The sequence below is a fragment of the Phycicoccus sp. 3266 genome, from assembly GCF_031456495.1.
In the GTDB taxonomy this organism is placed as follows: domain Bacteria; phylum Actinomycetota; class Actinomycetes; order Actinomycetales; family Dermatophilaceae; genus Pedococcus.
Genome location: NZ_JAVDUW010000001.1, coordinates 1,871,234 through 1,984,072, shown reverse-complemented (window position 1 = coordinate 1,984,072; position 112,839 = coordinate 1,871,234). Strand labels below are relative to the sequence as shown.

Annotated in this window: 100 protein-coding genes, 4 tRNA genes, 1 other RNA gene and 1 riboswitch (2 of these 106 only partly in view); of the genes, 46 read left to right on the top strand and 59 right to left on the bottom strand. The window is 73.1% G+C overall.

Annotation, left to right across the window (positions count from 1 at the left end):
• From J2X64_RS09510 to J2X64_RS09485, 6 genes are all read right to left on the bottom strand, one after another.
• Positions 1-1,524: the 5' portion of an AMP-binding protein gene (locus tag J2X64_RS09510; RefSeq protein WP_310152886.1), read on the bottom strand. 183 nt of this gene lie to the left of the window's left edge; only the first 1,524 of its 1,707 coding nucleotides appear in the window; the start codon lies at positions 1,522-1,524; its stop codon lies beyond the left edge, outside the window.
• A gap of 71 nt (positions 1,525-1,595) precedes the next feature.
• Positions 1,596-1,979 (bottom strand): MarR family transcriptional regulator, encoded by a 384-nt coding sequence (locus J2X64_RS09505; RefSeq protein ID WP_310152883.1) that lies wholly within the window; start codon positions 1,977-1,979, stop codon positions 1,596-1,598.
• 164 nt (positions 1,980-2,143) lie between these two features.
• The gene (locus J2X64_RS09500; RefSeq protein WP_310152880.1) at positions 2,144-3,346 is read right to left on the bottom strand and encodes a pyrophosphate--fructose-6-phosphate 1-phosphotransferase; all 1,203 of its coding nucleotides are present in this window, start codon (positions 3,344-3,346) and stop codon (positions 2,144-2,146) included.
• Between the two features lie 81 nt (positions 3,347-3,427).
• Positions 3,428-4,297 (bottom strand): L,D-transpeptidase family protein, encoded by an 870-nt coding sequence (locus J2X64_RS09495; RefSeq protein WP_310152877.1) that lies wholly within the window; start codon positions 4,295-4,297, stop codon positions 3,428-3,430.
• Positions 4,294-5,220, bottom strand: a complete 927-nt coding sequence (locus J2X64_RS09490) for a M15 family metallopeptidase (protein WP_310152874.1) — start codon at positions 5,218-5,220, stop codon at positions 4,294-4,296. The genes J2X64_RS09495 and J2X64_RS09490 overlap by 4 nt, the downstream gene beginning before the upstream one ends.
• A gap of 61 nt (positions 5,221-5,281) precedes the next feature.
• Positions 5,282-6,163, bottom strand: a complete 882-nt coding sequence (locus J2X64_RS09485; protein WP_310152871.1) for a LytR C-terminal domain-containing protein — start codon at positions 6,161-6,163, stop codon at positions 5,282-5,284.
• A 182-nt stretch (positions 6,164-6,345) separates the two neighbouring features.
• Between J2X64_RS09485 and J2X64_RS09480 the strand changes: the two genes are divergently transcribed.
• Complete coding sequence (locus J2X64_RS09480; RefSeq protein WP_310152869.1) at positions 6,346-6,828, top strand: hypothetical protein; 483 nt, start codon at positions 6,346-6,348, stop codon at positions 6,826-6,828.
• Positions 6,829-6,832: 4 nt separating this feature from the next.
• On the opposite strand, the gene J2X64_RS09475 is transcribed toward J2X64_RS09480, so the two are convergent.
• Together J2X64_RS09475 and J2X64_RS09470 are read right to left on the bottom strand one after the other, a co-directional pair.
• Positions 6,833-7,924 carry an aspartate-semialdehyde dehydrogenase gene (locus J2X64_RS09475; protein WP_310152866.1) on the bottom strand — a complete coding sequence of 364 codons (1,092 nt, stop codon included), beginning with the start codon at positions 7,922-7,924 and terminating at the stop codon, positions 6,833-6,835.
• Entirely contained in the window at positions 7,921-9,192 is a 1,272-nt protein-coding gene (locus J2X64_RS09470) for an aspartate kinase (RefSeq protein WP_310152863.1), read from the bottom strand. The genes J2X64_RS09475 and J2X64_RS09470 overlap by 4 nt, the downstream gene beginning before the upstream one ends.
• A 219-nt stretch (positions 9,193-9,411) precedes the next feature.
• Here J2X64_RS09470 and J2X64_RS09465 point away from each other — a divergent pair, with 219 nt between their 5' ends.
• Together J2X64_RS09465 and J2X64_RS09460 are read left to right on the top strand one after the other, a co-directional pair.
• Positions 9,412-10,326, top strand: a complete 915-nt coding sequence (locus tag J2X64_RS09465; protein WP_310152860.1) for an ABC transporter ATP-binding protein — start codon at positions 9,412-9,414, stop codon at positions 10,324-10,326.
• Complete coding sequence (locus J2X64_RS09460) at positions 10,323-11,468, top strand: ABC transporter permease subunit (protein WP_310152857.1); 1,146 nt, start codon at positions 10,323-10,325, stop codon at positions 11,466-11,468. The genes J2X64_RS09465 and J2X64_RS09460 overlap by 4 nt, the downstream gene beginning before the upstream one ends.
• A 113-nt stretch (positions 11,469-11,581) precedes the next feature.
• Here the strand turns inward: J2X64_RS09460 and J2X64_RS09455 are convergent, their stop codons facing one another.
• The 4 genes from J2X64_RS09455 to J2X64_RS09440 are packed head-to-tail and all read right to left on the bottom strand — an operon-like array spanning position 11,582 to position 15,789.
• Positions 11,582-12,136: a DUF5063 domain-containing protein gene (locus tag J2X64_RS09455; RefSeq protein WP_310152854.1), complete on the bottom strand. Its 555-nt coding sequence runs from the start codon at positions 12,134-12,136 to the stop codon at positions 11,582-11,584.
• Positions 12,129-12,728: a recombination mediator RecR gene (gene recR, locus J2X64_RS09450; RefSeq protein WP_310152852.1), complete on the bottom strand. Its 600-nt coding sequence runs from the start codon at positions 12,726-12,728 to the stop codon at positions 12,129-12,131. The genes J2X64_RS09455 and recR overlap by 8 nt, the downstream gene beginning before the upstream one ends.
• Before the next feature lie 9 nt (positions 12,729-12,737).
• Positions 12,738-13,334 carry a hypothetical protein gene (locus J2X64_RS09445; protein ID WP_310152849.1) on the bottom strand — a complete coding sequence of 199 codons (597 nt, stop codon included), beginning with the start codon at positions 13,332-13,334 and terminating at the stop codon, positions 12,738-12,740.
• Between the two features lie 4 nt (positions 13,335-13,338).
• On the bottom strand, positions 13,339-15,789 hold the full coding sequence (locus tag J2X64_RS09440) for a DNA polymerase III subunit gamma and tau (RefSeq protein ID WP_310152846.1): 2,451 nt from the start codon (positions 15,787-15,789) through the stop codon (positions 13,339-13,341).
• A gap of 131 nt (positions 15,790-15,920) precedes the next feature.
• On the opposite strand from J2X64_RS09440, the gene J2X64_RS09435 reads away from it, so the two are divergent.
• Both J2X64_RS09435 and J2X64_RS09430 read left to right on the top strand, forming a co-directional pair.
• A complete protein-coding gene (locus J2X64_RS09435) occupies positions 15,921-16,607 on the top strand; it encodes an ABC transporter ATP-binding protein (RefSeq protein ID WP_310152843.1) in 687 nt (228 codons plus the stop codon).
• A gap of 4 nt (positions 16,608-16,611) precedes the next feature.
• Positions 16,612-18,036, top strand: a complete 1,425-nt coding sequence (locus J2X64_RS09430) for a hypothetical protein (RefSeq protein WP_310152839.1) — start codon at positions 16,612-16,614, stop codon at positions 18,034-18,036.
• Between the two features lie 8 nt (positions 18,037-18,044).
• Here J2X64_RS09430 and ffs read toward each other — a convergent pair.
• Positions 18,045-18,143: signal recognition particle sRNA small type (gene ffs / locus J2X64_RS09425), an RNA gene on the bottom strand.
• Between the two features lie 42 nt (positions 18,144-18,185).
• Positions 18,186-19,010 (bottom strand): hypothetical protein, encoded by an 825-nt coding sequence (locus tag J2X64_RS09420; protein WP_310152837.1) that lies wholly within the window; start codon positions 19,008-19,010, stop codon positions 18,186-18,188.
• A gap of 88 nt (positions 19,011-19,098) precedes the next feature.
• On the opposite strand from J2X64_RS09420, the gene J2X64_RS09415 reads away from it, so the two are divergent.
• Positions 19,099-19,186, top strand: a tRNA-Ser gene (locus J2X64_RS09415).
• A gap of 256 nt (positions 19,187-19,442) precedes the next feature.
• On the opposite strand, the gene J2X64_RS09410 is transcribed toward J2X64_RS09415, so the two are convergent.
• The 7 genes from J2X64_RS09410 to J2X64_RS09380 all read right to left on the bottom strand — a co-directional run bounded on the left by J2X64_RS09410 (position 19,443) and on the right by J2X64_RS09380 (position 29,109).
• Complete coding sequence (locus J2X64_RS09410; RefSeq protein WP_310152834.1) at positions 19,443-20,927, bottom strand: hypothetical protein; 1,485 nt, start codon at positions 20,925-20,927, stop codon at positions 19,443-19,445.
• Between the two features lie 9 nt (positions 20,928-20,936).
• Positions 20,937-21,989: an N-acetylmuramic acid 6-phosphate etherase gene (gene murQ, locus J2X64_RS09405; protein WP_310152831.1), complete on the bottom strand. Its 1,053-nt coding sequence runs from the start codon at positions 21,987-21,989 to the stop codon at positions 20,937-20,939.
• Between the two features lie 161 nt (positions 21,990-22,150).
• Positions 22,151-23,050 (bottom strand): MurR/RpiR family transcriptional regulator, encoded by a 900-nt coding sequence (locus J2X64_RS09400; protein ID WP_310152829.1) that lies wholly within the window; start codon positions 23,048-23,050, stop codon positions 22,151-22,153.
• Positions 23,051-23,200: 150 nt separating this feature from the next.
• A complete protein-coding gene (locus tag J2X64_RS09395; protein ID WP_310152826.1) occupies positions 23,201-24,934 on the bottom strand; it encodes a serine hydrolase in 1,734 nt (577 codons plus the stop codon).
• Positions 24,935-24,953: 19 nt separating this feature from the next.
• A complete protein-coding gene (locus tag J2X64_RS09390) occupies positions 24,954-26,303 on the bottom strand; it encodes an exo-beta-N-acetylmuramidase NamZ domain-containing protein (protein WP_310152823.1) in 1,350 nt (449 codons plus the stop codon).
• Between the two features lie 47 nt (positions 26,304-26,350).
• A complete protein-coding gene (locus tag J2X64_RS09385; protein WP_310152820.1) occupies positions 26,351-27,274 on the bottom strand; it encodes an endonuclease/exonuclease/phosphatase family protein in 924 nt (307 codons plus the stop codon).
• Positions 27,275-27,285: 11 nt separating this feature from the next.
• Entirely contained in the window at positions 27,286-29,109 is a 1,824-nt protein-coding gene (locus J2X64_RS09380) for a glycoside hydrolase family 3 protein (RefSeq protein ID WP_310152817.1), read from the bottom strand.
• A 150-nt stretch (positions 29,110-29,259) separates the two neighbouring features.
• On the opposite strand from J2X64_RS09380, the gene J2X64_RS09375 reads away from it, so the two are divergent.
• The 4 genes from J2X64_RS09375 (at position 29,260) to J2X64_RS09360 (ending at position 33,162) form a co-directional block, all read left to right on the top strand.
• Positions 29,260-29,814, top strand: coding sequence for a hypothetical protein (locus tag J2X64_RS09375; RefSeq protein ID WP_310152814.1), 555 nt, complete (start codon positions 29,260-29,262; stop codon positions 29,812-29,814).
• 5 nt (positions 29,815-29,819) lie between these two features.
• Positions 29,820-30,188 carry a VOC family protein gene (locus J2X64_RS09370; protein WP_310152811.1) on the top strand — a complete coding sequence of 123 codons (369 nt, stop codon included), beginning with the start codon at positions 29,820-29,822 and terminating at the stop codon, positions 30,186-30,188.
• Between the two features lie 135 nt (positions 30,189-30,323).
• A complete protein-coding gene (locus J2X64_RS09365; protein WP_310152807.1) occupies positions 30,324-32,228 on the top strand; it encodes a propionyl-CoA synthetase in 1,905 nt (634 codons plus the stop codon).
• Positions 32,229-32,238: 10 nt separating this feature from the next.
• Complete coding sequence (locus J2X64_RS09360) at positions 32,239-33,162, top strand: AEC family transporter (RefSeq protein WP_310152803.1); 924 nt, start codon at positions 32,239-32,241, stop codon at positions 33,160-33,162.
• Positions 33,163-33,213: 51 nt separating this feature from the next.
• On the opposite strand, the gene J2X64_RS09355 is transcribed toward J2X64_RS09360, so the two are convergent.
• Entirely contained in the window at positions 33,214-34,548 is a 1,335-nt protein-coding gene (locus tag J2X64_RS09355) for a 6-phospho-beta-glucosidase (protein ID WP_310152800.1), read from the bottom strand.
• Positions 34,549-34,684: 136 nt separating this feature from the next.
• On the opposite strand from J2X64_RS09355, the gene J2X64_RS09350 reads away from it, so the two are divergent.
• Positions 34,685-35,797 carry a PfkB family carbohydrate kinase gene (locus J2X64_RS09350; RefSeq protein ID WP_310152798.1) on the top strand — a complete coding sequence of 371 codons (1,113 nt, stop codon included), beginning with the start codon at positions 34,685-34,687 and terminating at the stop codon, positions 35,795-35,797.
• Positions 35,798-35,824: 27 nt separating this feature from the next.
• Here J2X64_RS09350 and J2X64_RS09345 read toward each other — a convergent pair whose 3' ends face one another.
• A complete protein-coding gene (locus J2X64_RS09345) occupies positions 35,825-37,438 on the bottom strand; it encodes a helicase HerA-like domain-containing protein (protein WP_310153201.1) in 1,614 nt (537 codons plus the stop codon).
• Between the two features lie 53 nt (positions 37,439-37,491).
• Here J2X64_RS09345 and J2X64_RS09340 point away from each other — a divergent pair, with 53 nt between their 5' ends.
• From J2X64_RS09340 to J2X64_RS09315, 6 genes are all read left to right on the top strand, one after another.
• A complete protein-coding gene (locus J2X64_RS09340) occupies positions 37,492-37,788 on the top strand; it encodes a type II toxin-antitoxin system VapB family antitoxin (RefSeq protein ID WP_310152797.1) in 297 nt (98 codons plus the stop codon).
• 36 nt (positions 37,789-37,824) lie between these two features.
• Positions 37,825-38,391: a LytR C-terminal domain-containing protein gene (locus J2X64_RS09335; protein ID WP_310152796.1), complete on the top strand. Its 567-nt coding sequence runs from the start codon at positions 37,825-37,827 to the stop codon at positions 38,389-38,391.
• Between the two features lie 118 nt (positions 38,392-38,509).
• The gene (locus J2X64_RS09330) at positions 38,510-39,721 is read left to right on the top strand and encodes a GAF domain-containing protein (RefSeq protein WP_310152793.1); all 1,212 of its coding nucleotides are present in this window, start codon (positions 38,510-38,512) and stop codon (positions 39,719-39,721) included.
• A gap of 104 nt (positions 39,722-39,825) precedes the next feature.
• Positions 39,826-41,349 (top strand): aldehyde dehydrogenase family protein, encoded by a 1,524-nt coding sequence (locus tag J2X64_RS09325; protein ID WP_310152791.1) that lies wholly within the window; start codon positions 39,826-39,828, stop codon positions 41,347-41,349.
• Between the two features lie 4 nt (positions 41,350-41,353).
• Positions 41,354-41,773, top strand: a complete 420-nt coding sequence (locus J2X64_RS09320; RefSeq protein ID WP_310152789.1) for a DUF779 domain-containing protein — start codon at positions 41,354-41,356, stop codon at positions 41,771-41,773.
• Between the two features lie 118 nt (positions 41,774-41,891).
• Positions 41,892-42,287 (top strand): hypothetical protein, encoded by a 396-nt coding sequence (locus J2X64_RS09315; RefSeq protein WP_310152786.1) that lies wholly within the window; start codon positions 41,892-41,894, stop codon positions 42,285-42,287.
• Between the two features lie 45 nt (positions 42,288-42,332).
• Here J2X64_RS09315 and J2X64_RS09310 read toward each other — a convergent pair whose 3' ends face one another.
• The 5 genes from J2X64_RS09310 to J2X64_RS09290 all read right to left on the bottom strand — a co-directional run bounded on the left by J2X64_RS09310 (position 42,333) and on the right by J2X64_RS09290 (position 45,422).
• Positions 42,333-42,689: an SPW repeat protein gene (locus tag J2X64_RS09310; RefSeq protein WP_310152784.1), complete on the bottom strand. Its 357-nt coding sequence runs from the start codon at positions 42,687-42,689 to the stop codon at positions 42,333-42,335.
• 81 nt (positions 42,690-42,770) lie between these two features.
• Positions 42,771-43,070 (bottom strand): SHOCT domain-containing protein, encoded by a 300-nt coding sequence (locus tag J2X64_RS09305; protein WP_310152781.1) that lies wholly within the window; start codon positions 43,068-43,070, stop codon positions 42,771-42,773.
• A 120-nt stretch (positions 43,071-43,190) separates the two neighbouring features.
• Positions 43,191-43,859, bottom strand: a complete 669-nt coding sequence (locus tag J2X64_RS09300) for a response regulator transcription factor (RefSeq protein WP_310152778.1) — start codon at positions 43,857-43,859, stop codon at positions 43,191-43,193.
• On the bottom strand, positions 43,856-45,076 hold the full coding sequence (locus tag J2X64_RS09295) for a sensor histidine kinase (protein WP_310152776.1): 1,221 nt from the start codon (positions 45,074-45,076) through the stop codon (positions 43,856-43,858). Before J2X64_RS09295 ends, J2X64_RS09300 begins: the two co-directional genes overlap by 4 nt.
• 256 nt (positions 45,077-45,332) lie before the next feature.
• A tRNA-Ser gene (locus J2X64_RS09290) sits at positions 45,333-45,422 on the bottom strand.
• 170 nt (positions 45,423-45,592) lie between these two features.
• Here J2X64_RS09290 and J2X64_RS09285 point away from each other — a divergent pair.
• The gene (locus J2X64_RS09285) at positions 45,593-47,047 is read left to right on the top strand and encodes an MDR family MFS transporter (RefSeq protein ID WP_310152773.1); all 1,455 of its coding nucleotides are present in this window, start codon (positions 45,593-45,595) and stop codon (positions 47,045-47,047) included.
• Between the two features lie 7 nt (positions 47,048-47,054).
• Here J2X64_RS09285 and J2X64_RS09280 read toward each other — a convergent pair whose 3' ends face one another.
• The 3 genes from J2X64_RS09280 to tadA all read right to left on the bottom strand — a co-directional run bounded on the left by J2X64_RS09280 (position 47,055) and on the right by tadA (position 49,300).
• Positions 47,055-48,086 carry a hypothetical protein gene (locus tag J2X64_RS09280; protein ID WP_310152771.1) on the bottom strand — a complete coding sequence of 344 codons (1,032 nt, stop codon included), beginning with the start codon at positions 48,084-48,086 and terminating at the stop codon, positions 47,055-47,057.
• A gap of 138 nt (positions 48,087-48,224) precedes the next feature.
• Entirely contained in the window at positions 48,225-48,857 is a 633-nt protein-coding gene (locus J2X64_RS09275; RefSeq protein ID WP_310152769.1) for a DedA family protein, read from the bottom strand.
• Positions 48,854-49,300, bottom strand: a complete 447-nt coding sequence (gene tadA / locus J2X64_RS09270; protein WP_310153198.1) for a tRNA adenosine(34) deaminase TadA — start codon at positions 49,298-49,300, stop codon at positions 48,854-48,856. The genes J2X64_RS09275 and tadA overlap by 4 nt, the downstream gene beginning before the upstream one ends.
• 64 nt (positions 49,301-49,364) lie before the next feature.
• Here tadA and upp point away from each other — a divergent pair, with 64 nt between their 5' ends.
• The 5 genes from upp to J2X64_RS09245 all read left to right on the top strand — a co-directional run bounded on the left by upp (position 49,365) and on the right by J2X64_RS09245 (position 53,185).
• Positions 49,365-50,003 (top strand): uracil phosphoribosyltransferase, encoded by a 639-nt coding sequence (gene upp, locus J2X64_RS09265; protein ID WP_310152766.1) that lies wholly within the window; start codon positions 49,365-49,367, stop codon positions 50,001-50,003.
• A gap of 172 nt (positions 50,004-50,175) precedes the next feature.
• Positions 50,176-50,343 carry a hypothetical protein gene (locus J2X64_RS09260; protein ID WP_310152763.1) on the top strand — a complete coding sequence of 56 codons (168 nt, stop codon included), beginning with the start codon at positions 50,176-50,178 and terminating at the stop codon, positions 50,341-50,343.
• 12 nt (positions 50,344-50,355) lie between these two features.
• Positions 50,356-51,207: a PH domain-containing protein gene (locus J2X64_RS09255; protein WP_310152761.1), complete on the top strand. Its 852-nt coding sequence runs from the start codon at positions 50,356-50,358 to the stop codon at positions 51,205-51,207.
• A gap of 63 nt (positions 51,208-51,270) precedes the next feature.
• On the top strand, positions 51,271-52,779 hold the full coding sequence (locus tag J2X64_RS09250) for an amino acid permease (protein ID WP_310152758.1): 1,509 nt from the start codon (positions 51,271-51,273) through the stop codon (positions 52,777-52,779).
• Between the two features lies 1 nt (position 52,780).
• Positions 52,781-53,185, top strand: a complete 405-nt coding sequence (locus J2X64_RS09245; protein WP_310152755.1) for a VOC family protein — start codon at positions 52,781-52,783, stop codon at positions 53,183-53,185.
• Here J2X64_RS09245 and pntB read toward each other — a convergent pair.
• Together pntB and J2X64_RS09235 are read right to left on the bottom strand one after the other, a co-directional pair.
• Positions 53,182-54,567 carry a Re/Si-specific NAD(P)(+) transhydrogenase subunit beta gene (pntB, locus tag J2X64_RS09240; RefSeq protein ID WP_310152753.1) on the bottom strand — a complete coding sequence of 462 codons (1,386 nt, stop codon included), beginning with the start codon at positions 54,565-54,567 and terminating at the stop codon, positions 53,182-53,184. The genes J2X64_RS09245 and pntB overlap by 4 nt on opposite strands.
• Positions 54,568-54,573: 6 nt before the next feature.
• Positions 54,574-56,106: a Re/Si-specific NAD(P)(+) transhydrogenase subunit alpha gene (locus J2X64_RS09235; RefSeq protein ID WP_310152750.1), complete on the bottom strand. Its 1,533-nt coding sequence runs from the start codon at positions 56,104-56,106 to the stop codon at positions 54,574-54,576.
• Positions 56,107-56,305: 199 nt separating this feature from the next.
• On the opposite strand from J2X64_RS09235, the gene J2X64_RS09230 reads away from it, so the two are divergent.
• A complete protein-coding gene (locus J2X64_RS09230) occupies positions 56,306-57,211 on the top strand; it encodes a sigma-70 family RNA polymerase sigma factor (RefSeq protein WP_310152747.1) in 906 nt (301 codons plus the stop codon).
• A complete protein-coding gene (locus tag J2X64_RS09225) occupies positions 57,208-57,444 on the top strand; it encodes a DUF1059 domain-containing protein (RefSeq protein ID WP_310152744.1) in 237 nt (78 codons plus the stop codon). Before J2X64_RS09230 ends, J2X64_RS09225 begins: the two co-directional genes overlap by 4 nt.
• Before the next feature lie 107 nt (positions 57,445-57,551).
• Here the strand turns inward: J2X64_RS09225 and J2X64_RS09220 are convergent, their stop codons facing one another.
• The 4 genes from J2X64_RS09220 to J2X64_RS09205 all read right to left on the bottom strand — a co-directional run bounded on the left by J2X64_RS09220 (position 57,552) and on the right by J2X64_RS09205 (position 60,232).
• The gene (locus J2X64_RS09220; protein WP_310152741.1) at positions 57,552-57,755 is read right to left on the bottom strand and encodes a hypothetical protein; all 204 of its coding nucleotides are present in this window, start codon (positions 57,753-57,755) and stop codon (positions 57,552-57,554) included.
• Positions 57,756-57,980: 225 nt separating this feature from the next.
• Positions 57,981-58,958, bottom strand: a complete 978-nt coding sequence (locus J2X64_RS09215; RefSeq protein WP_310152739.1) for a pirin family protein — start codon at positions 58,956-58,958, stop codon at positions 57,981-57,983.
• A 94-nt stretch (positions 58,959-59,052) separates the two neighbouring features.
• Positions 59,053-59,580, bottom strand: coding sequence for a hypothetical protein (locus tag J2X64_RS09210; RefSeq protein ID WP_310152736.1), 528 nt, complete (start codon positions 59,578-59,580; stop codon positions 59,053-59,055).
• 154 nt (positions 59,581-59,734) lie between these two features.
• Positions 59,735-60,232: a MarR family transcriptional regulator gene (locus J2X64_RS09205; RefSeq protein WP_310152734.1), complete on the bottom strand. Its 498-nt coding sequence runs from the start codon at positions 60,230-60,232 to the stop codon at positions 59,735-59,737.
• Between the two features lie 23 nt (positions 60,233-60,255).
• On the opposite strand from J2X64_RS09205, the gene J2X64_RS09200 reads away from it, so the two are divergent.
• Positions 60,256-62,433 carry an MMPL family transporter gene (locus tag J2X64_RS09200; RefSeq protein WP_310152732.1) on the top strand — a complete coding sequence of 726 codons (2,178 nt, stop codon included), beginning with the start codon at positions 60,256-60,258 and terminating at the stop codon, positions 62,431-62,433.
• 59 nt (positions 62,434-62,492) lie between these two features.
• On the opposite strand, the gene J2X64_RS09195 is transcribed toward J2X64_RS09200, so the two are convergent.
• The 5 genes from J2X64_RS09195 to J2X64_RS09175 form a co-directional block, all read right to left on the bottom strand.
• Positions 62,493-64,112 carry an AMP-binding protein gene (locus tag J2X64_RS09195; RefSeq protein WP_310152729.1) on the bottom strand — a complete coding sequence of 540 codons (1,620 nt, stop codon included), beginning with the start codon at positions 64,110-64,112 and terminating at the stop codon, positions 62,493-62,495.
• Between the two features lie 43 nt (positions 64,113-64,155).
• On the bottom strand, positions 64,156-64,983 hold the full coding sequence (locus J2X64_RS09190; protein ID WP_310152726.1) for an NAD(P)-dependent oxidoreductase: 828 nt from the start codon (positions 64,981-64,983) through the stop codon (positions 64,156-64,158).
• 166 nt (positions 64,984-65,149) lie between these two features.
• A complete protein-coding gene (locus tag J2X64_RS09185; protein ID WP_310152723.1) occupies positions 65,150-66,088 on the bottom strand; it encodes an ABC transporter permease subunit in 939 nt (312 codons plus the stop codon).
• On the bottom strand, positions 66,075-67,043 hold the full coding sequence (locus tag J2X64_RS09180; protein WP_310153195.1) for an ATP-binding cassette domain-containing protein: 969 nt from the start codon (positions 67,041-67,043) through the stop codon (positions 66,075-66,077). Before J2X64_RS09180 ends, J2X64_RS09185 begins: the two co-directional genes overlap by 14 nt.
• 32 nt (positions 67,044-67,075) lie before the next feature.
• Positions 67,076-68,311, bottom strand: coding sequence for a hypothetical protein (locus J2X64_RS09175; RefSeq protein WP_310152721.1), 1,236 nt, complete (start codon positions 68,309-68,311; stop codon positions 67,076-67,078).
• A 106-nt stretch (positions 68,312-68,417) separates the two neighbouring features.
• On the opposite strand from J2X64_RS09175, the gene J2X64_RS09170 reads away from it, so the two are divergent.
• Positions 68,418-69,074 carry a response regulator transcription factor gene (locus tag J2X64_RS09170; RefSeq protein WP_310152719.1) on the top strand — a complete coding sequence of 219 codons (657 nt, stop codon included), beginning with the start codon at positions 68,418-68,420 and terminating at the stop codon, positions 69,072-69,074.
• Positions 69,071-70,600, top strand: a complete 1,530-nt coding sequence (locus J2X64_RS09165; protein WP_310152716.1) for a HAMP domain-containing sensor histidine kinase — start codon at positions 69,071-69,073, stop codon at positions 70,598-70,600. The genes J2X64_RS09170 and J2X64_RS09165 overlap by 4 nt, the downstream gene beginning before the upstream one ends.
• On the opposite strand, the gene J2X64_RS09160 is transcribed toward J2X64_RS09165, so the two are convergent.
• From J2X64_RS09160 to J2X64_RS09150, 3 genes are all read right to left on the bottom strand, one after another.
• Positions 70,569-72,872 (bottom strand): MDR family MFS transporter, encoded by a 2,304-nt coding sequence (locus tag J2X64_RS09160; RefSeq protein ID WP_310152714.1) that lies wholly within the window; start codon positions 72,870-72,872, stop codon positions 70,569-70,571. The two genes, J2X64_RS09165 and J2X64_RS09160, sit on opposite strands and share 32 nt — an antisense overlap.
• Positions 72,872-73,420, bottom strand: a complete 549-nt coding sequence (locus J2X64_RS09155; RefSeq protein WP_310152712.1) for a MarR family transcriptional regulator — start codon at positions 73,418-73,420, stop codon at positions 72,872-72,874. Before J2X64_RS09155 ends, J2X64_RS09160 begins: the two co-directional genes overlap by 1 nt.
• Before the next feature lie 257 nt (positions 73,421-73,677).
• Entirely contained in the window at positions 73,678-74,121 is a 444-nt protein-coding gene (locus J2X64_RS09150) for a MarR family transcriptional regulator (RefSeq protein WP_310152711.1), read from the bottom strand.
• Between the two features lie 228 nt (positions 74,122-74,349).
• Between J2X64_RS09150 and J2X64_RS09145 the strand changes: the two genes are divergently transcribed.
• The 3 genes from J2X64_RS09145 to J2X64_RS09135 all read left to right on the top strand — a co-directional run bounded on the left by J2X64_RS09145 (position 74,350) and on the right by J2X64_RS09135 (position 76,910).
• Positions 74,350-74,985, top strand: coding sequence for a hypothetical protein (locus J2X64_RS09145; protein WP_310152709.1), 636 nt, complete (start codon positions 74,350-74,352; stop codon positions 74,983-74,985).
• Between the two features lie 94 nt (positions 74,986-75,079).
• Complete coding sequence (locus tag J2X64_RS09140) at positions 75,080-76,309, top strand: pyridoxal phosphate-dependent aminotransferase (RefSeq protein ID WP_310152706.1); 1,230 nt, start codon at positions 75,080-75,082, stop codon at positions 76,307-76,309.
• A gap of 175 nt (positions 76,310-76,484) precedes the next feature.
• On the top strand, positions 76,485-76,910 hold the full coding sequence (locus J2X64_RS09135) for a hypothetical protein (protein ID WP_310152703.1): 426 nt from the start codon (positions 76,485-76,487) through the stop codon (positions 76,908-76,910).
• Between the two features lie 18 nt (positions 76,911-76,928).
• Here J2X64_RS09135 and J2X64_RS09130 read toward each other — a convergent pair whose 3' ends face one another.
• The gene (locus tag J2X64_RS09130) at positions 76,929-78,485 is read right to left on the bottom strand and encodes an MFS transporter (RefSeq protein WP_310152701.1); all 1,557 of its coding nucleotides are present in this window, start codon (positions 78,483-78,485) and stop codon (positions 76,929-76,931) included.
• A gap of 91 nt (positions 78,486-78,576) precedes the next feature.
• Between J2X64_RS09130 and J2X64_RS09125 the strand changes: the two genes are divergently transcribed.
• Together J2X64_RS09125 and J2X64_RS09120 are read left to right on the top strand one after the other, a co-directional pair.
• Complete coding sequence (locus tag J2X64_RS09125) at positions 78,577-79,545, top strand: WYL domain-containing protein (RefSeq protein WP_310152700.1); 969 nt, start codon at positions 78,577-78,579, stop codon at positions 79,543-79,545.
• 101 nt (positions 79,546-79,646) lie between these two features.
• Positions 79,647-81,332: a glycoside hydrolase family 13 protein gene (locus J2X64_RS09120; RefSeq protein ID WP_310152697.1), complete on the top strand. Its 1,686-nt coding sequence runs from the start codon at positions 79,647-79,649 to the stop codon at positions 81,330-81,332.
• Between the two features lie 97 nt (positions 81,333-81,429).
• On the opposite strand, the gene J2X64_RS09115 is transcribed toward J2X64_RS09120, so the two are convergent.
• The 3 genes from J2X64_RS09115 to J2X64_RS09105 are packed head-to-tail and all read right to left on the bottom strand — an operon-like array spanning position 81,430 to position 84,572.
• Positions 81,430-81,792: a hypothetical protein gene (locus J2X64_RS09115; protein ID WP_310152694.1), complete on the bottom strand. Its 363-nt coding sequence runs from the start codon at positions 81,790-81,792 to the stop codon at positions 81,430-81,432.
• A 17-nt stretch (positions 81,793-81,809) separates the two neighbouring features.
• The gene (locus J2X64_RS09110) at positions 81,810-83,387 is read right to left on the bottom strand and encodes a DUF4389 domain-containing protein (protein WP_310152691.1); all 1,578 of its coding nucleotides are present in this window, start codon (positions 83,385-83,387) and stop codon (positions 81,810-81,812) included.
• 15 nt (positions 83,388-83,402) lie between these two features.
• Complete coding sequence (locus tag J2X64_RS09105) at positions 83,403-84,572, bottom strand: lysylphosphatidylglycerol synthase domain-containing protein (RefSeq protein WP_310152688.1); 1,170 nt, start codon at positions 84,570-84,572, stop codon at positions 83,403-83,405.
• Positions 84,573-84,695: 123 nt separating this feature from the next.
• Positions 84,696-84,924, top strand: a riboswitch (cobalamin riboswitch).
• Positions 84,925-85,071: 147 nt separating this feature from the next.
• Here J2X64_RS09105 and J2X64_RS09100 point away from each other — a divergent pair.
• The 3 genes from J2X64_RS09100 (at position 85,072) to J2X64_RS09090 (ending at position 89,020) form a co-directional block, all read left to right on the top strand.
• Positions 85,072-87,567 (top strand): ribonucleoside-diphosphate reductase subunit alpha, encoded by a 2,496-nt coding sequence (locus J2X64_RS09100; protein ID WP_310152683.1) that lies wholly within the window; start codon positions 85,072-85,074, stop codon positions 87,565-87,567.
• Positions 87,564-88,622, top strand: a complete 1,059-nt coding sequence (locus J2X64_RS09095) for a ribonucleotide-diphosphate reductase subunit beta (protein ID WP_310152680.1) — start codon at positions 87,564-87,566, stop codon at positions 88,620-88,622. Before J2X64_RS09100 ends, J2X64_RS09095 begins: the two co-directional genes overlap by 4 nt.
• Positions 88,623-88,831: 209 nt before the next feature.
• Positions 88,832-89,020 (top strand): hypothetical protein, encoded by a 189-nt coding sequence (locus J2X64_RS09090; protein ID WP_310152678.1) that lies wholly within the window; start codon positions 88,832-88,834, stop codon positions 89,018-89,020.
• Positions 89,021-89,110: 90 nt separating this feature from the next.
• Here the strand turns inward: J2X64_RS09090 and J2X64_RS09085 are convergent, their stop codons facing one another.
• A complete protein-coding gene (locus J2X64_RS09085; protein ID WP_310152675.1) occupies positions 89,111-91,243 on the bottom strand; it encodes a hypothetical protein in 2,133 nt (710 codons plus the stop codon).
• Positions 91,244-91,399: 156 nt separating this feature from the next.
• Between J2X64_RS09085 and J2X64_RS09080 the strand changes: the two genes are divergently transcribed.
• Positions 91,400-92,263: an SDR family oxidoreductase gene (locus J2X64_RS09080; protein WP_310152672.1), complete on the top strand. Its 864-nt coding sequence runs from the start codon at positions 91,400-91,402 to the stop codon at positions 92,261-92,263.
• Between the two features lie 97 nt (positions 92,264-92,360).
• Complete coding sequence (locus tag J2X64_RS09075; protein ID WP_310152670.1) at positions 92,361-92,642, top strand: SHOCT domain-containing protein; 282 nt, start codon at positions 92,361-92,363, stop codon at positions 92,640-92,642.
• Between the two features lie 99 nt (positions 92,643-92,741).
• On the opposite strand, the gene J2X64_RS09070 is transcribed toward J2X64_RS09075, so the two are convergent.
• A tRNA-Arg gene (locus J2X64_RS09070) sits at positions 92,742-92,814 on the bottom strand.
• A gap of 474 nt (positions 92,815-93,288) precedes the next feature.
• Here J2X64_RS09070 and J2X64_RS09065 point away from each other — a divergent pair.
• Entirely contained in the window at positions 93,289-95,124 is a 1,836-nt protein-coding gene (locus J2X64_RS09065) for a phosphoenolpyruvate carboxykinase (GTP) (protein ID WP_310152668.1), read from the top strand.
• A gap of 98 nt (positions 95,125-95,222) precedes the next feature.
• Positions 95,223-96,689, top strand: a complete 1,467-nt coding sequence (locus tag J2X64_RS09060; RefSeq protein WP_310152667.1) for a hypothetical protein — start codon at positions 95,223-95,225, stop codon at positions 96,687-96,689.
• A gap of 5 nt (positions 96,690-96,694) precedes the next feature.
• Here the strand turns inward: J2X64_RS09060 and J2X64_RS09055 are convergent, their stop codons facing one another.
• Positions 96,695-96,847, bottom strand: coding sequence for a hypothetical protein (locus J2X64_RS09055; RefSeq protein ID WP_310152664.1), 153 nt, complete (start codon positions 96,845-96,847; stop codon positions 96,695-96,697).
• On the bottom strand, positions 96,844-97,473 hold the full coding sequence (locus J2X64_RS09050; protein WP_310152661.1) for a hypothetical protein: 630 nt from the start codon (positions 97,471-97,473) through the stop codon (positions 96,844-96,846). Before J2X64_RS09050 ends, J2X64_RS09055 begins: the two co-directional genes overlap by 4 nt.
• 173 nt (positions 97,474-97,646) lie before the next feature.
• On the opposite strand from J2X64_RS09050, the gene J2X64_RS09045 reads away from it, so the two are divergent.
• Together J2X64_RS09045 and J2X64_RS09040 are read left to right on the top strand one after the other, a co-directional pair.
• A complete protein-coding gene (locus tag J2X64_RS09045; protein WP_310152659.1) occupies positions 97,647-98,375 on the top strand; it encodes a response regulator transcription factor in 729 nt (242 codons plus the stop codon).
• Complete coding sequence (locus J2X64_RS09040) at positions 98,372-99,841, top strand: HAMP domain-containing sensor histidine kinase (RefSeq protein WP_310152656.1); 1,470 nt, start codon at positions 98,372-98,374, stop codon at positions 99,839-99,841. The genes J2X64_RS09045 and J2X64_RS09040 overlap by 4 nt, the downstream gene beginning before the upstream one ends.
• A 43-nt stretch (positions 99,842-99,884) precedes the next feature.
• Here J2X64_RS09040 and J2X64_RS09035 read toward each other — a convergent pair whose 3' ends face one another.
• Positions 99,885-100,742, bottom strand: a complete 858-nt coding sequence (locus tag J2X64_RS09035; RefSeq protein WP_310152653.1) for a maleylpyruvate isomerase family mycothiol-dependent enzyme — start codon at positions 100,740-100,742, stop codon at positions 99,885-99,887.
• 129 nt (positions 100,743-100,871) lie between these two features.
• On the opposite strand from J2X64_RS09035, the gene J2X64_RS09030 reads away from it, so the two are divergent.
• Together J2X64_RS09030 and J2X64_RS09025 are read left to right on the top strand one after the other, a co-directional pair.
• A complete protein-coding gene (locus J2X64_RS09030) occupies positions 100,872-102,989 on the top strand; it encodes a glycosyltransferase family 39 protein (RefSeq protein WP_310152651.1) in 2,118 nt (705 codons plus the stop codon).
• Entirely contained in the window at positions 102,989-104,344 is a 1,356-nt protein-coding gene (locus tag J2X64_RS09025; RefSeq protein WP_310153192.1) for a bifunctional glycosyltransferase family 2/GtrA family protein, read from the top strand. The genes J2X64_RS09030 and J2X64_RS09025 overlap by 1 nt, the downstream gene beginning before the upstream one ends.
• A 51-nt stretch (positions 104,345-104,395) precedes the next feature.
• Here J2X64_RS09025 and J2X64_RS09020 read toward each other — a convergent pair whose 3' ends face one another.
• The 3 genes from J2X64_RS09020 to J2X64_RS09010 all read right to left on the bottom strand — a co-directional run bounded on the left by J2X64_RS09020 (position 104,396) and on the right by J2X64_RS09010 (position 106,861).
• Entirely contained in the window at positions 104,396-104,854 is a 459-nt protein-coding gene (locus tag J2X64_RS09020; protein WP_310152649.1) for a DUF4333 domain-containing protein, read from the bottom strand.
• A gap of 235 nt (positions 104,855-105,089) precedes the next feature.
• A tRNA-Ser gene (locus J2X64_RS09015) sits at positions 105,090-105,182 on the bottom strand.
• A gap of 89 nt (positions 105,183-105,271) precedes the next feature.
• Complete coding sequence (locus tag J2X64_RS09010) at positions 105,272-106,861, bottom strand: LCP family protein (RefSeq protein WP_310152646.1); 1,590 nt, start codon at positions 106,859-106,861, stop codon at positions 105,272-105,274.
• 194 nt (positions 106,862-107,055) lie between these two features.
• Between J2X64_RS09010 and J2X64_RS09005 the strand changes: the two genes are divergently transcribed.
• Positions 107,056-108,975, top strand: coding sequence for a penicillin-binding transpeptidase domain-containing protein (locus J2X64_RS09005; RefSeq protein ID WP_310152643.1), 1,920 nt, complete (start codon positions 107,056-107,058; stop codon positions 108,973-108,975).
• Between the two features lie 149 nt (positions 108,976-109,124).
• On the opposite strand, the gene J2X64_RS09000 is transcribed toward J2X64_RS09005, so the two are convergent.
• Positions 109,125-109,328 (bottom strand): cold-shock protein, encoded by a 204-nt coding sequence (locus J2X64_RS09000; RefSeq protein ID WP_056915917.1) that lies wholly within the window; start codon positions 109,326-109,328, stop codon positions 109,125-109,127.
• A 423-nt stretch (positions 109,329-109,751) separates the two neighbouring features.
• Here J2X64_RS09000 and J2X64_RS08995 point away from each other — a divergent pair, with 423 nt between their 5' ends.
• Entirely contained in the window at positions 109,752-112,697 is a 2,946-nt protein-coding gene (locus tag J2X64_RS08995; RefSeq protein ID WP_310152628.1) for an HYR domain-containing protein, read from the top strand.
• Between the two features lie 72 nt (positions 112,698-112,769).
• Here J2X64_RS08995 and folP read toward each other — a convergent pair whose 3' ends face one another.
• Positions 112,770-112,839, bottom strand: the final stretch of a protein-coding gene (folP, locus tag J2X64_RS08990) for a dihydropteroate synthase (RefSeq protein ID WP_310152625.1). It continues 857 nt past the right edge of the window; the window shows 70 of its 927 coding nt (coding positions 858-927); its start codon lies off the right edge, out of view — the gene reads right to left on this strand; it ends in the stop codon at positions 112,770-112,772.

Below are 112,839 nucleotides of genomic sequence, written 5' to 3'. Positions count from 1 at the left end.
GTGGGCCAGGATCGACTTCGCCGTCTCCGCGTCGGCCGCGTGCCCCGCCGCGAGTGCGATGTATGCCTTGGGCACGGCCAGGCGCGTGGGGTCCGGGGCCGGGACGACGGCGGCCTCGGCCACGGCAGGGTGCTCGATGAGGACCGACTCCAGCTCGAACGGCGACACCTTGTAGTCGCTGGCCTTGAACACGTCGTCGGTCCGCCCGATGTAGGTGATGTAGCCGTCCTCGTCCCGCTGGGCGACGTCGCCGGTGTGGTAGAAACCGCCCGCCATCGCCTCGGCCTGCCGCTCCTCGTCGCCGAGGTAGCCGGTCATGAGGTTGACCGGGTGCTGCGACAGGTCGAGGACGATCTCGCCCTCGTCCGCGCGCTCACCCGTCAGCGGGTCCACGAGCTCCACCGGGACGCCGGGCATCGGCCGCCCCATCGACCCCGGCTTCACCCGGTCGCCGGCGATGTTGCCGACCTGCAGCGTGGTCTCGGTCTGGCCGTACCCGTCGCGGATCGTGATGCCCCACGCCTTCTCGACCTGGGTGATGACCTCGGGGTTGAGCGGCTCCCCCGCGGCCAGCAGCTCCCGCAGCGAGCCCTTTCCCTCCGCGCCGCCGAGGTCGGCCTGGATCAGCATGCGCCACACCGTCGGCGGGGCGCAGAACGTCGTCACACCGGCCCGACGGATCTGTTCGAGCAGGGCCGCTGCGTCGAACCGCGCGTAGTTGTATACGAAGATCGTGGCCTCGGCGATCCACGGCGCGAAGAAGCAGGACCACGCGTGCTTGGCCCATCCGGGCGAGCTGATCGCCAGGTGCACGTCGCCGGGGCGGACGCCGATCCAGTACATCGTCGACAGGTGCCCGACGGGGTAGGACACCTGCGTGTGCTCGACCAGCTTGGGCTTGCTCGTCGTCCCGGACGTGAAGTAGAGCAGCAGCGGGTCCGAGGGCGCGGTGGCCGTCTCGAACGGATGGCCCTGCACGGCATACGCATCGGCGTAGGAGTGCCAGCCCTGCGACTCGCCCACGACCACGCGCAGGTAGCTCCCGGGCACCTCCTCGAACTTCGGCGCGTCCGCGGCGTTGGCCACGACCACCTTGGCGCCGCCGCGGTCGACGCGGTCGCGCAGGTCCTGCGGCCCGAGGGCCGCAGTCGTCGGCATGACGACGGCCCCGAGCTTGAAGACCGCGAGCATGGCCTCCCAGAGCTCGACCTGGTTGCCGAGCATCAGGAGCACCCGGTCGCCCTGTGCCACACCGAGATCCGCGAGCCAGACCGCCACCTGGTCGGACCGCGAGGCGAGCTCGTCGAAGGTGAGCCGCTGCTCGCTGCCGTCCTCCTCGACGATCCACAGGGCCGTGGAGTCGTTGCCTCGCGCCATGGCGTCGAACCAGTCGACCGCCCAGTTGAACCGGTCACCCACGTCGGGCCAGCGGAACTCGCGCACCGCGTCGTCGTGCCGGCCGGAGAGGGAGACGAGCTGGTCGCGGGCTGCGCGGTATGCCGTGGTGGCGGTGCTGGGGGCCATGGCCCGACCCTGCTACGCCGGTGAGCCCTCCGCAAGGGTTCGCCACCCACGCGACCGGCGACCGGCGGTGGTCAGGAGTCGGCCATGGCGGTCAGCAGCTCGGCGGCCCGGGCGAGGACCTTCCGGTCGGACTCGGGGAGGTCGTCGAGGCACGCCTGCAGCCACGCGTTGCGGCGGGCGCGGGCCTCGCGGGACACCCGGGCCCCTTCCGCGGTGGCGGCGATGAGGACGCGCCGGCCGTCGTCGGGGTCGGGGACCCGCTCGGCGAGACCGGCCCCGGTGAGCCGGTTGACCGCCTGGCTCATCGAGGGCGGTGTCACCCGGTGGTACTGGCTCAGCGCGGTGAGCGTGTGCGGTCCGTACTTCTCGATGCGGGCGAGCACCGACAGGGCCACCTCGCCGAGGTCACCCTCGATGCGCTCGGACCGGAAGCGGCTGCCCGCCGTGGACGCCACGCCCTGAGCCGGCAGGCACCCGCCGCCGACCACCGACCACCTGAGTTTCTGGGCGGGTGCCGTTCGTGGCCCCAGGTCCACGAACGGTCGCGAACGACCCCCCGGGACGACCGTTCGTGGCGTCAGGTCCACGAACAGTCATTCGAGCCTGGGCCCACGCACACCTAGGCCTGTCCGATGTCCTGCAGCAGCCCGGCGAACCACTCGACCGAGGGGTCGAAGGCCTTGCCGCCCTTGATCCGCTCGAACTCGATCGCGCGCAGCTCGTCGCCCCGCTCCTCGTCCTGCCCCACGACACCGGACTCGCCCCGCAGGGCCGCGTCCACGGCATACGTCGTGCACCGGCGGATGAGCTCGAGGTCGGCCGCGTTGGGGGCGGCCGACCGCGCGAAGTAGCCACTCTTCTGCACCAGCACCTTGTCGGCGCCGAGCTGCTCGGCGAACTGCTTGGCGAACCACGCGCCGGGGTTGATGTCGTCGAGCCGCACGTGGCCGAACGGGTCGCGGGGCACGTCCTCGCCGGCCTGCTCCATCGACGCGACGATCTCGGCGACGCCGGCACCCTCCGAGACGAACAGGTTGACGCCGTCGGCCCGCTCCATGAGCCCTCGCAGCCGGCTGGCCTCCTCGGCGATGTCGAACGGCCGCTCGGGCACGTAGACCCCGTGCACGTCCCAGCGCTCGGGCGAGTTCTCCAGCCACCCGGCGAACTCGGCGCCCTGCACCCAGCGGTGGTGCTCCAGCGCGGTGGCCGCGGTCAGCCAGCCGCAGTTGCGGCCCATGACCTCGTGGACGACGAGCATGCGGGGGTTCGAGGAGTGCTCGGCGACGATGTTGCGCGCGTAGATCGCGCCCTGCTCGGCCGCCGTCCACGCGCCGAGCGACTGCCGGATCGGGACGACGTCGTTGTCGATCGTCTTCGGCAGGCCCACCACCGTGAGCGTGTGCCCGTGCTCGCGCAGGTATGCCGCGAGGTCGGCCGCCGTGCCGTTGGTGTCGTCACCGCCGATGGTGTGCAGGACGTCGACGCCGTCGGCCGTGAGCTGCTCGGCCGCGACCTGGAGCGGGTCCTGCCCCTCCTTCACCAGGCCGCGCCGGACGCAGTCCGCGACGTTGGTGAGCTTGACCCGGCTGTTGCCGATGGGGCTGCCCCCGAAGGCGTGCAGCCGGTGGGCGGCCCTGCGCACCTCGTCGGTGACCTCGACGGAGTCGCCGGTCAGCAGGCCGGCATACCCGTTGCGGTAGGCCAGGATCCGCACGTCGGGCGCGACCTCGGTGTACCGCTCGATGAGGCCGCCCACGGCGGACGAGAGGCAGGGGGCGAGGCCGCCCGCGGTGAGCATGGCGACAGTGCGCACGTCGGTCATGCCCTCACTCTGCCAACTCGCCGTCCCGACGACCAGAGCCGTCCGGGGTGCGTCGCAGACCTCGGCGCCCGCCGGCCCGGGTCAGCTGATCGACATGACGGCGCCGGGGCGCTCCCAGCGGAACACTGCGAGCAGGGAGGCCGTGGGCAGCGAGATGCAGCCGGCGGTGCCGCGGCCCTTGTCCACGTGGAAGAAGATCGCGGACCCCTTGCCGGGCACGCGGGCCTCGTTGTAGCCGACCACCTGCGCGTAGTCGTACGCCGGGACCTGAAGCAGCGGCTCGGCCGAGGACCAGCGGCCGTTCGCGGGCTTGCGCTGGTGGGTGTTGTAGAGGCTGGAGGCCGGGTCGTCGACCCAGACGTCGTTCGCGTCCACCCGGAACCAGCCCTGCGCGAGGCCAGGGTTGCCTTGGACACCGAAGCCGCCGCGCAGCGGGAACGTGCCTGCGGGGGTCTTCAGGTCGCCCTCCCGCTTGGACCAGGTGACGCCGTTCAGCCCGACGTGGCCGTAGTAGGGGCCGAGCTCGAGCCGGTAGGCGCCCGACACCCGGCGGCAGGCGCGAACCATGGCGGAGGAGCCGGAGCCCTTGACCAGGACCACCTGCGTGGCCGTGACACCGGACGGCACGCTGCAGCGCGGGCGGTACGAGGTCGTCGCGGAGGCCGTGCGCGAGGGGGTGGCCGTCGGGGTCGGGCGCTTCGTGGGGGTGGTCCGGGTCGGCTTCGGGGCCGGCGGCCGGGTGGTGGTCGTCGTCGGCGCCGTCGTGGTGGAGGTCGTGGTCGCGGGTGTCGTCGTCGAGGTGCTGGAGCCCGTGCGCGTGGGGGAGGCGGACGGGGCCCCGCCACCACAGCCGGTGAGCACCACCAGGGCCGCGGCGGCGACGGCGAGCGCGGGCCGCCTGCGCGCCGACAGGGACGGTGCGAGCCGGGACGGCCGGGGACGGCGGTTCACCGGTCGAAGTGCTGGTAGTCGGGCTGGGACCACAGGCCGCCCCAGCGCAGGCCCTGGCTGGTGAACGCGCGCACCGCGGCGCTCCCGCTGGAGGAGAAGACTCCGGGCGCCGGGCCGCGGCGGTGCAGCCAGTAGGTGCCCGGGTAAACGGTGCCGTCGCTGTCGACGTAGGGGTTCTCGAAGTCGTTGACGTCGATCGCCGTGCCGTAGGCGTGCTTGCTGTACACCTTCGAGGCCTCCTGCCCGCCGACGTAGCGGCAGTTGAAGGCGGAGGTGTTGTCGGCCCGCATGGCCGCGTAGTCGTCGGCCCCGGGCCCCTTGGGATTCCTGCCCCAGCCCGAGTCCATGGGCCGCATCTGCCGGGTCCGGAACCGCAGGTCGTACAGCCGGGTGAAGCCGGCCGCCGCGGCGTCGGCAATGCTCGCGTTGACGACCACGGCGCCGCGCGACCGCTTGCCGTCGAACCCCCAGAAGTTGACCCGCACGTAGCGCAGCTGCGAGCGCCCGACCGGGCACCCGGCCGTCCACGAGTACCCCACCATCCGGGCCCACACCGAGTCCGGGACCGGGCTGATGGTCGCGTTCGCGCCGGTGCCGACCGCGGGCTCGTTGCGCGGGAACCGGACCGTGGGCTCGGCGCCGGCCCGGGGCACGGGTGGCAGCGTCGCCGCGGAGGCGGCCGGCCCCCTGGTGGTCGTTGACGGACGCGGTGGGGGCGACGTCCGCGTCGTCGGGGCCGCCGACGTCGTGGTCGTCGTGGTGGACCGCGTGGTCGCGGGCGCGCTCGTCGAGGACGAGGACGGGGCGGACGCCGAGGGGGTCGTCGCCGCGACGGCGGAGCGGTCGGGTGACCCGCCGCACCCGGCCACGAGGGCCACGGCGAGGCAGGCGGGGGCTACGGCATACCGGCGTCGGGACTGCATCGGGACACCACTGTGCCCCGGGCACCCCCGCCCGGCCAAGCCGGGTCCGGCGGCGCCGGACTCACCCGTCGCTGCAGGGGCGGGCCACGGTGGGGGTCACGGCCTTGGGCCGCGGCGGGAGCGGCGGGACCTCGGCCGCGGGGACGAGCGCGGTGTACTTGTTGCCGATGACCACGTCGACGGACGCGTCCGTGCGGGCGTCCTTGACGAGCTCGGCGCCGGGGACGTGCTCGGCCAGCAGCGCGGCGTTGAGGTCGCCGAGCTCGCCGTAGCGGATGACGGCCGTGCCGAGCTGCATCGTGCGCAGCGGGTCGTTAGAGACGTCCTTGACCTTGAAGCCGCGGCCCTTGAGCTCGTTCGCGACGACCTTGGCCAGGCCGGTCTTGTAGGTCGTGTTGTAGACGTTGACCGGCACCTCGGACGGGATCGGCTTGAGCCGCGGCGGCAGCGGGACCAGGCCCTTGTAGCCGAGGCCGACCACGACGTCGACCGACGTGCCGGACCTGACGTCCTCGAAGAGCTTGGCACCGGGGATCTGCTGGGCCGCGAGCAGCGCCTGGTCCAGCCCGGCGGGGCCGTAGTGGACGACGGCGGGCTGGGTGACGTACCAGGAGTCGGGGGCGTTGCTGATGCCGCCGACCTTGAACTGGCGCTTCCCGTAGCCGGCAGCCACCTCGGCGGCGACACCGGAGCGGCCGGTCGCGTTCATGACGTTGACGGTGAAGGACCCGCGGGCGGGCGCCGGGACGACCTGGGGTGTGCAGGCGGGCTTGGGCTTCGGGGGCGTCATGAGGCCGGCGGAGTATGCCGCGGTGATGCTCGCGGTGCCGAGGAGCACCCCGGGCACGGTCACGAACAGCAGGATCTGGCGCAGCCGGTGCTTGCGCCAGACCTCCGTGGCCGTGCGGTCGTCGTCGACGGCGGTGCGGTCCTCGTCCGACATGTCTCCCCCTGGCTCTGCTGCGGCGAAGCGGCCGCCGGTCTCTGCGTCTCGAGTCACAATGGTCACACCTGTCACATCCGTACCGTGTCAAGCGACACGCTAGGCCGGGTTTTCGTCACCGACCCGTGACGAAGGGCCCGGCTTCCACGACGTGGACACCCGGCCTGCCATGCTGTCTGCCCATGTCCGCCCGGTCCCGCCCCAGGCTCGTCACCACCGGCGCCGCGGCCGTCCTGGCGCTGGTCGCCACCGCCTCCACGACCGCGTGCGGTGGCCCCGACGGCCTGCAGGGCCGGGTCGTCACCGTCGCCAAGGGCCGCACGGGGGCGGCCGTCCCGGGCGGCTGGGTCGCGGTGCTCACGGACGACCAGCTCCGCGACTACCTCTCCGGCTCCGGCCTCGACACCCCGCCGGACGACCAGCTGGGCTACGTCTCCGGGCGGGTCCTGCACGAGGGCGTCGGCCGGGCCGGGGGGACCCTGGTCACCGTCGACGACAAGGGGCAGTTCCTGCTGCGCACCACCGGCCGCCGCGTGCTGTGCCTGCTGTACCCGGCCGGCCAGGTCGACCTGCTGGACGGCTGCGCGGCCGTCGACCTCCCGGCCGAGGGCACCCTCACCGTCGGCACGGGCGACGCCGGGGTCACGGCGTCCGTACGCCGCTGACGACTCAGGCCACGACGGCCAGGTCCTCGGCCACCAGCTCGGCGACCTGCACCATGTTGAGCGCCGCACCCTTGCGCAGGTTGTCGCCGCAGATGAAGAAGTCGAGGGTGTGCGGGAAGTCCTGCGCCTGCCGGAGCCGCCCGGCGAAGCGCGGGTCCGAGCCGACGGTGTCGGACGGGGTGGGGAACTCCATCGACTCCGGGTCGTCGAGCACCACGACCGCCGGCGCCTCGACGAGCGCCTGGCGCGCCCGGTCGACGTCGACCCGCCGGGCGAACGTCGCGTGCACCGCGACCGAGTGCGTCGTGACGACCGGCACCCGGACGCAGGTGGCCGCGACCCGCAGGTCGGGCAGTCCGAGGACCTTGCGGGTCTCGTTGCGGATCTTGAGCTCCTCGGTCGTCCAGCCGTCCTCGGCCGCGCGGCCGATCCACGGCACGACGTTGAGGGCCAGTGGCGCCGGGAAGGGCGAGTCGGACCCCAGCTCGTGCTCGATGAGGCGGCGGACGTCACCCGGCTGGTGGCCCAGCTCGCGGTGGCCCGCCACGACCTCGAGCTCGTCGTAGAGCCGGGCCATGCCGACCCGGCCGGCGCCGGACGCGGCCTGGTAGGAGGACACGACCAGCTCGGTGAGCTCCCACTCCGAGTGCAGGACGCTGAGCGCACCGACCATGGTCAGGGTCGTCGCGCCGGGGTTGGCGATGATGCCCTTGGGCCGGTGGCGCACCTGCGCCGGGTTGACCTCGGGCACGACGAGCGGGATGTCGGGGTCACCGCGAAGGGCCGAGCTGTTGTCGATGACCACGGCACCGCGCGCGGCGGCGACCGGCGCCCACTGGGCCGCGACGGGTGCGGGCAGGTCGACCAGGGCGATGTCGACGCCGTCGAAGAACTTGGGCGTCAGCTCCTGCACGACGACGTCCCGGCCGATGACGTCGATGACGGCACCGGCGTCCTCGGCCGCCGCAGCGGCCCGGACCTCGCCCCAGATGTCGGCCCGCATCGCGAGCACCTGCCGGGTCACCTGCCCGACCGCACCGGTGGCGCCCACGAGGGCGAGCGTCGGCCGGGTGGACCGGGAGGCGAGTGAGGTCACCGGCCGGTGCCCCCGTAGACCACTGCCTCGCCCTCGCTGGAGTCCAGGCCGAACGCGGTGTGCACGGCGCGCACGGCGTCGTCGAGCACGTCGGCGCGGGTCACGACGGAGATCCGGATCTCGGAGGTGGAGATCATCTCGATGTTGACGCCGGTGTCGGCGAGCGCCTTGAAGAAGGTCGCCGAGACGCCCGGGTGCGAGCGCATGCCGGCACCGACGAGCGAGAGCTTGCCGATCTGGTCGTCGTACTGGATCGAGGCGAAGCCCACCGACTCCTGCACGCGCTTGAGCGCCTCGACACCGGTGCGGCCGTCGGTCTTGGGGCAGGTGAACGAGATGTCCGTGAGGCCCGTGTCGGTGGCCGACACGTTCTGCACGATCATGTCGATGTTCATCTGGGCGTCGGCGCAGGTCTGGAAGATCTCGGCCGCCTTGCCCGGGTGGTCCGGGACGCCGACGACGGTGATCTTGGCCTCGCTGCGGTCGTGGGCGACACCGGCGATGATCGGGGCTTCCACGGTGTCTCCTTGGGCTGGGTGGTCGGTGACGATGGTGCCCTCCTTCGCTGAGAAGGAGCTGCGGACGTGGATCGGGATGTCGAAGCGGCGGGCGTACTCGACGCTGCGCAGGTGCAGGACCTTGGAGCCGGACGCCGCGAGCTCGAGCATCTCCTCGGCGGAGATGGTGTCGATCTTGCGCGCACTGGGCACGATCCGCGGGTCGGCGGTGAAGACGCCGTCGACGTCGGTGTAGATCTCGCAGACGTCGGCGCCGAGCGCGGCGGCGAGCGCCACCGCGGTCGTGTCGGTGCCGCCTCGCCCGAGCGTGGTGATCTCCTTGGTGTCCTGGCTGACGCCCTGGAACCCCGCGACGATGACGATGTGGCCCTTCTCGAGGGCGTCGGTCACGCGGCCGGGCGTGACGTCGATGATGCGCGCCTTGCCGTGGGTGGAGTCGGTGATGACGCCGGCCTGGCTGCCGGTGAACGAGCGCACGGAGTAGCCGAGGTCGTGGATCGCCATGGCCACGAGGGCCATCGAGATCCGCTCGCCCGCGGTGAGCAGCATGTCCATCTCGCGGGGCGGCGGCTGCGGGCTGACCTCGTTGGCGAGGTCGAGCAGCTCGTCGGTGCTGTCGCCCATCGCGGAGACGGCGACGCACACGTCGTTGCCGGCCTTCTTCGCCTCGGCGATGCGGCGGGCGACCCGCTTGATGCTCGCGGCGTCGGCGAGCGAGGAGCCGCCGTACTTCTGGACGACGATCGGCACGGTGGGACTCCCCAGTGTGGTGCGGTGGCTGCGGCGCGGACAGTCTAACGGTGGCTCGGCAGGCGAGACGCGGGTGCCGTATGCCGGACGGCCGGCCTCGTGGCGTGGGTTCCCGCGGGCGGCGCCCGCTCGGTGTGGGCCGCGGCGCCCGCCGCCCGGAAGCCGCAGATGAGTAGGAAAACGCAGGGCGGGAGAGCACGCCGCCACTAGCCTGCGCGCATGACTCTCGAGGTGGAGGGGGTGCGTCGCGCGTTCGGCGACGTCCTCGCGGTCGACAGCATCAGCCTCACCGCACGCCCGGGGGAGGTCACCGCACTCATCGGACCCAACGGCTCCGGCAAGACGACGCTGCTGCTGATGCTGGCGACGCTGCTCGTCCCCGACCAGGGGACGATCCGCGTCGACGGGCTCGACCCGGTGACCCAGCCGGCGCAGGTGCGCGCGCGGATCGGGTGGATGCCCGACGGCTTCGGCACCTGGGACGCGCTCACCGTGCGCGAGGTGCTGCACACCGTGGCCGCGGCCTACCGGATCGCACCCGACGTGGCGCGCGCCCGCACCGAGGAGCTGCTGGCCACCGTGCACCTGTCCGACCTCGCGGACCGGCGGGCGCGGGTCCTGTCCCGCGGGCAGAAGCAGCGGCTCGGCCTGGCCCGGGCGCTCGTCAACGACCCGTCGGTGCTGCTGCTCGACGAGCCCGCGTCCGGACTGGACCCCCGCAGCCGGATCGAGCTGCGCGACGTCCTGCGCGGCCTCGCCGCCCAGGGTCGCACCGTGCTCGTCTCCAGCCACATCCTCACCGAGCTGCAGGAGGTGGCCGACCGGGCGGTCATCGTCGCCCGGGGCCGCAGCCTGGAGACGCAGGAGGTCGGCGGCCACGTCGCCGCGACCACGCCCGCGGCATACCGCATCTCCTCGCTGGACCCCGAGCGGCTCGGGGCCTGGCTCGCCGACCACCACGTGCCCGCCACCCGGGTCGGGGGCGGCCTCACGGAGGTGCACGTGCTGGGCGAGGAGAACGCCGCCCGGCTGCTGGCCGACCTCGTGCGCGACGGCGTCCGGGTCACCGCGTTCACCCCCAGCCAGGGGGCGCTCGAGACCGCCTACCTCGCCGCGACGGAGGACCGACGATGAGCTGGCACGGCATCCGCACGGTCGCGGCCCTCGAGCTGCGCCAGCGCGCCCGGACGTCCCGGTGGCCGGTCGTCCTCGGCATCTGGTTCGTCGTCATCGCCCTCGTGGCGTTCCTGGCGTTCTACGCCACGCGCGACCCCGACCTGCGGTCCGGGCGGGCGATGTACGACGTCGTCGTGTTCTTCGTCCTCGGCCTGGCGATGCTCATCGTCCCCTCGCTGACGGCGACCTCGGTCAACGGCGACCGCGAGCACGGGGTGCTGGCCACGCTGCAGACCACGCTGCTCACCCACTGGGACCTCGTGGTGGGCAAGCTGCTCGCCGCCTGGCTCGTGGCGATGGCCTTCCTCGCCGCGTCGCTGCCCTTCCTCGTGTGGGCGTGGGCCGTCGGCGGCGTGGCGGCCGGCGGGATCGTGCTCTCGCTGCTCGTCCTCGTGCTCGTGCTGGCGGTGGTGTGCGCCGTCGGTCTCATGTTCTCGACGCTGACCGCGCGGCCCGTCGCGTCCGCGGTCCTCACCTACCTCGCGATGGGGGCGCTGGTCTTCGGGACGACCATCGGCTTCGGGCTCTCGGTCTTCCTGGTGACGGGCGAGGAGCCGCAGCGGGTCCACGGCATCCCGGCGAACTGGTACGAGGCGCACCAGCCCCCGGCGATCGACCCGTCTGACCCCAACCTGACCCCCGAGCAGCTGGAGCAGCTCAAGCAGGCGGGCCAGCCCACTGCCGCCGACTGCGTGACCTACACCCGCACGCAGTCGGTGTCGCACACCGAGCGCATCTGGTGGATGCTCCCGCTCAACCCGTTCGTCGTCGTCGCGGACGCGGCGCCATCCAAGGCGCCGAACCACGCCGGGGCGGACGACGCGTACGTCGGCGGGTTCACGCCCATGCGCTGGATCGCGGGCGGGGCGCGGATGGCGCGCAAGGGCCCCGACGCGGTGGTCGACGAGTGCCGGTTCGCGACGGGGAACGCGACGGCGGAGGCCTACCAGGACCCGTTCGACACGGCGTTCCAGACCGGCCCCGTGTGGCCGTACGGCCTGGGGTTCCTGCTCCTGCTCGGGGCCGGGGCGACGACCGTGGCCGCCCGCCGGCTGCGTACGCCGGTGCGCCGGCTGCCCAACGGGACGCGGATCGCCTGACCCCGGAGCCGTCGACCCGACCGCCGTGTCAGGCCGGCATGGCGTCAGGCCGACCTGGCGTCAGGCCGGCGTGGCGTCAGGCCGACGTGGTGCCGGCCGGGCTCCTGACCGGGTCAGGGGTGCAGGGCGTCGAACTCGGCCTCGGCGGCCGCGTCGTCGTCGGCGTCCAGCCGTACGTGCCCGAGCAGGCACAGGACCGCCCGCAGTGCGCGGGCACCCGAGTCGCCCCAGGTCGACAGGTAGCTGAACTGCCACCACCACAGCGCCTCGACCGGACGCCCCGCGTCGTAGTGCCGCAGGCCGTGGGAGAGGGCGAGGGCGATCTCGGCGACGTCGTCGGAGACCGAGCTGCGTGCGACGTCGACGTCGAGGAGCGGGTCGACCACGTGGGCGTAGTCGTCGATGCCCTCGAACAGGTTGCCCAGGGTCGTCCGCAGGGGGTCCACGTCGACGTCCGGGCCCGGGTCGGACTCGAAGCGTTCCACCGGGACGACGTCCTGCACGGCGCCGAGCCGCGAGCCCATGAGCAGGACCTGAGACACCGCGAGCAGGGTCATGGGGAGGGCGGCGGCCGGCTCGCTGCCGGAGGCCACCTCGGTCATCGTCGTGAGGAAGGTGCGGGCCTCGGCGGCGCAGTCGTCGGCGAGCACCTGCAGGTCGTCAGACATCGAGCAGCCTCCTGCCCTCGAACGCACGACCGAGGGTGACCTCGTCGGCATACTCCAGGTCGCCACCCACAGGCAGGCCCGAGGCGAGGCGGGTGACCTTGAGACCCATGGGCCGCATCAGCCGCGCGAGGTAGCTCGCGGTGGCCTCGCCCTCGAGGTTGGGGTCGGTGGCGATGATGATCTCGGTGACCTCGCCGGAGGCGAGGCGGGTCATGAGCTCGCGGATGCGCAGGTCGTCGGGGCCGACGCCCTCGATCGGGCTGATGGCGCCGCCGAGCACGTGGTAGCGGCCGCGGAACTCGCGGGTGCGCTCGATGGCCACCACGTCCTTGGGCTCCTCCACCACACAGATCGAGCTGCCGTCACGCCGCGAGTCGGCGCAGATGCGGCACTGCTCGCCCTCTGCGACGTTCCCGCAGGTGGCGCAGAAGCGCACCTTCTCCTTGACCTCGGTCAGCGCGTCGACCAGCCGCTTGACGTCGACCGCGTCGGCCTGCAGCAGGTGGAACGCGATCCGCTGGGCGCTCTTGGGCCCCACGCCGGGCAGCCGCCCGAGCTCGTCGATGAGGTCCTGGACCACGCCTTCGTACACACGACGAGCCTAAGCCCTCCCGCCGACGGCGCCCCCGGTCGACCCGCCGCCCGCGAGCAGCCGCTCCCGCAGCCCGGCTGCCAGGCCGGCAACGGTCAGCAGGTCGAGGGCGCCGCCGCCCACCTCGCCGACCCACGGCCGCCGGACCCCGCCGAGCCGGAGCCGCAGGTGGACCCGCGTCCCCGGCGCGAGCGGGGCGTCGGTCGGTCGCAGGGCGATGCACCAGGACAAGCGGACCGCGCCGCGCCGCGACGTGTGCACGAGGTGGCTGCCGGGGGCGAGCTCGGCCACGGTGAACGTGGCGTCGTGGCCGCCCCAGTCAGGGATGACGTCGCCGACGGCGAGCCCGAGGAGGGCCGGGTCGAGGTGGCGCAGGGCCCGGCGCCGCGGCGGCACGACGCGTTCGAGCCAGCCGGGCAGGTACCAGCCGCCCCGGCGACGGCCGAGCTGCACGAACCACGGCCAGACGTCCGCGGGTGGTGCGGGCAGCGTGAACCCACGGTCCATCACGACGGCCGCGTCGGGCACCAGCTCGTCGCCCGGCAGGGGCATGCTGCGCTCGCCGCGGCGCGGCCGCACCAGCACCTCGTCGAGCCGGCCGCCCACGGTGTCAGCGGCCTTCGTCGATGACCCGTCCGCCGAGGATGCGCTCGATCACCGGGCGGCCCACGTCGCCGAGCTCCTCGATGTCCTCGTCGTCGGCGCTGACCACGCTGTCGTCGGCCACGTGCCGGGGGGCGTCCGTGGGCTGCTCGGCGGCGACCGCCGCCTGGGCCCGGGCGAGGAGGGACTGGCTGCCCTGGCCGCCGGCCGGCGCCGTCGCCTCGGCAGCCGGTCCCGGGCTCGACGGGCCGGCGCCGGGCTCGGGGGCCGCCCACGACGGACCGCTGTCGGGCGCCGAGGCCGCGCTGGCCCAGCCCCCGCCGCCGCTCTCCGGGGGTGGTGCCGCGGGAAGGCCAATGTCGGCCGAGCGCTCGTAGGCCGTGCCGGCGCCGCCGCCGGACGGGCGGCCCGGTGCCCCCGGGGCGGCGGGGGCGGCCGCCTGGGCCGTGCCCTGCTGCTGGGCCGCGCCCTGCTGCTGGGTCTGGGGCGAGACGCCGGACGCGTCGTCGTCCTCGTCGTCGGGCCTGCCGGGCGTCACGACGGGGTGCGAGGCACCGCTGGGGGCGGACGTCGCGGCATCGGGCACCGGGATGCCCTCGACCCGGGCGTCCACGCCGAGGACGTCGATGAGCGCCTGCCGGACGAGGTCGGCGTGCGGCCCGCTGCGGAAGGTGTGCGCGATGCCGACGGTGGAGATGGCGAGGACCACCTTGGACCCGTCGTAGTCATGGACCGTCGCGTGCTCGGACAGCAGGGTCCACGTCGTGCGCTTGTGCTTGAAGATCCAGCCGAGGATGTCGGGCCAGGCCCGCCGGATCGCGGCCGTGTCGATGCCGCCGTGCGCCGGGGACGGGCCGGGGGCCGGCTGAGCGGCAGCGGGCGGCGCCGCGGGGCGCTGCGCGGAGGAAGCCGGGGCCTGCTGGGACCGCGGGGACTCGGGTGCGGCGGGGCCGGTGGGGCGCTCGGCCGCGGCCGGGCGTGCACCCTCGTCGGGGCCGGGACCCCGGCGGTCGTCGCCCGCGGGACGCGTGGGAGCCGCCTCGGCCGCCGGTCCGGGGGCGGCGGCGGTCGGCGCATGGCGGGCTTCCGGGGCCGCGGCTGGAGCCGGCGCTGCCGGAGCCGGGGCCGACGCGGGCGCCGACGAGGCGGCGGCCGCTGGAGCCGACGTCGGGGCAGGTGCCGCCGGCGCCGGAGTCGAGGCGTGCGCGGGTGCGGGTGCGGGCGACGCAGGGGCGGACGCGGGCATCGGCACGGTGGCGATCGGGGCGCCCGGCGCCCGGGTGACGGAGGGGACGCCCTCGACGTCGAGGCGGCGCTCGAGCCGGTCGAGGCGCGCGGCATACCCGCTCTCGCCGGAGGCGGCGGGCAGGAGCACGCGCGCGCAGATGAGCTCGAGCTGGAGCCGGGGCGCGGTGGCGCCGGTCATCTCGGTGAGGCCGGCGTTGACGATGTCGGCGGCGCGGGACAGGGCACCGCTGCCGAAGGCAGCGGCCTGCTGGCGCATCCGCTCGAGCTGGTCCTCGGGCAGGCCACGCAGCACCGACGACGCGCCGTCGGGCACCGCGGCGACGACGATGAGGTCGCGGAGCCGCTCGAGCAGGTCCTCGACGAACCGGCGCGGGTCGAGCCCGGTCTCGATGACGCGGTCGACCTGGTGGAAGACACCGGCGGCGTCACCGGCGGCGAAGGCGTCGACGATGGCGTCGAGCAGCTCGTTGTCGGTGAAGCCGAGCAGCGACGCGGCACCCTCGTAGGTCAGGCCCTCGTCGCCCGACCCTGCGATGAGCTGGTCGAGCACCGACAGCGAGTCACGGACCGAGCCGCCGCCGGCACGGGTGACGAACGACAGGACGCCCGGCGCGACGGTCACGCGCTCCTGCTCGCACAGCCGCGCCATGTAGTCGGTGAGCTGGCCGGGCGGGACGAGCCGGAACGGGTAGTGGTGGGTGCGGGAGCGGATCGTGCCGATGACCTTCTCGGGCTCGGTCGTCGCGAAGACGAACTTCACGTGCTCCGGCGGCTCCTCGACGATCTTGAGCAGGGCGTTGAAGCCCTGCGGCGTCACCATGTGCGCCTCGTCGATGATGTAGATCTTGAACCGGCTCTGGGCCGGGCCGTACGACGCCCGCTCGCGCAGGTCGCGCGCGTCGTCGACGCCACCGTGGCTCGCGGCGTCGATCTCGATGACGTCGACGCTGCCCGTGCCGCCGCGGGCGAGGGCGACGCAGGAGTCGCAGGTGCCGCACGGCGTGGGGGTCGGGCCCTGCTCGCAGTTGAGGCAGCGGGCAAGGATGCGCGCGCTGGTCGTCTTGCCGCAGCCGCGGGGCCCGGAGAAGAGGTAGGCGTGGTTGACGCGCCCGGTGCGCAGCGCCTGCATGAGCGGCTCGGTGACGTGCTCCTGCCCGATGACGTCGGCGAAGGTCTCGGGCCGGTAGCGGCGGTACAGGGCGGTGCTCACCCCTGGAACCCTAGTCGGCCGTCCCGACACGGCACAGGCGCCGTCGCGGCACCGGATGCACCGCCGCCGAGGCACCGGACGCACCACCTCGCGGGCTCCGGTGACACACTGTGCCGCGACGAGGGAGGCCCATGTTCGGACGACGCAGCCGGGTGGCGAGCGAGGCCCCGCAGAGCCCTGCCGGTCCCGTCCACCTCGAGGCCACGCAGGTGGGCAAGGACATCGACGGCGCGGTGCTGCTGTCCCCCACCAGCCTCGCGGTGCGCTCGGGCGAGTGCGTGGTGCTGCGCGGAGCCAACGGCAGCGGCAAGACGACCCTGCTGCGCGTGCTGGCCGGCTCGCTCGAGCCCTCGACCGGCGCGGCCCTGCTCGACGGCGCACCGGTCGACGAGCGCGACCCCGGCACTCGCGCCCGCGTCGGCGCGCTGCTCGGATCGCCCACGGCATACCGCGACCTCACCGTCGTCGACCACCTCGTCCTCGTGGACTCCACGTGGGGCGGCCGGATCGACACCGCCGACGAGCGCGCGGACGAGCTGCTGGCCACCTTGGAGATCGACCACCTGTCGGAGCGGTTCCCGCACGAGCTGTCCTCGGGGCAGCAGCAGCTGTTCCACCTCGCGCTCGTGCTGTTCCGGCCGTCGTCCGTGCTGCTGCTCGACGAGCCCGAGCAGCGCCTCGACACCCACAAGCGCGGGCTGCTCACCACGATCCTGCTCGAGCGCAAGGCCGCCGGCGCCGCGCTCGTCGTCGCCTGCCACGACCCGGTCATGACCGAGGCCCTCGCCGACCGTGTCGTCGACGTCTCCGGTGGCTGAGCCGGTGGGTGAGCCCGTGGGTGGGCCCGTGGCGGGCGCCATGGCGGAGGACCGCGTGGGCACCGACGCCGAGCGGCTCGAGCAGGCGCGGGGCGTGGTCCGCGGCGAGCGGCCAGCCGAGGGCGGCGGCAACGTCGTGTATGCCGCGTACGTCGCCGTCATCGCCTCGCTCACCTACGGCGTCCCCGCCGCGCGCGCCTTCTTCCTCTTCGTCGACCCGGCGTGGCTGTCGCGCCACCTCACCGGCGTCCAGGGGGTCCTGGTCGTCGGCGGTGCGGTGGTGGCTATGGTCCTGCTCGCCCACCGCCTCGGGTCGCTGCGCGGACCGGTCGTCCCGGACCTGCCGTACCTCGACCACGTCGCCACCAGCCCGCTGGACCGGGCGCTGGTGCTGCGCCGCTGGTGGCGGCTGAGCCTGCTCGGCTGCCTGTTCGGCGGGCTCCTCGCGGGGGCAGTGACCGGCACGGGCATGCTCGTCGCCGCCGTCGCGTCGCCGGTCGTCCTCCTCCCGACCAGCGTGGCCGGGCCCCTCGTCGGCCTCGCCGTCGCCGCCGCCTGGCTGTGGGGGCAGGTGCGCTCGTGGCCGACGGGGCCGCGCGGCCCGTCGACCGTGCTGCGCGAGCGTGCGTCGCTGCGCGCCCTGCACCACGTCGCCCTGCGCACCCAGTCCGCGCGGGCGGTGACGATGGGCGGCGCCGTCCTGGCCGGCGACCTGCGGGCCGCGCGGCTCGACGTCGCGGCACCCGGCACCCGGCTCCGGCGGACCCGGCTGAAGGCACGCGGGCCCGTTGCCGTCATGGCCGCTCGCGACCTGCTCGGCCTGCGCCGGTCGCCCGGCGTCGCCCTGACCGGGCTGGTGCTCGCGGGGGCGGGCTCGTGGGCCCTCGCCCACGCGACCGCTCCCGGGATGCCGAGCATCGTCGCCTTCGCCGGGGTGCTCGGCCTGCACCTCGGGTACGGCGCCTGGTGCGAGGGGCTGCGGCTCCAGGGCGACAACGTGGGCACGCCCGCGCTCCTCGGCCTGCCGGCCCGCGCCGAGGCGATCGCCCACCTCGTGACGCCGTCGGCCCTCTACGCCGTGGTCGCCCTGGCCGCGGGCGGTACCGTCGCCGCCACCTCCGACGCCAGTGCCACGGCGGTCTGGTGGCCGCTGGCGATGCTGCCGCTGCTGGCGGGGTGCCAGCTGCTGGCGGCGTTCCGCGGGCTGCCGCCGGTCACCCTGTTCTCACCCGGGTCGGCGGTGTTCGCCGTCGCCTTCTGGTACTCGCGCCCGTTGCTGCTCTCGCTGGTCACCGGCGTGGGCGCCACCGCCGTGCTCACCCGGGCGGGCGCCGGCAACGCGGTGCCGCTGCTCCTGCTGGGTGCGTATGCCGCGGTGCTCTTCGGCCGTCGCCGCGTCCGCCTGCTCGACGAGGCCCACCGCGTCTGAGGGGGGCGGACACAGGGACACCCCGCGTACCTGGAAGAGCTCTCCTACCCTTGCTGCATTCCTGCCCTGGGGGAGTTCGGGGAGGTACCACCACGCGGGGTGCCAGTGGGAAGTGTAGACGGCACGCGAGCGCGGGGACGAATCCCCCCTCAGCGACCCGGGACGACCAGGGGTCCTGCGGCGTGCCGGAGCCCCGAGGCCGCGAGCACCACCACCACGGTGACGAGGGCCAGCACGAGGAACGCCTCCCACCCCCGCAGGCGTCGTCGCCGCACCTCACCCAGCACACCCAGCACGCGCCAGGGCCGACCCGGCGTCACCAGCTCGAGCACGGCATACGCCACCGTCCCCAGGCCGAGCGGAGCCCACTGGAGCCAGAACCAGAACCACCGGGTGCCGCGCGTGGGGGTGGTGTTGCCCAGGACGACGAGCAGGCCCAGGGCGAAGGCGGCCAGGCCCCACGGGGTTCCGCGGTCCTGGTCCGGTGGCCGGAGCGTGGGCGAGGCCGTCTGCGGAGCACCGACCTGCCGGAGCTCGGACACCAGGGCGAGCGGGTCGCCCGCGGGCAGTGCCCCGGCGAAGCGCAGGGGCGCGACGTCCCCGTCGACCCAGTAGACGACTGCGTCGAGCGGCCGGCGGTCCCACTCGGCGGGAAGGCCGTCGGTCTCGCGCTGTGCCAGGGTCCCGAAGCTCCAGGAGCCGGCGCCGGCCGGCGGCCAGTCCCGTTCCGGGTGCAGGTCGGTCGCCAGCCTCCACGTCTGGATCCGACCCGCCTGCAGGTCGGCGCGGAACTGCTCGTCGGTGACGAACCGGGGCGCCGACATCCACGTCAGGACCGCCCAGGTCGCCCAGAGCGCGAGGACGGCGACGCCCAGGACGCGCAGGCCGGTGGGACGGCTCGCGCCCAGTGCCTTCGGCACCGTCTCCGGTGCCTGCTCGACGACCCGGCTCCCCGCGACCTCCCCCTCGGCCATTGCGGCAGTCTGGCACCGGACCGCGGTCGCCGAGGCGGCTTCGCGGGCGATTTCTGGCAGAGGCCGGTCCTCGGGTAGCCTCCTCCGCGGAGGATTCGCATAGTGGCCTAGTGCGCACGATTGGAAATCGTGTTGGGATAAAACCCTCGGGGGTTCAAATCCCCCATCCTCCGCCACACGAAGAAGGACCCCGCAGCGCTTCATCGCGGGGTCCTTCTGTCGTTCCCGCAGCGGGCCGATCCGGGAGGAGCTCGCGAGGGACGAGCGAGCGACGGTTCCCCCATCCTCCGCAGAGAGGCACGAACCTCTGCTAGCAGAGGTTCGTCGACTCAGCAGAGGCAGGACCCTGTGCTGGGAGTGCCAACCTCTGCTAGCAGCAGGTTGGCCGATCCAGCCCGGTCGCAGCGGCTGTCTCGTACGGCGCCTGCGTCCTCACTCCACGCTGGGCATGCTGTCGGTTCGCTGGCCAGGAAAGTCCGTCCCGCTCGGTGCACTTGACTCGCGCTCCATGGCGTCCATGCTTGGTGCACCCGCGGTGTCGGCCACTTCGACGTCAACATCTGTGGTCAGGAGGGGACCGTCTTGAGACGAGAAGTCGGTCGAGCTCAGGCTCGCTGGGTGCGTCGTCTCGATGTCCTCCATCTCAGTGGCCTTGGCGGGACGAAGCTTCGGCGGCGCTGCGGACCATGCCTTGAGGTCCTGGAGCACGTTTGCGTAGAACGAGTCGACGCCGGCCAGGACGGAGTCGATGAAGGTTCCGCGGCCCCTGCCTCGCTTGGTCCCCAGGTTGCTGGCTGTAGCGACGCGGAAGGTCCGGATGTCGCGCGTGGGATCAGTGACGAGGGACGAAGGGTCCTCGCGAACCTTGGACAACAACTCGGCAGCGCTCGATCCGCGAGCGTGCGCGTTGAAGCACTCGACCCGAGTTGAGTCCGGCGCGTTCTTGAGCTGTCGTATAAGCCAGTTGACGCGGGTGGTGGGCCGACCTTCCTTCGGGGCGTCCAGGTCGACGTGGCAGGTCACCTTTCCGGCGCGGAGGTCTGCGGTGATGACGAGCTGACCCACGGTGTCGGGGATACGGATCGCCCCGACCAGCTGGCCCGTCTGGCACAACGTCTGCGTGAGGGCCTGTGCGCGCAGAGCCGGTTCGACGAGCTCTTTGCGCGTCAGGACCGGCACGACCTCGGTGCCCAGCTGTCGACCGAGACGCAGGCTGGCGAAGCGCAGCAGCGCGTCGAAGCGGGAGACGACGGTGGCGACGCCCTTGTCGCTGGGTCGCAGCGTGCCGGCGGCGACGGCGTCGCGCACCACTGTCCAGGACTCACCCATGTCCTCGAACTCCATGGCACCGGAGCGGGAGTGCTCCAGGTAGCGGATGAGCTCCCCGAGAATCCATGCCTGATCAGGGTCGGCAACGCCACGAAACTCCTTCTGCATGACCGCCTCTGCGAGCACCTGTGTCCAAGCCAGGTGATGCAGGGCAACCTTCTTGAGCTTCCGCTTGTCCACCTTCGTCGGGTGCTGACCTGCGATCGCCGGAATCTCGTTGGAGATGGTGAGGACGGCATCGAACCCCTGCTCGCGGGCGATGTCGAGGTAGTTCTCCAACTGCTCCGTGGCGAGCTCGTTGCTCCCGGTCTTGACCTCCACCAACGCAGTCCAGGACTTGGCTCCGCGTGAGACCCGGATCAGACCGTCCGGGTACAGCTTCTTCTCACCGAGCAGGAACGGGACCTCGATGTAGGTCTCGATGCTGCCGGCTGGCGCGCCGAGCGGCTTGACCAGGGCGCGGCCGTACTCCTTGACCGCGGTCATCACGGCAAGAAGTGCGGATGTTGCCCGACGCTCCTGCTCCTCGGCGCCGTTGATGCCAGATGTCGGGATGAGACGTGCCTCGTGCCAGGACTGCTCAGCCATGGTTTCCCCTCAGTGCAGTGGTGCGGACTCAGCCGTGACGGTACTGGCACCGTCGGCGGGAAGAGGCGATTTAGCACGATCTGTCGTACGGACAGCCCCTGGGCAGGTGCGCGTCAGGAGGGCTGGGCGCCGGACGCGGTGGCGGGGGTCGAGCCGCCGCCCGACCGTGGCGAGCGCGGCGGCGACGGACCCTTGGTGCGCGTCGAGCGCCGCGCGTGCCTCGTCGGCGGAGCAGCCGGCGAGCATCGACAGCAGCGCGGGCTTGAGCTCGCCGCCGGCCTCCTCGAGCGCGGTCTGCGCCGTCTCCTCGTCGGCGCCGGTTGCCTCCTGGAGGATCCGCAGCACCCGGCCGCGCAGCTTGGCGTTGGTCGCGACGAGGTCGACCATGAGGTTGGACCAGGTCCGCCCGAGCCGGATCATCACCGCGGTCGAGAACGCGTTGAGGACCATCTTCTGCGCGGTCCCCGCCTTGAGCCGGGTCGAGCCGGTGAGCGCCTCCGGGCCGGTGTCGGGGGCGATGAGGTGGTCGGCGAGGGGCGCCAGCTCGGCCTGCGGGTTGGCCGTCACGAGGGCCGTCACCGCACCCACCTCGCGCGCGTGCCGCAGGGCTCCCGCGACGTAGGGCGTGCGGCCGGACGCGGCGAGCCCGATGACCACGTCGCCGCCACGGACCTCTCGCGCGTCGGCGGCGCCCTGCTCGGCGTCGTCCTCGACGTCCTCGACCGCGCGCAGCAGCGCGGCGGGACCGCCGGCGTGGTGGGCGACCACGAGGCCCTCGGGAACGTTGAACGTCGGCAGCAGCTCGGCGGCGTCGAGCACCGCGAGCCGCCCGGAGGTGCCGGCACCGAAGTAGTGCACCGTGCCACCGCCGCGGATGGCATCCACGGCCCGGTCCACGAGGCGCGCGAGCTCGGGCAGGGTGCGCTCGACCGCAGGGGCGACCAGGGCGTCCTCGGCGTTGATCCGCTGCAGGACCTGAAGGGTCGGCTCGCTGTCGATGGCCGTGGTGCCGGGGTGGCGCTGTTCGGTCGGCGCCGTCACTCGGCTCACGTCGCGGGGCATGTGCGGCAGGTTACTTTTCCACAATCCGAGGGTCAACGACGTGACAAAGTACCGGTCCGGTTGGGTGCAGTTGCCTCCGGTGACGGCCGGTTCAGGAGCCGACGTGGTGCCGCTTCAGGAGCCGACGTGGTGCCGGTTCAGGAGCCGACGTGGTGCCCGAACTACGAGCCGACGTGGTGCCCGGCGACCGCCTGTCGGGTCTCCTTGACCGCCTTGCGGGCCCGCGTGAGGTGCCGCTGCGCCACCGCGATGTACAGGCAGTCGACGACCGTGAGGGCGGCGATGCGGCTGGCCGTCGCGCCCGAGCGCAGGCTCGTCTCGCGGGCCGCGGTGGTCAGGACGTGGTCGGCGCGCTCGGCCAGCCGCGAGAGCGGGAAGTTCGTCACCGCCACGGTCGTCGCACCGCGGGACCGGGCCGCCTCGAGCGCCTCGATGGTCTCCGACGTGGTGCCCGAGTGCGAGATCGCGATGGCCACGTCGCCCCGGTCCAGCAGCGTCGCGCTGGTCAGGGCGATGTGCGGGTCGTTCCAGGCGAAGGCGACGACGCCGATGCGGTGGAGCTTCTGCTGCAGGTCGGTGCCCACGATCGCGCTGGCGCCGATGCCGTAGATGTCGACCCGCCTGGCAGCCGCGATCGCGCGGGCGGTCTCGGCCAGGCTCTCGTGGTCGAGCTGCTGCGCGGTCTCCTCCACCGCACTCGCGTCGACGAACGCCACCTTCGCGATGATGTCGGCGATCGTGTCCTTGGCGCTGATGTCCGTGTCCTGCGCCGTGCTCGTGCGCGGCTGGGCGCTCTCCTCGGCCAGCCGCAGCCGCAGCTGTGGGTAGCCGGGCAGGCCCAGGCGACGGCAGAACCGCAGCACGGTCGTCTCCGAGGTCGACGCCGCGGACGCCAGCTCGCTGATGGTCAGCGCCGCAGCGGCCCTGGGGTCGGCCAGCACCTTCTCGGCCACCCGGTCCTCCGCCGGGGACAGCGAGGGCCGGATCCCGCGCAGCCGCACCAGCAGGGAGGCACCGGGCGCGCCCGGCGCCTGGTCTCGGGAGCTCTGCGTCGCGGCCATGGCCCAACGCTACGACCTGCGGGCGCAGCCCACCGGGACGTCCGTCCCGGAGCGCGCCGGATGGACACCTCCAGGCAGTGCGGCCGGGTGGACGCCCAGAGGGCAGGGCAGCCCGGGGCGTCCACCCGGTCGGCGACGAGGGGGGCCGGCTCAGCGGGCCCGCAGCGTCCAGCCGTCGGCGACGAAGGCGCCCGGCGTCTTCTCCCCGTCGAGGAGCGCACCGCCGTCCGCCTGCACGAGGACGTCGTCGACGTACGCGCCGCGCCCCAGGTACGAGCCGTCGGTCGTGTACCGCCACCGGAGGACCTGCGTGCCCGCGGGCAGCTCCGCCCGCGCCTGCTCCCACCGGCGCTCGCCCGCCCCGGACACGGCGCCGTCGCCCGCCGTGGTGTCGCCCCGGTCGCGCACGGTGAAGGGCTGCCGCGTCCAGCTGCGGCCGCCGTCGGCCGACCGCTCCAGCACGAGCAGGTCGGTCTCCTCGGTGTCGAGGAACAGGTCGAACGACAACCGGGCGCCGGAGGCCGGGACGTCGAGCGAGGGCGTCGCGAGGGTCGTCGTGGTGGCGTCCTTCGCCCCGGAGAACCACGCCGTGTCGCCGTTCCTCGGTCGCACGGCCATGGCCTGCCCGAGGCCGCCGGCCCACTCGCGGCGGGCGACGTTGTTGCTGCCCCAGCTGCGCGACGGGTGGACCCGGTTGGTCAGCAGGATCGCGAAGGAGTGCGACGCGAAGTCGATGACGATGGACGTGCCGGTGTACCCGGTGTGCCCGGCCGTCCGCGGCCCGGACAGCGAGTCCATGTACCACCGCTGGTCGAGCTCGAACCCGAGGCCGTGCGAGTCACCCGGAAAGGCCTGGTTGACGTTGGTCGTGAGCGCGTCGACGCCCTTGCGCGACAGGATCCGCTGGCCCCGGTAGCTGCCGCCGTCGAGCAGCGCCTGCGACAGCACGGCCAGGTCGTCGACCGTCGAGAACACCCCGGCGTGGCCGGCCACGCCACCGAGCGACCAGGCGTTCTCGTCGTGCACCTCGCCCCAGACCATCCCGCGGGCGGGCACGCGCTGGTACTCGGTCGCAGCGGTACGCGTCCGGTCGGTCGGGTTGTAGCCCGTGTCCCGCATGCCCAGCGGGCTCGTGATCCGCTCGGCGACGACCCGGTCGAGGGACTCGCCCCGCAGCCGCTCGACCATGACGCCGAGGGTGATCATGTTGAGGTCGCTGTAGAGGTACGTGCTGCCGGGTGGGTTGGTCAGCGGCTGGTCCATCACGGCCTTGATCCGCGACGCCTTGTCCGGGTAGCGGGTGTACAGCGGCAACCACGACGTGAAGCCGGACGTGTGGGTCAGCAGCTGCTTGACGGTCACGGCCTCCTTGCCGTTCGCGGCGAACTCCGGCAGGTACGTCGCGACCGGGGCGTCCAGGTCGACCTTCCCCTCGTCGACCAGCTGGACGACGGCGATCGAGGTGAAGAGCTTGGACACCGACGCGAGGTCGAAGACGGTGTCGTCGCGCATCGGCACCCACTGGTCGCGCGGGAGCTCCTCGGTGTCCGTCCTCCACCGCAGCGCCCAGCCGCTGGCGTCGCGCTCGACGACCTTCCCGTCGTGGCCCATGAGGCCCACGGCACCGGCATACATCGGGTGGCCGCCGGGCGGCGCCTCCTCGTGCCCACGGATCTCCTGGACCGCGGTGGCGATCGGCGCCGGGTCGAGCCCCACGGACTGCGGCGAGGCGTCGCTCAGCACGGTGTTGGGTGGCATGTACCCACGAAAGGGCTTGCTGAAGTCGTCGGCAACAGCGGGCGCCGTCGTCAGCAGCCCGCCCAGCACCGTGGCGGCCGCGGCGAGCGCCACGACCTGTCGACGGATGGGTCGGTGTGTGCGCATCCCTGCTCCCCCGGCCGGCTCAGGCGTTCGGGCCGCGGTAGATGAGGTACTGCTGGCGGCGCCGGTCGAAGTCGGCGAGCTCCGCCTTCCACGCGCCCACCACCTCGTCCGCGGACGCACCGACCGTCACCTGCTCGCGCAGCCGCGTCGACCCGCTCAGCTTGTCGACCCAGTACGGCCGCGCCGGGTCGTAGCTGTCGTAGCGCCAGGCGAAGTCGGCGTAGAGGGCCTTGGCCGCCACGAGCATCTCGACCGCGACCCGGACCGGGTCCATCGCCGAGGGGTCGGTGATGTGCACCTGCACGCCACCGCAGACCTTGTTCGCGTTCTTGCTGAACGTCGGCGTGAAGTACGCCTCCCGGAACGCGACGCCCGGTATGCCGCGTGCCTCGAGCCGCTCGGCCCACCGGTAGTCGACGTACGGGGCGCCGATGAGCTCGAACGGCCGCGTCGTCCCACGCCCCTCGGACAGGTTGGTGCCCTCGAACATCCCCGTGCCGGGGTAGACGAGGGACGTGTCGGGCGTCGGCATGTTCGGGCTGGGCATGACCCACGGGAGCCCGGTCGCGGCATACGGCATGTCGCGGCGCCAGCCGCTGACCTCGACCACGTCGAGCTGCGCCAGCCGGCCACCGGCGTCCGCCGGGAGGAACTCCGCGTCGAAGAAGCGGGCGAGCTCGCCCACCGTCATGCCGTGCGCCTGGACGATCTCCTTGGCCCCCACCCCCGAGGTGTATGCCGTCGTCATCATCGGGCCGCGCGCGGTGCCGCCGGTGGGGTTGGGCCGGTCGAGGACGACGAACCGGGAGCCGGTCGCGACCGCGGCGCGCATGGCCGTGTACATGGTCCAGATGTAGGTGTAGAACCGCGCGCCGGCGTCCTGGATGTCGAAGACGACCGTCTCGACCCCGGCGGTCCGGAACAGCTGCTCCATTGTCGTCGCGGTGGCGCCGTAGGCGTCGTACACCGTCAGGCCGGTGCGCGGGTCGGTCGAGGTCCCCTCGGAGCTGCCCGCCTGGGCGGTGCCGCGGAAGCCGTGCTCAGGGCCGAATACGCCGACGATGTCGACCGTGCCGGCCTCGTGCATCTCGTCGACGATGGTCCGCAGGTTGGTGAGGATGCCCGTCGGGTTGGTGATGATGCCGACCTTCTGGCCCGCGAGCGTGCGCCAGCCGTTCGCCGCCTCGCGGTCGGCACCCGGCGTCACCGGGCGGGACGGGTAGGTCGGGCCGCTCGCAGCCGGCACGGCACCCGGCACGTCGCCCGGCGCAGCGCTCGGCGCGGCCTGGGCGAGGGACGCGCCGGCGGGCAGTGCGAGGGCGCTGGCCCCGGCGGCGGTGAGGAGCTGGCGGCGGTTCAGGCGGGTCATCGGGAGGGCCTTTCGTCGAGGGTGCGGCGTCGAGGTGGGGCGGTCGGTCAGGGGCTGTCGGCGGCGGGCGCGGACCCCCGAGGCACGTGGAGCTCGACGGCGGCGACGACCGGGCGGTGGTCGCTGGCCGCGAGCAGGGCGGGGTCGGACAGCACCTCGGCCGTGAGCACCGGGGTGCCCCGGCGGACCGTGACGAAGTCGATGCGCTTGACCGGGGCGACGGCGGGGAAGGTGAGCCCGGGCTCGCCGACCCTCGTCCGCGCGACGGCCCACGCGTCGTCGAGCTCCTGCCACAGCGGCCCGAGCTCGGGCGCCGACGCGTCGGCGTTGAGGTCCCCGAGCAGCACCTGGTCCTCACCGGCGGGGTCCTGCGCCATGATCCGGCGGGTGTCTGCGACCTGCGCGGTCCGCACCGACGGGTCGCCCCGGTAGTCGAGGTGTGTGACGTAGACGTGCGTCCGGGCGCCCCGGACCTGGACGGTTGCCTCGAGGAAGCCGGGCGCCGGTGCGGGAACGGGGTCGGGGTCCTGGGTGGAGAGCCGGGTGAGGTCGTGGTCCTCCAGCGCGGCGATCGGGTACCGCGACAGGACCGCGACGCCGTACTCCCGGCGGGGGTCGCCGGCGTGGAGCGGGTCGAGGCTGTAGATCGGTGCGAAGCCGGTCCGCATCCCGAGGCGGCGGCCGAGCTCGACCACGGTGTCCTCGAACCGCGAGCGGTCGCCCCAGTGGACGTCCGCCTCCTCGATCCCGACCACGTCGGCGTCGAGCGCGCGGATGGTCGCGGCGGTGCGGTCGAGGTCGTAGACGTTGTCCGACCCCGCGCCCGCGTGGATGTTGTAGGTGGCGAACCGGGCCACCACCGGCGGCGGCGCCGTGGGCGGTGGTGCCGCCGCGGTGGCCGTGGGTGCCCCTGAGACACCCGCGGCCGCCGCGGCGACGAGCGTGGACGCGACGAGCCCGGTCCAGCGCATCTCCGGCGACCTCAGTACGACAGGCCGTGGCCGAACGGGAACAGGACCGTGCCCGGGTCGCCCTTCACCGGGATGTCGACCGGCAGTGTGCCGCTCGGGTTCACCGCCCCGGTGATGACCCGGGCGACGGACTCGATCGCGACCGGGCTGTAGGAGTAGGTGGCCAGGTACGTGCTCGTGCCGGGCAGGTAGGCGATGTCGTACGGGTCGCGCGTCGCCACCACGACGACCGGCTTGCCCGTCGCCTGCAGCTGCTGGACCAGCTTCTGTTGCCCCCCGCGCGGGTCGGTGACGGCGGTGTCCCAGGCCTTCATCGTCGTGACGACGATGACGTCCTGGCCCTGCGCGGCCGCGACCGCCGCGGCCACGTCGTCGTCCTTCGGGGACGCGCCGGTCTGCCTGACCGTCGTCGCGGCCCCCTGTGCCTTGAGCCCGTCGGCGAGCGTCTGGGTGGTGGTGACGCCGTAGCCGGTGACGAGGACCTTCTTCCCGCTCACGGCCAGGGGCAGGGTCTTGTCGTCGTTCTTCACCAGGGTGGTGGTGCGGTCGGTGATGGCGTCCGCGGTCGCGAGGTGCTCGGGCGTGCCGACCACCGAGGCGAGGGCGGCCGGGTCGACGTAGGGCTTGGCGACGATGCCGCGGTCCCACTTGAGCTCCAGCACGCGACGCACCTTGGCGTCGATGTCCGCCATCGGGAGGCGGCCGCTCTTCACGGCGGCGATGACCGCGTTGTAGGCCTGGTCCATCGACGGGCTCATGAGCAGCTGGTCGACGCCGGCCGAGAGGCCGCGCACCGCGACCTCGGCGTCGCCGTACTTGTCGCGCACGCCCTGCATGCCGAGCGAGTCGGTGACGATGACGCCCTTGAAGCCGAGCTCGCCGCGGAGCACGCCGGTGAGGATGGGCTTGCTCAGCGTGGCCGGGTCGCCCGAGTCGTCGAGCGCGGGGACGTTGAGGTGCGCCGTCATGATCATGTCGATGCCGTGGGCGATGGCGGCCCTGAACGGCGGGGCGTCGATCTGCTCCCACTGCTCGCGGGTGTGGGTGATCACCGGGAACGCGACGTGGCTGTCGGTGGCGGTGTCGCCGTGGCCGGGGAAGTGCTTGGCCGTGGACGAAACGTCGCCGTCCTGCTGGTAGCCATCCACCTGGGCACCGACCATCTGGGCGGCGAGGTCGGGGCGCGAGGAGAACGAGCGCGTGCCGATGACCGGGTTGAGCGGGTTGACGTTGACGTCCGCGTCCGGCGCGAAGTCGGTGTTGACGCCCATCGCGCGCAGCTCCTGGCCGGTGATCGCCGCGGCGGTCCGCGCGTCGGCGGCGGACCGTCCCGCGCCGAGGGCCATGGAGCCGGGGAACTGCGTCGCCGGCGGCCCGATCCGGGTGACGACACCCTGCTCCTGGTCCGTCGCGATCTGCAGCGGCACGTCGACCTTCGACGACTGGGACAGCGCCGCCTTCTGCAGGCCGTTGGACAGGCCCGCGATCTGCGGCGGGTTCTGCACGCTGTCGGTCCAGGCGAAGTAGATGACGCCGCCGAGGTGGTACTTCTGCACGACCTCGGCCGGGCTCGCGACGCCGTACAGCGGGATGTTCCGCGCATCCGGGGTGGTCGCGTCCTTGCCGTAGACGTTCTGGATGAACAGCTGGCCGACCTTCTCGGGCAGGGTCATCCGGGCGATCGTCGAGGCGACCCAGCCCTCGCGGGCGTCGGGGTTGGTCGGTGGCGGGCCCGAGCGGACGCTCGCGAGCGCTGGCGCCGTGCCGGCGGCCAGGACTGCTGCGGCGGCGGCTGCGGCCACCACCGTGCGACGGGAGACGCGGGACGTGGACATGGCTCCTCCATGCGGATGTGAACGATTCACGTGATTGGTCCTGTTTGCGGAACTTACCTACACATGCCCGCCGGTTCAAGGGGTCGGGCTTGGCTGGTCGGCGAACGGCAGGGAGGATGCCGTCAGGGACGGCGAAGGGACCGGCAGGCGATGGCTCGACAGATCTCGTGGCGTGGGGTGCTCAGCCCCGACAGGCCGGGCACCGGCCGCCCGGAGCGGGCGGTCTGGCGACCGGGGACGCCCCTCACCCCACCGGCCGCGACGGTGGAGGCGGTCCGCGCCATGCAGGCCGGCGCCGTCCTCAGCCTCGTGGAGGTCGTCCGCGCATGGCTCACCCGGGGGTCGCTGCGCGACGCCTTCGCCCAGGCAGCCTCGACGCAGGGCCGGGCCGCCACGCCCGAGGAGCTCGACCGGCTCGTCACGGTGGCCCTCACGGTCTCGACCGTGGTGGGCCTGCTCGCAGCCGCCCTGTGGTTCTGGATGTCCCGGGTGACCGCCCGCGGCTCGAAGTGGGGCCGCATCGGCGCCTGCCTCCTGCTGGCCCTCGCCCTCGGGATCTTCTTCGGCGGCCTGCTCCCCACCGCCGGGCTGTTCCACCAGGTGCTCGCCGTGGTGCTGCTGCTCGTCGGCGTGTGGGCGGTGGTGCGTCTCTGGCACCCCGACTCCTCGGCCTGGATCCGCTACCAGACCACCCCGCAGTCCTGAGCGCCGTGACCGGTCGCCTGCACCACGTCGTCGTGGACACCCGGGACCCGCACGCGCTGGCCCGGTTCTGGTCGGGCCTGCTGGGCCTGCCGATCACCTTCACCAGCGACGACTGGGTCGTGGTCGCGGTCGACGACCGCCACTCGGGCATGGCCTTCCAGCTCGCGCCGGACCACCAGCCGCCCGTGTGGGGCGACCCGGCCAGGCCGCAGCAGCTGCACGTCGACGTCATGGCCGACGACCCCGAGGCGACGGGTCGGCTGGCGGTCGAGCTCGGCGCGACCCCGCTCGGCGAGGACCACGTCTACGCCGACCCCGCCGGCCACCCCTTCTGCCTCATCCCGCGCCCCGGCTGGGCCCCACCGGTCGGCTGAGCCGCCCAACCGCCCGACCGCCCGACGCGGACCGGGGCGGCTTCGGCAGACCGCTCGGCGCGGACCGGGGCGGCTTCGGCGGACCGACGCCGCCCACCTCTGGCGCGGCCGTGCCCGGCGACCCACCATGGGCCCATGAGCACCGGCGCCTACTCCGCGGCATACCAGCGCAGCCTGCAGGACCCCGACGGCTTCTGGGCCGAGGCGGCGCAGGCGGTCGAGTGGTCCACGCCGCCGCCGCGCGTGCTCGACTCCGACCGCCCGCCGTTCCACCGCTGGTTCCCCGGCGGCCGGCTCAACACCTGCTTCAACGCCCTGGACCGGCACGTGCGCGACGGGCGCGGCGACCAGCCCGCGATCCACTACGACAGCCCGGTCACCGGCACGAAGCGCACGCTGACGTATGCCGGCCTGCTCGAGGAGGTCGCGACGTTCGCCGGCGCGCTCGCGAGCCTGGGCGTCGGGAGGGGCGACCGGGTCGTGGTCTACATGCCGATGGTGCCGGAGGCCGTCGTCGCCATGCTCGCGTGCGCGCGGATCGGCGCCGTCCACTCGGTGGTCTTCGGCGGGTTCGCGCCGGCCGAGCTCGCCGCCCGGATCGAGGACGCGCGGCCGGTCGTCGTCCTCGCCGCCAGCTGCGGCATCGAGCCGAGCCGCGTCGTGGAGTACAAGCCTCTGCTCGACGCCGCCCTCGACCGCAGCAGCCACAAGCCCGAGGCCGTCGTCGTCCTGCAGCGCGAACAGGCCCGCGCGGCTGTCGGCGAGCGCGACACCGACTGGGAGGAGATGGACTGGGCCGAGCTCGTCGCCGACGCCGAGCCCGCGGACTGCGTCGACGTCGACTCCACCGACCCGCTGTACATCCTCTACACGTCGGGGACCACCGGCCGGCCCAAGGGCATCGTCCGCGACAACGGCGGGCACGCGGTCGCGCTGCGCTGGTCGATGACCAACGTCTTCGGCATCGGCCCGGGCGACACGTGGTTCACCGCGAGCGACGTCGGGTGGGTCGTCGGCCACTCCTACATCGTCTACGCGCCCCTGCTCACCGGTGCGACCTCCGTCCTCTACGAGGGCAAGCCGGTCGGCACGCCCGACGCCGGGGCGTTCTGGCGGGTCGTCTCCGACTACGGGGTCAAGGCGATGTTCACCGCGCCGACGGCCTACCGCGCCATCAAGCGCGACGACCCCGAGGGCGCGCTGATGGCGGGGTACGACCTGTCCTCGCTCGAGACGGTGTTCCTCGCCGGCGAGCGCCTCGACCCCGACACGTGGGAGTGGGCGACGCAGCGGCTCGGCGTGCCGGTCGTCGACAACTGGTGGCAGACCGAGACCGGGTGGCCCATCGCGGCGAACCTGCGCGGGCTGGAGCCGATGCCGATCAAGCCCGGCTCCCCCACCGTGCCCGTGCCCGGGTATGCCGTGGAGGTCCTCGGCGAGGGCGGCCGCCCCGTGCCTGCGGGCGAGGAGGGCGCGATCTGCATCCGCCTGCCACTGCCGCCGGGGACGCTGCCGACGCTGTGGGGTGACGACGACCGCTACGTCGCCGGGTACCTGTCGGCGTTCGACGGCTACTACCTCACCGGCGACGGCGGCTTCCTCGACGAGGACGGGTACCTCTTCGTCATGGGCCGCACCGACGACGTGCTCAACGTCGCCGGCCACCGGCTGTCGACCGGGTCGATCGAGGCGGCGCTGGCCGGCCACCCCGCCGTCGCGGAGTGCGCCGTCATCGGCGTGCACGACGACCTCAAGGGCCAGGTGCCGCGCGCGCTCGTCGTGCTCAAGGCCGGGGTCGACCGCGGCTCGGCCGACGCCGTCGCGGCCGAGCTGCGGCAGCGGGTCCGCGACGAGGTCGGGGCGATCGCCTCGCTGCAACGGGTCGACGTCGTTGCCGCCCTGCCCAAGACCCGCTCCGGGAAGATCCTGCGCAAGACGATGCGCGAGATGGCCGACGGGCTGCCGGCCAAGGTGCCCGGGACGATCGAGGACGCCTCGGTCCTCGAGACCCTCGCACCCGTCCTGGCCCCGCCCCCCTAGCCTGTCCGGCGTGCAGGGGGTACTCACCGGGTTCGCGACCATCGCCGTCGTCATCGCGGTCGGCGCCCTGCTCGCCCACCTGCGCATCGTCGACGCGGGCGCCCAGCAGGTCCTGTCGCGCCTCGCCTTCTTCGTCGCCAGCCCGGCCCTCATGGTCGGCACCCTGGGCCGGGCGGACGTGCACCAGGTGCTGTCGGCGAACCTGCTGGCCTCCCTCGCCGGCATCGCCGTGGCGGTGCTGCTCTACGTCGTGCCGGCGCGGCTGGTGTGGCGACGGTCGTTGGGGGACACCACGATCGGCGCGCTGTCGTCGGCATACGTCAACGCGGGGAACCTCGGCATCCCGGTGGCCAGCTACGTCCTCGGCGACGCGGCGTTCGTGGCGCCCACCCTGCTGCTGCAGCTGCTGGTGCTGCAGCCCCTGGCGCTGGGCTTCCTCGACGCCGACGCCCGCGGGCGCGAGCTGCGCTGGTGGCAGCTCGCACTGCGGCCGCTGCGGAACCCGCTCACCGTCGGCTCGCTGGTCGGGCTGCTGCTGTCGATCACGGGGTGGACGCTGCCGGCCGCGGCGTCCGACCCGCTCGCGCTGCTCGGGGCGATGGCCGTACCGAGCATGCTCGTGGCGTACGGCATCGCCCTGCGGCTCGGACCCGGACTCGGCCGCACCGGCTCGGTGGCCGAGCTGGTGACGACCTCGACGCTGAAGATGCTGGTGCAGCCGCTCGTCGCATGGTTCGTCGCCGACGTGCTGCTCGGGGTGTCGGGGCACGCGCTGCTGGCGATCGTCGTCACCTCGGCCCTGCCGACGGCGCAGAACATCTTCGTCCACGCCACGCGGTACCAGCGGGCCACCGTGCTGGCGCGCGACACGATCCTCGTCACGACCGTGGGCGCGGTGCCGGTGATCCTGCTCGTCGCCGCCTGGCTGGGCTAGGGCCGCCCCGTTCACCGTCCTCCCGGGCGGCCGACGGTCGACCGCGGTCCGTCACCGGAACAGGTCGGCGACCTCCGGCGTCTGCGCGAGGTGCGCGTCGAGCAGGGCCCGGGCCGAGGTCACCGAGTCGACGAGCGGGTGCAGCGCGAAGGCCTCGAGCGCCGCCGCCTCCGAGCGCTCGAGAACGGCCTCGATCACGAGCCGGTCGACCGCCTTGACCGACTGCATCAGCCCGAGCATGTGCCCCTCCGGCTCGGCGACCGGGTGGGGACGGGGGCCGCCGGCATCCACGGTGCACGGCACCTCGACGACGGCGTCGTGCGGCATACCGGGCACGGCCCCGGCCGACCGCACGTCGAGGACCAGCTCGGCCGGCGCCCCTCCACCGAGGGCTCGCATCAGGGCCAGGGCGACCCCTTCGTACCCGCCGCCCTCGAGGTCGAGCTCGTCACGCGCCTCCCCCTCGGCGCGCGCCTCCTGCAGGTAGGTCGCGTCGCGCTCGGCACGCACGCGCCGCCACGTGGCCAGGGCGTCGGCGGGCGAGCGGGCCACCTCGGCGTAGAACGCCTCCTGCTGGTCGCGCAGGAACTCCCCGCGGGTCTGCCCGGCCGCGCGGAGGGAGGCGACCGCCTCGCGCGTGAAGTAGTAGTAGAAGAGGTACTCGTTGGGGACGGCGCCCAGCGCCCGCAGCCACGGGGCGCCGAACAGCCGGCCCTCCTCGGTGCGCTCGAGGAGCCGGTCGTCGGCGAGCAGCCGGGGCAGGTGGTCGGTGCCGCCCGAGTGCAGGCCCCGCAGCCAGCCGAGGTGGTTGAGCCCGACGTAGTCGACCGTCGTCTCCCCCGGCTCGAGCCCCAGCACGCGCATCGCCCTGCGCGCCAGCGCGACAGGCGAGTCGCAGATGCCGACGACGCGGTCGCCCAGCACGGTCTGCATGGCCTCGGTGACCACGCCGGCGGGGTTGGTGAAGTTGATGACCCAGGCGCCCGGTGCGAGGGCAGCGACGCGGCGTGCCACCTCCAGCGACGCCGGGACGCTGCGGAGGGCGTATGCCACACCGCCGGCGCCCGTCGTCTCCTGGCCGAGCAGGCCGAGGTCCAGCGCCACCCGCTCGTCCACCGTGCGCCCGCGCACGCCACCGACGCGCATCGCCGAGAAGACGACGTCGGTGCCTCGGAGGGCGTCGTCGAGCGTCGGCGCGACGAGAATGCGCGGCGGCCTCACCGCACCGGCAGCCTGCTGCTCCAGGACCGCGACGACCGCGGCGAGGCGGCCGGCGTCCGGGTCGTGGAGGCGCAGCTCGTCGACCCGGTGGTCGGGGTCGGCCAGCAGGGCGCCGTGCACCAGGGGGACGCGGAACCCGCCGCCGCCGAGGATGGTCAGCCTCACCGCAGCAGGCTACCGAGCGCGGGCTCGGCCGAATGTCGGTTGCACCCCTCGCGGCGGCCGCGACACCATGGCGGGACGACCGCGACGGCACCAGCCCGGGACGGCGGGCACGGGTCGCGGCGAGGAGGGAGCAGCCGTGTCCACGGTCCGAGTCTTCGACCCGCTCGCACACCTGCGCGGCGACGGGGACCCCGAGGTGGACGTCTTCCTCCAGGGAATGGTGTTCCTCGACATCATCTTCACCGGCTTGTCCTCGATGCCCAAGAACGGCACCGAGGTGTGGGCCGAGGGCATGGGCTCCTCCCCCGGCGGCATCGCGAACCTGGCCGTCGCGGCATCCCGCCTCGGCCTCAGGACGGCGCTCGGCGCGGCCTTCGGCGACGACGACTACGGCGAGTTCTGCTGGCGCACGCTGGAGGAGCAGGAGGGCGTCGACCTCTCGCGCTCGCGCCGGTACGAGGGCTGGCACTCCCCGGTCACCGTCTCGATCGCGGTGCACGGCGAGCGCCGGATGGTCACGCACGGCCACCAGCCGCCCGAGCCGGCCACCGCCATGATGGGGGTGCCGCCGAGGTCGCGTGCCGTCCTGCTGGACCTGCGCGCGGACGAGCCGCTCGGCGCCGGCCACCCCGACCGCGAGTGGGCCGACAAGGCGCACAAGGACGGCGCCCTCCTCTTCGCGGACGTGGGCTGGGACGCCACGGGGCGGTGGGACCCCTCGGTCCTCGACCAGCTGGCGAGCTGCCACGCCTTCCTGCCCAACGCCGTCGAGGCGATGGCCTACACCCGCACCGAGACGGTCCAGGACGCGCTCTACTGCCTCGCCGACCGGGTGCCGCTGGCCGTCGTGACCAACGGCAAGGACGGCGCCCTGGGCATCGACAACCTCACCGGCGAGGAGGCCGGGGTGCCGGGGCTGCGCGTCAACGCGATCGACCCGACGGGGGCGGGCGACGTCTTCGACGCCGCCGTCACGCTGGGGACCCTGGCCGGCTGGCCGCTCGTGCAGCGGCTCAACTTCGCCAGCCTCTGCTCGGCCCTGGCGGTGCAGGAGTTCGGCGGGTCGCTGGCCGCGCCGGGGTGGGGTGACATCGCCGACTGGTGGCACCGGGTGCGCGACCACGGCACGACGGCCGAGGCCCTCTCGGTGCGCCGGCGCTTCGGGTTCCTCGAGGACCTCGTGCCGGCGACCCCCGCGGGGGCGGTGCACCGCGCGGTGGCGACCATCGCCCGGCGCTCCGACGCCTGACCCGACCCGCGGGCGCGGTGCGGCCGGCTAGCGGGAGCGGCGGGCCGTCCCGAACAGGGACCGGGTGATCTCGCGGCCGATCACCGTGCCGGCCGAGCGCAGGGCGGACTTGAACGCGCGCGACGTCACGACCTGCTCGACGATGCCGGGCTGCTCCTTCGCCGGCTTCGGGGCGCGCGGGGCGGGAGCGGGCACGGGCGTCGACTGGGGAGCCGGGGCCGCGGGCGGAGCGGCGGGGGCCTGCTCCAGCCGCGCGCGGAGCTTCTCGTAGGCCGACTCGCGGTCGACGGCCGTGGCGTACCTCGGGGCGAGGGGTGACCCGGCGACGAGGGCGTCGACCGTCGTGTCGTCGGAGGGTGCCATCAGCGACTGCGGCGCGATCATCCGCGTCCACGCGACCGGCGTGGGGGCACCCTTCTCCGACAGGACGGTCACGACCGCCTCGCCGGTGCCGAGGGAGGTCAGCAGCTCCTCGAGGTCGTAGCCGCTGTGGGGGTAGGTCGACACGGCCGCCTTGAGGGCCTTGGCGTCCTCGGGCGTGTAGGCGCGCAACGCGTGCTGCACGCGGTTCCCGAGCTGGCCCAGCACGCCGCTGGGCACGTCCTTGGGGCTCTGCGTCACGAAGAAGACGCCGACCCCCTTGGAGCGGATGAGGCGCACGGTCTGCTCGATCGCGGTGAGGAACGCCTTGCTCGCGTCCTGGAAGAGCAGGTGCGCCTCGTCGAAGAAGAAGACGAGCTTCGGCTTGTCGGCGTCACCGATCTCGGGCAGGTCGTGGAACAGGTCGGCGAGCAGCCACATGAGGAACGTCGAGAACAGCGCCGGCCGGTCCTGGACCGCCGGCAGCTCCAGGCACGTGACGAGGCCCTTGCCGTCGGCCGCCGTCCGCAGCAGGTCCCTGGTGTCGAACTCCGGCTCGCCGAAGAACGCGTCGGCGCCCTGGTCCGAGAACGCGACGAGCTCGCGCAGGATGACGCCCGCGGTGGCCGAGGACAGGCCGCCGAGCTCCTTGAGGTCGGCCTTGCCCTCGTCGGACGTGAGGAACGAGACGACCTCGCGCAGGTCCTTGACGTCGAGCAGCGCGAGCCCGTTCTTGTCGGCGTAGTGGAAGACCAGGCCCAGGCTGGACTCCTGGGTGTCGTTGAGCCCCAACACCTTCGAGAGCAGGGTCGGGCCGAACGACGTGATCGTGGCGCGGATCGGGATGCCCTTGCCCACCCCTCCCAGCGAGAGGAACTCGGTGGGGTATGCCGTGGGCGTCCAGTCCTGCCCGACGTCCTTGGCGCGCGCCGTGATCCTGTCGTTGGGCTGCCCGGCCGTGGCCATCCCCGACAGGTCGCCCTTGATGTCGGCGAGGAAGACCGGCACGCCCTGGCCGGACAGCTGCTCGGCCATGAGCTGCAGGGTCTTGGTCTTGCCCGTGCCGGTCGCGCCGGCCACGAGCCCGTGACGGTTGAGCGTCGAGAGGGGGATCTTCACCGGGACATCCGCGTGCGCGGTGCCGTCGATGACAGCCGCACCGAAGAGCAGCGCCCCTCCCTCGAACGCGTACCCGGCCCGGATCTCGTCGAGCTGGCTGGACGACTCGGACTTCCCCGCCGCACTGTCGGTCACGTTCGGCACTCTAGTGCGGGACGGCATACCGGGCGCGGTCATCGAAGGCGCGCTCGGGGCTGCGCGCATAGGGTGTCTCGGTGATCTTCAAGAAGGTGGGCGAAGGACGTCCGTACCCGGACCACGGCAAGCAGACCCCGAGGGACTGGGCCGACGTGCCCCCGCGCATGGTGCGCCTCGAGGAGCTCGTCACCACCAAGCGGACCCTCGACCTCGGCCAGCTGCTCGCCGAGGACTCGACCTTCTACGGCGACCTGTTCGCCCACGTCGTCGAGTGGCAGGGCGACCTGTACCTCGAGGACGGCCTCCACCGCGCCCTGCGTGCGGCACTCCAGCAGCGACCTACCCTGCACGCACGGGTCCTCGTGCTTGACTGACCCCACAGCAGTCCGGGACCGGGCGGAGGTGGTGGGGTGAGCTACGTCGAGGCGGGGGCGCCGTCGGACGCCCGTCGTGCCCGTCGCCGTCGTGCCCTCATCACGCTCGGGCTGGTCGCGCTCATGTTGTTCTTCGCCTTCTGGTACGCCTACTCCTACTACCGGGCCGGCGACCACCAGCGGACCGCGGCGAAGCCGGTGTGCACCACCGCGACGGCTGCCCCGCGACCGGCGGACGTGACGGTCAACGTCTACAACGCCACCACCCGCGACGGGCTGGCCAAGAAGACGGCGGCCGAGGTGCGCAAGCGGGGATTCCTCGTGGCGACGGTGTCGAACGACCCGCTGCAGAAGAAGGTCACTGGCACGGCCGAGGTCCGGTACGGGCCCAGCGGGAAGAAGGACGCGGCCCTGGTGCTGCAGCTGGTCAAGGGCGCGAAGGGCGTGCAGGACGCACGGAACGACTCCTCGGTCGACCTCGTGCTCGGCGCCAGGTACAAGGCCCTCGCGCCGCCTGTGAAGCAGGCGCCTACGTCGACCGCCACGACGAAGGGCGCCACGGCGACCAAGCCCGCCACCGCAACGCCGTCCACCGGCTGCTAGGTCGTACTGCTCGGGTCGCCGACGAGAGGGCGACCGTCCGGCGCACCGGCGCGGCCGCCCGACGCCGCCAGCCGAGACGCCCCGTGACACGCGGTCGCCGGCCGCTCACACTGCCGACATGGAGCCCATGACGTCCGTGCGGCCACAGGTCGCCGACTCGTGGCTGCGCTCGGCGGCGGCCGGAGTCGACACCGGCCTCGTCGACGCCCCGATCACGGTCCCGGAGGACGCGCTGCGCGACCTGCGCCAGGCGCACCCGCTGGCCCAGGTCTTCCCCCTGCTGGACGACGTGCTCGGCCGCGCGGCGCGGGAGTGCGACGCGATCATGGCCGTGTCCGACGCCGCCGGCCAGCTGCTCTGGGTCTGCGGGACCCCGAGCGTGCTGCGCCGGGCCGAGGGCATCGGCTTCGTCGAGGGCAGCAACTGGGACGAGCGGGTGGCAGGTACCAACGCGCCGGGGATGGCTCTCGCGCTGGACCAGCCGGTCAACGTGGTGGGCGCCGAGCACTTCCGCCGGAGCGTGCAGCGCTGGAGCTGTGCGGCGACACCGATCCACGACCCCACCGACGCCTCCCTGCTCGGCGTCCTCGACATCACCGGCGGCGCCGAGATCGTCGTGCCGCAGACGATGGCGATGGTGCGGGCCGCGGCGCGCATGGCGGAGGCCGAGCTGGCGCGCGAGCTGCTGGCCCGGGGCGCCGAGCCCGACCCGGCCCTGTCCTCGCGCACCCGGGTGGGGCTGCAGGCACTGGGTCGCGACGAGGCCCTCCTCGTCCTCACGGACGGGCGGCACTCGCGCCGGACGGTGCGGCTCAGCCGCCGGCACGGAGAGATCGTGCTGCTGCTCGCCTCGACCCCGCGGGGCATGTCGGGCGACGAGCTCGCCGTGCTGCTCTACGAGGAGGACGTCTCGCCCTCCACCCTGCGGGCAGAGCTCAACCGGCTCCGCAGCCTGCTCGGGGAGGACCTGCTCGCCTCCCGGCCCTACCGGCTGACGGCCGAGGTGGCGGCGGACTGGCTGGCGGTCGAGGCGCACCTGGCCGCCGGCGACGTCGCCTCGGCACTGCGGGCCTACCGCGGTCCGGTGCTGCCGGCCTCCACCGCGCCCGGCGTCGTCCGGGTGCGGCGCAGCGTCGAGGGCGCGCTGCGACGGGCCGTCCTCGCCAGTCGCGAGCCCGACCTGATGTCGACGTGGACGCGCTCGGCCTGGGGTGCGGACGACTACGAGATGTGGACCGCGCAGCTCTCGGCCCTCACGGCCGCGTCGCCGCTGCGGCCGCTCGTCGCCGGCCAGGTCGCCCGGCTCGACCGCGAGCTCGGAGCCGGCTGACCGGCATACGCCACTGCTCGTGCAACGTGGTCGCAACGTTGCCGTTCCTAGCGTTCTCCACACCCCGCTGACGGGGCACCACCAAGGACGTTGGGAGAACCACCATGACGGTCTACGCACCCCCCGGCACCGAGGGCTCGCTGGTCTCGGTCGAGCCGCGGTACGGGCACTTCATCGGCGGCAACTGGGTCGAGCCCAAGAAGGGCGACTACTTCGAGAACATCTCGCCGGTCAACGGCAAGGCGTTCACCGAGGTCGGCCGGGGCACGGCCGAGGACATCGAGGCCGCGCTGGACGCCGCGCACGCCGCCGCGCCGGCCTGGGGCCGCACGAGTCTGGCCGAGCGGGCGCTGGTCCTCAACCGCATCGCCGACCGGCTCGAGCAGAACCTCGAGATGCTGGCCGTCGCCGAGACGTGGGACAACGGCAAGCCGGTGCGCGAGACCCTGGCCGCCGACCTGCCGCTCGCGGTCGACCACTTCCGCTACTTCGCGGGCGTGCTGCGCGGCCAGGAGGGGTCGAGCTCGGAGATCGACGCCGACACCGTCGCGTACCACTTCCACGAGCCGCTCGGCGTCGTCGCGCAGATCATCCCGTGGAACTTCCCGATCCTCATGGCGACGTGGAAGCTCGCCCCGGCGCTGGCGGCGGGCAACGCCGTGGTGCTCAAGCCGGCCGAGCAGACCCCGTGGTCGATCCTCAAGGTCATCGAGCTGGTCGGCGACCTGCTGCCGGCGGGCGTCCTCAACGTCGTCAACGGCTTCGGGGTCGAGGCCGGCAAGCCGCTCGCGTCCTCGCCGCGGGTCGCCAAGGTCGCGTTCACCGGGGAGACCACGACCGGCCGGCTGATCATGCAGTACGCCAGCCAGAACATCATCCCGGTCACCCTCGAGCTCGGCGGCAAGAGCCCGAACATCTTCTTCGAGGACGTCGCCACGACGTCGGACGCCTTCTACGACAAGGCGCTCGAGGGCTTCACGATGTTCGCGCTCAACCAGGGGGAGGTCTGCACGTGTCCGTCGCGGGCGCTCGTGCAGCGCTCCATCTACTCCGACTTCGTCGGCGACGCGCTCGACCGGGTGGCCAGGGTGAAGCAGGGGAACCCGCTCGACACCGACACCATGATCGGCGCGCAGGCGAGCAACGACCAGCTCGAGAAGATCCTGTCCTACATCGACATCGGCCGGCAGGAGGGCGCGAAGGTCCTCACCGGCGGCGAGCGCAACGTGCTCGACGGCGACCTCGCCGAGGGCTACTACGTGACGCCCACGGTGTTCGAGGGCACCAACGACATGCGGATCTTCCAGGAGGAGATCTTCGGCCCCGTCGTGTCGCTCACCGGCTTCTCCGACGAGGCGGACGCCCTCGAGATCGCCAACGACACGCTCTACGGGCTCGGGGCCGGCGTGTGGACCCGGGACGGGTCCCGGGCCTACCGGGTCGGCCGCGCCATCAAGGCCGGGCGGGTCTGGACGAACTGCTACCACCAGTACCCGGCCCACGCCGCCTTCGGTGGCTACAAGCAGTCCGGCATCGGGCGCGAGAACCACAAGATGATGCTCGACCACTACCAGCAGACCAAGAACCTCTTGGTCTCCTACTCGCCCGACGCGCTCGGCTTCTTCTAGGCCGATGACGACACCCGAGGTACCGACACACGCCCAGCCGGGCACACGGCACACCCGGGTCGACCTGACCGGTGGGGCGGCGGACCTCCTCCGCCGCCTCACCGCCGGGCACGGCCCGCTGATGTTCCACCAGTCCGGCGGGTGCTGCGACGGCAGCGCCCCCATGTGCTACCCGCGCGGGGACTTCCTCACCGGGGACGCCGACGTCCACCTCGGCGACCTGGCGGTCGACGGGGTGCCCGACCCCGTCGGGTTCTGGATGTCGGCCTCGCAGTACGAGTACTGGAAGCACACCCACCTCACCGTCGACGTCGTCGCGGGGCGCGGCAGCGGGTTCTCGGTGGAGGCCCCGGAGGGCGTGCGCTTCCTCATCCGCTCCCGCCTGATGACGCAGGAGGAGCTCGAGGCGTTCGACCTGCTCTGAGGCCGGCACCGGGGCGCTTGCCCCCACCGACTCCGGTATGCCGCGTGAGCGCCCTGGCCGCGCGGCATACCGGGCCGTGGCCGCGCGCCCCCACCGGGGCCGGACGTAGGCTCGGCCCATGATCACGGTCGAGCTCGCCCGGCAGCTCGTCGAGGCCGGCGTGCTGTGGGAGCCCGCGCCCGGCGACCGGTTCACCATCGACCAGCCCAACGTCGTCGGCGAAGTCTTCTGGATCAGCCACCTGACCATCGACGTGCACACGTTCCACGGCCAGCCCCTGCTCGGGTTCAACGGCACGACGGAGTGGGCGCTCGACTCGGTCACCCTCGACACCGCGCTGTGGCTGCCGCGTGAGGACCAGCTGCGCGAGCTGCTCGGCGACCGCCTCACCGCCCTGCGCCGCGAGGACGACGCCTGGGTCGTGGACGTGGTCGACCCGGAGACCGGCCACGCGACGTTCCGCGACGCGGACGTCGAGTGCGCCTACGGCCTGGCGCTGCTCAGCTTCACCTGAGGTGCTGCGCATCCGCCTGCGGCGCAGCGCAGCACCGCTGGGTGGTCAGTGCTGGGCCGCCATGCCTCCGCGGTGGCTGCGCGTGACCTGCAGGTCGGCGGCACCGATGACGACGGTGACGACGCCGGCGATCCACGCCGTCCAGGACATGGCACGCAGGTCCGAGAACCCCATCACCCACGGGGCGATGAAGAACAGCACACCCATGACCGCCATGAGCCCCTCGACGCTCATCATGTCGGGACGGAACATCTCGACGAGAGCGAGGACCGCGGTGACCGCGCCGAGGACGACCATGGTCCAGGTCGCCTTGGTCGTCGTCGTGGTCCAGATGGGGGCCAGTGCGGCGTAGATGCCGACAACGAGCGGGATGATGTCCTGCGGGTGCATCCGGTTTCTCATGTCAACCACCTCTGTGGAGACGTGGTCCGTCGATCCGTGGCGGACCTGACACCCCCATCGTCTGCCCGCGCGGCACCCCGGTCAACGGTCCCGGGACCCCAGGCGCTGCAGGGTGGCGAGGCGACGCTCGTACTCCTGCTCGTCGATCTCGCCGGCCGCGTAGCGCTCGGCCAGCCTCGACTCACCGGCCCGCTGCCCGGACTGGGCGTGGAAGCGCGCCCAGCGGCGGCGGCCGAGGAAGCCGAAGGTCGCGAACAGGGCGATGACGAACAGCAGCCACAGGAGCGGGAAGACCGGCCACCACGGGCCGGGTCCGTTCCAGTGGCCGTTGGCGGCGAGGGCCGCGGTGGGGAGGGCTGCGGTGGAGAGGGCGGTGCCCATGGTGTGCTCCTTGGTCGGGCCGGATGGTTCCTCCATCCTTCGACCGCGGGGCGGCCGGCGAATCCCTCCGCGGGCGACACCTCACCTACCTCCGGCGAGGTATGCCGGGGGCGCCCGTCCTCAGTCGTGCGACCACCCGGGGCGGACCAGGCCGCTCTCGTAGGCGAGGACGACGAGCTGGGCCCGGTCGCGCACCTGGAGCTTGACCATCGCCCTGCTGACGTGGGTCTTGGCGGTCGCCGGGCTGAGGAAGAGCCGGGCCGCGATCTCGTCGTTCGACAGGCCCTCCCCGACGAGCGCCACGACCTCACGCTCGCGCTCGGTGAGGACGTCGAGGTCGGCACGCACCGCTGTCGGCCTGCTCCTCGTGGCGAACTCGCCGATGAGCCGCCGCGTCACGCCGGGCGAGAGCAGGGCGTCGCCGGAGGCGACCGCACGGATGCCGCGCAGCAGCTCCTGCGGCTCGGTGTCCTTGACGAGGAACCCGCTCGCGCCGATGCGGACCGCCTCGAAGACGTACTCGTCGAGGTCGAAGGTCGTGAGCACCACCACGCGCGTGGCGGTCGTGGCGGGGTCCTGCGTGATCGCCCGCGTCGCCGCGAGCCCGTCCGTGCGCGGCATACGGATGTCCATGAGCACGACGTCGGGCGCGGTGCGGCGCACGACCTCGACCGCCTCGGCCCCGTCGGACGCCTCGCCCACCACCTCGATGTCGTCCTCGGCGTCGAGCAGCGCCCGGATGCCCGCTCGGAGCAGGGCCTGGTCGTCGGCGAGCACCACCCGGATCACGGCGTCCCCCCGACGGCGTCGTCGCCCGAGCCCGGACGCGTCGGCAGCACAGCGTCGACGCGCGTGCCGCCCAGGGGCGAGGCGCCGATGACCAGGCTGCCTCCGAGGGCGGAGGCGCGCTCGCGCATGCCGCGGATCCCGTTGCCCACCAATGGCTCGGAGTCGTCGACGCCGCCGTGGCCGTCGTCGTCGACCCGCACCCCCAGCACGCCGTCACCGTAGCGGAGCCGGACCTCCGCGTGGTTGGCCCCGGCGTGCCGGACGACGTTGGTGACGGCCTCCTGCACGATGCGCGTGGCCGCCAGCTCGACCGCGGCGGGGACGGGGCGGGCGGCTCCGTCGACCGTCTTGCGCACCGCCAGGCCGGCGTGGCCGGCGCGCTCGACCATGTCGTCGAGGGCGGACAGCGTCGCGACCGGGGACAGCGGCGCCGGGCGGTCGGGGTCCCGGAGCACGTCGACGAGCGAGCGCAGCTCGGTCAGGGCCTCCTTGCTCGCGTCCCGGATCGCCTCGAGGGCGGGCTCGACGGCCTCCGGCCGCCGGTCGGCCAGATGCAGGGCGACCCCGGCCTGGACGTTGATGAGCGACATGTGGTGGGCGACCACGTCGTGCAGCTCCTGGGCGATCCGCAGCCGCTCCTCGCCCGCCTGCCGCCGCCGCCGTTCCTGGGCGGCCTGTCGGAACGAGGCCGCCCGCTCCGCCCGCCCGCGGACGAGCTCGCCGACCGACAGGAGTACGAGCAGCCAGGCGACCTCACCAGCCAGGGCGACCCAGGACCAGGAGCCGCGGCCGCCGAGGACGCGCCCGCCGGCATCGGCCGCCACGACGACGAGGCCGGCGAGCCACGCCGTCCCCCGGTGCCCCCTCACGACGGCGGCGACCAGCGCCACCGCGAGGCTCAGGAACACCGGTCCGTACGGGTACCCGAGCCCGAGGAACGTCCCGGTCGCCACCGCGACGACGGCCGCCACGGCGCGCGCGTGCCTCGCGACGGACGCCAGCGCGACCGGGCCGACGAGCAGCAGGCCCACGCCGAGGGCGTCGACGCCGTGACGGTCCGGCTGGCCGTGCGCCGCGCCGAAGGTGCCGCCGACCTGCACCAGGGCAGCGACGACCACGAAGAGCGCGCGAGCGGCCGGCGGCGGCCCGGCATACCCCCAGTGCGCGCGGCCCCGCGCCCACGGAGGTCCCCACGGCAGCGGGTCGCGCGCGGTCATGCCGCCAGCGTACGAGCGGTGGGCGCGTCGGGGCGTCGCCCGCAGGCGGCAGCCCCGTCTACTCCCGAGGGCGTATGCCGGGGGCCTCGCCTCCCGGCGGACGGTGTCTCGTCCGCTGGTGGCGGAGGGAGCCGTCGCGCGGGTTCCGGCTCGTTCCTCGCCGGGCCCCGCGCTCCTCCCACATCCCACCTGTCGTCCAGTCCCCACATGCAGCGAGGGCCCCCGCTCGCAAGCTCGCGGGGACCCTCGGTGCATATGGCGGTGGCGGAGGGATTTGAACCCTCGGTGGACTTTCACCCACAAACGCTTTCGAGGCGTTCTCCTTAGGCCGCTCGGACACGCCACCGCCGAGCAGGGTACCCGAGGGGTGGACCGGTTCCGAAATCGCCCCGGCAGCCCCGACGCGAACCCGGGGACGGCCCCGGGCCGGGCCCCGGCGCTGCCCGTCCGCGGTCCGGGACCGGCCCGTGGGACGCCCGGGAATGCGGCGCCCCCGCCGCGGACTTGAACCAGGACGTGACCCCGACGTCCCGTGCTGCCGTCGGCCTGCGCTCCGAGCGCGGCCCCATCCTGCTGGCCCTCATGGTCTCGACGGGCCTCATCGCGATCGACGCGACGATCCTCGCGACCGCGGTGCCGTCGATCGTCCGCGACCTCGGCGGCTTCGCCCAGTTCCCGTGGCTCTTCTCGGTGTACCTGCTCGCCCAGGGCGTCTCGGTCCCGGTGTACGCCAAGCTCGCCGACATCTTCGGCCGCAAGCCCCTCATGCTGCTCGGGATCGGCCTCTTCCTCGCCGGGTCCGTGCTGTGCGGTTTCGCCTGGAGCATGCCGGCCCTGATCGCCTTCCGCGCCGTGCAGGGCCTGGGCGCGGGCGCGGTCCAGCCCATGGCCATCACCATCGCCGGCGACATCTACACGGTGGCGGAGCGGGCGACCACCCAGGGCTACCTCGCCAGCGTGTGGGCGATCTCGTCGGTCGTCGGGCCGACCCTCGGTGGCGTCTTCTCCCAGCTGGGGATCTGGCGCTGGATCTTCTTCGTCAACGTGCCGCTCTGCCTGCTGGCCGCCTTCCTCATCGCGCGCGACTTCCACGAGTCCGTCGAGCGGCGGCCCCACAAGATCGACTACGCCGGGTCGGCCGTGCTGACGGCCGGGATGGCGCTGGTCATCCTCGGCGTCCTCGAGGGCGGACAGGCCTGGGCCTGGTCCTCACCGACGAGCATCGCGGTGTTCGCCGCCGGCGCCGCGCTGCTGGCCCTCTTCCCGTGGATCGAGCGCCGCGCCGCCGAGCCCGTGCTTCCGCTGTGGGTCCTCAGCCGCCGCCTGCTCGTCACCACGACCGCCCTGTCGCTCGGGGTCGGGGTCATCCTCATCGGCCTGACGTCGTTCGTCCCGACGTACCTCGAGAACTCGCTCGGCGTCTCCCCGCTCGTCGGCGGCCTCGCCCTCGCCGCCCTCACGCTCGGCTGGCCCCTCGCCGCGACCGTGTCCGGCCGGCTGTTCTACCTGCGCTGGGGGTTCCGCCCGACCATCCTCATCGGGCTCGCCCTGGTGCTGCTCGGGTCCGCCGCGCTCGCGCTGCTGTCCGCCCACCCCTCGGTCCTCGTCGTCGCCGTCACCTGCTTCGTGGTGGGCATGGGCATGGGCCTGGTGGCGACGCCGTCGCTGATCGCGGCCCAGGCGAGCGTCGAGTGGCACGAGCGCGGCGTGGCGACCGGCACCAACATGTTCGCGCGGTCCATCGGCAGCGCCCTGGGCGCCGCCGTCTTCGGCGCCGTCGCGAACGCCGTGGTCGCGTCCACCGGTCGCCCCGAGACCGACCCCGGCACCGCCACGTCCTCCGGCCGGGCCGTCTTCGTCGCCGTGGTGGTGGCCGCGGCCCTCACGGTGGCCGCCGGCGTGCTCATGCCGAAGGTCCGGGCGGACACGCAACCGGCCCCGGCCCGCGAGGCGGAGCCGGAGCCGGCCTGAGCACTGCTCAGCTCGTGTAGGGCACCCGCTCCCAGCTCAGGACGCGGTCGGCGCCCGGTCGGTTGACGGTGACCTTGAGCCAGTCCCGGTTGTTGTCCGAGCCGTCGACGGTGATCCGCTGGAGGTTGGACGCGGACCCGGTGACCCCGTAGCGGTCGAGCCACACCGAGCCGGGCGCCAGGGGCCGGTCGTAGTTGTAGACGTGCGAGTCGCCGTTGACGAGGTAGACGTCGCCGTCGAAGGCCGAGGCCTCGTCGACGAGCGCCTGCACCAGCGGTGTGAACGCCGAGATGTCGTCGGGAGCCGGCGTGTAGGTCGGGTCGAACATGTCGGCCTGCTGGAGCACGACGACGGCCCGGTCATGCCGCTGCCGCGCCTCGGCGAAGGTGTTGCGCAGCAGCGCGATCGACGCATCCATCCGCGCCCGCTCCTCGGCCACCTGCTCCGCGGTCGCGGTCGTCTGGCCGATCCCGGTCCACGGCTGCAGGTCGTTGTTCGAGCCGACGACGTGCAGCGCGGCGAAGTCGACGCCGTCGCGCCGCAGCGAGACGTTCTCGGGGAACGCCGGGTCGGCGACCGACACCCTGGCCGGTACCCCGAGGGTCGTGCCCGGGTGGTCGAAGAAGACCGAGCGGTCGAAGGCCAGCCGCTCGAGCGGGTTGTAGGCGCCATTGTTGGCGCGGTGGCAGTCGGTCCACTCGTTGTCGCCGGGGGTGTAGACGAGCGGGTCGGTGAACCGGTCGAACTGCGCGCGGATCATCCGGTAGTACGCGTCGTCGCAGCGGGTCGAGCCGTTCTTGATGTCGCCGACGTGGAAGGCGAGGGAGACGTCGGGGTCGGCGTTGATCTGGTCGACCCAGCCGGGAAACTTCGCGACCTGGGTGGCGCCGTAGGGCACGTCACCGATCACGGCGAAGCTCTCGTGGCCGGGCTTGGACTGCCCGTCGGCGGCCTGCGCAGGACCTGACGAGAGGGCGGTGGCGGCGAGGGCGGCCATGACGGCCGTGGCGGCGAGGGTGCGGGGGCGGGTGCGACGCATGGGAGCTCCTGTCGAGGGGGACGACCGTGTTCTCCCGCGCCGAGGTGAACACCGGGTCCCCGCCCGGGCGACGAACAGGTGAACTCGTGGACGTCACCGCCGGCGGCGCTCCAGGCCTCCGCGCCGCGGGTATGCCGTTCAGCCGGCCGAGCGGGCGCGCTCCCGGCGGCGACGCCGCACCACGACGACCACCACCGCCACGAGGACGATGACGCCGACCACCACGGCCGCACCCGTCCCGAGCCACTTCTCCACACGGCGGTAGGACTCCCCGGCGAGGTAGCCGCCGGTGACGGCGGTCGCGCCCCAGGCGATGCCACCGACGGCGTTCCACGGCAGGAACATGCGGTACGGCATACCGCTCAGGCCGGCGAGCGCCGGCATGACCGCACGGAAGAACGCGGTCCAGCGGCCGAGGAAGACGGCCGAGCCGCCCCGGCGCCGCAGGAAGTCCTGCGCATCGTCGAGCCGCTTGCGCCGGCGCCGCAACACCGACAGCTGCAGCACCCGGGGACCGAAGTGCTTGCCGATCTCGTACCCCACCGAGTCGCCCACGACCGCGCACAGGATGACGATGACCAGCACCACCGGGAACGACGTGTGGCCGATGCTGGCCGTCACGCCGCCGATGATCGCGAGCGTCTCGCCGGGCAGGACGAAGCCCACGAACAGGGCGTCCTCGGCGAACACGACGAGGCCGACGATGAGGTAGACCAGCCACGGAGGGGCACCGAGGACCGTGTCGACCAGGCTGCTGACGAGTCCGCTCACGACCGGGCTGCCTCTCGGTGGCTGGTGAAGAAGTCGAGCAGCAGGGCCGAGCACTCCTGCTCGCGCACCCCGCCGACGACCTCGACGAAGTGGTTGGCCCGCCGGTCCCGGACCAGGTCCCACACCGAGCCCGTCGCGCCCAGCTTCGGGTCCCAGGCGCCCAGCACGAGCCGGTCCACCCGGGACAGGAGCAGCGCGCCCGCACACATGGGGCAGGGCTCCAGGGTCACGACGAGGGTGCACCCCTCCAGCCGCCACTCCCCCCGGCGCGCGGCGGCCTCGCGCAGCGCCACCACCTCGGCGTGCGCCGTCGGGTCGTGCTCGACCTCGCGCAGGTTCCGGCCGCGTCCGACCACCTCACCGGCTGCGTCCACGACGACCGCGCCCACGGGCACGTCGCCCTCCAGGGCGGCCTGCGCCGCGAGGTCGAGTGCCTCGCCCATCCACGCGGCATACCTGCCGTCGGGCGCCGGGCCGCGGGTGGAGGTCACGCGCTAAGTTTCGCCTATGCGCGTCCACGTTGCCGACCACCCCCTCATCACGCACAAGCTGACCTACCTGCGTGACAAGCGGACGGACAGCCCCACCTTCCGGCGGCTGACCGAGGAGCTGGTGACCCTGCTCGCGTACGAGGCGACCCGGGACGTGCGCGTCGAGCCGTTCGACATCGAGACCCCCGTCGCGCCCACCACGGGGATCAAGCTGTCCAACCCCAAGCCGCTCATCGTGCCGATCCTGCGCGCCGGGCTCGGGATGCTCGAGGGCATGGTGCGGCTGCTGCCGAGCGCCGAGGTCGGCTTCCTGGGCATGCAGCGCAACGAGGAGACGCTCGAGGCCATCACCTACGCGAACCGCCTGCCCGACGACCTGCGCGGCCGCCAGTGCTACGTCGTCGACCCCATGCTCGCGACCGGCGGCACCCTCGCCGACGCCATCCGCTACCTCGCCGACCGGGGCGCGGACGACATCACGGCCGTGTGCCTGCTGGCCACCCCCGAGGGCGTCAAGCACGTCGAGGAGTCGCTCGCCGACCTCGACATCCCGGTCACCATCGTCACCGGCGCCATGGACGAGCGGCTCAACGACAAGGGCTACATCGTCCCGGGGCTCGGCGACGCGGGCGACCGCCTCTACGGCCTGGTCTGACCGCACCGGGTTCCGGCCCGGGCCCGACCACCGCGTCACGGCCCCCGCCCGACCCACCGGACTCGGCCGAACGGGCCTGGCGCGCCTCCACCGAACGGACGACCCCGTCGGGCACGATGGGATGGAGGTGTGCCCGCTCGGGCGGACCGGTCCCCACGCCCGAGGAGTGTCCATGCAGCGCGCAAAGAAGATCCTGGTCTGGGTCCTCGTCGCGTTCGCCGCCTACGCGATCATCACGTCCCCGCACCAGGCCGCCGACATCGTCAAGACGTCCGGCTCGATCCTCGCCGACGGGGCCCGGGGCATCGGAACCTTCTTCGACTCGCTCCTCGGCCGGTAGCAGGCCGCGGCCGTGAGCCTCCCCGAGCCCGGCCCCCTGGCCCAGCCGCGCCGGCACGCCGAGCTCGACCGGTACCTGCTCGACGGCGAGCGGCTCGTCACGGCGGTCCACCAGCACTGGGGCAAGGTGGCCGAGCCGGTCGGCAGCGTCCTCGTCGGCGCGGTGCTCGCGCTGTGGCTCGACGCGCGGATCCCGGCGTCGGTCGGGTGGGTGGCCACCGGCATGTGGTGGCTCTGGTTCGCCCTGGTGGCGCGGATGACCTACCGCGTGGCCGAGTGGCGGCACGACTGGTTCGTCGCGACCGACAAGCGCCTGCTCCTCTTCTACGGCTTCATCACCCGCAAGGTGGCGATGATGCCGCTCATGAAGGTCACGGACATGTCCTACGAGCGGTCGGTCCCCGGCCGGCTGCTGGGCTACGGCCGCTTCGTCATGGAGTCCGCCGGCCAGGAACAGGCCCTGCACGAGGTCAACTGGGTCCCCCAGCCCGACCACAACTACCGCGTCATCTGCGCGGAGATGTTCCGTGGCTCCGGGCGCGACCAGGGCCGCGGCGCCCCGTGGGGCGGTCCCGGCCAGCCGTGGGACGAACAGTGGGACGAGCCGCCGCCGCAGGAACCGTGGGTGGACGAGCCGTGGACCGAGCCGGTGCCGGTCCGCGCGGACCTGCCCGACCCGTACGCGGGCTGGAACTCCCCGCGGCACACCCCGGCGCACCCCGCGGCGGGGGACCCCGGCCCGTCGAGCGGCGACCAGGGCGACACCCTCTACCGCTCGCCCGACCTGCGGGCCCGCGACCGCAGCGCCGACACCGGGCCGATCCCCCTGCGTCGTCGCCGCGCCCGGGAGGACGACGAGCGCTAGCGTGGTCGGCCAACCGGGGCACGACGCCGTCGCCCCGCCGCCGAGCCACTGGAGGTCGTGCCCATGTCCGTGATGCGGACCAAGTCGGTCGAACAGTCCATCAGCGAGACCGACGACCCGGAGTTCGCCCTCAAGAAGAGCCTGTCGTGGCTCGACCTGACGGTGTTCGGCATCGGCGTCATCATCGGTGCCGGCATCTTCACGTTCACCGGCAAGGCCGCGCAGGCGTATGCCGGGCCGGCGATCACGATCTCGTTCGTCGTGGCCGCAGTCGTCTGCGGCCTCGCCGCCCTGTGCTACGCCGAGTTCGCGTCGACCGTGCCGGTGTCGGGCTCGGCCTACACGTTCTCGTACGCGTCGCTCGGCGAGATCGTGGCGTGGATCATCGGCTGGGACCTGCTGCTCGAGCTGGCGCTCGGCGCGGGCGTGGTGTCGCAGGGCTGGTCCTCCTACGCGAACCTGCTGCTCAACGACGTCGGGATCCACCTGCCCTCGTCCCTGGCGCCGCTCACCAAGGACAACCCGGGCGGGCAGTTCAACCTCCTGGCGTTCCTGCTCGTCGCGGTCCTCACCGCGCTCGTCGCGTGGGGCATCAAGGAGTCGATGCGGGTCAACCTCGTGCTCGTCGCGATCAAGCTCTTCATCGTGCTGTTCGTCATCGTCGCGGGAATCGCGTACATCAAGACGGCGAACTACACCCCGTTCGTGCCGCCGGCCAAGGCGGGCGAGTCCGCGTCCGGGCTCACCCAGCCGCTCATCCAGGCGTTGCTCGGCTTCACCCCGTCGACGTACGGCCTCGGCGGCATCTTCGCCGGCGCCGGCATCGTCTTCTTCGCCTACATCGGCTTCGACGTGGTCGCCACCACCGCCGAGGAGGCCAAGAACCCGCAGCGCGACCTGCCGATCGGCATCATCGCCTCGCTCGTGATCTGCACGATCCTCTACGTCGCCGTCGCCTTCGTCATCACCGGCATGGTCAAGTACGACAAGATCGACCCGGACGCCGCCCTCGCCACTGCCTTCAAGGACGTCGGCAAGTCGGCGTACGCGACGGTCATCTCGTGCGGCGCGGTCGCCGGCCTCACGACGGTCGTGATGACGCTCATCATCGGCGCGACCCGGGTGCTGTTCGCCATGTGCCGCGACCGGCTCCTGCCCTCCGGCCTCGGCCGCACGAACCCCCGCACCGGCACCCCGATCCGGATCACCGTGCTCGTCGGCGCCATCGTCGCGGTCATCGCGGGGTACGTCGGCAACCACGTCGACCTCGAGGAGATGGTGAACATCGGCACGCTGGCCGCGTTCACCCTCGTCTCGCTCGCGGTGCCGATCCTGCGCCGGCGCCGTCCGGACATCCAGCGCGCCTTCCGGGTGCCGCTGTCGCCGTGGCTGCCCGGTTTCGCGGCGCTGGCCTCGCTGTACCTCATGCTCAACCTGTCGGTCGAGACCTGGATCCGCTTCCTCGTCTGGATGGCCCTCGGGTTCGTCATCTACTTCGCGTACAGCTACCGGAACAGCCGCCTCGCCGGCCGGGCCCGCGAGGGTGAGGTCCCCAGCCTGTCCGGCACCTGACATGCACCTGTCGGTCGTCCTCGACTGCCTCGACGCCCAGGCCCTGACACCGTTCTGGTCCGCGGCGATGGGCTACCGCGTCGCCTCCGAGCTGCCCGGCTTCGTCGTCCTGCGCCCCGACGAGGGCGAGCCGAGGGGCCCGGTGTTCATCCTCCAGCAGGTCCCGGAGGACCGGCGCGGCAAGAACCGCATGCACGTCGACGTCCACCCGCCGCTCGACCTGGGGCTGCCCGGGCTGGTCTCGCGGCTGGAGGACCTCGGCGGCCGGCGGCTCGGGGACCCGGTCGTCGACCTGCTCGAGACCGTGGGCGTCTGGTGGCAGGTCATGGCCGACCCCGAGGGCAACGAGCTCTGCGTGGTCGCCGAGCCCGGCCACCCGGGGCCGCAGGAGTGGTCCGACCGCTAGAGCGCCTTGATGATGTCCTCGACGCGCTCCTTGGCGTCGCCGAAGAGCATCGCGCTGTTCTCCTTGAAGAACAACGGGTTCTGCACCCCGGCATACCCCGTCGCCATGGACCGCTTGAAGACGACCACGTTGCGCGCCTTCCAGACCTCCAGCACCGGCATGCCCGCGATGGGGCTGGACGGCTCCTCGGACGCTGACGGGTTCACGGTGTCGTTGGCGCCGATGACGAGGACGACGTCGGTGTCGGGGAAGTCGTCGTTGACCTCGTCCATCTCGAGCACGATGTCGTAGGGCACCTTCGCCTCGGCGAGCAGGACGTTCATGTGCCCGGGCAGGCGGCCGGCGACCGGGTGGATGCCGAACCGGACGTTGACGCCCTTCTTGCGCAGCTGGCTGGTGAGCTCCGCGACGGGGTACTGCGCCTGGGCCACCGCCATGCCGTAGCCCGGGGTGATGACCACGGACGACGCGTCGCGCAGCAGCTCGGCGACGTCCTCGGCGGTGGTCTCGCGGTGCTCGCCGTAGTCGGTGTCGGCGCCGACCGCGACCTCCTGGCCGAACCCGCCCGCGATCACCGAGAAGAACGAACGGTTCATCGCCCGGCACATGATGTAGCTGAGGATCGCACCGGAGGAGCCGACGAGGGCGCCGGTGACGATGAGCAGGTCGTTGCCGAGCATGAAGCCGGCGGCGGCCGCGGCCCAGCCGGAGTAGCTGTTGAGCATCGACACCACGACCGGCATGTCGCCGCCGCCGATGGAGGCGACGAGGTGCCAGCCGAAGGCCAGCGCGATGACCGTCATGACCAGCAGCGGGACGATGGACCCGGACACCACGAACCACACCAGCAGGCCGGCCGAGACGACCAGGGCCGCCAGGTTGAGCCAGTGGCGGGCCGGCAGCATCAGCGGCGAGGACTTGATCCGCGCCGACAGCTTGAGGAACGCCACGATCGACCCGGTGAAGGTGACGGCGCCGATGAAAACGCCGAGGAACACCTCGACGAGGTGGATGGTCTCGCCCGTCCCGGCCTCGCCACCCTCGGCGAACGAGTTGAAGCCGACGAGCACCGCGGCGAGGCCGACGAACGAGTGCAGCATCGCGACGAGCTCGGGCATCTGGGTCATCTCGACGACGCGCGCCCGCCACAGCCCGATCGAGCCGCCGACCGCCATGGCCACGAGGACCAGCAGGATCGTGACGAGGGCGTTCTCCGACCGCGACGCCGAGAGCCAGAGGGTGGCCACCAGCGCAATCACCATGCCGGCGATGCCGAACGCGTTGCCCTCCTTGGCCTTCTCGTGCTTCGAGAGCCCGGCGAGGGAGAGGACGAAGAGGACGGCCGAGACGATGTATGCCGCCTGCACCACGTTGTCGGTCATGGCGCCTCAGTCCTTCCGGAACATCTGGAGCATGCGGCCGGTCACCGCGAAGCCACCGAAGATATTGATGCTCGCGATGACGATGCCGACCAGGGCGATGGTGCGCACGACCGCGTCGCCGCTGCCGACCTGCAGGATCGCGCCGACGAGGATGATGCCGCTGATCGCGTTGGTCTCCGACATCAGCGGCGTGTGCAGGGCGTGGGCGACGTTGGAGATGACGTAGAACCCGACGATGACGGCGAGCGCGAAGACGGTGAAGTGGCCGAGGAACACCGACGGGGAGTTCGCGGCGACGAGGCCGAACAGGACCGCGGCCAGAGCCATCACGGCATACCGGCGCCGGGGGTCCGGTGGTGGCTTGGGGGCCGCGGGTTCGGGCGCCTTCGCGGCGGGCGCCGCGGGTACGGCGCTCACCTGCACCGGGGGCGGCGGCCACAGGGTCTCACCGTCGCGGCAGACGGTCATGCCGCGCTGGACGACGTCGTCGAGGTCGAGGACGACGCGGCCGTCCTTGCCGGGGGTGAGGAGCTTGAGCAGGTTGACGAGGTTGGTGCCGTAGAGCTGGCTGGCCTGGGTCGGCAACCGCCCGGGGAGGTCGGTGTAGCCGATGATCCTGACGCCGTTCGCCGTCGTCACGAGCTGGTCGGCGACGGCGCCGGCGACGTTGCCACCGTTGGCGGCTGCCATGTCGACCACGACCGACCCGGGCTTCATCGTGGCGACCATCTCCTCGGTGATGAGGCGGGGCGCGGGCCGGCCGGGGATGAGGGCGGTGGTGATGACGATGTCGACCTCGCGGACCTGCTGGGCGTAGAGCTCGGCGGCCTTGCGGTTGAAGTCCTCGCCCATCTCCTTGGCGTAGCCGGTCGCCGACGGGCCCTCGTCCTCGACGTCGATCCGCAGGAACGTCGCGCCCATCGACTCGACCTGCTCGCCGACCTCGGAGCGGGCGTCGAACGCGCGCACCACGGCGCCGAGGCTGTTGGCCGTGCCTATGGCGGCGAGCCCCGCGACACCGGCACCCACGACGAGCACCGTTGCGGGCGGCACCTTGCCCGCCGCGGTGACCTGGCCGGTGAACAGCGAGCCGAACTCGTGCGCCGCCTCGATGACCGCGCGGTAGCCGCCGATGTTCGCCATGGACGAGAGGACGTCGAGCGACTGCGCCCGGGAGATGCGCGGGACGGCATCCATCGCGAGCGCGGTGACGCCGGCGGCCGTGAGCTGCTCGACGAGGTCGGGGCGCAGCGCCGGCGACAGCAGGCAGGCGAGGAGGGTGCCCGCCTGCAGGCGTGCGACCTCGGCCTCGTCCGGGGCGTTGACCTTGAGTACCACGTCGGAGGCCCACGCCTCGTCGGCGCCGACGCAGGTGGCGCCGGCGGCGGCATACGCCTCGTCGGGGAAGGAGGCACGCGTGCCGGCACCCCGCTCGACGACGACGTCGTACCCGAGGCCGACGAGCTGCCCGACCGTCTTGGGCGTGGCGGCGACCCGGGTCTCACCCGGCTTGGACTCCGCAGGGACACCGATCCGCACTGTTGCTCCCGTCGTTGGAAGGCCGTGACGCGCCCAAACCTATGGGCTGGGCGTCCGAGAGTGGCGGCTTTGTGAGCACGGTCGCGTGCCGCGTCCACGGTCCGGACGTCGTGGGACGCCGCTCAGCCCCACGCCGTCACATCCGCGGCACGTGGTGCGTCGGTGGGGTGACAGCGTCGTTTCGTGGAAGGGTCGGGTCGTGGACCGGACGGAGATCTTCGTGGCCGAGCGGCCGCGGCTGGTGGGGCTCGCTGCCCGGGTGCTGACCGACCCGGCCGAGGCGGAGGACGTGGTCCAGCAGGCGTGGCTGCGGCTGGACGCCGCCGGCGGCGACATCGAGAACCTGCCCGCCTGGCTGACCACCGTGACGACGCGCCTGTGCCTCGACCGGCTGCGGGCCCGGCGCTCGGTGCCCGTGCCCGAGGTCGAGGTGGTCGAGCGGGCCCCCGACCCCGCGGACGACGTGGTGCTCGCCGACACCGTCGGGGTGGCCCTGCAGGTCGTCCTCGACCGGCTGACGCCGCAGGAGCGGGTGGCGTTCGTCCTGCACGACACGTTCGGCTTCGAGTTCGCCACGATCGCCGCGGTGCTCGACAGCACCCCGGCGGCAGCGCGCAAGCTCGCCTCCCGCGCGCGGGCCAAGGTGCGCCAGCCCGCGGCGGAGGACGCGCTGGCCGACTGGGAGGTCGTCGACGCGTTCCTGTCCGCTGCGCGGCAGGGGGACTTCACCCGGCTCGTGCAGCTGCTGGCCCCGGACGCCGTGGTGACTGCGGACGACGCCGCAGTGCTCGCCGGGACGCCCCAGCGGATCGAGGGGCGCGAGGAGGTTGCGACCTTCTTCAACGGGTCGGCGAAGTCGGCCCTGCCCGTCCTCGTCGACGACCGTCCCGGCGCCGCCTGGTACCTGCAGGGCGAGGCCAAGGTGCTGTTCGACTTCACCCTCGTCGACGGCCTCGTCACCGAGATCACGTTCCGCGCCGAGCCGGAGGTGCTCTCGCGGGTGACGCGTCGCGAGGCAGTCACACTTCCGCCGTCCGGGACGTCATCCAGGCAGAAGGACCACGCACCCGACACCAAGGCCACCCGGCCGGAGGAGAAGCGATGAAGACCATGACCTGCCGCCAGCTCGGCGGCCCCTGCGAGCTCGAGCACCGCGGCGAGACCGCCGACGAGGTCATCAAGGCCCAGGACCGGCACCTCCGGGACGCCGAGAGGGCGGGCGACGCGGCCCACCTGCCGGCCCGCGAGGACATGAAGGGCCGCTGGCGCCACCCGAAGCGGTCGCTCGGCTGGTACCGCGACGCCAAGGCGACCTTCGCGGCCCTGCCCGAGTCGTAGGCGGACACCCCCGCAGGCCAGCGACGACGAAGCCCCCACCCGAGACAGTCGGGCGGGGGCTTCGTCGTGCGTCGTCGTGCTTCGGCGTGCGCGGGGGCGGTCGGCCGCTAGAACAGCAGGCCGGTCACGATGAGCGCCATCAGGGCGATGAGCGTCACGGCGCCGAGGAACAGGCTGCCGCCGATGTCACGCTGCGACTGCTCGTAGGTGCGGTCGGTGTGCAGGTAGTCATGGGGGTAGCGCCGGCCCTCGTGGGCGGCGCGGGCGCGGTGCTCCGCGCGGGTGCGGTGCTCCGCGCGGGTGCGAGTCATGGTCCGGGTCATCTGTGCTCGCCTCCTCTCGTTACGATACGAAGCGTATCGTATTGATACCGACGTCGCCACCGGAGGCTCCTCGGGGGCAGGCCGGACCCTGAGACCTCGGGAAGGGTGCGGGGGCCGCCACGACACGGATTGGGGGTCGGATCGTGCGACATGCCGCACGATCCGACCCCCAAGTTCGAAGTCCCCGGGTCCCAGAGCGCCCGAGGGCCGAGGTCAGGAGGTGGCGCCGCCCACGTCGCCGTGCGGGACGGGCTGGCCGAGGCGACCGGACTGGTAGTCCTCGAAGGCCTGGACGAGCTCGGCCCGGTTGTTCATGACGAACGGCCCGGCCCACGCGACGGGCTCGCGGATCGGCCGGCCGCCGAGCACGAGCACCTCGAGCCCCGCGGCATACCGCTCCTGCTGGGTGCGCGCCGAGGACAGCCGCAGGGTGTCGCCTGCGCCGAGCACGGCCAGCTGGCCGGTGCCGATCGGCGACTGGTCCGGGCCGACGAAGCCGTCGCCGCTCATGACGTAGACGAGGGCGTTGAAGTCGCTGCGCCACGGCAGGACGACCTCGCCGCCGGGGGCGACGGTCGCGTGCACCATCGCCATCGGCGTGTGCGTCGAGCCGGGCCCGGTCACGCCGCCGACCTCACCGGCAATGACGCGCAGCAGCGCGCCGCCGTCCGCGGAGGTCAGGAGCCCGACCTCGGAGGAGCGCAGGTCCTGGTATGCCGGGGGCTTGAGCTTGTCGACGCGCGGCAGGTTCACCCACAGCTGGAAGCCGTGGAACAGGCCGCCGCTGGCGACGAGGTGCTCCGGCGGGGCCTCGATGTGCAGGATCCCCGAGCCGGCGGTCATCCACTGGGTGTCGCCGTTGGTGATCGTGCCGCCGCCACCGAAGGAGTCCTGGTGGTCGAAGATGCCGTCGATGATGTAGGTGACGGTCTCGAAGCCGCGGTGGGGGTGCCACGGCGTGCCCTTGGGCTCACCCGGGGCGTACTCGACCTCGCCCATCTCGTCCATGTGGATGAACGGGTCGAGGTCGCGCAGGTCGACGCCGGCGAAGGCGCGCTTCACCGGGAAGCCCTCGCCCTCGACGCCACCGGGCGCGCTGGTGATCGAACGCACGGGTCGCGACGTCGCGGCCGGCGACGGGCTGGGCACCCGGGGCAGGACGGTGAGGTCGGAGACGGTGACGGCTGGCATGGTCCCTCCATCGGATAGTTTCAAATTCAACTATCCTCGCCAACGCCGACCGGCGTCAAGACATTCCACCGCCCCTGCCCCGGGCGCCTGCGGGTCAGTCGCGGCGGTAGTCGCCCTCGCGGCCGTAGTCGCCCTCGCGGCCGTCCCGGGCGCCGGTGGCGGCGGGCGAGACCACCGGGTCGGAGCCGTCCACCTCGGAGCGGCGGCCCAGCGGGGCGCGGTCGACCTCGTCGGCGTCCGCCGTGTCGTCGTCGCGGTACCGCTCGTCGGTGTCGACGTCGGGGTCCCGCTCCTCGGCGCGGCGCAGGTGCTCGTCGCGGACGGCGCGCACCTCCTCGGCGCCCTGGCCGTGCCGCTCCGCCTCGGCCTCGAGCCGCTTGGCCTCCGCCGCCTTGCGGTCGGCCTCCGCACGCGCCGCCGCGGCCTGCGCCTCGGTCTCCTCGGCGCGCGCCTCACGGGCCCGCAGCTCGCGGTCGTGCTCGCGCGCCTCCTCGCGAATGCTGTCCGCCTCGGCGCGCTGCGCCTCGACGCGACGCGCCGACGACCGCCGCGCGATCAGCGCCGCCACGATCAGCACGACGACGACCGCGACGATGATCCAGATGATGGTGCTGGTGTCCATCCCGACCTCCTGGTCCCTGCGGCCGGGGTGCCGACCGCACCTTCGAACGTAGCCCCGAACCCGCGTACTGGCATGCCGAGCGGAGCGGGGGCTCGCGGCATACGCGCAGGTCACGGGCGCGGAGGGCCGGTGAGGGCCGAGCCCGGGAGCCCGGTCAGCCGGCGGCCGGGTCCGGCGGGGTCTGCCGAGCCGCGGCGTTGGTGCGGTCGACGACCTCGCTGAGAAAGCGCAGCACGACCTCGCGCTCCGAGGGGGTGAAGCCGGCGATGACGTCGCGGATCGCGCCACCGATGGGGGCGAACACGTCCCGGCCGACCTGCATCGCCTCGTCGGTCATCTCGATCGACACGCGCCGGCGGTCGGTGGCGCTGTGCCGGCGCTGGACGTGGCCGACGCCCTCGAGCCGGGCGAGGAGGGCGGACGTGGCAGGCGCGCTGAGGTTGAGGGCGGCGGCGAGCTCACCCGGGCCGAGGTCCTCTCCGCGCCGGCTGGCGTCCATCACGTGGCCGAGCGCGTTGAGGTCGGTGCGGTGCAGCCCGTGCCGGCCGCCGTGCGCGTCGATGTAGTGGTCCATGGCGGTCGTGAACTCGCGGAGCCGCTCGATGATGGCCGCCTCCATGGCCGCTGGAGGCGTCGGGTCGCGATAGGTCACGGGGACAGTCTAGTATTTCCACCATGGAAATGTTCCAGAGTGGAGACAAGCAGCAGGGCCGGGACCCCCACGGGTTCTTCTCCCCCGCCGGCCGGGCCCTCGGAGGGCTCGTCGGGCCGCGGGTGAAGTGGCTCGTCGTCGTGGTCGCGATCCTGGTCTCCGGGGCGGCGTTCGCCTTCGCCGGTGAGCCCGAGGCGGTGTCGACGACCGCCGCGTCGCTGCCCGACAGCGCCGAGGCCGCCCAGGTCAACGCCCTGCGCGAGAAGCTCCCCTCCAGCGGCGTCACCCCGGCGATCGTCGTCTACAAGGCGGCCTCCGGTGAGGTCGACGTCAAGGCCGTCGAGGCGTCCCGCGACCGGGGCGTGGCAGCGGTGAAGCAGTGGGCCCCGGGCGCGGGCGACCAGGGCGCCAGCGGCGCCCCGGCCGGATCGGGCGGAGCCCCGGCGGGCGCCATCCCGCCGCAGCTGTCGGCGGACAAGGGCACCGCGCTCGTCATCGTGCCGCTCAAGGCCGACCTGCCGGACGGCGCCAACTCCGACGCCGTGGCGGCACTGCGCTCCGCCGTCCGTGAGGGCCTGCCTGCGGGCCTGACCGCGACCGTCACCGGTGGACCGGCGTTCGGTGCCGACATCGGTGCGGTGTTCGAGGGCGCCGACATCCGCCTGCTCGGTGCCACGGCTGCCGTGGTCGCCGTCCTGCTCCTCATCACCTACCGCAGCCCGTGGCTGTGGCTCGTGCCCCTGACGGTCGTCGGCACCGGCGACCAGGTCGCGAGCAAGGCGCTCACCGTCCTGTCGCGCATCAGCGACGTCCGCGCCGACGGCGCGGTCACCGGCATCACGTCCGTCCTGGTCTTCGGCGCCGGGACCAACTACGCGCTGCTGCTCATCGCCCGCTACCGCGAGGAGCTGCGCCGGACCGAGGACCGCCACGAGGCGATGCGCGCGGCGCTCCGCTCGGCCGCGCCCGCCATCCTGGCCAGCGGCGGCACGGTCACCCTGGCGCTGCTCAGCCTCGGCCTCGCCGACGACCCCTTCGCGCGGTCGCTGGGGTATGCCGGCGCGCTGGGCATCGTGGTGGCCCTCCTCTACGCCCTGCTCGTCCTGCCCGCCGCGATGGTCCTGTTCGGGCGCCGGCTCTTCTGGCCGTTCGTCCCGCGCGTGGGCACCCTCGACCCCAGCCACGCCGGTGTGTGGCGCCGCCTCGGCGACGCGGTGACCGGGCGGCCCGTGGTCGTGGCCGTCTCCTCGGTGGCGGTGCTCGTCGTCCTCGCCCTCGGCGGCCTCAGCCTGTCGGTGGGCCAGTCCCCGAACGAGCAGTTCCTCAAGAAGCCCGAGGCCGTCGTCGGACAGGAGCAGCTCGCCGCCGCCTTCCCGGCCGGCACGAGCGAGCCCGCCACCATCATCACCAAGGCGTCGGCCGCCGGTGCCGTGACCGAGGCGGCCAAGGGGGTCGACGGCGTCAAGGACGTCCGGCAGGCCGGTGGCGACGACCGGCTCGTCGAGCTCAGCGCCGTCCTCGACGCGTCCCCCGGGACGACCAAGGCGTTCGACCAGGTGAAGGCGCTGCGGGCCGCGGTCCACGCCGTCCCGGGCGCGGACGCCCTCGTCGGCGGCAGCGACGCGGAGGCCCTGGACGCCAAGACGACCGCGGACCGGGACCGCGTGGTCCTGTTCCCCCTGATCCTGGGGATCGTCGTGGTGGTGCTCCTGCTGCTGCTGCGCTCGGTGGTCGCCGCGCTGGTCCTCGTGACCACCGTCGTCGCGACCTACGTGGCGAGCCTGGGTGCGAGCTGGTTCGCGTTCCAGCACCTGCTCGACTACCCGCCGCTGGCCGTCAGCACGCCGCTCCTGGCGTTCCTGTTCCTGGTGGCCCTCGGCGTCGACTACAACATCTTCGTCGCGACCCGCGCCCGCGAGGAGGCCTCGGAGGGTGCTCCGGCCCGGGAGGCGATCGTGCGGGCGCTGGCCGTCACCGGTGGCGTCATCACGAGCGCGGGCATCCTGCTCGCGGCGGTGTTCGCGGTGCTCGGCGTGCTGCCGCTGGTGCAGCTGGCCCAGATCGGCGTCATCGTCGGCTTCGGTGTCCTGCTCGACACGCTCGTCGTGCGCAGCATCCTGGTGCCGGCACTGGTCAGCCTCCTGGGCGAGCGGTTCTGGTGGCCGAGCCACCCGACCGGCGGACGACCGGTTCGCGCCTGACCACGAACGCAGGAGCCCGGCACACCGGAGGGGGTGCCGGGCTCCTGCGTGTCCTGCGGTCAGGCGTGCAGGCCGAGGTCTGCGACCGTCTTCTCGCGCATCTCGACCTTGCGGACCTTGCCGGTGACCGTCATCGGGAACTCGTCGACGACCATGACGTAGCGCGGGATCTTGTAGTGCGCGAGCTTCCCGGTGGCGAACGCGCGCACCCCCTCGGCGTCGAGCGGCTGCGCCCCCTCGCGCATCCGGATCCACGCGCACAGCTCCTCCCCGTACCGCTCGTCCGGCACCCCGATCACCTGGGCGTCGAGCACGTCCGGGTGGGTGTAGAGGAACTCCTCGATCTCGCGCGGGTAGATGTTCTCCCCACCGCGGATCACCATGTCCTTGATCCGGCCGGTGATCTGGACGTAGCCGCCCTCGTCCATGACCGCGATGTCGCCGGTGTGCATCCAGCCGTCCTGCAGCACCTCGTCGGTCTTGTCCTGCTGCTCCCAGTACCCGAGCATCACCGAGTACCCCTTGGTGCAGAACTCGCCGGGCTCCCCGCGCGGGACCGTCTCGCCCGACACCGGGTCGACGACCTTGATCTCCAGGTGCGGCATGACCCGCCCGACCGTGCCGACCTTGTGCTCGAACGAGTCGTCCACGCGCGTCTGGGTCGACACCGGCGACGTCTCGGTCATGCCGTAGCAGATGGTCATCTCGTCGATGCCGGCGTCGATGAGCTTCTGCATCATCGTCGCGGGGCACGGGGACCCGGCCATGATCCCGGTGCGCACAGAGGACAGGTCGTATGCCGCGTGGTCGGCGAGCGCCCACTCCGCGATGAACATCGTGGGGACGCCGTAGAGGCTGGTGCACTTCTCGTCGGCGGTCGCCTTGAGGGTCGCCGCCGGGTCGAACCCGGGAGCGGGGATCACCATGCAGGCGCCGTGGGTCGTGGCCGCGAGGTTGCCCATGACCATGCCGAAGCAGTGGTAGAACGGCACGGGGATGCAGATCCGGTCGGCCTCGGTGTAGCGGCACAGCTCGCCGACGAAGTAGCCGTTGTTGAGGATGTTGCGGTGGCTCAGGGTGGCGCCCTTGGGGAAGCCCGTCGTCCCGGACGTGTACTGGATGTTGATGGCGTCGCCCGGGTCGAGGCCTCGCTGCACCTCGGCGACCTGCTCGGCCGTCACCTCGTCGGCCCGGGCGAGCAGGTCGTCCCACGACTGCTGCCCGAAGACCCAGGCATCGCTGACGTCGGGCCGGTTGTCCCGCACCTCAGCCAGCATCGCGACGTAGTCGCTGGTCTTGAACGAGTCGGCGAGGAAGACCCGCGTGATGCCCGCCTGCCCCAACACGTAGTCGAGCTCGTGCGTCCGGTAGGCCGGGTTGATGTTGACCAGGATCGCGCCGATCGTCGCCGTCGCGTACTGGACGACCGTCCACTCGGCACGGTTCGGCGACCAGATGCCGACCCGCTCGCCCGTGGTCACGCCGGCGGCGAGCAGCGCGCGGGCGAGCCGGTCCACCTGGCCGGCGAACTCGGCATACGTCCACCGGATGCCCTGCTGCACGTCGACGAGGGCCTCGCGCTCGCCGAACCGGGCCACGGTCGCGTCGAGGTTGTCGGGGATGGTCTGCTCGAGCAGGGCGGGCTCGGTCTCGCCCACGGCGTGCGACAGCGATGTCATGGGGCCATCCCACCGCGCCGGGCGCGGCCGGACAAGCCCCGTGTCAGGACAGGAAGATGTCCGGGGCCAGGCCCTCGTCGCGACCGGTCATGGAGTAGGCCGCGAAGTCGGTGACGCCGCGCTCGCGCAGCAGGTCCTCGTCGATGAGCGTCTGCCCGTTGAGCTCCTGGCCGTCGGTGGTGAGCACCGCGTACGCCGCGTCGGCCACGATGTCGGGCTTGCGGCTCACCGCCACCATCTGGTCGCCGCCGGGCAGGTTGCCGATCGCGTCGGTGGCGACGAGCGTCGCCGGCCACAGGCAGGTGGAGGAGACGCCCTTCTGCCCCAGCTCGTGGGCGAAGCCGAGGGCCGCCATCGTCATGCCGTACTTCGCCATCGTGTATGCCGGGTGCCCGGCGAACCAGCGCGGGTCCAGGTTGATGGGCGGGCTCAGGGTGAGCACCTTGGGGTCGGGGCTGGCGAGCAGGTGCGGGATGGCGCCCCGGGTCAGCATGAAGGTGCCGCGCACGTTGACGTCCTGCATGAGGTCGTACCTCTTCGGGTCGAGGTCGGCGGTCGGGCTCAGGTTGAGGACGCTGGCGTTGTTGACGACCACGTCGATCCCGCCGAACTCGGCCACGGTCCGCTCGACCGCGTCGGCGATGGTGGCGTCGTCGCGGATGTCGCCCACGATCGGCAGGGCGTTGCCCCCGGCCTCGCGGATCGCTCCGGCGGCGGTGTGGATCGTGCCGGCCAGGCGCGGGTCGGGCCGGTCGGTCTTGGCGACCAGGGCGACGTTCGCGCCGTCACGGGCGGCGCGCACCGCGATCGCGAGGCCGATGCCGCGGCTCCCGCCGGACATGAGGATCGTCCTGCCTGCAAGGGTCGTCATGGCCGTCGAGCCTAGTTACCGACCGGTAGGCGCGGTACCGCCCCGCGGGGTGTCGCTCGTCACCACGTCCCCGACAGCGCCGTCCAGCCGCTCCGCGGGGAACGGGGCGGGTCCGCGGCGCCCCCCGGCATACCGCGAACCCGCCCCGGGCTCCTCGCGCCGCGGGTCAGCTCGTGATGTCCTTGCCGGCGAACCGGGCCCACGAGGCGGTGCAGAACACCACGGCATACGCCGCGGCCAGGGCCAGGCCACGCGTGATCTCGCCGCTGCCACCCATGGGGTCGCGCAGCAGGTCGCCGAAGGCGAGCCAGTGGTCCACGACCAGCCACGGGTGCAGCCAGGCGAGCTGGGGCACCGAGTCGAGGATCCACGAGACGATCGTGAAGATCATGAGCGCGATGGCCGCGGCGATCGGCTGCTCGGTGAGGGTCGAGATGAACAGGCCCACGGCGGCGAGCGCGGCCAGGCCCGCCGACAGGTAGAGCATGACGAGCAGCAGCCGCCAGACCGCCGCGCCGAAGGAGATCTGGCTGCCGGACAGCGTGGTCAGCGGCCCGGTCCCGAAGATCACGATGCCGACGACGGCGCCGGGCAGGGCCACGGCCGCGATCCCCCAGAACGCGCCGATGCACAGCGAGACGTACTTGACCAGCAGCAGGCGGCTACGGCCGACCGGGACGGTGAGCAGGTAGCGCAGGGTGCCGATGTTGGCCTCGCCCGCGATCGCGTCGCCCGCGAGCATCGACATCGCCAGCGGCAGGAACATCCCCATCTCCACGCCGAGGGCGGCGAGCGGGACGAACAGGCCGTTGCTGGTGATGGAGGAGAGGAAGTCCGGCCCCTCCCCGGCCCGCGGCGTCGACATCTTCACGGCGATGGCCATGACGACCGGCACGGCGGCGAGGACCGCCAGCCCGGCCTGGTTGCGTCGTCGGCCGGCGATCAGCCTCAGCTCCGAGCGCAGCAGGCGGGTGGACAGCAGGCGGTGCGGGGCCGGCCGGGCCGGTGCGCGGCCCGTACCCGTCGCGGTCGCGCCGGTCGCGGTCGTGCCGGTCGTGGTCATGCCGGTCGCGGTCGTGCCGGTCGAGACGTCAGCCGCTGACATCGAAGCCCTCCCCCGTGAGCGTGACGAACAGGTCCTCCAGGCTCGGGCGGTCGAGCGCGAACCCGCGCACCCCCACGCCGGCCCGCACGAGCTCGGCGACCACCGCCTCCGGCTCGAGGCCGTCCGCGTCGGCCCGCACGCCGGTCGGGCTGGTGCTGACCGACGTCGCGCCCAGCCGGGTCAGCACCTCGGCCGCGCGTTCGGGCTGCCCGGTCTCGACGCGCACGGCCACCACGCCGGCGCCGCGCACCTCGGCGGTCGTCCCCTGCGCCACCATCCGGCCCTCGCGCATGACGCCGAGGTGGGTGCAGATCTGCTCGACCTCCGACAGCAGGTGGCTCGAGACGAGGACGGTGGTGCCGTCCGAGGCGAGCGAGCCGATGAGGTTGCGGACCTCGCGGGTGCCCTGCGGGTCCAGGCCGTTGGTGGGCTCGTCGAGGACGAGCAGGTCGCGGGGCGCGAGCAGGGCCGCGGCGATGGCCAGCCGCTGGCGCATGCCGAGGGAGTAGGCGCGGTACCGCTTGCCGGCGGCGGCCCGCAGCCCGACGCGGTCGAGGGCGCGGTCGATCCGCTCCCCGCTGGTGCGGGGGTCGGCGAGCAGGTCGGCGGAGTCGAGCCGGACGAGGTTGGCGCGACCGGAGAGGTAGGGGTGGAAGGCCGGGCCCTCGACGAGCGACCCCACCCGGTGCAGGGCGTCGGTCGCCCCCTGCGGGATCGGCAGCCCGAGCAGCGACCGGCTGCCCGAGGTCGGCTCGACCAGGCCGAGCAGCATGCGGATCGTGGTGGTCTTGCCCGAGCCGTTCGGGCCGAGGAAGCCGTAGACCGCGCCACGCGGGACCCGCAGGTCGAGCGAGTCCACGGCCACCTGGCTGCCGAAGCGCTTGGTGAGCCCGTCGGTGCGCACCGCGAGCGAGTCGTCGACGTCCCCCCGACCCCACCGGACGGGCGTCCCCAGGGTCGCCCGTCCGGCCGGGTCCGCCAGCTGCGTCACTTCTGCGCTGCCAGCGCCGCGTAGAGGCGGTCCGGCGCGACGGCACCCACGGCATACCGGCCGTCGGTCGTCACCACCGCCGAGAAGAGGGTGCCGCTGAGCAGGTGACCCGAGCCCCACGAGCCGGAGACCTTCGGCAGCAGCGCCAGCATCCCCTGGAGCTGGGCGGCACCGTTGGCGCCGCCGGCGCCGGTCGCGCCGTTCCTGTCGCCGGACGTCCCGCCGGTGGGCGTCTTCGAGCCGGTCGAGGCCGGCAGCGTGCCGACGAGCACGGTCGTCCAGCCCTTGCCCACGACCGTCGGGCGGGCAGCGGCGGCCTCGGCCCGCGCGGCCGCGGAGCCCTTCTGCAGGTCGGCCTTCGCCGGGAGGGTGCGCTCGGTGACCTTGGTGCCGGGCGGCGGGTTGAACGCGAACTGCGACGCGGCTGGCGTGGCGAAGTCGACGCTGGTGAAGCCGACCTCGAACGCCGGGTTGGCCGTCTTCGTCGAGTAGACCTGCACCCGTAGCGGCACGTGCTTCGTGGCGTCGATGGAGATGCGCACCTGCGCCACGAGGCTCTGCGCGTCCCTGGGCTTGAGGACCAGGTCGTAGGCCGAGCGACCGGCGACCGAGGAGGTGCCACTCGTCGTCACGGAGGTGGTGGGGTCGAGGGCGGCGAGCGCGCGCTGCGCCGCCTCCTGCGGGGTCTTCGGCAGGTCGGTGGGCGACGGGGACGCTCCCGGGGTCGCCCCGGCGCCCGGGGCACCACCGGCCGCGCCGGAGTGGTCACCGGTCGCGGACTCGGCCGGCAGGACGGTGTGGGTGGCGGTCTTGTCCTTGCTCGACCACATCCACACGTTGCGGCCGTCGCGGATCAGGTCGGACTCGCCGAGGCTGCCGACGAGCGCGAGCCGCTGCTTGTCCTGCCCGGCGAGCCACACCCGCCAGGTGTGCGTGCCGGCGATCGTCGAGGACAGCGCGGACGACCCGCCCGAGCCGCCCTCGGCCCCGCCGCCACCGGCGAGGCCGGCGATCGAGGGCAGTCCGAGGTTGGAGGTCTGCACGACCGTGCCCGACAGGCCCGCGAGCCGGGCCTGCTGCACGTCGACGAGCAGCTGGGCGGCCGACCGCGCCGGCAGGCTCGGGTCGGCGCTGGCACGGTGGTTGGCCGCCAGGGCCACACCACCGACGAGGACGACGGCGGCGCCGGGGGCGAGCCAGCGGGTGGCGGGATGGGTCGAGAACACGCTCATGGGCACATCGTGCGCCCGCCCACCTGTGAGGAGTCTGAGACGACGCGACGGCGACCTGCGCCCGAGCGGCGGTCCCGCCACGGGCCGCCGTGCCAGAGTGGTCGCCGTGCGGGTGCTGGTGGTCGAGGACGAGCAGCGGATGGCCGCTGCCCTGGCCCGGGGGCTCGGCGCCGAGGGGTTCGTCGTCGACGTGGCCGCCGACGGGCCGTCGGGGCTGGAGTCGGCGCGGTTCGGCGAGTACGACGCCGTGGTGCTCGACATCATGCTGCCGGGCCTGTCGGGCTACACCGTCGTGCGGACCCTGCGCGAGGAGGGCAACGGCGTGCCCGTGCTGCTGCTGTCGGCCAAGGACGGCGAGTACGACCAGGCCGACGGGCTCGACTACGGCGCCGACGACTACCTGACCAAGCCGTTCTCGTTCGTCGTCCTGGTCGCCCGCCTGCGCGCCCTCATGCGCCGCGGCCCTGCACCGCGGCTGCCGGTCCTCGACGCGGCGGGCATCACGCTCGACCCGTCGTCGCGCAGGGTCGAGGTCGAGGGGGCGGCGGTGGACCTGTCGCGTACCGAGTTCCTCGTTCTCGAGCACCTGCTGCGCGCGCACCCGAGCGTGGTGTCCAAGGAGTCGCTGCTCGACGACGTCTGGGGTGCCGGCCAGCGCGGCGACCCCAACGTCGTGGAGGTCTACATCGGCTACCTGCGCCGCAAGCTGGGCCGGGAGCGGATCGAGACGGTTCGCGGCGCCGGCTACCGCCTGCGGGCATGAGGGCCTGGAGCTGGTTCTCCCGGCGCACCCTGCGGGTGCGGCTCATGGCGATCGGCCTCGTCGGGATCATCGGGGCGCTGCTGCTCGGCGGTGGCGTGCTGTATGCCGCGACGGGCGCCGCGCTGGACCGCGCGGTCCGGGCCGAGGCCCGCTCCAGCGCGCAGGACGTGGCGGTGCTCGTCAACGACGGGCGGCTGCCCGACCCGGTGCCGGTGAGCGGCGCGCAGCTCGTGCAGGTGCTCGACGCGCAGAACCGCGTGCTCTCGGGGTCGGTCGCGGCCGACCGGCTCACCCCGGTGGTGACGCCGCAGGAGCGGTCCCGGGTCCTGCGCGGCGACCCGGTGCGGGTGCCGGGGTCGCGTGCCGGCGTGTCCGGTCCGCTCGAGGTGGCGGGGGTGGCGGCCGGCCCGGCCGGCGCGCCGGTGCTCGTGGTCGCCGCCGTGCCGACGGCCGACCTCGAGACGAGCCGGCGGGTCGTGCGCACGCTGCTGCTCGTCGCGTTCCCGGCCTTCCTCCTGGTCATCGGGGCGATCGCGTGGCGCGTCATCGGGTCGGCCCTGCGCCCGGTCGAGGCGCTGCGACAGGGGGCGGAGCGCATCGGCGAGGCGGCCGACCCCGGCGAGCGGCTGCCCGTGCCGCCCACCCGCGACGAGGTGCAGGCCCTTGCGACGACACTCAACGGCATGCTCGCCAGGCTCTCCGACGCGAGCACGAGGCAGCGCGCGTTCGTGGCCGACGCGGCGCACGAGCTGCGCAGCCCGCTGGCCACGATGCGTACCCAGCTCGAGGTCGCCCAGCGCCTCGGTGAGGACGAGTGGCTCGCGGCGGACCTGCTCCCCGAGGTGGAGCGGCTCGGACGCATCGTCGACGACCTGCTGGTCCTCGCGCGGGCCGGGGCGCCGAGCCCGTCGCGGCGGCTGGAGCCGGTGGACCTCGCCTCGCTGGTGACCACCGTGGTGGCGCGGTATGCCGCGGCGCGGGTCCCCGTGACGGTCCGGTCAGGCGGTCGGTGGGCCCTGGGGGTCTCGTCGTCGGTCCCAGGGGCGGCCGCAGGGTCGGCGGGAGGCGAGGGCGCCGGGTCCGCGGGAGAGGTGCAGGGAGTCGTGGTGCGGGGACGGCCCGAGGAGCTGGACCGGGCGCTGTCGGCCCTGCTCGACAACGCGGTGCGGCACGCCGCGTCGGCCGTGGTGGTCGAGGTGTCCCGTCGCCCGGCCCAGGACGGCCCGGACGTCGCGCGCGTCACCGTCTCCGACGACGGGTCCGGCATCCCGGAGGCCGACCGCGAGCGCGTGTTCGACCGGTTCGCGAGGCTCGACGACGCCCGGGACCGCGACAGCGGAGGCAGCGGGCTCGGCCTGGCTATCGTGCGTGAGCTCGTCGGCCGGCACGGTGGCCGGGTGCGGCTCGAGGACGCGGGGCCGGGCACACGCGCCGTGGTCCTGCTCCCGCTCGAGCGAGCGGGGCAGGACCACGGCGGCGACGGGGCTGGGCGGCTCAGTCCTGGGTCGGGCGGTTCGGCAGGCTGACCCGCTCCGCCGGCTGCTCCCCGGACTGGCCGGCGTCCCCGGAGGCCGTGCCGTCCGCCGTGGAGGCGCGCTCCTCAGGGTGGTCCGTGGCAGGCACGTCCGGCCGGCCCACGCGGCTGGCCTCGAGCCGGGCCCGGGCCACGATCGTCTCGGCCTCGGCGTGCGCCGCCGCGACGACCCGGTCGGCCGTGGCCTGGCTGCTGCGCAGCAGCGTGAACTCGAGGTCGTGCAGCTGCTCCGCGACGCGGTGGGTCGAGTGCCGACCGGCTGCCGGGTCGTCGAGGTCCCGCAGGACCGAGGCGAGACCGCGCTGGAAGCCCTCGAGCGCCTCCTCGACCTCGCGACCCAGCGAGGTGACCAGGGTGCGAGCCGCCGCGACCGCCTCGTCACCGGCCCGGGCCCGTCGACGGACCTCCTGCTCGGCGGCGCTGAGGACGTCGAGGGCCGCCACGGCGGCGAGCTCCTCGGCATCCGCCTGCGACTGCGGCTCGAGGACCCGCTCCGGGGCCGGCACCGGACCGCTGTCGGATTCCGCGCCCGCAGGGCGCAGGGCCGCCGGCACCGGCAGAGACTCGGGGGCAGGCTCGAGGTTATCCTCCTGCGCTCCGGTCGAGGTGACCAGGCCGGTGGCCTCGGGGGCGCCGGTCCCCGTGGTGGCGGCCGTGGCCGCTGCCGCGGCGACGGGAGCCTCCTCGGCCATCGTGACCGGGGCCTGCTCCGTCATCGAGACGGTCGTGCGCAGCGGCGTCTCCTTCACGAAGAGCACGGCCAGCAGGGCGACGACGCCGAACGCCGCGGCGATGAGGAAGATGTGCCCGGTGGAGTCGCCGTACGCGGCCCGGACGATCTCGCGGATCGGCGCAGGCATGTCCTTGACGTCGAGCGTGCCGGTGCCGCCACCCGACTGGGCAGCGGCGGCCGCCTTGGGGCCGAGCGCCTCGAGGCCCGCGGCGATGTGGTCGCGCACGCCGTTGGCCAGCACCGCACCCAGCACCGAGACGCCCATCGCACCACCGAGCGTGCGGAAGAACGCGATGCTCGCGGACGCCGCGCCGATGTCCCGGACGTCGACCGAGTTCTGCACGGCGAGGACGAGGTTCTGCATCATCATGCCCATGCCGAGGCCCAGGAGGGCCATGGCCGTGCCGATCTGCCACAGCGGGGTGAGGTGGTCGAGCCGGCCGAGCCAGACGAGGCCCACGGTGAGCAGGACACCGCCGATGATGATGATGCCCTTCCACTTGCCGGTGTTGCTGACGTAGCGGCCACCCAGCGTCGAGGAGAGCAGCAGCGCACCCATGAGCGGGATGGTGAGCAGGCCGGCGTGGGTCGGGCTGTAGCCGCGCGAGACCTGGAAGTACTGGGTGAGGAAGGTCGTGCCGCCGAACATCGCGACGCCGACCGCCACGCTGGCGATGATGACCAGGCCGGTGGTGAGGTTGCGCAGCAACCGGATCGGGATGATCGGCTCGGCCGCACGGAGCTCGACGACGATCGTGAGCAGCAGGCCGACGAGCGTGCCGCCGAGGTAGAGGGCGGTCTGCGTCGACCACCACGGGAAGTCGTTGCCCGCGAAGGTGACCCACAGCAGCGGCAGCGACGACGTGATCGCGATGAGGACCGCGCCCAGGTAGTCGATCTTCGGCATCCGCTTGGGGGTGGTGATGTGCAGCGTCGCCTGGAGGATGAACATGGCGATGATCGCGAGCGGGACGCAGACGTAGAACGTCCAGCGCCAGCCCAGGCCGCTGTCGACGATGAAGCCGCCCAGCAGCGGGCCGCTCACGGTGGAGACGGCCATGACGGCACCCATGTAGCCCGAGTACCGACCGCGCTCACGTGGGGCGATCATGGCGCCCAGGATCGACTGGGTCAGGGCGGTGAGGCCGCCCATGCCGAGGCCCTGGACGACGCGGCAGGCGATGAGGAAGCCGACGCTGTGCGACTGGCCTGCGGCGACCGAGCCGAGGACGAACACGGCGAGCGACAGCTGGACGAGCAGCTTCTTGCTGAACAGGTCCGAGAGCTTGCCCCAGATGGGCGTGCTCACGGTGGTGGCGAGGAGCGACGCGGTGATCACCCAGGTGTACTGGCGCTGGGTGCCGTGCAGGTCGCCGATGATCGTGGGCAGCGCGGTCGAGACGATGGTGCTGCTGATGAGGGCGGTGAACAGTCCGGCGAGCAGGCCGGTCATGGCCTCCAGGATCTGCCGGTGGCTCATCTCCCCCGTCTGTTCGGGGATCCCGGTGGCGGGCGCGGTGGTGGCTGACATCAGTCGTTGTCCTGTGGGGTCGTGGTGGTCTCGTGGTGCCGCGTCGTTGCGGGGTGGGGGTCGGTGGCGCGGACGAGCGCGCGGTCGAGCTCGGCGAGCAGCCGGGGCAGCCGGTCGAGGTCGCCGGGAGGTATGCCGTCCAGCGCCGGCGCGAGGCGCGCGGCGGTCAGGCGCTGCACCCGGGCCAGGTGCGCCACGCCTTCGTCGGTGAGGGCGATCCGGCAGGACCGGGCGTCGGACTCGTCGGGACGGCGGAACACCAGGCCGTCCTCCTCGAGCCTGGGCAGGACCCGGCTGACGACCGAGGGGGCGACGCCGGCGGCGACGGCGAGGTCACCAGGGCGGTCGTGTCCGTCGGCCCGGGCCAGGGCCTTGAGGACGGCGACGGGGGTGCCGGACGCGCCCGCGCCCTCCTCCTGGAGGCGGCGGCCGATCGACCGGCTCGTGCGGATCAGCCCGGTCAGCGCCGACAGCACCTCCAGGGCGTGGTCGACGGCGGCGTCGGTCGGGGCGCCGCTCGTCGGTGCCGTGGGGGCCGTGGTGGTCATGGGAACTCCTTTGGTTGCGCTACGCAACTTTAAGTCACTTAGTTGCTGAATGCAACTTCAGCATGGGGAGTGACGCCATGGGCTGGTCGAGCCAGTGCGGTCGGTGACACCGAACCTCGGCTGCGCACGGCAAAACGGCAGTTGCTGACGTTAAACGTGCGTTCGGAATCGCCGTTTCATGTCAGCAACTGCCGTTTTGCGGGATGGATTCAGGCCCGCCCGCAAGGTCAGGCGGCCCGCGTCGGGCCGCCCCGGTGTCAGGTGCCGGAGTCGTTGAGCTTGCGCAGGAGGCGGGCGAGGGCGGCGATGTCGACGGCCTCCCACTCCTGCAGCTGGGCCCGCAGGCGCGCGCGGCGGCCGAGGACCGAGCGGTCGAGCGCCTCGGCGCCCTGCGGGGTCAGCCGCACCTGGCGGGCCCGCGCGTCGTCGGGGTCCGGGATCCGCTCGACCAGGCCGAGGTCCTCGAGCGTCGTGAGGTTCCGGCTGGTCGTCGACTTGTGCAGCCCCAGCACCTCGGACACCTCGCCCCCACGGGCGCCGCCACCCGAGGCGGACAGGTCACGGACGGCGATCAGGACGGCATACCCGGCGGAGTCCAGGTCCGGGTGCACCTCGGCTGCGGTTCGTTGCTGGGCGCTGCGCGCCCGCCGCATGAGCCGCGTGAGCTCGACCTCGAGCTCGCCGAGAGGGGAACGGGACATGGCGAAAGAGTACGGGCGCGGCCCGGGGCTTCGGTACGTCGCCCGGAGGAGGCCGGTCGCGTGTCGCCGTCCGGCGGCGCGGGCGATACTGGGCCGACCGCGCCGGGCGCCGGCGCGGGTCCCCGTCCGGAAGGCAGATCCCGTGCCCGCCCCACGCACGCCCGCACCGCAGAGGCCTCCCAGCGCGGGGGACGCAGCGCAGCGGCCCGCACCGCAGAGGCCTGCGCCGTGAGCCGGCTGCGGTTCGCCGGCGCCATCGCGGGTGCGGGCTCGACGTCGGGCGTGCGGCTCGTCGTCGGCCGCTGGCTCGAGTCGCCCCTGGGCGCGTTCGCCGACGTCATGGTGGAGGACGCCGCCGGGCACCGGACGCTGCTCGCGCCGTCGCCGGGAGTGGCCGAGTTCGTGGCGCAGACCTACGCGTTCGACGAGGTCGTCCAGGTCCCGGTGGCCGTCGCGGAAGAGGGCGGGCCGCGTGGACGCGGCTGGCGGGTGACGGCAGGAGGCGCGCTGTCGCTGCGCCTCGGCTTCGGCCGGCGGGCGCCGCTGGGCTGGCTGCTGCGCGCCGTGCCCGGGCCCGTCGCCACGAGCACGTGGTGGGCCGGGGCGGTCGACCCGGTCGCCCGGACCGTGCTGCGCGGCGTCCGCACCCGCGGAGCGGCGCTCGAGGGCCGGCGCGAGTGGTACGGCGCGACGGACCTGCACCGGGTCACCTCGCTGTCGGGCAGCTGGCGTGGCACCGACCTCGGGGACCTCGCCCCGGTCGACCCGCCGTGCTCGTTCGGCTTCTCCTCGACCCCGCGCACGCCCGGCCTGACGCGGGTCGTGACCACCGTGGAGCTGCTGGACCCCTCACGGAGCCGCTGAAGCGGAAGCAGCCGGGGGTGCGCACGAGGGACGCGCCGTCCCGGCTGGTGGCGCCTGACCGGCCGTACCCACCGGGGTTTGGCACACTGCACGCGTGCGCCGCATCACCCAGTCCCGCAAGCTGCACCAGGTCCGCTACGACGTGCGCGGCCCGATCCTCGTCGAGGCGCAGCGGCTCGAGGCCGAGGGCCACAAGATCCTCAAGCTCAACATCGGCAACCCGGCACCGTTCGGGTTCGAGGCGCCCCAGGCCGTGCTGCAGGACATGGTGCACCACCTGCCGAACGCCCAGGGCTACAGCGACTCCCGCGGCATCTACTCGGCCCGGACGGCGGTCGCGCACTACTACCAGTCGCGTGGCCTGACCGACACGCACGTCGACGACGTCTTCATCGGCAACGGCGTCTCCGAGCTCATCTCCATGGTGCTGACGGCGTTCGTCGACGACGGCAACGAGATCCTCGTCCCGGCGCCGGACTACCCGCTGTGGACCGGCGCGGTGACACTCGCCGGCGGCACCCCGGTCCACTACCGCTGCGACGAGTCCAACGGCTGGAACCCCGACCTCGAGGACATCGAGGCCAAGATCACCCCCAACACCCACGCTCTGGTCATCATCAACCCCAACAACCCGACCGGCGCCGTCTACAGCGAGGAGACGGTCCGCGGCCTCGTCGACATCGCCCGCCGGCACGACCTCGTCCTCATGTCCGACGAGATCTACGAGAAGATCCTCTTCGCCGACGACCAGCACCAGCCGGTGCACCACCACACCGCGACGTATGCCGGTGACGACGTCCTGTGCCTGACCTTCAGCGGGCTGTCCAAGGCCTACCGCGTGTGCGGCTACAGGGCCGGGTGGGTCATGGTGTCCGGGCCGAAGTCGCTCGCGTCGGACTTCCTCGAGGGCCTGACCCTGCTGGCGAACATGCGGATGTGCGCCAACGTCCCGGGACAGCACGCGATCCAGACCGCGCTCGGCGGCTACCAGTCGATCGAGGAGTACATCCACCCCGGCGGCCGGTTCTACGAGCAGAGCAAGACGGCCTGGCGGCTGCTCAACGAGATCGAGGGCGTGTCCTGCGTCGAGCCGCACGGGGCGCTGTACTGCTTCCCGCGCCTCGACCCCGAGCAGTTCCCGATCGAGGACGACCAGGCGTTCGTCATCGACCTGTTGCGGGAGAAGAAGATCCTCGTGACCCACGGGACCGGCTTCAACTGGTTCGAGCCCGACCACTTCCGGCTCGTGACGCTGCCCGACGTCGAGGTGCTCACCGAGGCCATCGGCCGCATCGGCGAGTTCCTCGACACCCGCCGCCGCTGACGGCAGCCTCGGCGGGCTGAGGTGCTGCGGCCTCCTCGGACGCAGCGCGCCCGGTCAAGGCCGCGCAGTCACAGCGGCCCCGCAGGCGGAGCCCGGCCGGCGGCCAGCCGGTGGAGTGATGCTCGAGGCGTGCCGACGGCCCGACCGGGCCGGGGACGGCGACGAGGAGGCCGACATGAGTGTCATCCACGACCTGCGGGACCGCTCGCGCCCGAGGGACACCCGGCGGTTCCTCCTGCTCGTCGCCGCGGCCGCCCTGGTCCCGTGGGCGGCCTACCTGGGTGTCTCGCTGCCCACGCACTACACGGTGTCGACGTGGAGCCTCGCCTGGGTCGGGTTCGACGTCCTCGTCGCGGCCCTCCTCGCGACCACTGCGTGGCTGGGACTGCGGCGCCGGCCCGAGTTCGTCCTCGCCGCGGTGGCCGCCGCCGGGATGCTGGGCGCCGACGCATGGTTCGACGTGACCACCGCGAACGCGGGTGACCGCCTCGGCTCGGTGCTCAGCGCGGTCCTCGTCGAGCTGCCGCTGGCGGTGGCGCTGGTCGTGGCCGCCGCGCGCCGGGTGCGAGAGCTGGCTCGGCCAGCCACGCACCCGGCCTGACGCAGCCCCGGCGCCTCCTCAGTCGGCCTCCACCGCCTCCGCGGCGGGCTCGGCGACCAGCGGGTGGCGCGGGAGGGCCCGGGCGACGACCGCAGCCACCAGCATGAGCCCGACGAGCACCGCCAGCGACGCCTCGACCGCGGGCCGGAAGACCTCGACCGGCGAGGACGATGCGTGCGCCTGCGCCACGGAGAAGAAGAGCGACCCCACCGCCGCCACCCCGGTCGCGCCGGCGAGCTGGCCGGTGGTGCTGAACAGACCGGACGCCGAGCCGGCCTTGTCGACCGGCACGTCGGCCAGGGTGAACACGCCGATCGGAGACACCATGAGCCCGAACCCGGCACCCGCCACGACGAACCCGGGCAGGAAGGCCCACAGCGACGTCGAGGCGTCCGCCCCGTGCACGGCCACGCCGATGAGCACCGCGCCGGCGGCCCAGGTCAGCGCCCCGATCTGCAGCACCCGACGACCGATCCGCGGCGCGAGCACGGCCACCCCGACGCCGGCGAAGACCGTGGTCGTCAGTGCGAACGGCACCCCGGCGAGGCCGGCCCGCAGCACCGACCAGCCGAGGCCCGCCTGCAGGTAGACGGTCTGGCACAGGAAGTACGACGACATCGAGGCGAAGAGCAGGGCGTTCATCGTCGACCCGGCTGCGAACCCGCGGCCTCGGTACAGGCTCGTCGCCACCAGCGGCTCACGCCCTGCCCGCTCCGCGCGCCACTGGGCCCGGCCGAACAGGACGAGGACGGCGACGCCGGCCGCCATCGCGGCATACACCCAGGCGGGCCAGCCGAGCTCGCGCCCGAGCGTGAGCGGGTAGAGCACGCCGAGCAGGCCGAGCGCCAGCACCACGACCCCGTGCAGGTCGATCCGCGGGCGCCGCTCCGCGACCGACTCGGGCACCCGGCGCAGCGCGGCCACGACCGCGGCCAGCCCGAACGGCACGTTGACGAGGAAGATCGCGCGCCAGCCCAGGCCGGCCACGTCGGCCTGGGTGAGCACGGCGCCGATGACCGGCCCGAGCACCGCCGACAGGCCGGCGAGGCCGGTGAACATGCCCATCGCCTTCGCCCGCTCGTGCGGGCGGTACATCACCTGCAGGCTGGAGAGCACCTGCGGGATCATCGCCGCCGCGGCGACGCCCTGGACCGCGCGGAACGCCACCAGCGCCTCGGCGCTCGGCGCCAGGCCGCAGGCGGCCGAGGTGGCCGTGAAGCCGACGAGGCCGGCGACGAAGACGCGCTTGCGCCCGAGCAGGTCCCCGAGCCGCGAGCCGGTGATGAGGGCGAGGGCGAAGGCGAGCGGGTATGCCGCGACCATCCACTGCAGCTGCGTGTCGGTCGCGCGCAGACCCGTCTCGATGGTCGGCAGGGCGACGTTGACGATGGTCGTGTCGAGCAGCTCCATCGTCGAGGCGAGGAACAGGCTGAGCAGGGCGATGGTGCGGGCCCGGCCGACCGGCAGCGAGCCGCGGGTGACGGCCACCTCCGTCGGCTGGGGCTCCTGCGTCGAGGCGGGCGGGGCGGTCGTCAGGATGGGGGCCGGCAGGTCGGCGTCCACGGTGGTGCTCATCGGGGTCTCCTTCGTCGAGGTCTGCTTCCACCGACGACGCTAGGGAGCATTCCGGTCACTTCCTGACCGCATGGTGCGAGACTCTGGACCCATGGCCAACACGAGCTCGCGCACCCTCCGGCTGCTGTCGCTGCTGCAGACCCACCGGTTCTGGCCAGGCGGCGAGCTCGCCGGCCGGCTCGAGGTGTCCGAGCGGACCCTGCGACGCGACATCGAGCGGCTGCGCGAGCTCGGGTACCCGGTGGACTCGGTGCGCGGCGTCGAGGGCGGCTACCAGCTCGGCGCGGGTGCCTCGATGCCCCCGCTGACCGTCGAGGAGGACGAGGCGATCGCCATGGTGGTCGCGCTCAACGGGGCCGCGCAGCTCACCAGCGGGACCCTGTCGGAGGCGTCGGTCAGCGCGCTGTCCAAGGTGGTCCAGGTGCTGCCGCCCCGGCTGCGGCGCCGGGCGGAGGCGCTGCGCGCGGTGACGGACGACTCGCCGTTCTCGCAGGCACCGACGGTGCGCGCCGACGTGCTCGCGGTCGTGGCCCAGGCGACCCGCGACACCGAGCGCATCCGGTTCACCTACCGGGCGCGCGGTGGCCAGGCGGCGGGCGCGGACCTGCGGCGGCACGTCGAGCCGCACCGGCTCGTCACGGTCGGGCGCCGGTGGTACCTGCTCGGCTACGACCTCTACCGGCAGGACTGGCGCTCCTTCCGGATGGACCGGCTCAGCGAGCCGGAGGGCACCCGGGCGCGGTTCCGGCCGCGGGAGGTCCCGGGTGGCGACGCCGCGGCATACGTGCGCAAGGGCCTGTCCCGCAACGAGGTCCGCACGACCGTGCGGGTGCTGGTGCACGCCCCCGCGTCCGAGGTCGGCCCGCGGACCGGCCCGTGGGCCACGCTCACCCCGGTGGACGAGCGGTCGTGCCGCATCGAGATGGAGGCGCTCGAGCCGCGGTGGGCGCTGTTCGGCCTCGGGGTGGTCGGCGCGCCGTTCACGATCGAGGAGGCCACGCCGGAGGTGCGGGCCGAGCTCGCCGACTGGTCGGCCCGGTTCGCCGCAGCCGTGGGCTGAGGCCTGTCGGCCTCCGGCCGGGTCGCGGTCAGTGGGTGCACACGGACGACGGGGCGCACTAGGTTCGGATCGCCCCACCGGCGCGGCCCCAGGAGCGCAGCATGACCGACACCCTCCCCAGCCCGTCCACCGACGCGGCCACCACGGACTCGGCCGGCGCCTGGTGGCGCGACGCGGTGCTCTACCAGGTGTACCCGCGCAGCTTCGCCGACGGGAACGGCGACGGAGAGGGCGACCTGCCCGGGCTGCTCGAGCGCCTGCCCTACCTCGCTGACCTCGGGGTCGACGGCATCTGGATCTCGCCGTGGTTCCCCTCCCCCATGGCCGACGGCGGGTACGACGTCAGCGACTTCCTCGACATCCACCCGATGTTCGGGACGCTCGCCGACGCCGACGCCGTGATCGCCACAGCGCACGAGCTCGGCCTCAAGGTCATCATCGACGTCGTCCCCAACCACACCTCGGACCAGCACCCGTGGTTCCGGGCCGCACTGGCCGCGGGTCCGGGATCGCGCGAGCGGGCGCGCTACCTCTTCCGCGACGGCCGCGGGCCGGGCGGCGACGAGCCGCCCAACAACTGGATCAGCTGCTTCGGCGGCTCGGCCTGGGAGCGCGTCACCGAGGCCGACGGCCGTCCGGGCCAGTGGTTCATGCACATGTTCGCGCTCGAGCAGCCGGACCTCGACTGGACCAACCCCGACGTGCTCGCCGACTTCGACGACGTGCTGCGGTTCTGGCTCGACCGCGGGGTGGACGGCCTGCGGATCGACGCGGCCCCGGCGATGGGCAAGGCGGCCGGGCTGCCCGACGCCGACTACGGCGACGTCGCCGAGTTCCGCACGCTGGAGTGGACCGACAACCCGCACTGGGACGTCGACACCGTGCACGAGGTGTTCCGCCGGTGGCGCCGGATCGCCGACACCTACGGGGGCGACCGCGTGTTCGTCGCCGAGGCCGTCGTCAACGGGCCGGAGCGACTCGCCAAGTACCTGCGGCCGGACGAGATGCACTCGGCCTTCAACTTCCCGTACATGAAGTCGGCCTGGGACGCCGGCGCGCTGCGGTCGGTGATCGACGCGACGCTCGCGTCGTACGAGCCGATCGGCGTCCCGTCGACCTGGGTGCTGAGCAGCCACGACGAGACGCGCCTCGTGACCCGGTACGGCCGGCGCACGACGAGCTCGGTCTTCATCACCGACGGCGCCGGCGAGGAGTCCGACCTCGAGCTCGGCACCCGCCGGGCCCGGGCCGCGGCGATGCTCATGCTGGCGTTGCCGGGCGGCGCCTACGTCTACCAGGGCGAGGAGCTGGGCCTGCCGAACGTCGACGACCTGCCCGACGAGGTGCTCCAGGACCCGATGTTCGCCCGCAGCGGTGGCACGATGCGCGGTCGCGACGGCTGCCGCGTCCCCATGCCCTGGGCCGGCGAGCACCCGCCGTATGCGTTCAGCCCCTCGGGCGCGTCGACCTGGCTGCCGCAGCCCGAGGGCTGGGACCGGTACACGGTGGAGCGCGAACGCGAGGACCCCGGCTCCATGCTGTCCCTCTACCGCGACGCCCTGCACCTGCGGCGCGACCTGCCGGGTCTGGGCACGCAGAGCCTGCGGTGGCGCGAGTCGGCCGACGGGGTGCTCGACTTCGAGCGCGGGTCGGTCCTGCGCTGCGTCGTCAACATCTCGGCCGCCCCGGTCGCGCTGCCGGGGGACGCCCAGGTGCTCCTCGCCAGCGCCCCGGTCGTCGACGGGATGCTCCCCGTCGACGCCGCTGCCTGGCTCCGCCCGGCCTGACCCGCCGCCACCGTCCCGACTTCTTGCCCGGCGACGACCGTTTCGGCGCCGGGCCCGGCCCCGGACGGTGCCGACCGGGCAAGAAGTCGAGGTGGCGTCAGCGGGTCGGGCGCCGATCCGGACCCCGCCGCCGGGGGGCGGCCCGCGTGGCCGCGGCACCGGATCGCGCGCTACCGCCGAAGAAGATGGACACGCCCAGCATGAAGCCGAAGTCGTACCAGGCTCCGGAGTTGCGCACGGCGTAGATGCCGACGTCGTCGCGGAACAGCGACACCAGGAACGTGATCGGGCTGATCAGGCCCTGCCACAGGCCGAGCCAGAAGCCGGGCACGCCCGGCGCCGAGGACACCGACGGGTTGGCGTCGGCCGCGCAGGCACCGAGCAGCAGCAGGACGGCGGCACCGACCACGACCGCCGCCAGCGCCCACCGGCCGCCCGTCCCCGAGCGGCGCTGCCCCACCGGACGAACCGGCCCGCTCACAGCGTGCCCGCCCGGGCGGGCGGTGCGGCGTGCCGGACCGAGGCGCGCTGGACCATGACCACCACGAGGACCGCACCGGCGACGAGCAGGAGCACGCCGAGGACGAGGAGCACCGCACCGGCGGTGCCCAGCCACGGGAGCTCGGCGCCCGCCACCACGGCCGTGGAGACCCCGGCGGTGGCGTCGGAGTTCATGACGACGACGGACCAGTCGCCGCTGGTGGGCCGCCACCGCAGGTCGACCGTGCCGGCGCCCTGCGCCCGGGCGACCCAGAACCCTGCCGCGCCCGGTGCGGTCGCCGGCGCGACCCCGGCCAGGTCCCGGTCACCGGAGGCCCGGGTGTCCACCTGGGTGCGCGCCACCCCGGCCAGGTAGCGGTCGACGTCGGCCGTCGGGCCGATGCCGACGAACAGGGACTGGCCCGCGGACTGCGGCGTCACGCGGATGCGGACGTCACCGATCACGCGCGCGGCCCAGTCGGTGCCACCGGACCGGCTGTCCACGACCGCCGACGGCGTGACGACGGCATACCCGGCCGAGCGGACGGTCCGGTCGACCACGGTGACCAGCCCGTCGTGGCGCGCTGCGTTGTCGGCCACCACGAGGGCGAGGCCACCGGTCAGCAGCCCCAGCGAGACCAGGACGGCGACGGAGCCGGCCACGACCCCCACGACCCGCCTGGCGACCCACCCCGTGCGCGGCGCGGCAGCCGAGCCGCCCGCTCCGGACGGTGGTCCCGCGGGCGGCGGCGGGTACGGGCCACCCGGGCCTCCACCCGCCCCTGTCGGCTGCACCGCGCCGGTCGAGGACGTGGTGGCGGGCCCGGTCGGGGAACCAGCCGGGGGCGCCGGGGCGGCGGGCGCGAAGGCCATGCCGGACGGCTCGTGCGGGCCCTGGTCGAGGCGGAACGGCGGGTAGACGTCGGTCATGAGACCGACGTAGGCGGCGACCCGGATCACCCACCGGTTGAGCCCGAGCACGAGGTCGTACAGAGCCTGCGGGTACCGCCCGGTCGCGGCGAGGAGCACCCCGGCCACGAGCACGAGGATGCCGATGAGCCCGGTCTGCGGGCCCACGGTGCGCCAGCGGTCGACGTCCCTGATGGCATACGTGCTCGACCCGACGAGCAGCCCGACGACGACGTAGTGCGGCAGGGCGAGCAGCCACCACTTGACCAGCACGAGGCCGCGGGACAGGTGCTCGGGGTAGTCGACCTCGAGGTGGGCGGGGTAGTCGGGCACCTCGTCTAGGGTGAAGGGCGGGTACCGGTCGGTGCCGAGGGCGCCGTAGGACCAGTACGACACCCGCCAGCTCCACCGCAGGACGCCGGCGTTGAAGTCGAACAGCGCGCGGGGGTAGCGCCCGGTCACCAGGATGGCGAAGAACGCCACCACGCTCAGGACGGCGAAGGCCACCCAGAGGAACGCGAGCACGACCACGTGGGGGACGGCCAGCAGCCACTTCACCAGCCACAGCCAGCGGGAGGCGTGTGGCGTCGTGTCGGCGTCCAGCTGGACGGGGTAGGCGTGCGGACGGGGTTGGGGTGCGACCGGTGCGGCCTGGACGGCAGCCATGATGGACCTCCTGTGTCACCTCGACCGTCGCGCCGTCACGGCGGGCGTCCTAGGGTCCTTGGGCCCGGGGTCGGCGGCCGGCTCCGCCGGACCTCGTCCCGCCGGACCGCGTCCCGCCGCACGGTCCCGCGCGCGGTCCCGCAGCCGGCGCAGCAGCCACCAGCCCAGCAGCGCCCCGCCGAACGGCACCTCCATCCCGATCACGAACAGCCGGTAGAGCAGGACGGCCGCCGCGGCGGGGGCGGGCGCCGTGCCGAGGGCCACCAGCAGCCCGGTCATGCCCAGCTCGACGATCCCCGTCGCGGCCGGGGAGATGACGGCCAGGGACAGGAGCCGCTCGACCGCGAAGGCCCCCGCCACCACCACGAGGGGAGGTCGAGCGCCCAGCAGGTCCAGGCAGAGCCAGAGGAGCACCGCCTGCATCACGGCATACGCGAGCTTGCCCACGGTCAGCCGCACCCACACGACCCGCACGAGGTCGGCGACCGACGCGACGGCGGCGACGACCCGGTCGGAGTAGGAGGTGCCGGGGGCCGGCGGACGGCGCAGGAGGGTCGCGACGGGGTCGACCACCCGGCCGAGCCACGCGACGCGGCGAGGCTCCCGCAGCACCAGGACGGTGACCACGAGCAGCACGAGCAGGGTGGCGCAGGCGCCCAGGCCCGCGGTGGTCAGGGCCTCGGAGTGCGTCCCCGCGGCGAGGAACCAGCCGAGCGCCACGGCCGGGACCGCCAGCCGGCCCAGCACGTCCCAGATGTTCGTGACCAGGGCCCAGCGCAGGAACGCCGGCGTGCCGAAGCCCCAGGCGCGCACCGCCCAGTAGTTGACGGCCGACCCCGCGGCGCCACCGAGCGGCAGCAGGTTCGACACGGCGCTGCCGGTGATGTTGAGGAAGAACGCGCGACGGTGGCTCAGCCCGGGCAGGGCGGCGGACAGTGCCACCGTCTGCACGGCGAGGCCGGCAAGCCAGACCGCGGCCAGCAGCCCTACCTCCGCCGCCGTGAGCTGCGCGAGCACCGCACCGACCTGGCCCCAGCCGACGCCCGCGACGCGCGGCAGGCCGAAGGCCAGCAGGGCGACCGCCAGCGCCGCGGCGGCGACGGCCTCCCCCTCCCGCAGCCATCGCGCGCCACGCGAGGCGGGCAGCGGCGACCGCGCCCGCCGGACGGGTCCGGTCGCGGACATGGCCCCATGGTGGGCGCGACGCGAGGGCACGGACAGGGACCTTCGGCCCCGCCGCGGCCCACCGCGACACGCCGGGACACGCGCACACAACATGTGGTGGCGGGGTTCCGCGGCCACCACCCCATATGGTGGGCCGCAGCTGGTCCGGGGCCGAGATCCATCGGCTCCGGGGCAAGAGGGAACCCGGTGCGACTCCGGGACTGCCCCGCAGCGGTGACCGGGAACGACCGCCGTCAACCAAGCACTGCGCCCCCGGGCGTGGGAAGCGACGGCCAGTAGGAACCGTGGTCGGCACCTGCCGTCCACGGCACGCCCGGGAGTCCGAAGACCTGCCAGCGGCCACGCGCACCCGCGCGTGGTGGAGTCGTGGCCTCGAGGGCGGGTCCAGCGACAGCGGTGCGACGTGTGCGGCAGCGGTATGCCGTGGGCGCGCCCCTGTGTCGTCGTCCCCTCCCCGCGCGGCCCGGCTCCTCCGGAACCGCTCGCGAGGAGAGAGCAGATGACCCAGGTCGAGGACCGGGCGCCCGACGCCCCGGAGACCACCACAGGAACCACCACCGGCACCGCCGCGGCGCAGGATGCGCCCGGCACCACACCGCGCCGCAGCACCATGCAGGTGCGCAAGCGCAACGGCGACGCCGAACCCGTCGACGTCATGAAGATCGTCCGCGCCGTCGAGCGCTGGTGCGACGACCTCCCCGAGGTCGACCCCATGACGGTCGCCACCCGCACGATCAGCGGGCTCTACGACGGTGCGACGACGGCCGAGCTGGACCGCCTGTCGATCCAGACGGCGGCCGAGATGACGGCCAGCGAGCCGGAGTACTCCCGGCTCGCGGCCCGGCTGCTGTCGAACTACATCGACAAGGAGGTGCGCGGCGCGCAGGTGGCGTCGTTCAGCCAGGCCGTGCGGCTCGGGCACCTCGAGGGGCTGATCGGGGACGAGACGGCCGCCTTCGTCGAGGCGAACGCGCGCAAGCTCGACCACGCCGTCGACCCGTCCGCCGACCGGCGGTTCGAGTACTTCGGCCTGCGGACCGTGTACGACCGCTACCTGCTGCGCCACCCGCAGACCCGCGACGTCATCGAGACCCCGCAGTACTGGCTGATGCGGGTCGCCTGCGGCCTCGCGCACACCCCGCAGGAGGCGATCGACTTCTACCGGCTGATGTCGAGCCTGGCCTACCTGCCGAGCTCGCCGACCCTGTTCAACTCCGGCACCCGGCACACGCAGATGTCCTCCTGCTACCTCGTCGACAGCCCGCGCGACGAGCTCGACTCGATCTACGACCGCTACGCGCAGGTCGCCAGGCTGTCGAAGTTCGCCGGCGGCATCGGGATCTCCTGGTCGCGGGTCCGCGGCCGCGGTGCTCTGATCCGCGGCACGAACGGCCACTCCAACGGCATCGTCCCGTGGCTGCGCACGCTCGACTCCTCGGTGGCCGCGGTCAACCAGGGTGGCCGCCGCAAGGGCGCCGCCTGCGTCTACCTCGAGCCGTGGCACCCCGACGTCGAGGAGTTCCTCGAGCTGCGCGACAACACCGGCGAGGACGCCCGCCGCACGCACAACCTCAACCTCGCCAACTGGGTCCCCGACGAGTTCATGCGCCGGGTCGAGGCCGACGAGCAGTGGTCGCTCATCGACCCCAGCGAGGTGCCCGAGCTGCCCGACCTGTGGGGGCCGGCCTTCGAGCAGGCGTATGCCGCGGCGGAGCGAGAGGGGCGCGTCGTGCGCACCGTGAGCGCGCGCGAGCTCTACGGGAAGATGATGCGCACCCTGGCCCAGACCGGGAACGGCTGGATGACGTTCAAGGACGCCAGCAACCGCACCTGCAACCAGACCTCGGACGAGCAGGGCCCGGGCGCTCCCGTCGTGCACCTGTCGAACCTGTGCACCGAGATCATCGAGGTCAGCAGCGACGGCGAGACCGCGGTCTGCAACCTCGGCTCGGTCAACCTGGCCCGGCACCTCACCCCCGGGCGTGACGGGATCGACTGGGGCGCACTGCGGTCCACCGTCCGCACCGCGGTGACCTACCTCGACCGGGTCATCGACGTGAACTACTACCCGAGCACCGAGTCGGCCGCCTCGAACCCGCGCTGGCGCCCGGTCGGCCTCGGGATGATGGGCCTGCAGGACGTCTTCTTCGCCCTGCGGCTGCCCTTCGACTCGGGCGAGGCGCGCGAGCTGTCGACCCGCATCGCCGAGGAGGTCTACCTCTCGGCCCTGGAGCGCTCCGCCGAGCTCGCGGCCGAGCACGGCGCGCACCCGGCATACGGGCAGACGCGGGCGGCCCGCGGCGACCTCCAGCCCGACCTCTGGGGGGTGACCCCGACCCAGACCGAGAGGTGGGGCGCGCTGCGCGCGGCCGTCGCCGACCACGGGCTGCGCAACAGCCTCCTCGTCGCGGTCGCGCCCACGGCGACGATCGCGTCGATCGCCGGCTGCTACGAGTGCATCGAGCCGCAGGTGTCGAACCTGTTCAAGCGCGAGACGCTCTCGGGCGAGTTCCTCCAGGTCAACACCGCCCTCGTCCGCGAGCTCAAGGACCGCGGGCTGTGGACGCCCGAGGTGCGCGAGGCCGTCAAGCGCAGCGAGGGCTCGGTGCAGGGGGTCCTCGACCTGCCCGAGGACGTGCGGCTGCTGTTCCGGACCGCGTGGGAGCTGCCGCAGCGGGCGCTCATCGACCTCGCGGCCGCGCGCCAGCCGTACATCGACCAGAGCCAGTCGCTCAACCTGTTCCTGGCGGCGCCGACCATCGGGAAGCTCAGCTCGATGTACCTCTACGCGTGGAAGGCCGGTCTGAAGACGACGTACTACCTGCGCTCGCGACCGGCGACGCGCATCCAGCAGGCGACGGTCTCCGTCGCCGCGAAGGCACCCACCGCGGGTGGCGCGCCGCCTGCCGCGGCGCCGCTTCCCATCACCCCGACCGACGGGGAGGCCATCGCGTGCTCCCTCGAGAACCCCGAGAGCTGCGAGGCCTGCCAGTGACCACCGACCAGACCACCACCACCGCCGCCACCACCGGCAGCGACCACACGACCCCCCGGATGCTGCTCGACCCGGGCATGAACCTCACCCTGCGGCCGATGCGGTACCCGCACTTCTACGAGCGGTACCGCGACGCCATCAAGAACACGTGGACGGTCGAGGAGGTCGACCTGCACTCCGACCTCAAGGACCTGAAGCGGCTCACCGACGCCGAGCGGCACCTGGTCTCGCGCCTCGTCGCCTTCTTCGCGACCGGCGACACGATCGTGGCCAACAACCTCGTGCTCAACCTCTACCAGCACGTCAACTCCCCCGAGGGCCGGCTGTACCTCAGCCGGCAGCTGTTCGAGGAGGCCGTGCACGTGCAGTTCTACCTGACGCTGCTCGACACCTACGTCCCCGACGAGAACGAGCGGGCCGAGGCCTTCGCGGCCGTCGACACCATCCCGTCGATCAAGCACAAGGCGGACTTCTGCTTCCGCTGGATCGACTCGGTGTTCGAGCTCGACCGGCTCGAGACCCGCGAGCACCGCAAGGCGTTCCTGCTCAACCTGATCTGCTTCGCCGCGTGCATCGAGGGCCTGTTCTTCTACGGCGCGTTCGCCTACGTGTACTTCCTGCGCTCGCGGGGACTGCTCAACGGCCTGGCGTCGGGGACCAACTGGGTGTTCCGCGACGAGTCGATGCACATGGCGTTCGCGTTCGACGTGGTCGAGACGGTCCGGGCCGAGGAGCCCGACCTGTTCGACGACGAGATGGCCGCGCAGGTGCGGGCGATGCTGCGTGAGGCGGTCGACGCCGAGGCCCAGTTCGCGCAGGACCTGCTGGGTGGTGGCGTGGCCGGCCTGTCGACGACGGACATGCGGCTCTACCTCGAGAACGTCGCCGACCGCCGGCTGCAGCAGCTCGGACTCGAGCCGGAGTACGGGTCGGCGAACCCGCTGGCGTTCATGGAGCTGCAGGACGTGCAGGAGCTGTCGAACTTCTTCGAGCGCAGGGTCTCGGCCTACCAGGTGGGCGTGACGGGGCAGGTCGGCTTCGACGACGACTTCTGACCGGCGCTGGTCGTGTGCCGGGTGGTCGTACCACGAAGACCACCCGGCACACCCCGCCCCGCCGCGGCGACCACGGCCCCCCGGCTGCCCGCCGCGCGCTCGGGCTCGTTCGCGACGGTCCTCCTGCGGATGCCTGTGGTCAAGAGCCGCAGGGTCGTATGCCGGTGATGTCCGTGAAGTCCCGTGGACACGCGGCATACGCTGGCCCCATGACCCGACCACTCGCCCTGGCACTCGGGGGCGCAGTCTTCGCCGTCGGCGTCCTGTGGACCCTCCAGGGCCTGGGCGTGGTCGGCGGCAGCCCGATGACGGGCGTGACGCTGTGGGCCGTGGTCGGCCCGGTGGTCGCCCTCATCGGCCTCGTGCTGGCGCTCCGGGGAGCCCGGCTCCGCCGCTGACGGACGCGCCGCCGAGGGGTCCGCGAGGGTGGGCCGACGACGGCTCCGCCGCCGGGCAGGCGCGGTTGACGGCCGCGCCAGGAAGCGGCCTCAGCGCGAGACGGCGGTGAGCGCGTCGACGAAGACCTGGGCGCCGGCCTTGACCCGCTCGGTGTGCCTCGCCTGGTTCCAGGCGTCCCACCGGACCCGCAGCTCGGCCTTCCCACCCGGGCCGGCGTCGACGACGACACCGATGTCCTGCACCGGGACGGCGACGGCACGTCCGTCCCTGGGCACGACCGCCGTCTTCGAGGACGGGTCGCCCAGCCCGAGCATCGACCAGGGGAGCCGCAGCGTGAGCTGCTTCCCGCTGAGCTGCCAGGTCGCCCGGTCGTCGAAGCCGCTGGTGGCGGGGTCCCAGGAGCCGCGACGCAGGTGGCCGACCTCGAGGAACTCCGCGGGGCTGTGCTGGCGGGTCAGGGGGAGGACGAACGGCCGGTTGGTGGTCAGCCGCTCCAGCGACCAGCCGTCGGCGCCGGCCTTCGGCACCGAGCTCGCGGGGAGGCCGTCCAGCCGCACCGGGTCGATCGCCCCGTCGACGACCATCGTGGCCGTCTGCGCCGCCGGGTCGACGGTGACGGCGTAGTCCTCGATGCCCGCGGCCCTGGTCGAGCCGCCGGGGAGGGCGAGGCCGCCGGGGACGACGTCGAAGCCGATGCGCACGGGCGTGGTCGGCGCCTTCCCGAGGTCGAGGGTGAGGTGGACGTACGACTCGTCGTGGTCGACGGCGACCCGCTGGACGCCGGTGCGCGACTCCCACGGGACGCTCCGACCCACCCTCGACGGGTCCTGGGCGACCAGGCCGAAGTGCTGCTCGTTGGTGAGCGGGTCGTGCCAGACGGACCGGCGCTCGCCGTCGACGACCGACTGGCGGGAAAGGGTGTTCCAGGTGAACTTGAACCACTCGTCGACCCAGGAGAAGAGCAGTCCGCCCGCGAGCCCGGCGTCCTTGAAGGACCGCAGCATCGCCGCGTCCATCGAGAGCGCCTCCTGCTCGCTGTGGTCGCCCTGGTCCCGGCCCTTGGTGCCGGCGTGGGCCGACCCGAGCGAGGAGGGCACGCCGAACTCGCTGACGAGCAGGGGCATGCGCGGGGCGAAGTGCCGCTTCAGGTCGAGCAGGTAGGCGAGGTACGGGTCGTCGGCCTTCGCGTAGGCGGGCTGGTGCCGCAGGAAGTCCGGGTAGTACGGGTAGGCGTGGAAGCTGGCGAACGTCCCGCCGGGCCACGCCGTCGTCGGCAGCACGTGGTTGGCGTCGACGCCGACGGCGTCCTCGCTGGTGAGCGGCTCGGCCGGGTGGCGCAGCGGGTCGGTCGTCGGCCAGTTGACGAACGCGATGGGAGCCGAGACGCCGCGGGCCGCTTCGTGCGTCGCGAGCTCGTCCATGCGCGCGGCCAGCCAGCGCTCGGTCGGGGTGGCGCCGGCCGTGTTGGCGAAGTACCGGCCCCGGTGCAGCGGCTTCGAGGTGTTGCGGGCGTCGGAGGCGCGGGTGGCATACCCGTCCCACTCCATGCCGACGATCCAGGCCGAGACCCACGGCGACACGTCGGCCGTCCAGCTGCCGCCGGCGCGCCCGGTCCGCGGGGCGCGCGTGAGGTCGCCGTGCACGGCCGCGGACGCGTCCCGCAGCTCGGCGCCCATCGCGGCGGTGGGACCGGCAGCGAAGAGGTCGCGGGTGCGCACGTAGGACTCGTCCGACAGGTAGACGCCCTGCACCAGGTAGATGGGCGCGTCCTGGTGCGCCTCGTTGTACGCCTCGAGCTCCTCGTACATCGCCGGCGGGTGGATCGTGTAGACGCGCAGCGTGTGCACGCCCATCTGGCCCATCTGGGCGAACCAGCGGCGGTACTCCTCGCGGCTGATCGCGAGCTCGCCCGGGCTGTGGCCGGGGGTGGTGCTGCCGAGGTTGACGCCGGACCAGAAGTCGACGTCCCCGTGCGCCGTGTGCAGCAGCAGGCGGTCCCCCTTCGCGGCGGCGACGGTCGACAGCCCGCCGGTGGTCGCGGGGTCCGGGGCCCACGAGCGCGGGTCGGCGGGTGCCGGCTTCCAGCTCGCGGGAGCCGCCGCCACGACCGTGGTCGCCTTCGCCGGCGCGGGGTCCGTGGTGCAGGCGGCCAGGGTGGCGAGCGCGAGGACGCCCGCGAGGGCGGCGGACCCGGACAGTGCCCGTCGCGGGGCAGGCGTCATCGTGCGTCCTTGCTGGAGGTGGCGGGGTTGGTCGCGACCGTATGCCGGGCAGCCCCCGGATCCCGCCGGATGCGCCCGTTTCCGGCCGTTCGGCCGAGGACGCGCTGCCCGAGCGTGCCAGGCATACGGCGGACGCCACCGGGGTAGGACGCGGACATGAGCGAACGCGCAGACCTCTCGTCGATCCCCGCCCAGCAGCAGGAGTGGCCCGGCAGCCTCGCCGCGCTGGACCCGCGACCCGACCACGGCGAGACCTCCTGGGAGGGCCGGGGACGGCTCACCGGGCGGCGCGCCCTCGTCACCGGTGGCGACTCCGGCATCGGCCGGGCCACCGCCATCGCCTTCGCCAAGGAGGGGGCGGACGTCGCGATCGCCCACCTCCCGCAGGAGCAGGCCGACGCCGACGACACGGTCGCGGCCATCCGCGCCGAGGGCCGCACGGGCGTGGGCTTCGCCACCGACCTGCGCGAGCACCAGGCGAACGTCGAGCTCGCCGACACCGCGGTGTCGGCCCTCGGTGGCCTCGACGTGCTCGTCTGCAACGCAGCGTTCCAGATGTCCCACGACGAGCTGCGCGACTTCCCGCCCGACCAGGTCCGGCGGACGTTCGAGACCAATGTCTTCTCGACCTTCTGGCTCGTCCACGAGCTGGCGCCGCACCTGGCCGACGGCGGCAGCATCGTCGTGACGACGTCCGTGCAGGCGTACCAGCCGAGTTCCCACCTGGTCGACTACGCGGCCACCAAGGCGGCCCTGACCAACATGGTGGTCAACCTCGCGCAGGAGCTGGGCGCGCAGGGCACACGGGTCAACGCCGTGGCACCGGGCCCGATCTGGACCCCGCTCATCCCGGCGACGATGTCGGCCGACAAGGTCGAGGGCTTCGGAGCAGACGTGCCGCTGGGCCGGGCCGGGCACCCCGTCGAGGTGGCTGCGGCCTTCGTCTTCCTCGCCTCGGACGAGGCGAGCTACGTGTCCGGGACGGTGCTGGGGGTCACCGGCGGCAAGCCGGTGTTCTGAGCCGGGCCCTTCGGCCCTGTCCCGCGGCGGCACCGTCACCGCACGGTGGGCACAGGACGCCACCGACGCGTCCGGGTGCGAAGGAGCGGAGATCCCGATGATGTACGACGACCGCGGCTGGGGTTGGGGCTGGTGGATGATGGGCGGCGGCCTGCTGCTGCTCCTGCTGGTGCTCGTGGCCGCCGTGGTGGCCATCGTGGTGGCCGGACGCCCGCCGAGGGACACGCACCCGGTGTCCGGCACCCCGCCGGTGCAGGCGCAGGGACCCAGCCGGTCCGACGAGGCCCTGCGTGAGCTCGACCTGCGGTTCGCCCGCGGCGAGGTGGACGAGGACGGGTACCGGCGCACCCGCGACCTGCTCACGCACCCGCCGGCCTAGGTGCCGGCGTCCCCCAGCGTCGCCGGACCCTGACCGGCGACGACAAAGCCCCGGTCGCCTGTGGCGGACCGGGGCTGCGTCGTCTGTCTCAACTCAGAGCGCGCCCGAAGGGATTCGAACCCCTAACCTTCTGATCCGTAGTCAGATGCTCTATCCGTTGAGCTACGGGCGCAGATGTCGCCCCGGCGGATCCTGGTGTCCGTACGCGGAGCAACGACGGGAAAGACTACCGGCTCCCCCGCCCGGCACGAAATCGGGGCCTGCGAGGCCGGCGGTCAGGTGCGCGCACCGCCGTCGGGGCGCCTCTGCCGACGCCACCCCGGCTGCCCACCGCCCGGCACACGGACCGATCCGGCGAGGCACCCGGCGCTCTCCGCGCCATGACGAATCTGCACGAACGACAGGCGAATTCGGCTCGGTTCTTGCAGGCCCTGCAAGAACCGAGCAGGCACCTCGGCGCTACCCGTCGGTTGTGAGGCTTTTCACGAGCGCTGCCCTGCATCTGCGGTACCGACCCCCTCCGCCGTGGGCGTACCTTGGCCGGATCAGCAGCGTTCACCATGTGGACATCACCCGATGTCGCGTGGACGCACCACCGCACGAACCGCGGCGAGGGATCTGCGGGACGAAAGGGACGGCCGATCACATGACGACCGAGGCGACTCAGACCGACCAGCGCGCAGGGGGGACGACGCACGCCAGGCTGCAGGCGTGGGTCGACGAGGTGGCCGCGCTGACCACCCCCGACTCCATCGAGTGGGTCACCGGCTCCGACGCCGAGTGGACCCGCCTCACCGACAAGCTCGTCGAGGCCGGCACGTTCGTGCGCCTGGACGAGTCGAAGAAGCCGAACAGCTTCTACGCCGCGTCCGACCCGATCGACGTCGCCCGGGTCGAGGACCGCACGTTCATCTGCTCCCGCGAGGAGAAGGACTCCGGGCCCACCAACAACTGGATGGACCCGGAGAAGATGAAGGACCTCATGCGTGGCCTGTACAAGGGCAGCATGAAGGGCCGGACGATGTACGTCATCCCGTTCGTCATGGGCCACCTCAACGCCGAGAACCCGATGTTCGGCGTCGAGATCACCGACTCCGAGTACGTCGTGGTGTCGATGCGGGTCATGGCCCGCTGCGGCGTCAACGTCCTGCGCCGGATCGAGGAGCTGGGCGAGGAGGCGCGCTACGTCCCCGCGCTGCACTCCCTCGGCGCCCCGCTCGAGCCCGGCCAGGCCGACGTGCCGTGGCCGTGCAACGACGAGAAGTACATCGTCCAGTTCCCCGAGGAGCGGATGATCTGGTCCTACGGCTCGGGCTACGGCGGCAACGCCCTGCTGGGCAAGAAGTGCTACTCGCTGCGCATCGCCTCGGTCATGGCGCGCGACGAGGGCTGGCTCGCCGAGCACATGCTCATCCTCAAGCTCATCTCCCCCGAGCAGCAGGTCTACTACGTCGCGGCCGCCTTCCCGTCTGCGTGCGGCAAGACGAACCTGGCGATGCTCGCCCCGACCATCCCCGGCTGGAAGGTCGAGACCCTCGGCGACGACATCGCCTGGATGCGCTTCGGCGAGGACGGCCGGCTGTATGCCGTGAACCCCGAGTTCGGGTTCTTCGGCGTCGCGCCGGGCACCAACGAGCACACCAACCCCAACGCGATGAAGACCATCAACAAGGGCAACTCGGTCTTCACCAACGTCGCGCTGACCGATGACGGCGACGTGTGGTGGGAGGGCCTCGAGAACACCCCGGCCCACGCCACGAGCTGGAAGAAGCAGGACTGGACGCCGGACTCCGAGGAGCTGTCGTCCCACCCGAACAGCCGGTACTGCACCCCGATCGAGCAGTGCGACATCCTCGCCGAGGAGTACTACGACCCCAGGGGCGTGCCGATCTCGGCGATCTTCTTCGGCGGCCGCCGCAAGACGACCGTGCCGCTGGTGACCGAGTCCCGCGACTGGGTGCACGGCACGTTCATGGGCGCGACGCTCTCCTCCGAGACCACCGCCGCCGCGACCGGCCAGGTCGGCGTCGTGCGCCGCGACCCGATGGCGATGCTGCCCTTCATCGGCTACAACGCCGGCGACTACTTCCAGCACTGGATCAACCTCGGCAAGGACGCCGACGCGGCCAAGCTGCCGAAGATCTTCTACGTCAACTGGTTCCGCCGCGACGAGGACGACAACTTCCTGTGGCCCGGGTTCGGCGAGAACAGCCGCGTGCTGAAGTGGGCGATCGAGCGGATCGAGGGCAAGGCCGCCGCGGTCGAGACCCCGATCGGCCACGTCCCCACGCCGGAGTCGCTCGACACCGACGGCCTGGACATGTCCGACGCCGAGCTCGAGCAGGCGCTCGCGGTCGACGCCGAGGAGTGGAAGGCCGAGATCCCGCAGATCGAGGAGTGGTTCGCCAAGTTCGGCGAGACCCTGCCGACGCAGCTGCAGGTGGAGCTCGACGGGCTGAAGGCGCGCCTTGGAGTCGAGTAGGCCCGCGGGCACGACGTGACCTGAGCGCCCGAGGGGCCCGGAACCGAGACGGTTCCGGGCCCTTCGGCGTTTCCGGCGGCACCCGGCATACTCGCGCCATGGCTTCCAGTGGCGTGGTGTTCCCCGAGGTCGACGGCCGGCGCAGCACCTCGGCGCTGGGACGCGGTGTCGTCGCGGACGCGCTGCGGGAGGTCGACCCGGTCGGGGCGGCGGCCGCCGAGCGGGAGACGAACTGGCGGCAGGCCTACCTGACCCACTTCCGCCGGCTCGTCGAGGCCGGGCTGCTGCGCGACGGCGAGGCGGCGGTCGACATCGCGCGCGCCGGGCTGGACTCGCTGCACGCCCGCATGCGCGCGACCGGTCCGAACGGCGAGGTGCCGCTCGACGCGGTCTTCGAGCAGCCGGTCGACGTCCCGTTCGAGACCGCCACGGTGCGCGGAACCCAGCGCCCTGCGCGCGAGCTCACCCTGCCGCTGCACGGCCGGCGCCTGGGCGGCGACGAGCTGCGCCGCCAGCTCGACGACTGGCTGTGGCGCGGGATCATGGAGCCCTCGGCCACCGAGGCCGTGCACGAGGTACTGGCGAACCCGGACTGGCTCGACCTGTCCGACCTGCGCCTCGTGGTGCTCGGCGCGGGCGCGGAGATGGGCCCGCTGCGCAGCGTCCTGTCGTGGGGCGGCGACGTCGTGGCGGTCGACCTGCCGCGGCCGGACCTCTGGCGCCGGGTGCTCGACGTCGCCGGCGGCTCGGCCGGCACCCTCCACCTGCCGGTCACCGGCGGCACGGCGTGGTCCGCCGGTGACCTGCACGAGCACGCCGGCGCGGACCTGCTCCACTCCCTGCCCGCGGTCGCGCAGTGGCTGCGTGGCGTCGAGGGACGCCTGGTGCTCGGCAACTACGTGTATGCCGACGGCGCCACGAACGTGCGCGTCTCCACCGCGGTCGACGCGCTCACCCAGGAGCTGGTCCGGCACCGCCCCGACTCCGCCCTGGGCTTCCTCGCCACCCCCACCGACGTGTTCGCGGTGCCGCGCGACGCCGTCGAGCACTCGGCCCGGGCCTACCGCGAGCCCTCGCGCGGGATGCGGCTCGTGCGGCCGGCCGTGCGGGCGGCGAGCGCTGGCCGCCTCCTGCGTCGCAACTACGCCCCCACCTCGGACCCGGGGATCAACGACAGCTTCATCCCCCAGCAGGGGCCCAACTACGCGCTGGCCAAGCGGCTGCAGCGGTGGCGCGCGACGACGGCGCGGCGCGAGGGGCTCACGGTGTCGCTGAACGTCGCACCGCCGACCCGCACGCGGTCGGTCGTGAAGAACCGGGCGCTCGCCAGCGCGTACGCCGGGGCGCACCGGTTCGGCATCGAGGTGTTCGAGCCCGCCACGAGCAACACGCTCATGGCCGCCCTCCTCGTGCACGACCTGCGCACCGCCCCGACGCCACCGCAGGCGCCGTGGCGGGAGGAGGCCCAGGGCGCCGTCCACGGCGGGCTGTGGCGCACGCCGTACGACCCGCGCAGCGCGCTCGGCCTCGCGGTCGTGCTGGGCCTCGGCGGCGCCCGCGGCTGACCCGGCTAGCGCCGCTGCGACGACAACGGTCGCACCGAGCCGCAGACCGGGAAGGTGCTGAGGTCCTTGGCGCGTGCCGGCCTGCCGGGGACGACGCGGTGCACGACCCGGCCGTGGTGCCCGCGCAGCAGCACCACCCGGGCCAGCAGGGCGGTCACGACGTCCTCGCGGGCGCGCCCTGGTCGTCGTCGTCGTCTCTCGGGCCACCGGGGAAGCCCTGCTGGGCGGGGAACTGTCCCTGGCCCTGCTGGGCGGGGAGCTGACCCTGGCCCTGCTGGGCGGGGAGCTGTCCCTGGCCCTGCTGGGCGGGGAGCTGTCCCTGGCCCTGCTGGGTCAGGCGGCCCGGGCCGGCGCCGGTCCCCTGCTGGGTCCCGGCGCCCTGCTGGCCGAACCCACCGCGACCGCCGGGGCCGAACTGGCCGTTCTGGAAGCCACGGCCGTCCTGGACCGAGCTGCCAGCCGGGAGCATCGCCGCGGCAGCCACTCCGCCCATCGAGGAGATCCCGATGGCGAGCGCGGCGGCGATGGCCGTCTTTCGCCCCGACCAGGTCGGCGGGTCGAGGGCCGGGGCCGTGGTGGCGCCGGCCACCTCGGGGGGCGTCCCGTCCGCCGCCGGCACGTGGAGATGGGCGGCCTCCCCGGGCGGCGCCTGCACGCCTGCCGCGGAGGCCGTGGCGGGCGGCGCCGTGGGAGCGGGAGCCGGCTCACCGGCATACGGCATGGTGCGGGTGGTGGCCCACGGCACCTGGACGGTGTCGTCGGAAGGCGGGGTGCGCTGGGTCATCGGTGCCTCCACGAGGTAGTCGGTCGTGGAACCGAGAGTCGGGCTGCGTGCTGTGGCGGGGCTGTGACCGGGGTATCGGCGTCCTGAGTCCTCGGCACAGAGGGCTCACAGGATCCGCACAGGCTTCACCGCGCGGCCTCACATGGTTCGGGTGTTTCCTAGGGGCCATGAACATGCAGCAGCAGACGAACCCGCGCCTCCAGCGCCTGGACGGCTCACCGGTGCGGGTCCTCGTCGTCGACGACGAGAGCAACCTCACCGAGCTGCTCTCGATGGCGCTGCGGTACGAGGGGTGGGAGGTCCGCACCGCCGCCAACGGCCAGCAGGCCGTGCGGGTCGCGCGCGAGTTCCAGCCCGACGCGGTCGCCCTCGACATGATGCTGCCCGACTTCGACGGCCTCGAGGTGCTGCGCCGCATGCGCGGGGACAACGCCAACATCCCCGTCCTCTTCCTCACGGCCAAGGACGCGGTCGAGGACCGCGTGGCCGGGCTGACCGCGGGTGGCGACGACTACGTCACCAAGCCGTTCAGCCTGGAGGAGGTCGTCGCCCGGCTGCGCGCCCTCATGCGCCGCACCGCCGTCGTCGCGGACGAGTCGTCCTCGATGCTCGTCGTCGGCGACCTCACCATGGACGAGGACAGCCACGAGGTCACCCGCGCCGGCGAGCAGGTCCAGCTGACCGCCACCGAGTTCGAGCTGCTGCGCTACCTCATGCGCAACCCCAAGCGGGTGCTGTCCAAGGCGCAGATCCTCGACCGCGTCTGGAACTACGACTTCGGCGGCCAGGCCAACGTCGTCGAGCTCTACATCTCCTACCTGCGCAAGAAGATCGACGCCGGTCGCGAGCCCATGATCCACACCATGCGCGGCGTCGGGTACGTCCTCAAGCCCACGTCATGAGCCCTGCTGCTGCCGTGGGCTCGGCCCGCGCGCGGATCCGCCCCTCCACCTGGTCGCTGGGCACCAAGCTCGTCGCGACCGTCGTCGGCCTGTTCCTCGTCGTCACGCTGGCGACCTCCGCGCTGACGGTGCTTCTCCTGCGCGGCTACCTCGAGAACCGGCTCGACCAGGACCTGCGCACCAGCGTGGTCCGGCTCGGCGGCGGCCCCGACGACGGCGACGGCGACAACCGCGGCCGACCCCCGGCGGCCCCGGGTGGCGGCGGCCGCTTCCTCACCCTGATCATGTCCGGCAGCGGCACGGTCGTCGGGAACAGGGTCGTCACCGGCAGCTCCGACTACGGCACCCTCACCGACGCCCAGGTCCGCCAGGTCGACAGCGCCGGGATCGGCCCCGCCCCACAGACCCTCGACGTCAAGGGGCTCGGCGAGTACCGCCTCATCTCCCGCCAGACCCCGACCGGCGCCGTCGTCATCACCGGCCTGCCGCTGTCGAGCGTCACCGAGACCGTCAACCAGGTCGTCACGCTCGTCGCGGCCGGCACCATCATCGGCTTCGTCCTCGTCAGCACCGGCGGCCTGTGGCTCGTGCGGCGCAACCTCGCCCCGCTGCAGCGCGTCGCCCACACCGCGACGAGCGTCTCGCACCTCAAGCTCGACTCCGGCGACGTCGCCCTCGCGCAGCGGGTGCCGGACGCCGACACCGACCCACGGACGGAGGTCGGACAGGTCGGGCTCGCGCTGAACAGCATGCTCGACAACGTCGAGGGCGCTCTCCAGGCTCGGCACGAGAGCGAGCAGCGGGTGCGGCAGTTCGTCGCGGACGCCTCGCACGAGCTGCGGACCCCCCTCGCCTCCATCCGTGGGTATGCCGAGCTGTCGCGTCGCGAGCGCGAGCCGGTGCCCGCGTCGGTGACCCACGCACTGGCGCGCGTGGAGTCCGAGGCCCTTCGGATGCAGGGTCTCGTGGAGGACCTGCTGCTCCTGGCGCGGCTCGACGCCGGCCGCCCGCTCGAGCGCAAGCCCGTCGACCTGTCGCTGCTGGCGATGGACGCCGTGAGCGACGCGCACGCCGCCGCCCCCGACCACCGCTGGGAGCTCGACCTGCCCGACGAGCCGGTCGAGGTGAGTGGCGACCAGGCGCGGCTGCACCAGGTCGTGGCCAACCTGCTCGCCAACGCGAGGACCCACACGCCGGCGGGCACGAAGGTCGTGACGTCCGTGCAGCCCGACGACTCGTGGGTGCGGATCAGCGTCGCCGACGACGGACCCGGCATCCCGGAGTCCCTGCAGCGGAACGTGTTCCAGCGCTTCACGCGCGGCGACGACTCCCGCAACCGGGCCGCCGGCTCGACCGGCCTCGGCCTGTCGATCGTCGACGCCGTGGCGAAGTCGCACGGTGGCCGGGTCGAGCTCGCCAGCCGCCCGGGTGAGACCCGGTTCTCGGTGCTCCTGCCGGTCGGCTGACCCACCACACAGGGGTGTGCGGCGCGGGTGGCTCAGGCCCTCGTCACTCGGGCACCCAGGCGATCAGCTGGTCGAACACCTCGACGTTGCCGTCGATCGGCATCTCGTCCACGCTCCTGCGGCCGTACATGAAGAGGACGACGTCCGAGGCGCAGGCCTGGGCGGAGACGTCCGCAGGCTGCTGCGGCCCACCCTGCCCGGCCGGCGCGGCCAGCCGCTCCGCGCGGGCGCCGTCGCCGGACAGGTGGAGCCGCCACGCACGACCCTCGGTCACGACGTAGTCGAGGGTCGCCGGGTCGTGCGGCCAGGGGCTGGTCGTCGCGTTGCAGGTCGCGAGGAACTCCTCGACGCCGTCGAGCGCCACCTCGGTGGGCAGCGACCCCGTGCCGTGGACGGTGAGCTCGGCGTCGTACGTGTGGACCGCGACCTCCTGGAGCTGGTGGCGGGCCACGGCCGCGCAGGTGCTCGGGGACTGCGAGTCGCCCCACCAGGTCCAGCACACCCGGTCGGGGCCGGCCTCGGCGAGCGCGTCGAGCAGGAGCCGGGTCGACTCCACCAGCCACTCCACGAGCGTTCCGCGGTCGTCCGGCGGGAGCGTGGGGTCGGCGGGAGCCGCCTTGCCGGTCGCAGCCGGGCCGGCAGCGACCGTGGCGGCCCAGGCCCGCCGGCCGGTGCCGATGTGGTGGGCCAGGTCGAGGAGGGTCCACTCCGGGCAGGTGGGCACCTGCGCGCCGAGGTCCGGCGCGGCCTCGACAGCGGCACGGAAGGCCGCGGACCGCTCGTCGACCAGCCGCAGCAGGTCGTCGAAGTCGAGGTCCCTGGACGAGAGGTCGTCGGACGAGAGGTCGCCGGAGCCTGAGTCGGCGGACGAGAGGTCGCTGGTGGGGTGGTCGCTGCGCACCGGTGCTGTCTACCAGCGCGGTACCCCTGCGGCCCAGCGGATTTCGGTCGCCACGCTCAGCCGGGCACTCATCCGGCCACCTCAGGGATGCCACAGCAGCCGCACAGTGCCGGCCCCGACGGTGGACCCATGGACACCATGACCCTCCACCGCACCGCGGACGCGGGCGCCCCCGCCGTGCCGCCGCCCACGACAGCCCGGGCCGGCGCGCCCGGGACGCCCTCCAGGATCCGCCGCCTGTGGCGGGGACCCCAGGCCGACCCGGCCTGGGCCCGGCCGGCGCTGCTCGGCCTGCTCCTGGCCACTGCCCTGTTCTACCTCTACGGCCTGACCGCGAACGGCTACGCGAACTCGTTCTACTCGGCGGCCGTCCAGGCGGGCAGCGAGAGCTGGAAGGCGTTCTTCTACGGTTCGTCCGACGCGGGCAACTCGATCACGGTCGACAAGCCGCCGGCCGCGCTGTGGGTGATGGCCCTGTCCGTGCGGCTGCTGGGACTCAGCTCGTTCAGCATCCTGCTCCCCGAGGTCCTCATGGGCGTGGCCACCGTGGGCGTCGTGCATGCCACGGTGAAGCGCTACTGGGGCGCGGCGGCAGGCCTGCTGTCCGGCACCGTCATGGCCCTGACACCCGTGGCCGTCCTGATGTTCCGGTTCAACAACCCCGACGCGCTCCTCGTGCTGCTCATGGCGCTCGGCGCCTGGGCGACGCTGCGGTCGATCGAGCGCGGCTCGGCGCGGTGGTTCGTGCTCGTCGGCGTCCTCATCGGCCTGGGCTTCCTGACCAAGGCGCTGCAGGTGCTGCTCGTCGTCCCCGCGTTCGGCCTGGCCTACGTGCTCTTCGCGGACACCACGCTGCGACGTCGCATCACCGGGGCACTCGCCGGGACCGCCGCCATGGTGCTGTCGGCCGGCTGGTGGGTCGCGATCGTCGAGCTGGTCCCGGCCAGCATGCGGCCGTACATCGGCGGCTCGCAGGACAACTCGTTCCTGTCGGTCACCTTCGGCTACAACGGCCTCGGCCGGATCAGCGGCAACGAGACCGGATCGGTCGGCGGCGGCAACGGGTGGGGTGCCACCGGCATCACGCGGATGTTCTCCAGCGCCATCGGCGGCCAGATCTCCTGGCTCATCCCCTCCGCGCTCGTCCTGCTCGGCGTCGGCCTGTGGCTGCGTGGCCGGGCCCCACGCACGGACCTGCGCCGCGCGGCCTACGTCGTCTGGGGCGGCTGGCTGCTCGTGACGATGGTGACCTTCTCGTTCATGGCGGGGATCTTCCACGAGTACTACACGGTGGCCCTCGCGCCCGCCGTCGCCGCCCTCGTCGGCATGGGTGCGGCCGAGGCCTGGGAGCACCGGCGCCGACCGGTCGGGTCGGTCACGCTCGCCGTGGCCACTGCTGCCGCGGCCACCTGGTCCTTCATCCTGCTCTCGCGGACGGACTGGTCCAGCGTGCTGCGGGTGGGCGTCCTTGCCCTCGGCCTGGCGAGCGCGTTCCTGCTCCTCGCGATCACCCAGCTGCACCGCCGGGCTGTGCCACTGGTCGTGGCCGGCGCGATCGTCGCGGCGCTCGCCGGCCCCGCGGCATACAGCATCGACACGGTGCGCACGGCGCACACCGGCTCCATCGTGACCGCCGGCCCGAACACCGGTCGCGGTGGTCCCGGCGGCGGTGGTCCCGGCGGCAACGGCGGCCCGCCCCAGGGCCTCGGCGCACCGACCGGCACGCAGGGCGGCACGACGCAGGGCGGTACCACCCAGGGGACGGCTCCCGGCGGCACCACGGGTGGCACGACCGGCGGCACGACCGGTCAGGCACGCGGTGGCATGGGCGGGCTGCTGGACGCCTCGACGCCGTCGACCGCGGTCGTGGCCGCACTCTCCGCGAACGCCTCGTCCTACCGGTGGGTGGCCGCGGCGATCGGGTCGCAGAACGCCGCGGGGCTGCAGCTCGGCACGGGCCTGCCGGTCATGGCCATCGGCGGCTTCAACGGCAGCGACCCCTCCCCGACGCTGGCCCAGTTCCAGGAGTACGTCGCCTCCGGGCAGGTCCACTACTTCCTGGCCAGCAGCGGCGGCATGGGCGGCGGGCCCGGCGGGATGGGCAGCTCGGGCACCGGGTCGCAGATCTCGCAGTGGGTGGAGGCCAACTACGCGCAGGTGACCATCGGGGGGCAGACCTTCTACGACCTGACCCAGCCGCTGTCGTCCACCGGCGGCACGGCGTCGACCACCACCCAGGCCTCGTGATGGCCGGCCCGGTGTCCGCGGCTCCCGTCCTCGACGTGGTCGTCCCGGTCCACAACGAGCAGCACACGGTCGGCGCGTGCGTCCGGCGGCTGCACGCCCACCTCGTGCAGACGTTCCCCTACCCCTTCCGGATCACGGTGGCGGACAACGCCAGCACGGACGGCACCGCCGCCGTGGCCCGAGCCCTTGCCGCCGAGCTGCCGGGGGTCGCGCTCGTCGAGCTCGAGCAGAAGGGGCGGGGACGGGCACTGAAGCAGGTGTGGCTGGCCTCGGACGCGCCGATCCTGGCGTACATGGACGTCGACCTGTCGACCGACCTCGACGCCCTCTGGCCGCTGGTCGCACCGCTGATGTCGGGGCACTCGGACCTGGCCATCGGCTCGCGGCTGGCGCGGGGCGCCAGGGTGGTCCGCGGCCTCAAGCGCGAGGTGATCTCGCGGTGCTACAACCTGGTCCTGAGGGGCGCGCTCGGTGCACGGTTCTCCGACGCGCAGTGCGGGTTCAAGGCGATCCGCGCGGACGTCGCGGCCGAGCTGCTACCGATGGTGCAGGACCCGACGTGGTTCTTCGACACCGAGCTGCTCGTGCTCGCGGAGCGGTCGGGCCTGCGGATCCACGAGGTGCCGGTCGACTGGTACGACGACCCCGACTCGCGGGTCGACCTCGTGGCCACGGCGCGGGACGACCTGCGGGGCGTCCGGCGCCTTCGGCGCGACCTGCGCCGGCGCGTCCTCCCCGTCGCGGACGTCGCCCGGCACATGGGCCGGTTCCCCGGGGCGTCCACGGGCGGTGCAGCGGTGGGCGGCGGTGCAGCGGTGGGCGGCGCGTGGCAGCAGGCGCGCCGGTTCGCGGCCGTGGGGGTGCTGTGCACCGTCCTGCACCTGGGCCTGTTCGCGGCGCTGGCCCACCCGGTCGGCTCCACGCAGGCGGCCAACCTGGTGGCACTGCTCCTCGCGACCCTCGTCAACACCGGCCTCAACCGGCGCTGGACGTTCGGCGTGCACGGGCCCGGCCGGGTGCGGCACCAGGTCCAGGGGCTGGCGGTGTTCGGGCTCACGTGGGCGATGACGGCCGGGGCGCTGGGCCTGCTCCACGTCGTCGACGCCCAGCCCTCCACGTTCGTCGCCACGGTGGTGCTGGGAGTGGCGACCGGCCTGTCGACGCTGGTGCGCTTCGTCGCGATGCGCTCGTGGATGTTCCGCCCCGCGGCGGCGACCCCGGCCGGCGAGGCCGACGAGGCCGACGGGACCGGCCCGGCTGGCTCGGGCCTCGCAGACGCGTCCGATCCTGCGGGCATCCCGACCCTCGCGGGGGCAGCGGGCGCGACGGGTCCCGGGCCGGTGCTGCGTCACTGACCCGGATGCGGGTCAGTGACGCAGCACCGACGAAGAGGTACGGGGGCCGTCTCAGATCGGGTTGACGACGAAGCTGCCCTCGGCGTCCTCGAACACCACGAGCAGCGCCCAGTCGGCGTCGCTCACCCGGCCGCGGCAGACGACCACGGTGCCCGCCGAGACGGTCGTGCTCGCAGGGCAGGTGAGCCTGGTGACGTCGCCGCCGTCGTCGGTCACGATGCGGCGCACGCTCGCGGCGAGAGCCTTCCCGTCCACAGTCCCCGACGTGGCGCTGACCGACCCCTCGAGCAGGTCCGACCCGCCACCGCCCGGACCGCCCGTCGCGACGAGGATCCCGAGCACCAGCACCCCGACGAGCGAGAGCGCGCTCATCACCACCGCCGCGACGGCCAGCCCGTTGCGGTTTCGCGGGGCACCCAGCGGGGCGTATGCCGGCGGTGCGGGTGCCGATGCCCACTGCTGGGCAGGCACGGGTGCCGGGAACGGGCTGGGGGCGTACTGGTCGGACATGCGGTCTCCTCCTGGGGTCGGCACAGCATGGCCGGGGCAGGGCACCGTGACAGTGCGGTTTGCCCGGATCGTGACCGAAGGGAGGAGTCCGGTGCGACGTCACCCCGGAGGCGGAGGGACGCCGTCACGTGCGGACGGGTTCGTTCCTCACCCGGCCGCAGGCTCCTCCAGATCCCGCGCGTTCGCCACCCGATGAAGGACCCCGACGAACAGCGTGTCGGGGTCCTTCATCGGGTGGCGGAGGCGGAGGGATTTGAACCCTCGATGGGCGATTAGCCCAAACCGCATTAGCAGTGCGGCGCCATAGACCGGACTAGGCGACGCCTCCACGCCCGGGTGCGGACACCCGAGCCCGCACAGGGTATCCGGCCCGCCCACGACGGGGCAAAGCGGCCCTGCGGGGAACCGTTCCGGCCCTCAGCTGCAGATGTCCTGGTTCGCCGTCCGGGCCTTGATCGTCTCCGTCGACGAGCTCGGCGGGGTGGCCGTGATGGTCTGCTTGGGCAGCGGCTGGGTGCCGAGGCGGTTGGGGACCTCGACCGCGTTCGGGGCCCCGAGCCCCATGCTCAGCTCGAGCGTCGAGCCGAGCAGGGAGTCTGCCCGGATCTGCGCGCCCGGGTAGGCCGCCGCGACCGTGCGGGCGGCGTCCTTCATGCCGGGGCCGTAGCGGACGACCACGCCACGCGTCGGCGTTCCCGAGCCGGACACGTAGGTGTCCACGTGGAAGCCCTGGACGCTCAGCTCCGCGGCCGCCTGCTTGGCCAGGCCGGGCACCCCCGAGTCGTTGGTGACGCGCAGGTGGATGTCTCCCGGGCTCACGGTCAGCGGCTGCTGGGTGGTCGGGGACGCCGTGACCGACGTCGTGCCCGACGGCACCTTGGTGCCCGGCAGCGGCTTGTCGTCGCGCATGGCGGTCCAGATGGTCTCGGCCGCCGAGGTCCACTGCACGCGGTTCGGGTCCGCCGGGTAGGTCTCGGTCGGCAGCTTCACGAACCGGATCTGGTCGGTGCCGATGCGCGCGAGGCTCTGCGCGATGTCCTTCATCTCACCGACGTCGAGCCCGGTGTCGGTCGTCATCGCCTGGGTGGCCGCGTCAAGGAACCGGAACAGCTTGTCCGGGCGCAGGAGCAGCGAGGACCGGGTCGCCTCCTGGACGACCGAGGACATGAACGCCTGCTGGCGGTCGATGCGCCCGAGGTCCGAGCCGTCACCGAGGGTCTTGCGCACCCGGACGTAGCCGAGCGCCTGCGTCCCGTTCACCTTGGTGCGGCCGGCCTTGAGGTTGAGGTGGCTGTCCTTGTCGTTGATCGGCACGGGGGTGCAGACCGTGACGCCGCCGAGGGCGTCGACCATCCTCTTGAAGCCGCGGAAGTCGATGACGACGAAGTGGTCGATGTAGACGTCGGTGAGGCCCTCGAAGGTGCGGATCGTGCACGCGGGGCCGCCGAGGGTGAAGTTCGAGTTCCACTGGCGGATGACGCCGTCGGCGACCTTGTCCTGGGGGTTCTTGCAGTCGCGCGGTGCCTTGGTCATCGAGTCACGCGGGATCGACACGACGATCGCGGACTTGCGGTCGGCCGACAGGTGGACGACGAGGTTGGTGTCCGAGCGCGCACCGTAGATGCCGTACTCGGTCTGCTGCCTCCCGAGGGCGGTGCCGTCCCGGCTGTCCGAGCCCATCACGAAGATGTTGAGCGGCTTGAGGTTCGTCTGGGCGTCCGTCGTCGCCTGCTGCTTGGGCCGGTCGCCGAGCGCCTTGGTGATGTCGACGCGCTGGATGTTCCCGTTGAGCTTCACGTATGCCGCGATGCCCAGGACCAGCGCCGCGACCGTGAGCGCGGCGACCGCGAAGAGGCCGCGCCGAACCCAGGGGTGGCGGTGGTCCTGGCGGACCCGCTCCGACCGGCGCGTGATGGCCGCGTTCTGCTCCGTGCCGCCCTCCGAGGCACCGGGGGCTCCGTCGGCGGGCTGGTCGCCCGGGGCGGAGCCGTGGGTGGGCTCGCTCACATGCACCTCTCTGGTCCGGACAAGCCGCCCTCCGGGGCGGCTGAGGCGACCGATCGCCTCCGGGAGTCTAAGGGCGCAACCTGAGAACCTTCTCGGGATGCTCCCGACCCTCAGACGCCGTAGCGGACGGGCAGGTTGGCCGGGTGGGACATATGGGTTGAGTTCGCCAGTGACCCGTGAGGTTTGATGGGCGCATGGACAGACGAGGCGTCGTGGGGGCGGTGGCGGCGGTGGCCGTGCTGGCGGCTGGTGGTGCCGGGGTCTGGTGGTGGCGGCACGACCAGGCCGAGCAGCAGGCGGACCGCGCCGCCCGCGCCGAGGTCACGGCATACGCGGCGGGGTGGTCCCAACGCTCGTTCGGCAAGACGGGTGCCGACTTCACCTCGCCCACGGCGACGGTGCAGGCGGACTTCACCCGCGCCACGTCGGGGCTCGGCTCGGGGCCGGTCACGGTCGCCCCGGGGGCCGTCCGCCGCACGGGTGACCGGGCGACCTCGACCCTGCGCGTCACCTGGACGCTGCCCGGCGGCGTGCCGTGGAGCTACGACGTCCCCGTGACCGTGGTGAAGCAGAACAGCGGCGCGTGGGCGGTCAGCCTGCCCACCGACGCCTCGCCGTGGCACCCCACGCTGAAGAAGGCCGACCGGCTCGTGGCCGCGCGGACCTGGGGCACCCGCGGCGACCTGCTGGACCGGTCGGGCACCGCGCTCATGCCGCTCGGCAAGGTCTACCCGGTGCAGATCGACCCGGGCCGAGCGACCGCCGAGACGGCCAGGGCGCTGGAGAAGATCGTCGACGAGCCGTCCGGGAGCCTGGTGGCGAAGCTGGCCGCGGCCCAGAAGGCCGGGTCGAAGTCGCCCATCCCCGTCATCACCTACCGGCAGGCGGACTTCGACGCACGGCGGGACCGGCTCGACGCGCTCAAGGGCGTCATCTACCCGGCCCGCGAGCAACCGCTCGCGCGGACGCGCACCTTCGGCCAGCCGCTGCTCGGGTCGTTCGGGCCGGTCAGCGCCGAGAAGGTCACCGCGGGCAAGGGCCGCTACACAGCCGGTGACTACGCCGGCACCAGCGGCCTGCAGGGACAGTACGACGCCACCCTCGGCGGCACGCCCGGGGTCACCGTCACCTCCAGCGGCGCGCCGAACACCCCGCTGTTCCAGAAGGCCGCGGTCGACGGCAAGGACGTCAGGACCACGCTCGACCCGACGGTGCAGGCAGCCGCCGAGAAGGCCCTGACGCGCACCAAGGACGTCCCCTCCGCCCTGGTGGCGGTCGACGTGAAGACCGGTGACGTCCTCGCCTCGGCGAACTCGCCCGAGCTCGGCCTCGACCGCGCGATCACGGGCCGCTACCCGCCCGGCTCGTCGTTCAAGGTCGCGACGACCTACGCCCTGCTCACCGGGAAGAAGGTCACCCCGGCCACCACCGTCACCTGTCCCAAGACCTTCGTCGTCGACGGCCGGTCGTACAAGAACTTCGAGGGCGAGGAGCTCGGCACCCCCGACTTCGCGGCCGACTTCGCGCACTCGTGCAACACGGCATTCGTGCAGCTCTCCTCGCGGCTCGGCGACGACGACCTCGCCGCAGCGGGCAAGGCGCTCGGCATCGGCGCCGGCTGGGACAAGACGCTCGGCGTGGCAGGTGCCTTCGACGGCAGCATCCCGACCAACAACGGCAAGACCGACAAGGCCGCTGCGTCGATCGGCCAGGGGCGCAACCTCGTCTCCCCGCTCGCGCTCGCGGTCATGGCCGGCAGCGTCGCCCGCGGCGCGTACGTGCCGCCCGCCCTCGTCACCGACCCCGCCCCCGACGGGGCCGACCGCTCGCCACAGCAGCTCGACTCGGGCGTCGTCGACCAGCTGCGCACCCTGATGGGGCGCGTGGTGACCGACGGCACCGCGACCGTGCTGCGCGGCACCCCGGGCGGCACGGTCCGCGGCAAGACGGGGACCGCGGAGTTCGGGAACGACAACCCGCCGAAGACGCACGCGTGGTTCATCGGCTACCAGGGTGACCTCGCGTTCGCGGTCCTCGTCGAGGAGGGGCGCAGCGGCGGGGAGGTCGCCGCGCCGGTCGCCAAGGCGTTCCTCACCGACCTCGCGTCGCGCTGAGGCCTCCGCTGCCGTCCGGCGTTCGGGCGCAAGGGGACCCGGGCAACAGGACCTGCACACGAGGGACGAGAGGCGCCACTCACGCGACGAGGCCCCTCACCGAGTGGTGAGGGGCCTCGTCGTGAAGACTGTGGTTGGGCAGTCCTCGATCAGATCGGGCGAACGGCGTCAGCCTGCGGGCCCTTGGGGCCCTGGGTGACCTCGAACTCCACGCGCTGAGCCTCGTCCAGCGAGCGGTAGCCCGAGGAGTCGATGGCCGAGTAGTGGACGAACACGTCGGGGCCGCCGCCGTCCTGGGCGATGAAGCCGAAGCCCTTCTCAGCGTTGAACCACTTCACGGTTCCCTGTGCCATGGGGTTAACTCTTTCCTTTGTAGCCATTGGGAATCCGCACTTTGCGAAGCCCCAGGCTGCCGTACACAACCCCACCCGACGAGATCATGCTCGTCCACAGAAGCGAAAGGCCCGCGCGATGGTGCTGGCGGGCACTTCGTCGACCTGCGAGGAACTGCTTGGTGCAACCGCGAGAGACGCTAGCACGCGACGCGGGCGCCGTGGAGGTGCGGGAGACCAAATTTCCGTCAACCGGTCGCGCCCTCGGCACCGCGCCCGGAACGGCCCCAGGCGCAGCCAAACCGAGCCGCCCGCAGGCCTCCCCAACGGACGTGTCAACCGTTCGGGTCGATCCCGCCCAGCTCCCTCACCTGCATCTTTACCGTCCCATGACCCGGTGCGACAGTTCCGGCCACCATTCCTTCCGGTTGCCCAGGGGACGTCATGCACCTACGCCTTGCCTCTCGAGGAGTCGCCGCGCTCGCGGTCGCCCTCCTCACGACGTATGCCGCGGGGGCGGCATACGCGGACTCCATCCCGGTGGTTGACGGCGACACCGCCGCCATGTCCACCACCGACATCGCAGTCTCCGGCTGCACCCTGCCCGTCCAGCGTGACGGCCTCATCACGGTCAAGCGCAACGGCAACGTCCACCTGACGCCGGGCGCCGCCTTCAGCCTCGACTGGTCCAGCAGCGACACGAACGTCACGGTCGAGCGCACGGACACCACCCAGAAGGTGCCGTCCACCTACGACACGAACGGCCAGGACTCCTTCCAGGTCGGCATCCGCACGACGATCAAGGCCAGCGCGGCCGGCACCGGGCAGTCCACGGTCTCGGTCAAGGTGACCCAGCCGGGCTACACGAGCATGAGCGCGGCGTCCTACGCGGTGAGCTGGAACTGCACGACCAACACCGCACCGGTCGTCACGATCGGCGGCGTCACCAACGGTGGGTCGTACGAGTACGGCAGCGTCCCGGCTGCGACCTGCTCCTGGACCGACGACCACGACGGCTCCGGCACGGTGCTGCCGACCGTCACCGGACCGACCGGCAAGCTCGGCACCCAGACGGTCAGCTGCAGCAAGACCGACTCGGGCGGCCTGGTCGGCACGGCCGTGGCCAGCTACTCGATCGTCGACACGACGGGTCCCGCGCTGGGCACCGTCGCCGACGTCTCCGCCTCGGCGGTCGACGCCGGCGGTGCACCCGTGACCTACTCGGCGCCGTCCGCGACCGACGCCGTCGACGGTGACCGCCCGGTCACCTGCGCACCCGCGTCGGGCTCGACCTTCCCGCTGGGCAGCACCACGGTGACCTGCTCGGCCACAGACCTCAGCGGCAACAAGGGGAGCACCTCCTTCGCCGTCACCGTCGCCGACACCACGGCACCTGTCGTCACGGTGCCCAAGGACGTCACCCTCGCCGCGACCAGCGCAGCGGGGGCCACGTACTCGTACGACGCCACCGCCAAGGACAACGTGGACGGTGCCCTGACGCCCTCGTGCAGCCCGGCTTCCGGCAGCACGTTCGCGTTCGGTGACACCACGGTGAGCTGCACCGCGACGGACAAGGCCGGCAACAAGGCCAGCGCGTCGTTCGTCGTCACCGTCCAGGACAAGACGGCGCCCGTCGTCACGGTGCACCAGCCGAAGTCCACGGAGGCCGCCGGCCCCGACGGCGCGGTCGTCACCTGGGACGCGGCAACCGCGACCGACGACGTCGACGGCACCCGTCCGGTCACCTGCGACCACGCCAGCGGCGCCACCTACCCGGTGGGCAGCACCACCGTGACCTGCTCGGCCGACGACACCCACGGCAACACCGGGGCCGCGACGTTCGCGGTCGTCGTCACCGACACCACACCGCCGGTGCTCCACCTGCCGGGGGACCTCACCCCCGAGGCGACGAGCCCCAACGGTGCAGTCGCCAGCTGGACGGCCACGGCCACGGACCTCGTCGACGGCTCCGTGGACGTGTCCTGCGACCCGGCCTCGGGCACCCAGTTCGCGCTGGGCGGCCCGGCGACGGTGACCTGCTCGGCCACTGACGAGCACGGCAACGTGGCCACGGGCTCCTTCACCGTGACGGTGCAGGACAGCACGGCTCCGACGCTTCCGAAACTGGCCGACGTCGCCGAGGAGGCCACGGGCGCCGAGGGCACCGTCGTGGAGTACACGGTCGACCCGGCCAAGGACCTCGTCGACGGTGACGTGCTGCTGAGCTGCGCGCCAGCCAGCGGCGCGACCTTCGCCCTGGGCAAGAGCACGGTCACCTGCACCGCGACCGACAGGCACGGCAACGCTGACAGCGGCACCTTCACCGTGACGGTGCAGGACACCACGCCGCCGGTCTTCGACCCGATCTCCGTCGCCACGACCGAGGCCACCGGCCCGGCCGGCGCAGCGGTGACGTTCGAGCCGCACGCCACGGACCTCGTGGACGCCAGCCCGGCGATCGCCTGCGACCACGCCTCCGGCTCGACGTTCCCGGTCGGCGCCACGCAGGTCACCTGCACGGCCAGCGACTTCTCGGGCAACACGGCGTCGCAGACCTTCACCGTCAACGTCGCCGACACCACCGCCCCGGTGGTCAGCACGGTGGCGAGCCAGACGGTGGAGGCCACCTCGGGGGCCGGCGCGGCATACACCTGGGTGGTGCCCACCGCGACCGACCTGGTCGACGGAAACCGCCCGGTCACCTGCAACCACGAGCAGGGCAGCACCTTCCCGCTCGGGAAGACTGTCGTCACCTGCTCGGCGACGGACCTCAGCGGTAACAAGGGCAGCTCCTCGTTCACGGTGACGGTCCAGGACACGACGGCACCTGAGATCGGCGCCGTGCAGAACCTCAGCGCGACGGCCACGTCCGCTGCTGGCGCCAAGGTCACCTACACCACCCCGACCGCCACCGACCTGGTCGACGGAGCGACGGCGGTCACCTGCGACCCGGCGAGCGGCAGCACCTTCCCGCTCGGCACCACCACGGTGACCTGCACGTCGACGGACAAGACCGGCAACACGGCCACGAAGACCTTCACCGTCACGGTCACGGTCGCGTGGAGCGGGTTCCTCGCACCGGTCGTCGACAAGGGCGTCTACAAGCAGGGCAGCACGATCCCGGTCAAGTTCGCCCTCACCGGCGCCTCGGCCGGCGTGACGAACCTGCAGGCCAGCCTCTGGCTGCGCAAGCTGCCGGCAGCGGGCACCACCGGCCCCGACCCCGTGGCGGTGTCGACCTCGGCCGCCACCACCGGGAACCTGTTCCGGTACACGGACGGGCAGTACCTGTTCAACCTCAACACCAAGCCGCTCGCGGTCGGCAGCTACGAGCTGCGCGTCGACCTCGGTGACGGCGTCGCACGCACCGTGACGATCAGCTTGCGCTGACCCCTCGGTGGGCGCGGCCCGGGACCTGCTGGTCCCGGGCCGCGTTGCGTTCCCCGGTGGTGCCGGGCGCCCTCAGACCCCGCGGACCGCGAGCACCGGCGGCCGGTCCCCGCGGATGACGGCGACCATGTCGACGACGCGC

Excerpts from the sequence above, each read along its gene's own strand:
- J2X64_RS09485 (WP_310152871.1), bottom strand. The coding sequence starts at position 6,163 with ATGTCGGACGAGGACCGCACCGCCGTCGACGACGACCGCACGGCCACG.
- J2X64_RS09020 (WP_310152649.1), bottom strand. The coding sequence starts at position 104,854 with ATGTCCGACCAGTACGCCCCCAGCCCGTTCCCGGCACCCGTGCCTGCC.
- J2X64_RS09480 (WP_310152869.1), top strand. The coding sequence starts at position 6,346 with ATGTCCGCCCGGTCCCGCCCCAGGCTCGTCACCACCGGCGCCGCGGCC.
- J2X64_RS09165 (WP_310152716.1), top strand. The coding sequence starts at position 69,071 with ATGAGGGCCTGGAGCTGGTTCTCCCGGCGCACCCTGCGGGTGCGGCTC.
- J2X64_RS09195 (WP_310152729.1), bottom strand. The coding sequence starts at position 64,112 with ATGACATCGCTGTCGCACGCCGTGGGCGAGACCGAGCCCGCCCTGCTC.
- J2X64_RS09045 (WP_310152659.1), top strand. The coding sequence starts at position 97,647 with ATGCAGCAGCAGACGAACCCGCGCCTCCAGCGCCTGGACGGCTCACCG.
- J2X64_RS09220 (WP_310152741.1), bottom strand. The coding sequence starts at position 57,755 with ATGACTCGCACCCGCGCGGAGCACCGCACCCGCGCGGAGCACCGCGCC.
- J2X64_RS09000 (WP_056915917.1), bottom strand. The coding sequence starts at position 109,328 with ATGGCACAGGGAACCGTGAAGTGGTTCAACGCTGAGAAGGGCTTCGGC.
- J2X64_RS09160 (WP_310152714.1), bottom strand. The coding sequence starts at position 72,872 with ATGTCAGCCACCACCGCGCCCGCCACCGGGATCCCCGAACAGACGGGG.
- J2X64_RS09305 (WP_310152781.1), bottom strand. The coding sequence starts at position 43,070 with ATGGGCACCGCCCTCTCCACCGCAGCCCTCCCCACCGCGGCCCTCGCC.
- J2X64_RS09005 (WP_310152643.1), top strand. The coding sequence starts at position 107,056 with ATGGACAGACGAGGCGTCGTGGGGGCGGTGGCGGCGGTGGCCGTGCTG.
- J2X64_RS09500 (WP_310152880.1), bottom strand. The coding sequence starts at position 3,346 with ATGACCGACGTGCGCACTGTCGCCATGCTCACCGCGGGCGGCCTCGCC.
- J2X64_RS09345 (WP_310153201.1), bottom strand. The coding sequence starts at position 37,438 with ATGCCGTCCCGCACTAGAGTGCCGAACGTGACCGACAGTGCGGCGGGG.
- J2X64_RS09410 (WP_310152834.1), bottom strand. The coding sequence starts at position 20,927 with ATGGCTGAGCAGTCCTGGCACGAGGCACGTCTCATCCCGACATCTGGC.
- J2X64_RS09260 (WP_310152763.1), top strand. The coding sequence starts at position 50,176 with ATGCAGCGCGCAAAGAAGATCCTGGTCTGGGTCCTCGTCGCGTTCGCC.
- J2X64_RS09200 (WP_310152732.1), top strand. The coding sequence starts at position 60,256 with ATGGAAATGTTCCAGAGTGGAGACAAGCAGCAGGGCCGGGACCCCCAC.
- J2X64_RS09075 (WP_310152670.1), top strand. The coding sequence starts at position 92,361 with ATGATGTACGACGACCGCGGCTGGGGTTGGGGCTGGTGGATGATGGGC.
- J2X64_RS09315 (WP_310152786.1), top strand. The coding sequence starts at position 41,892 with ATGATCACGGTCGAGCTCGCCCGGCAGCTCGTCGAGGCCGGCGTGCTG.
- J2X64_RS09455 (WP_310152854.1), bottom strand. The coding sequence starts at position 12,136 with ATGTCTGACGACCTGCAGGTGCTCGCCGACGACTGCGCCGCCGAGGCC.
- J2X64_RS09125 (WP_310152700.1), top strand. The coding sequence starts at position 78,577 with ATGGCCAACACGAGCTCGCGCACCCTCCGGCTGCTGTCGCTGCTGCAG.
- J2X64_RS08995 (WP_310152628.1), top strand. The coding sequence starts at position 109,752 with ATGCACCTACGCCTTGCCTCTCGAGGAGTCGCCGCGCTCGCGGTCGCC.
- J2X64_RS09120 (WP_310152697.1), top strand. The coding sequence starts at position 79,647 with ATGACCGACACCCTCCCCAGCCCGTCCACCGACGCGGCCACCACGGAC.
- J2X64_RS09385 (WP_310152820.1), bottom strand. The coding sequence starts at position 27,274 with ATGCGCTGGACCGGGCTCGTCGCGTCCACGCTCGTCGCCGCGGCGGCC.
- J2X64_RS09150 (WP_310152711.1), bottom strand. The coding sequence starts at position 74,121 with ATGTCCCGTTCCCCTCTCGGCGAGCTCGAGGTCGAGCTCACGCGGCTC.
- J2X64_RS09375 (WP_310152814.1), top strand. The coding sequence starts at position 29,260 with ATGGCTCGACAGATCTCGTGGCGTGGGGTGCTCAGCCCCGACAGGCCG.
- J2X64_RS09215 (WP_310152739.1), bottom strand. The coding sequence starts at position 58,958 with ATGCCAGCCGTCACCGTCTCCGACCTCACCGTCCTGCCCCGGGTGCCC.
- J2X64_RS09060 (WP_310152667.1), top strand. The coding sequence starts at position 95,223 with ATGGCTTCCAGTGGCGTGGTGTTCCCCGAGGTCGACGGCCGGCGCAGC.
- J2X64_RS09325 (WP_310152791.1), top strand. The coding sequence starts at position 39,826 with ATGACGGTCTACGCACCCCCCGGCACCGAGGGCTCGCTGGTCTCGGTC.
- J2X64_RS09110 (WP_310152691.1), bottom strand. The coding sequence starts at position 83,387 with ATGGCTGCCGTCCAGGCCGCACCGGTCGCACCCCAACCCCGTCCGCAC.
- J2X64_RS09330 (WP_310152793.1), top strand. The coding sequence starts at position 38,510 with ATGGAGCCCATGACGTCCGTGCGGCCACAGGTCGCCGACTCGTGGCTG.
- J2X64_RS09025 (WP_310153192.1), top strand. The coding sequence starts at position 102,989 with ATGGCCGGCCCGGTGTCCGCGGCTCCCGTCCTCGACGTGGTCGTCCCG.
- J2X64_RS09310 (WP_310152784.1), bottom strand. The coding sequence starts at position 42,689 with ATGAGAAACCGGATGCACCCGCAGGACATCATCCCGCTCGTTGTCGGC.
- J2X64_RS09090 (WP_310152678.1), top strand. The coding sequence starts at position 88,832 with ATGACCCGACCACTCGCCCTGGCACTCGGGGGCGCAGTCTTCGCCGTC.
- J2X64_RS09435 (WP_310152843.1), top strand. The coding sequence starts at position 15,921 with ATGTTCGGACGACGCAGCCGGGTGGCGAGCGAGGCCCCGCAGAGCCCT.
- J2X64_RS09040 (WP_310152656.1), top strand. The coding sequence starts at position 98,372 with ATGAGCCCTGCTGCTGCCGTGGGCTCGGCCCGCGCGCGGATCCGCCCC.
- J2X64_RS09065 (WP_310152668.1), top strand. The coding sequence starts at position 93,289 with ATGACGACCGAGGCGACTCAGACCGACCAGCGCGCAGGGGGGACGACG.
- J2X64_RS09185 (WP_310152723.1), bottom strand. The coding sequence starts at position 66,088 with ATGTCAGCGGCTGACGTCTCGACCGGCACGACCGCGACCGGCATGACC.
- J2X64_RS09380 (WP_310152817.1), bottom strand. The coding sequence starts at position 29,109 with ATGTCCACGTCCCGCGTCTCCCGTCGCACGGTGGTGGCCGCAGCCGCC.
- J2X64_RS09295 (WP_310152776.1), bottom strand. The coding sequence starts at position 45,076 with ATGACCGCGCGCGACCCGCTGCCGTGGGGACCTCCGTGGGCGCGGGGC.
- upp (WP_310152766.1), top strand. The coding sequence starts at position 49,365 with ATGCGCGTCCACGTTGCCGACCACCCCCTCATCACGCACAAGCTGACC.
- J2X64_RS09390 (WP_310152823.1), bottom strand. The coding sequence starts at position 26,303 with ATGACCCGCCTGAACCGCCGCCAGCTCCTCACCGCCGCCGGGGCCAGC.
- J2X64_RS09105 (WP_310152688.1), bottom strand. The coding sequence starts at position 84,572 with ATGTCCGCGACCGGACCCGTCCGGCGGGCGCGGTCGCCGCTGCCCGCC.
- J2X64_RS09210 (WP_310152736.1), bottom strand. The coding sequence starts at position 59,580 with ATGGACACCAGCACCATCATCTGGATCATCGTCGCGGTCGTCGTCGTG.
- J2X64_RS09130 (WP_310152701.1), bottom strand. The coding sequence starts at position 78,485 with ATGAGCACCACCGTGGACGCCGACCTGCCGGCCCCCATCCTGACGACC.
- J2X64_RS09175 (WP_310152721.1), bottom strand. The coding sequence starts at position 68,311 with ATGAGCGTGTTCTCGACCCATCCCGCCACCCGCTGGCTCGCCCCCGGC.
- J2X64_RS09190 (WP_310152726.1), bottom strand. The coding sequence starts at position 64,983 with ATGACGACCCTTGCAGGCAGGACGATCCTCATGTCCGGCGGGAGCCGC.
- J2X64_RS09420 (WP_310152837.1), bottom strand. The coding sequence starts at position 19,010 with ATGGCCGAGGGGGAGGTCGCGGGGAGCCGGGTCGTCGAGCAGGCACCG.
- J2X64_RS09465 (WP_310152860.1), top strand. The coding sequence starts at position 9,412 with ATGACTCTCGAGGTGGAGGGGGTGCGTCGCGCGTTCGGCGACGTCCTC.
- J2X64_RS09100 (WP_310152683.1), top strand. The coding sequence starts at position 85,072 with ATGACCCAGGTCGAGGACCGGGCGCCCGACGCCCCGGAGACCACCACA.
- J2X64_RS09490 (WP_310152874.1), bottom strand. The coding sequence starts at position 5,220 with ATGCAGTCCCGACGCCGGTATGCCGTAGCCCCCGCCTGCCTCGCCGTG.
- J2X64_RS09400 (WP_310152829.1), bottom strand. The coding sequence starts at position 23,050 with ATGGCCGCGACGCAGAGCTCCCGAGACCAGGCGCCGGGCGCGCCCGGT.
- J2X64_RS09135 (WP_310152703.1), top strand. The coding sequence starts at position 76,485 with ATGAGTGTCATCCACGACCTGCGGGACCGCTCGCGCCCGAGGGACACC.
- J2X64_RS09395 (WP_310152826.1), bottom strand. The coding sequence starts at position 24,934 with ATGCGCACACACCGACCCATCCGTCGACAGGTCGTGGCGCTCGCCGCG.
- J2X64_RS09050 (WP_310152661.1), bottom strand. The coding sequence starts at position 97,473 with ATGACCCAGCGCACCCCGCCTTCCGACGACACCGTCCAGGTGCCGTGG.
- J2X64_RS09320 (WP_310152789.1), top strand. The coding sequence starts at position 41,354 with ATGACGACACCCGAGGTACCGACACACGCCCAGCCGGGCACACGGCAC.
- pntB (WP_310152753.1), bottom strand. The coding sequence starts at position 54,567 with ATGACCGACAACGTGGTGCAGGCGGCATACATCGTCTCGGCCGTCCTC.
- tadA (WP_310153198.1), bottom strand. The coding sequence starts at position 49,300 with ATGGGCGAGGCACTCGACCTCGCGGCGCAGGCCGCCCTGGAGGGCGAC.
- J2X64_RS09085 (WP_310152675.1), bottom strand. The coding sequence starts at position 91,243 with ATGACGCCTGCCCCGCGACGGGCACTGTCCGGGTCCGCCGCCCTCGCG.
- J2X64_RS09245 (WP_310152755.1), top strand. The coding sequence starts at position 52,781 with ATGCACCTGTCGGTCGTCCTCGACTGCCTCGACGCCCAGGCCCTGACA.
- J2X64_RS09365 (WP_310152807.1), top strand. The coding sequence starts at position 30,324 with ATGAGCACCGGCGCCTACTCCGCGGCATACCAGCGCAGCCTGCAGGAC.
- J2X64_RS09250 (WP_310152758.1), top strand. The coding sequence starts at position 51,271 with ATGTCCGTGATGCGGACCAAGTCGGTCGAACAGTCCATCAGCGAGACC.
- J2X64_RS09225 (WP_310152744.1), top strand. The coding sequence starts at position 57,208 with ATGAAGACCATGACCTGCCGCCAGCTCGGCGGCCCCTGCGAGCTCGAG.
- J2X64_RS09080 (WP_310152672.1), top strand. The coding sequence starts at position 91,400 with ATGAGCGAACGCGCAGACCTCTCGTCGATCCCCGCCCAGCAGCAGGAG.
- J2X64_RS09280 (WP_310152771.1), bottom strand. The coding sequence starts at position 48,086 with ATGCGTCGCACCCGCCCCCGCACCCTCGCCGCCACGGCCGTCATGGCC.
- J2X64_RS09155 (WP_310152712.1), bottom strand. The coding sequence starts at position 73,420 with ATGACCACCACGGCCCCCACGGCACCGACGAGCGGCGCCCCGACCGAC.
- murQ (WP_310152831.1), bottom strand. The coding sequence starts at position 21,989 with ATGCCCCGCGACGTGAGCCGAGTGACGGCGCCGACCGAACAGCGCCAC.
- J2X64_RS09030 (WP_310152651.1), top strand. The coding sequence starts at position 100,872 with ATGGACACCATGACCCTCCACCGCACCGCGGACGCGGGCGCCCCCGCC.
- J2X64_RS09460 (WP_310152857.1), top strand. The coding sequence starts at position 10,323 with ATGAGCTGGCACGGCATCCGCACGGTCGCGGCCCTCGAGCTGCGCCAG.